The 111,319-nt window shown below is 58.5% G+C and carries 121 protein-coding genes, 1 tRNA gene and 1 pseudogene (2 of these 123 only partly in view); 69 read left to right on the top strand and 54 right to left on the bottom strand.

The features are described from left to right. The 4 genes from K3762_RS05250 to K3762_RS05235 all read right to left on the bottom strand — a co-directional run. A protein-coding gene (locus K3762_RS05250; protein WP_260012031.1) for a universal stress protein crosses the window boundary here: on the bottom strand, nt 1-247 show its 5' portion. It extends 173 nt beyond the left edge of the window; only the first 247 of its 420 coding nucleotides appear in the window; its start codon is at nt 245-247; the stop codon falls past the left edge of the window. An 11-nt stretch (nt 248-258) separates the two neighbouring features. Then, nucleotides 259-1,557, bottom strand: a complete 1,299-nt coding sequence (locus K3762_RS05245; protein WP_260012029.1) for a TRAP transporter large permease — start codon at nt 1,555-1,557, stop codon at nt 259-261. Continuing rightward, nucleotides 1,554-2,084 carry a TRAP transporter small permease gene (locus tag K3762_RS05240; protein WP_260012021.1) on the bottom strand — a complete coding sequence of 177 codons (531 nt, stop codon included), beginning with the start codon at nt 2,082-2,084 and terminating at the stop codon, nt 1,554-1,556. The genes K3762_RS05245 and K3762_RS05240 overlap by 4 nt, the downstream gene beginning before the upstream one ends. A 95-nt stretch (nt 2,085-2,179) precedes the next feature. Next, the gene (locus K3762_RS05235; RefSeq protein WP_260012016.1) at nt 2,180-3,145 is read right to left on the bottom strand and encodes a TRAP transporter substrate-binding protein; all 966 of its coding nucleotides are present in this window, start codon (nt 3,143-3,145) and stop codon (nt 2,180-2,182) included. A gap of 219 nt (nt 3,146-3,364) precedes the next feature. Here K3762_RS05235 and K3762_RS05230 point away from each other — a divergent pair, with 219 nt between their 5' ends. Continuing rightward, nucleotides 3,365-4,078: an aspartate/glutamate racemase family protein gene (locus tag K3762_RS05230; RefSeq protein ID WP_260012014.1), complete on the top strand. Its 714-nt coding sequence runs from the start codon at nt 3,365-3,367 to the stop codon at nt 4,076-4,078. On the opposite strand, the gene K3762_RS05225 is transcribed toward K3762_RS05230, so the two are convergent. From K3762_RS05225 to K3762_RS05210, 4 genes are read right to left on the bottom strand one after another with little or no spacing between them, the layout of a single operon-like run. Continuing rightward, a complete protein-coding gene (locus K3762_RS05225; protein WP_260012012.1) occupies nt 4,067-6,868 on the bottom strand; it encodes an FAD-binding and (Fe-S)-binding domain-containing protein in 2,802 nt (933 codons plus the stop codon). The genes K3762_RS05230 and K3762_RS05225 overlap by 12 nt on opposite strands. Then, nucleotides 6,868-8,238: a VOC family protein gene (locus tag K3762_RS05220; RefSeq protein WP_260012009.1), complete on the bottom strand. Its 1,371-nt coding sequence runs from the start codon at nt 8,236-8,238 to the stop codon at nt 6,868-6,870. Before K3762_RS05220 ends, K3762_RS05225 begins: the two co-directional genes overlap by 1 nt. 14 nt (nt 8,239-8,252) lie before the next feature. Beyond that, complete coding sequence (locus tag K3762_RS05215; protein WP_260012008.1) at nt 8,253-9,752, bottom strand: aldehyde dehydrogenase family protein; 1,500 nt, start codon at nt 9,750-9,752, stop codon at nt 8,253-8,255. Nucleotides 9,753-9,781: 29 nt separating this feature from the next. Beyond that, a complete protein-coding gene (locus K3762_RS05210; protein ID WP_260012006.1) occupies nt 9,782-10,963 on the bottom strand; it encodes a pyridoxal phosphate-dependent aminotransferase in 1,182 nt (393 codons plus the stop codon). A gap of 230 nt (nt 10,964-11,193) precedes the next feature. Between K3762_RS05210 and K3762_RS05205 the strand changes: the two genes are divergently transcribed. Beyond that, entirely contained in the window at nt 11,194-12,087 is an 894-nt protein-coding gene (locus K3762_RS05205) for a LysR substrate-binding domain-containing protein (RefSeq protein ID WP_260012005.1), read from the top strand. 1 nt (nt 12,088) lies between these two features. On the opposite strand, the gene K3762_RS05200 is transcribed toward K3762_RS05205, so the two are convergent. Then, a complete protein-coding gene (locus K3762_RS05200; protein ID WP_260012003.1) occupies nt 12,089-12,577 on the bottom strand; it encodes an Lrp/AsnC family transcriptional regulator in 489 nt (162 codons plus the stop codon). 100 nt (nt 12,578-12,677) lie between these two features. On the opposite strand from K3762_RS05200, the gene K3762_RS05195 reads away from it, so the two are divergent. Next, nucleotides 12,678-13,589: a LysR substrate-binding domain-containing protein gene (locus K3762_RS05195; protein ID WP_260012000.1), complete on the top strand. Its 912-nt coding sequence runs from the start codon at nt 12,678-12,680 to the stop codon at nt 13,587-13,589. 7 nt (nt 13,590-13,596) lie between these two features. Here the strand turns inward: K3762_RS05195 and K3762_RS05190 are convergent, their stop codons facing one another. The 6 genes and pseudogenes from K3762_RS05190 to K3762_RS05165 all read right to left on the bottom strand — a co-directional run bounded on the left by K3762_RS05190 (nt 13,597) and on the right by K3762_RS05165 (nt 19,509). After that, the gene (locus K3762_RS05190; RefSeq protein ID WP_260011998.1) at nt 13,597-14,871 is read right to left on the bottom strand and encodes an FAD-binding oxidoreductase; all 1,275 of its coding nucleotides are present in this window, start codon (nt 14,869-14,871) and stop codon (nt 13,597-13,599) included. Between the two features lie 30 nt (nt 14,872-14,901). Next, the gene (locus tag K3762_RS05185; protein WP_260011996.1) at nt 14,902-16,656 is read right to left on the bottom strand and encodes a thiamine pyrophosphate-binding protein; all 1,755 of its coding nucleotides are present in this window, start codon (nt 16,654-16,656) and stop codon (nt 14,902-14,904) included. A 34-nt stretch (nt 16,657-16,690) separates the two neighbouring features. After that, nucleotides 16,691-16,942 carry a hypothetical protein gene (locus tag K3762_RS05180; RefSeq protein ID WP_260011993.1) on the bottom strand — a complete coding sequence of 84 codons (252 nt, stop codon included), beginning with the start codon at nt 16,940-16,942 and terminating at the stop codon, nt 16,691-16,693. 85 nt (nt 16,943-17,027) lie between these two features. Then, nucleotides 17,028-18,022: pseudogene (gene tnpC, locus K3762_RS05175) on the bottom strand (IS66 family transposase); the annotation flags it as partial. A gap of 55 nt (nt 18,023-18,077) precedes the next feature. Further along, nucleotides 18,078-18,779: an IS6 family transposase gene (locus tag K3762_RS05170; protein WP_260011990.1), complete on the bottom strand. Its 702-nt coding sequence runs from the start codon at nt 18,777-18,779 to the stop codon at nt 18,078-18,080. Between the two features lie 76 nt (nt 18,780-18,855). Then, nucleotides 18,856-19,509, bottom strand: a complete 654-nt coding sequence (locus K3762_RS05165; protein ID WP_260011987.1) for a GntR family transcriptional regulator — start codon at nt 19,507-19,509, stop codon at nt 18,856-18,858. 145 nt (nt 19,510-19,654) lie between these two features. Here K3762_RS05165 and K3762_RS05160 point away from each other — a divergent pair, with 145 nt between their 5' ends. The 6 genes from K3762_RS05160 to K3762_RS05135 all read left to right on the top strand — a co-directional run bounded on the left by K3762_RS05160 (nt 19,655) and on the right by K3762_RS05135 (nt 24,221). Further along, on the top strand, nt 19,655-19,855 hold the full coding sequence (locus tag K3762_RS05160; RefSeq protein WP_260011985.1) for a hypothetical protein: 201 nt from the start codon (nt 19,655-19,657) through the stop codon (nt 19,853-19,855). Then, nucleotides 19,855-20,643: an HpcH/HpaI aldolase/citrate lyase family protein gene (locus K3762_RS05155; protein WP_260011983.1), complete on the top strand. Its 789-nt coding sequence runs from the start codon at nt 19,855-19,857 to the stop codon at nt 20,641-20,643. The genes K3762_RS05160 and K3762_RS05155 overlap by 1 nt, the downstream gene beginning before the upstream one ends. Beyond that, a complete protein-coding gene (locus tag K3762_RS05150) occupies nt 20,633-21,340 on the top strand; it encodes an alpha/beta fold hydrolase (protein ID WP_260011980.1) in 708 nt (235 codons plus the stop codon). The genes K3762_RS05155 and K3762_RS05150 overlap by 11 nt, the downstream gene beginning before the upstream one ends. Before the next feature lie 195 nt (nt 21,341-21,535). Then, nucleotides 21,536-22,810 carry a 3-oxo-tetronate kinase gene (otnK, locus tag K3762_RS05145; protein WP_260011978.1) on the top strand — a complete coding sequence of 425 codons (1,275 nt, stop codon included), beginning with the start codon at nt 21,536-21,538 and terminating at the stop codon, nt 22,808-22,810. After that, nucleotides 22,807-23,457 carry an aldolase gene (locus K3762_RS05140; protein ID WP_260011975.1) on the top strand — a complete coding sequence of 217 codons (651 nt, stop codon included), beginning with the start codon at nt 22,807-22,809 and terminating at the stop codon, nt 23,455-23,457. The genes otnK and K3762_RS05140 overlap by 4 nt, the downstream gene beginning before the upstream one ends. Continuing rightward, on the top strand, nt 23,454-24,221 hold the full coding sequence (locus tag K3762_RS05135) for a hydroxypyruvate isomerase family protein (RefSeq protein WP_260011971.1): 768 nt from the start codon (nt 23,454-23,456) through the stop codon (nt 24,219-24,221). Before K3762_RS05140 ends, K3762_RS05135 begins: the two co-directional genes overlap by 4 nt. Nucleotides 24,222-24,298: 77 nt before the next feature. Here K3762_RS05135 and K3762_RS05130 read toward each other — a convergent pair whose 3' ends face one another. From K3762_RS05130 to dctP, 5 genes are all read right to left on the bottom strand, one after another. Beyond that, nucleotides 24,299-24,796: an OsmC family protein gene (locus K3762_RS05130; protein ID WP_260011969.1), complete on the bottom strand. Its 498-nt coding sequence runs from the start codon at nt 24,794-24,796 to the stop codon at nt 24,299-24,301. Between the two features lie 13 nt (nt 24,797-24,809). Further along, entirely contained in the window at nt 24,810-25,700 is an 891-nt protein-coding gene (locus K3762_RS05125) for an SMP-30/gluconolactonase/LRE family protein (protein ID WP_260011964.1), read from the bottom strand. A 14-nt stretch (nt 25,701-25,714) separates the two neighbouring features. Next, nucleotides 25,715-27,025 (bottom strand): TRAP transporter large permease, encoded by a 1,311-nt coding sequence (locus K3762_RS05120; RefSeq protein WP_260011961.1) that lies wholly within the window; start codon nt 27,023-27,025, stop codon nt 25,715-25,717. A gap of 9 nt (nt 27,026-27,034) precedes the next feature. Continuing rightward, the gene (locus tag K3762_RS05115; protein WP_260011958.1) at nt 27,035-27,583 is read right to left on the bottom strand and encodes a TRAP transporter small permease subunit; all 549 of its coding nucleotides are present in this window, start codon (nt 27,581-27,583) and stop codon (nt 27,035-27,037) included. Between the two features lie 85 nt (nt 27,584-27,668). Further along, nucleotides 27,669-28,670 carry a TRAP transporter substrate-binding protein DctP gene (gene dctP, locus K3762_RS05110; RefSeq protein ID WP_260011951.1) on the bottom strand — a complete coding sequence of 334 codons (1,002 nt, stop codon included), beginning with the start codon at nt 28,668-28,670 and terminating at the stop codon, nt 27,669-27,671. A 47-nt stretch (nt 28,671-28,717) separates the two neighbouring features. Between dctP and K3762_RS05105 the strand changes: the two genes are divergently transcribed. From K3762_RS05105 to K3762_RS05080, 6 genes are all read left to right on the top strand, one after another. Then, on the top strand, nt 28,718-29,860 hold the full coding sequence (locus tag K3762_RS05105) for a LacI family DNA-binding transcriptional regulator (protein WP_260011946.1): 1,143 nt from the start codon (nt 28,718-28,720) through the stop codon (nt 29,858-29,860). A 252-nt stretch (nt 29,861-30,112) separates the two neighbouring features. Continuing rightward, a complete protein-coding gene (locus tag K3762_RS05100) occupies nt 30,113-30,580 on the top strand; it encodes a hypothetical protein (protein ID WP_260011942.1) in 468 nt (155 codons plus the stop codon). 13 nt (nt 30,581-30,593) lie between these two features. Next, nucleotides 30,594-31,058 (top strand): hypothetical protein, encoded by a 465-nt coding sequence (locus tag K3762_RS05095; RefSeq protein WP_260011941.1) that lies wholly within the window; start codon nt 30,594-30,596, stop codon nt 31,056-31,058. Beyond that, nucleotides 31,055-31,612, top strand: coding sequence for a TRAP transporter small permease subunit (locus K3762_RS05090; RefSeq protein WP_260011940.1), 558 nt, complete (start codon nt 31,055-31,057; stop codon nt 31,610-31,612). The genes K3762_RS05095 and K3762_RS05090 overlap by 4 nt, the downstream gene beginning before the upstream one ends. Then, nucleotides 31,609-33,066, top strand: a complete 1,458-nt coding sequence (locus tag K3762_RS05085; protein WP_260011939.1) for a TRAP transporter large permease subunit — start codon at nt 31,609-31,611, stop codon at nt 33,064-33,066. Before K3762_RS05090 ends, K3762_RS05085 begins: the two co-directional genes overlap by 4 nt. 63 nt (nt 33,067-33,129) lie before the next feature. Beyond that, nucleotides 33,130-34,185: a TRAP transporter substrate-binding protein gene (locus K3762_RS05080; protein WP_260011938.1), complete on the top strand. Its 1,056-nt coding sequence runs from the start codon at nt 33,130-33,132 to the stop codon at nt 34,183-34,185. A gap of 158 nt (nt 34,186-34,343) precedes the next feature. On the opposite strand, the gene K3762_RS05075 is transcribed toward K3762_RS05080, so the two are convergent. Then, nucleotides 34,344-35,054: an IS6 family transposase gene (locus K3762_RS05075; RefSeq protein ID WP_260011936.1), complete on the bottom strand. Its 711-nt coding sequence runs from the start codon at nt 35,052-35,054 to the stop codon at nt 34,344-34,346. Nucleotides 35,055-35,090: 36 nt separating this feature from the next. On the opposite strand from K3762_RS05075, the gene K3762_RS05070 reads away from it, so the two are divergent. Then, complete coding sequence (locus K3762_RS05070) at nt 35,091-35,870, top strand: hypothetical protein (RefSeq protein WP_260011934.1); 780 nt, start codon at nt 35,091-35,093, stop codon at nt 35,868-35,870. A 401-nt stretch (nt 35,871-36,271) separates the two neighbouring features. Here the strand turns inward: K3762_RS05070 and K3762_RS05065 are convergent, their stop codons facing one another. Both K3762_RS05065 and K3762_RS05060 read right to left on the bottom strand, forming a co-directional pair. After that, nucleotides 36,272-36,826: an ImmA/IrrE family metallo-endopeptidase gene (locus tag K3762_RS05065; protein WP_260011932.1), complete on the bottom strand. Its 555-nt coding sequence runs from the start codon at nt 36,824-36,826 to the stop codon at nt 36,272-36,274. Continuing rightward, nucleotides 36,823-37,179: a helix-turn-helix transcriptional regulator gene (locus tag K3762_RS05060; protein ID WP_260011928.1), complete on the bottom strand. Its 357-nt coding sequence runs from the start codon at nt 37,177-37,179 to the stop codon at nt 36,823-36,825. Before K3762_RS05060 ends, K3762_RS05065 begins: the two co-directional genes overlap by 4 nt. Nucleotides 37,180-37,505: 326 nt before the next feature. Between K3762_RS05060 and K3762_RS05055 the strand changes: the two genes are divergently transcribed. Then, nucleotides 37,506-38,699 carry a DUF2235 domain-containing protein gene (locus K3762_RS05055; RefSeq protein ID WP_260011926.1) on the top strand — a complete coding sequence of 398 codons (1,194 nt, stop codon included), beginning with the start codon at nt 37,506-37,508 and terminating at the stop codon, nt 38,697-38,699. A gap of 150 nt (nt 38,700-38,849) precedes the next feature. Here K3762_RS05055 and K3762_RS05050 read toward each other — a convergent pair whose 3' ends face one another. The 6 genes from K3762_RS05050 to K3762_RS05025 all read right to left on the bottom strand — a co-directional run bounded on the left by K3762_RS05050 (nt 38,850) and on the right by K3762_RS05025 (nt 45,767). Next, nucleotides 38,850-39,749, bottom strand: coding sequence for a GIY-YIG nuclease family protein (locus K3762_RS05050; RefSeq protein WP_260011921.1), 900 nt, complete (start codon nt 39,747-39,749; stop codon nt 38,850-38,852). A gap of 334 nt (nt 39,750-40,083) precedes the next feature. Then, the gene (locus K3762_RS05045; protein WP_260011918.1) at nt 40,084-40,998 is read right to left on the bottom strand and encodes a sugar kinase; all 915 of its coding nucleotides are present in this window, start codon (nt 40,996-40,998) and stop codon (nt 40,084-40,086) included. Between the two features lie 4 nt (nt 40,999-41,002). After that, on the bottom strand, nt 41,003-42,787 hold the full coding sequence (locus K3762_RS05040) for an IlvD/Edd family dehydratase (RefSeq protein ID WP_260011916.1): 1,785 nt from the start codon (nt 42,785-42,787) through the stop codon (nt 41,003-41,005). 10 nt (nt 42,788-42,797) lie between these two features. Continuing rightward, nucleotides 42,798-44,123 (bottom strand): TRAP transporter large permease subunit, encoded by a 1,326-nt coding sequence (locus K3762_RS05035; protein ID WP_260011913.1) that lies wholly within the window; start codon nt 44,121-44,123, stop codon nt 42,798-42,800. Then, nucleotides 44,123-44,680 carry a TRAP transporter small permease subunit gene (locus K3762_RS05030; protein ID WP_260011911.1) on the bottom strand — a complete coding sequence of 186 codons (558 nt, stop codon included), beginning with the start codon at nt 44,678-44,680 and terminating at the stop codon, nt 44,123-44,125. The genes K3762_RS05035 and K3762_RS05030 overlap by 1 nt, the downstream gene beginning before the upstream one ends. A 64-nt stretch (nt 44,681-44,744) precedes the next feature. Next, on the bottom strand, nt 44,745-45,767 hold the full coding sequence (locus tag K3762_RS05025) for a TRAP transporter substrate-binding protein (protein ID WP_260011908.1): 1,023 nt from the start codon (nt 45,765-45,767) through the stop codon (nt 44,745-44,747). 121 nt (nt 45,768-45,888) lie between these two features. On the opposite strand from K3762_RS05025, the gene K3762_RS05020 reads away from it, so the two are divergent. The 11 genes from K3762_RS05020 to K3762_RS04970 all read left to right on the top strand — a co-directional run bounded on the left by K3762_RS05020 (nt 45,889) and on the right by K3762_RS04970 (nt 56,963). After that, nucleotides 45,889-46,923 carry a LacI family DNA-binding transcriptional regulator gene (locus tag K3762_RS05020; RefSeq protein WP_260011907.1) on the top strand — a complete coding sequence of 345 codons (1,035 nt, stop codon included), beginning with the start codon at nt 45,889-45,891 and terminating at the stop codon, nt 46,921-46,923. A gap of 31 nt (nt 46,924-46,954) precedes the next feature. Further along, nucleotides 46,955-47,608 (top strand): bifunctional 4-hydroxy-2-oxoglutarate aldolase/2-dehydro-3-deoxy-phosphogluconate aldolase, encoded by a 654-nt coding sequence (gene eda, locus K3762_RS05015; RefSeq protein WP_260011905.1) that lies wholly within the window; start codon nt 46,955-46,957, stop codon nt 47,606-47,608. 684 nt (nt 47,609-48,292) lie between these two features. Then, a complete protein-coding gene (gene dgoD, locus K3762_RS05010; protein WP_260011903.1) occupies nt 48,293-49,423 on the top strand; it encodes a galactonate dehydratase in 1,131 nt (376 codons plus the stop codon). Nucleotides 49,424-49,428: 5 nt separating this feature from the next. Next, nucleotides 49,429-50,190: an SDR family oxidoreductase gene (locus K3762_RS05005; RefSeq protein WP_260011901.1), complete on the top strand. Its 762-nt coding sequence runs from the start codon at nt 49,429-49,431 to the stop codon at nt 50,188-50,190. A gap of 28 nt (nt 50,191-50,218) precedes the next feature. Beyond that, a complete protein-coding gene (locus K3762_RS05000; protein ID WP_260011899.1) occupies nt 50,219-51,193 on the top strand; it encodes a substrate-binding domain-containing protein in 975 nt (324 codons plus the stop codon). A gap of 66 nt (nt 51,194-51,259) precedes the next feature. Continuing rightward, on the top strand, nt 51,260-52,792 hold the full coding sequence (locus tag K3762_RS04995) for a sugar ABC transporter ATP-binding protein (protein ID WP_260011897.1): 1,533 nt from the start codon (nt 51,260-51,262) through the stop codon (nt 52,790-52,792). Continuing rightward, nucleotides 52,789-53,778 carry an ABC transporter permease gene (locus K3762_RS04990; RefSeq protein ID WP_259948205.1) on the top strand — a complete coding sequence of 330 codons (990 nt, stop codon included), beginning with the start codon at nt 52,789-52,791 and terminating at the stop codon, nt 53,776-53,778. The genes K3762_RS04995 and K3762_RS04990 overlap by 4 nt, the downstream gene beginning before the upstream one ends. Nucleotides 53,779-53,784: 6 nt before the next feature. Beyond that, the gene (locus K3762_RS04985; protein ID WP_260011895.1) at nt 53,785-54,540 is read left to right on the top strand and encodes a FadR/GntR family transcriptional regulator; all 756 of its coding nucleotides are present in this window, start codon (nt 53,785-53,787) and stop codon (nt 54,538-54,540) included. Then, a complete protein-coding gene (locus tag K3762_RS04980; RefSeq protein ID WP_259948203.1) occupies nt 54,537-55,442 on the top strand; it encodes an aldose 1-epimerase in 906 nt (301 codons plus the stop codon). The genes K3762_RS04985 and K3762_RS04980 overlap by 4 nt, the downstream gene beginning before the upstream one ends. Then, nucleotides 55,429-56,361 (top strand): 2-dehydro-3-deoxygalactonokinase, encoded by a 933-nt coding sequence (locus K3762_RS04975; RefSeq protein WP_259948202.1) that lies wholly within the window; start codon nt 55,429-55,431, stop codon nt 56,359-56,361. Before K3762_RS04980 ends, K3762_RS04975 begins: the two co-directional genes overlap by 14 nt. Beyond that, on the top strand, nt 56,358-56,963 hold the full coding sequence (locus K3762_RS04970; protein WP_260011892.1) for a 2-dehydro-3-deoxy-6-phosphogalactonate aldolase: 606 nt from the start codon (nt 56,358-56,360) through the stop codon (nt 56,961-56,963). The genes K3762_RS04975 and K3762_RS04970 overlap by 4 nt, the downstream gene beginning before the upstream one ends. Nucleotides 56,964-56,965: 2 nt before the next feature. Here the strand turns inward: K3762_RS04970 and K3762_RS04965 are convergent, their stop codons facing one another. The 5 genes from K3762_RS04965 to K3762_RS04945 form a co-directional block, all read right to left on the bottom strand. After that, nucleotides 56,966-57,823 (bottom strand): SMP-30/gluconolactonase/LRE family protein, encoded by an 858-nt coding sequence (locus K3762_RS04965; RefSeq protein WP_260011888.1) that lies wholly within the window; start codon nt 57,821-57,823, stop codon nt 56,966-56,968. Nucleotides 57,824-58,098: 275 nt separating this feature from the next. Continuing rightward, the gene (locus K3762_RS04960; RefSeq protein WP_260011885.1) at nt 58,099-59,253 is read right to left on the bottom strand and encodes a toprim domain-containing protein; all 1,155 of its coding nucleotides are present in this window, start codon (nt 59,251-59,253) and stop codon (nt 58,099-58,101) included. Between the two features lie 344 nt (nt 59,254-59,597). After that, nucleotides 59,598-60,197: a phage terminase large subunit family protein gene (locus tag K3762_RS04955; protein WP_260011883.1), complete on the bottom strand. Its 600-nt coding sequence runs from the start codon at nt 60,195-60,197 to the stop codon at nt 59,598-59,600. A gap of 65 nt (nt 60,198-60,262) precedes the next feature. Continuing rightward, nucleotides 60,263-60,613, bottom strand: coding sequence for a hypothetical protein (locus K3762_RS04950; protein WP_260011881.1), 351 nt, complete (start codon nt 60,611-60,613; stop codon nt 60,263-60,265). A gap of 365 nt (nt 60,614-60,978) precedes the next feature. Further along, nucleotides 60,979-61,626: a hypothetical protein gene (locus K3762_RS04945; RefSeq protein ID WP_260011879.1), complete on the bottom strand. Its 648-nt coding sequence runs from the start codon at nt 61,624-61,626 to the stop codon at nt 60,979-60,981. 860 nt (nt 61,627-62,486) lie between these two features. Between K3762_RS04945 and K3762_RS04940 the strand changes: the two genes are divergently transcribed. From K3762_RS04940 to K3762_RS04920, 5 genes are all read left to right on the top strand, one after another. Then, entirely contained in the window at nt 62,487-62,963 is a 477-nt protein-coding gene (locus K3762_RS04940) for a hypothetical protein (RefSeq protein ID WP_260011876.1), read from the top strand. 144 nt (nt 62,964-63,107) lie between these two features. Then, nucleotides 63,108-64,055, top strand: a complete 948-nt coding sequence (locus K3762_RS04935; RefSeq protein ID WP_260011873.1) for a hypothetical protein — start codon at nt 63,108-63,110, stop codon at nt 64,053-64,055. 84 nt (nt 64,056-64,139) lie between these two features. After that, nucleotides 64,140-64,466, top strand: coding sequence for a hypothetical protein (locus K3762_RS04930; protein WP_260011870.1), 327 nt, complete (start codon nt 64,140-64,142; stop codon nt 64,464-64,466). A 29-nt stretch (nt 64,467-64,495) separates the two neighbouring features. Continuing rightward, on the top strand, nt 64,496-64,615 hold the full coding sequence (locus tag K3762_RS04925; protein ID WP_260011867.1) for a phage terminase large subunit family protein: 120 nt from the start codon (nt 64,496-64,498) through the stop codon (nt 64,613-64,615). Nucleotides 64,616-64,656: 41 nt separating this feature from the next. After that, a complete protein-coding gene (locus tag K3762_RS04920; RefSeq protein ID WP_260011865.1) occupies nt 64,657-64,824 on the top strand; it encodes a hypothetical protein in 168 nt (55 codons plus the stop codon). A 71-nt stretch (nt 64,825-64,895) separates the two neighbouring features. Here K3762_RS04920 and K3762_RS04915 read toward each other — a convergent pair whose 3' ends face one another. Both K3762_RS04915 and K3762_RS04910 read right to left on the bottom strand, forming a co-directional pair. Next, nucleotides 64,896-65,288, bottom strand: a complete 393-nt coding sequence (locus K3762_RS04915) for a transposase (RefSeq protein ID WP_409202469.1) — start codon at nt 65,286-65,288, stop codon at nt 64,896-64,898. Between the two features lie 223 nt (nt 65,289-65,511). Further along, the gene (locus K3762_RS04910; RefSeq protein ID WP_260011861.1) at nt 65,512-66,384 is read right to left on the bottom strand and encodes a hypothetical protein; all 873 of its coding nucleotides are present in this window, start codon (nt 66,382-66,384) and stop codon (nt 65,512-65,514) included. 167 nt (nt 66,385-66,551) lie between these two features. Between K3762_RS04910 and K3762_RS04905 the strand changes: the two genes are divergently transcribed. From K3762_RS04905 to K3762_RS04870, 8 genes are all read left to right on the top strand, one after another. After that, nucleotides 66,552-66,827, top strand: coding sequence for a hypothetical protein (locus tag K3762_RS04905; protein ID WP_260011859.1), 276 nt, complete (start codon nt 66,552-66,554; stop codon nt 66,825-66,827). Beyond that, nucleotides 66,827-67,276, top strand: a complete 450-nt coding sequence (locus K3762_RS04900) for a hypothetical protein (RefSeq protein WP_260011857.1) — start codon at nt 66,827-66,829, stop codon at nt 67,274-67,276. Before K3762_RS04905 ends, K3762_RS04900 begins: the two co-directional genes overlap by 1 nt. A gap of 103 nt (nt 67,277-67,379) precedes the next feature. Next, complete coding sequence (locus tag K3762_RS04895; protein WP_260011855.1) at nt 67,380-67,787, top strand: hypothetical protein; 408 nt, start codon at nt 67,380-67,382, stop codon at nt 67,785-67,787. Nucleotides 67,788-68,085: 298 nt separating this feature from the next. Beyond that, complete coding sequence (locus tag K3762_RS04890) at nt 68,086-69,321, top strand: hypothetical protein (RefSeq protein WP_260011853.1); 1,236 nt, start codon at nt 68,086-68,088, stop codon at nt 69,319-69,321. A 113-nt stretch (nt 69,322-69,434) separates the two neighbouring features. Beyond that, on the top strand, nt 69,435-70,010 hold the full coding sequence (locus K3762_RS04885; RefSeq protein WP_260011850.1) for a hypothetical protein: 576 nt from the start codon (nt 69,435-69,437) through the stop codon (nt 70,008-70,010). A gap of 3 nt (nt 70,011-70,013) precedes the next feature. Continuing rightward, the gene (locus K3762_RS04880; protein ID WP_260011847.1) at nt 70,014-70,493 is read left to right on the top strand and encodes a hypothetical protein; all 480 of its coding nucleotides are present in this window, start codon (nt 70,014-70,016) and stop codon (nt 70,491-70,493) included. Further along, on the top strand, nt 70,490-70,750 hold the full coding sequence (locus K3762_RS04875; protein ID WP_260011845.1) for a hypothetical protein: 261 nt from the start codon (nt 70,490-70,492) through the stop codon (nt 70,748-70,750). Before K3762_RS04880 ends, K3762_RS04875 begins: the two co-directional genes overlap by 4 nt. Nucleotides 70,751-70,835: 85 nt before the next feature. Continuing rightward, a complete protein-coding gene (locus tag K3762_RS04870; RefSeq protein ID WP_260011844.1) occupies nt 70,836-71,078 on the top strand; it encodes a hypothetical protein in 243 nt (80 codons plus the stop codon). Nucleotides 71,079-71,261: 183 nt separating this feature from the next. On the opposite strand, the gene K3762_RS04865 is transcribed toward K3762_RS04870, so the two are convergent. Then, nucleotides 71,262-71,351, bottom strand: a tRNA-Ser gene (locus K3762_RS04865). A gap of 434 nt (nt 71,352-71,785) precedes the next feature. On the opposite strand from K3762_RS04865, the gene K3762_RS04860 reads away from it, so the two are divergent. Further along, nucleotides 71,786-72,088: a hypothetical protein gene (locus K3762_RS04860; protein ID WP_132446829.1), complete on the top strand. Its 303-nt coding sequence runs from the start codon at nt 71,786-71,788 to the stop codon at nt 72,086-72,088. An 84-nt stretch (nt 72,089-72,172) separates the two neighbouring features. Here the strand turns inward: K3762_RS04860 and ychF are convergent, their stop codons facing one another. Both ychF and K3762_RS04850 read right to left on the bottom strand, forming a co-directional pair. Continuing rightward, nucleotides 72,173-73,270, bottom strand: a complete 1,098-nt coding sequence (gene ychF / locus K3762_RS04855; protein WP_067623025.1) for a redox-regulated ATPase YchF — start codon at nt 73,268-73,270, stop codon at nt 72,173-72,175. Between the two features lie 59 nt (nt 73,271-73,329). Next, nucleotides 73,330-73,521, bottom strand: a complete 192-nt coding sequence (locus K3762_RS04850; RefSeq protein ID WP_067261693.1) for a hypothetical protein — start codon at nt 73,519-73,521, stop codon at nt 73,330-73,332. A gap of 154 nt (nt 73,522-73,675) precedes the next feature. Between K3762_RS04850 and trpA the strand changes: the two genes are divergently transcribed. The 8 genes from trpA to K3762_RS04810 all read left to right on the top strand — a co-directional run bounded on the left by trpA (nt 73,676) and on the right by K3762_RS04810 (nt 80,337). Further along, nucleotides 73,676-74,467 carry a tryptophan synthase subunit alpha gene (gene trpA, locus K3762_RS04845; RefSeq protein WP_132446831.1) on the top strand — a complete coding sequence of 264 codons (792 nt, stop codon included), beginning with the start codon at nt 73,676-73,678 and terminating at the stop codon, nt 74,465-74,467. Nucleotides 74,468-74,606: 139 nt separating this feature from the next. Beyond that, nucleotides 74,607-75,797: an alpha-hydroxy acid oxidase gene (locus tag K3762_RS04840; protein ID WP_132446833.1), complete on the top strand. Its 1,191-nt coding sequence runs from the start codon at nt 74,607-74,609 to the stop codon at nt 75,795-75,797. Beyond that, the gene (locus K3762_RS04835; RefSeq protein WP_240791681.1) at nt 75,770-76,411 is read left to right on the top strand and encodes a hypothetical protein; all 642 of its coding nucleotides are present in this window, start codon (nt 75,770-75,772) and stop codon (nt 76,409-76,411) included. Before K3762_RS04840 ends, K3762_RS04835 begins: the two co-directional genes overlap by 28 nt. Before the next feature lie 112 nt (nt 76,412-76,523). Continuing rightward, a complete protein-coding gene (locus K3762_RS04830; protein WP_132446835.1) occupies nt 76,524-77,180 on the top strand; it encodes a 50S ribosomal protein L25/general stress protein Ctc in 657 nt (218 codons plus the stop codon). Nucleotides 77,181-77,361: 181 nt separating this feature from the next. Beyond that, nucleotides 77,362-78,075 (top strand): aminoacyl-tRNA hydrolase, encoded by a 714-nt coding sequence (gene pth, locus K3762_RS04825; RefSeq protein WP_132446837.1) that lies wholly within the window; start codon nt 77,362-77,364, stop codon nt 78,073-78,075. A 105-nt stretch (nt 78,076-78,180) separates the two neighbouring features. Beyond that, the gene (locus K3762_RS04820) at nt 78,181-79,356 is read left to right on the top strand and encodes a serine hydrolase (RefSeq protein ID WP_132446839.1); all 1,176 of its coding nucleotides are present in this window, start codon (nt 78,181-78,183) and stop codon (nt 79,354-79,356) included. Nucleotides 79,357-79,372: 16 nt separating this feature from the next. Then, a complete protein-coding gene (locus K3762_RS04815; RefSeq protein ID WP_120350508.1) occupies nt 79,373-79,756 on the top strand; it encodes a DUF2237 family protein in 384 nt (127 codons plus the stop codon). Nucleotides 79,757-79,758: 2 nt separating this feature from the next. Continuing rightward, the gene (locus K3762_RS04810) at nt 79,759-80,337 is read left to right on the top strand and encodes a DUF4893 domain-containing protein (RefSeq protein ID WP_120350507.1); all 579 of its coding nucleotides are present in this window, start codon (nt 79,759-79,761) and stop codon (nt 80,335-80,337) included. 15 nt (nt 80,338-80,352) lie between these two features. On the opposite strand, the gene K3762_RS04805 is transcribed toward K3762_RS04810, so the two are convergent. The 6 genes from K3762_RS04805 to K3762_RS04780 all read right to left on the bottom strand — a co-directional run bounded on the left by K3762_RS04805 (nt 80,353) and on the right by K3762_RS04780 (nt 85,657). Beyond that, nucleotides 80,353-80,886 (bottom strand): LuxR C-terminal-related transcriptional regulator, encoded by a 534-nt coding sequence (locus K3762_RS04805; protein WP_067625949.1) that lies wholly within the window; start codon nt 80,884-80,886, stop codon nt 80,353-80,355. Nucleotides 80,887-81,089: 203 nt separating this feature from the next. Then, entirely contained in the window at nt 81,090-81,356 is a 267-nt protein-coding gene (locus K3762_RS04800) for a hypothetical protein (protein WP_067625952.1), read from the bottom strand. Between the two features lie 39 nt (nt 81,357-81,395). After that, nucleotides 81,396-81,662, bottom strand: a complete 267-nt coding sequence (locus K3762_RS04795) for a hypothetical protein (RefSeq protein ID WP_067625955.1) — start codon at nt 81,660-81,662, stop codon at nt 81,396-81,398. A gap of 50 nt (nt 81,663-81,712) precedes the next feature. Then, a complete protein-coding gene (locus tag K3762_RS04790) occupies nt 81,713-81,961 on the bottom strand; it encodes a hypothetical protein (protein ID WP_067625958.1) in 249 nt (82 codons plus the stop codon). 434 nt (nt 81,962-82,395) lie between these two features. Then, a complete protein-coding gene (trpB, locus tag K3762_RS04785) occupies nt 82,396-83,628 on the bottom strand; it encodes a tryptophan synthase subunit beta (RefSeq protein ID WP_120350504.1) in 1,233 nt (410 codons plus the stop codon). An 88-nt stretch (nt 83,629-83,716) separates the two neighbouring features. Then, nucleotides 83,717-85,657 carry an AsmA family protein gene (locus K3762_RS04780; RefSeq protein ID WP_132446841.1) on the bottom strand — a complete coding sequence of 647 codons (1,941 nt, stop codon included), beginning with the start codon at nt 85,655-85,657 and terminating at the stop codon, nt 83,717-83,719. 62 nt (nt 85,658-85,719) lie between these two features. Between K3762_RS04780 and rimO the strand changes: the two genes are divergently transcribed. Next, nucleotides 85,720-87,093, top strand: a complete 1,374-nt coding sequence (gene rimO, locus K3762_RS04775) for a 30S ribosomal protein S12 methylthiotransferase RimO (protein ID WP_132446843.1) — start codon at nt 85,720-85,722, stop codon at nt 87,091-87,093. A 17-nt stretch (nt 87,094-87,110) separates the two neighbouring features. On the opposite strand, the gene K3762_RS04770 is transcribed toward rimO, so the two are convergent. After that, nucleotides 87,111-87,605: a lactoylglutathione lyase family protein gene (locus K3762_RS04770; RefSeq protein WP_132446845.1), complete on the bottom strand. Its 495-nt coding sequence runs from the start codon at nt 87,603-87,605 to the stop codon at nt 87,111-87,113. A gap of 95 nt (nt 87,606-87,700) precedes the next feature. On the opposite strand from K3762_RS04770, the gene K3762_RS04765 reads away from it, so the two are divergent. The 3 genes from K3762_RS04765 to trhA all read left to right on the top strand — a co-directional run bounded on the left by K3762_RS04765 (nt 87,701) and on the right by trhA (nt 89,805). Then, nucleotides 87,701-88,591: a LysR family transcriptional regulator gene (locus K3762_RS04765; RefSeq protein WP_132446847.1), complete on the top strand. Its 891-nt coding sequence runs from the start codon at nt 87,701-87,703 to the stop codon at nt 88,589-88,591. Nucleotides 88,592-88,731: 140 nt separating this feature from the next. Further along, the gene (locus K3762_RS04760; protein ID WP_132446849.1) at nt 88,732-89,115 is read left to right on the top strand and encodes a hypothetical protein; all 384 of its coding nucleotides are present in this window, start codon (nt 88,732-88,734) and stop codon (nt 89,113-89,115) included. Between the two features lie 69 nt (nt 89,116-89,184). Next, nucleotides 89,185-89,805 (top strand): PAQR family membrane homeostasis protein TrhA, encoded by a 621-nt coding sequence (gene trhA, locus K3762_RS04755; RefSeq protein ID WP_259949973.1) that lies wholly within the window; start codon nt 89,185-89,187, stop codon nt 89,803-89,805. Here trhA and K3762_RS04750 read toward each other — a convergent pair. Both K3762_RS04750 and K3762_RS04745 read right to left on the bottom strand, forming a co-directional pair. After that, nucleotides 89,802-90,158, bottom strand: coding sequence for a YigZ family protein (locus K3762_RS04750; protein ID WP_120350499.1), 357 nt, complete (start codon nt 90,156-90,158; stop codon nt 89,802-89,804). The genes trhA and K3762_RS04750 overlap by 4 nt on opposite strands. 4 nt (nt 90,159-90,162) lie before the next feature. Then, a complete protein-coding gene (locus K3762_RS04745; RefSeq protein WP_132446851.1) occupies nt 90,163-90,918 on the bottom strand; it encodes a M48 family metallopeptidase in 756 nt (251 codons plus the stop codon). A 132-nt stretch (nt 90,919-91,050) separates the two neighbouring features. Here K3762_RS04745 and K3762_RS04740 point away from each other — a divergent pair, with 132 nt between their 5' ends. The 12 genes from K3762_RS04740 (at nt 91,051) to K3762_RS04685 (ending at nt 101,332) form a co-directional block, all read left to right on the top strand. Next, nucleotides 91,051-91,281 (top strand): hypothetical protein, encoded by a 231-nt coding sequence (locus K3762_RS04740; protein WP_067625976.1) that lies wholly within the window; start codon nt 91,051-91,053, stop codon nt 91,279-91,281. Between the two features lie 10 nt (nt 91,282-91,291). Next, a complete protein-coding gene (locus K3762_RS04735; RefSeq protein ID WP_132446853.1) occupies nt 91,292-92,170 on the top strand; it encodes a branched-chain amino acid aminotransferase in 879 nt (292 codons plus the stop codon). A gap of 97 nt (nt 92,171-92,267) precedes the next feature. After that, nucleotides 92,268-92,726: a universal stress protein gene (locus K3762_RS04730; protein WP_040700546.1), complete on the top strand. Its 459-nt coding sequence runs from the start codon at nt 92,268-92,270 to the stop codon at nt 92,724-92,726. Between the two features lie 136 nt (nt 92,727-92,862). Further along, on the top strand, nt 92,863-93,423 hold the full coding sequence (locus K3762_RS04725; protein ID WP_093928438.1) for a NifU family protein: 561 nt from the start codon (nt 92,863-92,865) through the stop codon (nt 93,421-93,423). Next, entirely contained in the window at nt 93,416-94,039 is a 624-nt protein-coding gene (tsaB, locus tag K3762_RS04720; protein WP_260011836.1) for a tRNA (adenosine(37)-N6)-threonylcarbamoyltransferase complex dimerization subunit type 1 TsaB, read from the top strand. The genes K3762_RS04725 and tsaB overlap by 8 nt, the downstream gene beginning before the upstream one ends. After that, nucleotides 94,036-94,491: a GNAT family N-acetyltransferase gene (locus K3762_RS04715; protein ID WP_120350496.1), complete on the top strand. Its 456-nt coding sequence runs from the start codon at nt 94,036-94,038 to the stop codon at nt 94,489-94,491. The genes tsaB and K3762_RS04715 overlap by 4 nt, the downstream gene beginning before the upstream one ends. 107 nt (nt 94,492-94,598) lie before the next feature. Further along, nucleotides 94,599-95,600, top strand: coding sequence for a BMP family protein (locus K3762_RS04710; RefSeq protein WP_260011834.1), 1,002 nt, complete (start codon nt 94,599-94,601; stop codon nt 95,598-95,600). A 135-nt stretch (nt 95,601-95,735) separates the two neighbouring features. Continuing rightward, a complete protein-coding gene (locus K3762_RS04705; protein WP_260011832.1) occupies nt 95,736-97,373 on the top strand; it encodes an ABC transporter ATP-binding protein in 1,638 nt (545 codons plus the stop codon). A gap of 1 nt (nt 97,374) precedes the next feature. Continuing rightward, on the top strand, nt 97,375-98,535 hold the full coding sequence (locus tag K3762_RS04700) for an ABC transporter permease (RefSeq protein WP_260011829.1): 1,161 nt from the start codon (nt 97,375-97,377) through the stop codon (nt 98,533-98,535). A gap of 35 nt (nt 98,536-98,570) precedes the next feature. Further along, nucleotides 98,571-99,539, top strand: coding sequence for an ABC transporter permease (locus K3762_RS04695; protein WP_120350493.1), 969 nt, complete (start codon nt 98,571-98,573; stop codon nt 99,537-99,539). Nucleotides 99,540-99,653: 114 nt separating this feature from the next. After that, a complete protein-coding gene (locus tag K3762_RS04690) occupies nt 99,654-100,568 on the top strand; it encodes a sulfite exporter TauE/SafE family protein (RefSeq protein WP_120350492.1) in 915 nt (304 codons plus the stop codon). Beyond that, on the top strand, nt 100,565-101,332 hold the full coding sequence (locus K3762_RS04685) for a TIGR02186 family protein (protein WP_132446590.1): 768 nt from the start codon (nt 100,565-100,567) through the stop codon (nt 101,330-101,332). Before K3762_RS04690 ends, K3762_RS04685 begins: the two co-directional genes overlap by 4 nt. Here the strand turns inward: K3762_RS04685 and K3762_RS04680 are convergent. From K3762_RS04680 to K3762_RS04660, 5 genes are all read right to left on the bottom strand, one after another. Further along, nucleotides 101,329-102,867, bottom strand: a complete 1,539-nt coding sequence (locus K3762_RS04680; protein WP_260011825.1) for an ATP-dependent RecD-like DNA helicase — start codon at nt 102,865-102,867, stop codon at nt 101,329-101,331. The two genes, K3762_RS04685 and K3762_RS04680, sit on opposite strands and share 4 nt — an antisense overlap. An 80-nt stretch (nt 102,868-102,947) precedes the next feature. Further along, entirely contained in the window at nt 102,948-103,667 is a 720-nt protein-coding gene (locus K3762_RS04675) for a LuxR family transcriptional regulator (protein ID WP_260011823.1), read from the bottom strand. Further along, nucleotides 103,615-103,821 carry a hypothetical protein gene (locus tag K3762_RS04670; protein ID WP_120350489.1) on the bottom strand — a complete coding sequence of 69 codons (207 nt, stop codon included), beginning with the start codon at nt 103,819-103,821 and terminating at the stop codon, nt 103,615-103,617. The genes K3762_RS04675 and K3762_RS04670 overlap by 53 nt, the downstream gene beginning before the upstream one ends. 194 nt (nt 103,822-104,015) lie before the next feature. Continuing rightward, nucleotides 104,016-105,296: a crotonyl-CoA carboxylase/reductase gene (gene ccrA, locus K3762_RS04665; protein ID WP_067630432.1), complete on the bottom strand. Its 1,281-nt coding sequence runs from the start codon at nt 105,294-105,296 to the stop codon at nt 104,016-104,018. Nucleotides 105,297-105,421: 125 nt separating this feature from the next. After that, nucleotides 105,422-106,819, bottom strand: coding sequence for a 1-acyl-sn-glycerol-3-phosphate acyltransferase (locus tag K3762_RS04660; RefSeq protein ID WP_260011822.1), 1,398 nt, complete (start codon nt 106,817-106,819; stop codon nt 105,422-105,424). Between the two features lie 164 nt (nt 106,820-106,983). Between K3762_RS04660 and K3762_RS04655 the strand changes: the two genes are divergently transcribed. The 3 genes from K3762_RS04655 to deoD all read left to right on the top strand — a co-directional run bounded on the left by K3762_RS04655 (nt 106,984) and on the right by deoD (nt 110,285). Next, complete coding sequence (locus K3762_RS04655) at nt 106,984-108,951, top strand: protein meaA (protein ID WP_260011820.1); 1,968 nt, start codon at nt 106,984-106,986, stop codon at nt 108,949-108,951. 83 nt (nt 108,952-109,034) lie between these two features. Further along, nucleotides 109,035-109,379 carry an H-NS family nucleoid-associated regulatory protein gene (locus K3762_RS04650; protein WP_132446582.1) on the top strand — a complete coding sequence of 115 codons (345 nt, stop codon included), beginning with the start codon at nt 109,035-109,037 and terminating at the stop codon, nt 109,377-109,379. 201 nt (nt 109,380-109,580) lie between these two features. Then, nucleotides 109,581-110,285 carry a purine-nucleoside phosphorylase gene (deoD, locus tag K3762_RS04645; RefSeq protein ID WP_120350486.1) on the top strand — a complete coding sequence of 235 codons (705 nt, stop codon included), beginning with the start codon at nt 109,581-109,583 and terminating at the stop codon, nt 110,283-110,285. 90 nt (nt 110,286-110,375) lie between these two features. On the opposite strand, the gene K3762_RS04640 is transcribed toward deoD, so the two are convergent. Next, on the bottom strand, nt 110,376-111,319 hold the 3' portion of the coding sequence (locus tag K3762_RS04640; RefSeq protein WP_132446580.1) for an FAD-binding dehydrogenase. 709 nt of this gene lie beyond the right edge of the window; the window shows 944 of its 1,653 coding nt (coding positions 710-1,653); its start codon lies beyond the right edge, outside the window — the gene reads right to left on this strand; it ends in the stop codon at nt 110,376-110,378.

Genomic DNA, 111,319 nt, shown 5'->3' with positions numbered 1-111,319 from the left:
CGTGACGACTGGCCTTCGAAAGGCCCACTTCATGCGTCAGAGCATCGAGCTCCGCATGCGCACGTTGTGCAGCATTTTCTTGGCTTTCTTTCGAGACGAAAGGCTCGACGTAGCTATAATTGCCATATGGCATCACATATGCCAAATGTAGCTCTTCGCCTGCGTAATGGGTTTTCGCCTTTGTTAGTAGAGCAACCGCAGAATTCGAGTGGGCAATATCAACCAAAACAATAATCTTTTCCGACATTGTTTGAACTCCTAGTTGCTCAAGGTTTCAGGCAACCACGTGGCCATGCCGGGGAAGATGAATAACAAGATGATAAAGGCAGCCATGACAAGGAACATTGGGAAGGATGCGCGGCCGATAAAGCCCATGTCGCGCCCCGTCATGCCCTGCAAGACAAACAAATTGAATCCGATTGGCGGTGTAATTTGCGCCATCTCGACAACAATCATTACGTAAACACCAAACCATAGCATATCGAAACCTGCGGCACGCACCATCGGCTCAATAACCGCCATTGTCAAAACGATCGAACTGAGGCCATCGAGGAAACAGCCAAGAACAATATAAAACAGCGTGAGAATGAGAATAAGCATCACAGGCGAAAGCTCCCACGCCTCGATACCTTCAGCAAGAGCACGCGGAATTCCCGTAAAGCCCATGGCGAGAGAGAGAAAACCTGCGCCCATGAGGATCATCATGATCATCGCCGTTGTACGCACGGCCCCCAAAATGCTCTCACGTAGGGTGTCAATTGACAATGTCCGCTGCACCGCCGATAGCACAATAGCTCCGAACACACCGAGCGCCGAAGCCTCGGTGGCGGTGGCGACCCCGGTGTAGATCGAACCGATAACAGCGGCGATCAGGCACAGCACGGGTAGCAAGTCGAGCAGACGCCGTCCCATACCCGAGGTTTCGACATCCGCTATCGGATTAAATGTACCTCTATTAAGAACGGACCATACGATCACATAAAGCATAAAACACAGCGCGAGTACGATCCCCGGTATCATCGCCGCCATGAACAGCTTAGAAATACTTTCGTTAATCGTTACTCCGAAAACAATCATTGCAATGGATGGTGGGATCAGAAGACCCAATGTACCGGCTCCCGATAGGGTCCCGATGATCATGTGCTCCGGATAATTACGAGCACGTAGTTCTGGGATAGACATTTTCCCAACAGTCGCAACAGTTGCCGCCGATGAGCCTGAAATTGCAGCAAAAACTGCCGATGCGCCAATGTTCACATGCAAAAGTCCCCCGGGGAGATTGCGCATGAATGGCGCGATGCCGCGAAACAACGTCTCCGAAAGTTTCGTTCGGAAGAGTATCTCCCCCATCCAGATGAACAACGGAAGCGCGGTAAGAGTCCAGGATGACTGCTCACCCCAGATTGTAAGCGCCATCGAGTCGCCAATAGGGCGCGTTGTAAATAAGGCCATACCAATCGCAGCGGTGGTCAGCAATGCAGCGCCAACCCAAACACCCAAGGCAAGAAAGCTAAAGAGCGATCCAATAAAGATCAGAATTGCAAGTGTCTCGGTCATACTTCGTTCACACCTTCGGGACTACTTTTTTCAGGATTAACGCTGTCGTAATTGACCAAGCTTTCAATCAATAAATGCAAGACTGAAATGGCGAAAAGCACTGCACCTAACGCGACAGGCATTTGAGGTATCCACAAGAGAATCGCGTCTGCGCCTTCGCTGCGTTCATGAAAATCGTAGCTAAACCAAACAAGGCGACACATGTAGAAGGCCAGGTAACAGACCACTGCCGTCATAATTCCTAAACACAAAGTCTCTAGGGACCGGCGCAATTGGCCCGTTGTGCTATTCAGCAACAATGCCACACGAATGTGACCGTTTGTGCGGAATGTATACGAGAGGGCGAGAAACGTGCTTGTGGCCATGACGTAGCCGGCGACGTCGTTCACCCCCCCCATGTAAAGACCAAATAGTCGTCCAATAACACTGTAAAGGATCATGCAACAAAGCCCGACAAGTAAAAGGCCAGAGCAATACCCCGAGATGACATAGAGCCTATCAAAGGCTGATGATGTAGAACGCCACATGGCAATCCTTTCCTAGAAAATCGGGACGACGAGACTGACGCAGTCTTTACTGCACCAGCCCACTTTACCTCCGGGCGCAAGCGACCGCTTTGAAATCATTCGGCCTCAAAAGACTTGATGATCTCAACACCTTTGTCACCCGCACGTTCCTCCCAATCGGCACGCAGTTCAGCGCCGACCGACAAGAAGCCGTCAAGGACTTCGCCTTCAAGTGTACCGACAGTCATCCCATTTTCTGCGAACTGCTCGACATACCAACCGGCCAACTCTTCAGCTTTGCTCCAGCATGCCTTTTCGGCATTGGCCGCGGCTGCGTGAACTGCATTCTGTGCCTCTTCGTCCAGACCTTCCCAAGCCTTCCCGTTTGCAAAGACCATGTTGCGTGGTAGCCAAGCCTGCACGTCATAGAAATAGTCGACCTCTTCCCAAAGCTTACGGTCAAAGCCGGTTGAACCGGAGGAGATCATTGACTGCGCAACGCCTGTCGCAAAAGCTTGGCTCAGTTCGGCGGCTTCGATTGTCGTAGGCACCATGCCTAACCCTTCGGCCATGCGGGACGTGGTGGCGTTATACGCGCGAAACTTCAGGCCTTTAAGCGAGGCAAGATCGCTCGCTTCTGCGACCGAATAGAAGCCTTGCGGTGGCCAAGGGCATGAATAGAGAAACACAAGCCCGTCTTCTTTCAGGGTGTCTACAAGTGCAGGTTTGGACGCAGCGTAGAGTTTCGCAGCCCCGTCAAAACCGGTGGCGAGGAATGGAACGGAATCAACTTCGAAAATGGGATTCTCGTTGGCAAGTGCCGAAATCAAACGCTCACCCATTGGAGCAAGGCCACGGCGAACAGCGCCATAGATTTCCGCCCCAGCGAACAACGAGCCACCAGGATGCGCGACCACATCAAGATCTGTTTTTTCGGAAACTTCATCGGCGAAAGCTGTAGCAATTTCTGAATGGTAGTTGGTCGCGGAATAGGCGAGCGCCAGATCCCAAGTTTCCGCCTGGGCAGTTGCAGCGCCAAGCGAAATGGATGCGACAGCGGTGTAAAAGATGATCTTTTTCATGTTCGGTTCCCTGATTCTTTTGTTATTCGATTGCCTCAAGATCGTCGTTCGAAACAACATTTCTGCCAAGGCCACTACTGACGGCTAAATCTGGAATCTCATCAATTTGACGCCTTTCACCGGCAATTTGACGGCGGCTTTCGCTTGAGACTCGTAGGCAAACCAATCAGTGTAATTGCCGCAGCACCTTATATCGTGCCTAGAACAGGGGAATTTCTGATGACCTCAGCAAAAAGGAAAAATCGGCATCTCGGAATTCTGTCTTTGGACACGCAGTTTCCGCGCATTTTGGGGGATGTTGGAAACCCAGTCAGTTATCCATTTGAGACGAGCGTCAAAGTCGTCTGCGGAGCTGACGCGACAAAAATCGTCAAAGACGGGCTTCCCGAAGAATCTCTTTTACACGCTTTCGAACTGGCCGCGCTTGAGCTCCAGGCGAACGGGGCAAATGCAATCGTATCTACCTGCGGCTTTCTCATAACCGCGCAATCACGCATTGCGTCAAAAGTGAAGATTCCTGTGATGTTGTCAGCACTTTCTATGTTGCCTACTGTGCAGGCCGTCGCTGCAACGCGCATTGGCATTCTTACCGCATCGGGTGGAGCGCTTGGCTCTGCGGCTCTCGTAGCGGCGCGAATCAGCCCGGAAGACGTCGTAATCCAGGGGATGGAGAGCGCGCCCCTTTTTGCCAATGCCTTCCTTGCACGACGCGACCAGCAGGTTGTCGAGTTCGATCGCACTGCGATGGAGAGGGCTGTCGTCGAGCAAGCAATTCACCTTGTTAGGGCAGCGCCTGACGTCGGAGCTATTTTACTCGAATGCGGGAACTTGCCACCCTATGCTGAGGCAATTAAGTCGGCGACGGGACGACCTGTTTATCATCTACTGGACGCTGCTCTCTGGATGATGGCCGCAAGTGGATCAACTGCGTGACACAAGTGCAGCGCGCAACGCCTCAATCGGATGCACTATGCTCTTCCCAGAAAAGCGCTTCACTTGACAGCGGCACGAAAACCCGGTGGCCAGAACGGGTCCTTTCGCAGCCGCGATCTTTGCTTTCCAAGACATATCGAACAGTGCCTTTGACATCTCTACCTTTGCAGCCTCATGTCCAAATGTGCCCGCCATGCCGCAGCACCCCGTTTTCGTGGCCCCTAACCGCAAACCATGTCGGCGGAAAATTTCTTTCCACCTAGCGCCGACCTTAGGGTCAGCAGAAATCTCAGTGCAGTGGTTAAAAAGCGTGAATTCAACAGCATCGAAATCATCGCATGTGCCCGATCCCACCTCGAGCAGAAGACGATCTAAAGAAGTGACGTTTGGCACGTCTAGTCCGAGGTCGGCATATTCGTTCGAAAACATAGATAGAAACGACGGCTCAATGGCCACCAACTGCGCACCACCTTCAGCAAAATCATGCAGCCTGCGCAGTGTTTTCGACGCCGCGCGTTCAAAAGCGGCAGTTACCCCAACCACATGAGCTGGCTTGCCAGTTGCCATTGGCTCAGACACTGACACGTCGCAACCATATATCTTCAGGACATCTTTAGCAGCATCCAAAACCTGCCCATCAAAGGTAGCTAGGAAGCTATCCGCAATCAAAACAATCTTTCCAGTAGAACCCGGTGAATTCCGTAACGGGCGAACATTTGGAAGATCAACCAAACCCAAACGACGCAAAACGGGGGCGCCCACACTCATCCCCAAGTTCGCCGCCATCGGCATCATGCGCAAGATGGGCCCGATGGATTCTAGGATGGTCAACAAATGGTGCAACAGGGGACGACGGTGGCGGGCATAGTAGCTGGCGTAGAAACGGCTACGCATTTGCGGAATATCAACCTTGATCGGGCACTGGGACGCGCAAGCTTTACACCCCAAACAATCCGACAAGCTGTCGTGCAATGTTGCCTCAAGCGCGGACAAATCATGTGACGGAGCACCCTGCGATTGTAGCCGCGACCACTGCCGCAACATTGCGGCACGCCCTTTCGGACTGCGCGTTCGATCGCCTGTCGCCTTATAGGACGGACACATGGCCTCATCAAAGTCCTGCCCCATACATTGCCCGTTGCCGTTACATTTAATCGCCCCTGAATAATCTTGGCTCAGGACCGGCGAAATTTGAGCATCCAGCGGGCCACGAAACGGAACTTCGTCCAGCGCCGTAAGGGCCTGGTGTCGGTTCGGCACTGCGATTTTACCGGGGTTTAGAAGGCCCTCTGGGTCAAACATCGCCTTAATCTGACACATTACCCCATAAAGGCGCGGTCCAAAGACTTCACGACCGTACTCACCGCGAAACCCTTTACCGTGCTCGCCCCAGATCAAGCCGCCATGCGCAAGTGCCAGTGCGTTCACCTGATCAGACACACGCCGGATAATAGCGGCGTCCCCCGGCAAGCGCATATCTAGCGCAGGTCGGACATGCACACACCCCACATCCGCGTGTCCGAACATACCGTATTGCAGGCCCTCGCAATCCAGGATCGAACGGAACCCTTCAACAAAATCGGGCAACCTTTCAGGTGGAACGGCCGCATCTTCCACAAAAGCAGTTCCTTGGCGAGTTGTGTCCATTCGACCCAACAATCCGACGCATTTTGATCTGACTTGCCAAAGCTCCGCGATGATCGCCGGATCCGTTACCACACGGCAATGAACTAATTCGACAGGCGCATTTCCAAGCGCATGTAGCCGCTCCAAAGTTGAGTCGACCTCTGCTTTCGTGTCGCCACTGATTTCAACGAAATTCAATCCCTGCACGGAATTGCCACCCTGGTCCTCCAACACTCTGGAGACACTGTCCCAAACGGGATCTTGTTGAGCCAGAAACAGGATCTTGTCATCAATGAATTCAATCGCGTCCGGATACGCTTGCACCAAACGTCGAACATCGCGCAATGCTGCCATCATGTCTCCATAGGCAAACACCGCAAGGGCTCGTACAGCGGGTTTGGGCAGCAAGCGCACCTTAAGTCGCTTGGTCAGAGCCAACGTGCCTTCCGAACCACACAGCAGCTTGACGAAACCATCATCTCTGAGAAGCGCGTCTTGCAGGTTATAGCCAGTCAAACCACGGTTCATGGCTGGAAAAATCCGCTTGATCTCTTCTTTTTCGGGAGTGAGTACTGCGGTTACGTCTGTTCCTAGCTGCCCTGACACAGAGGTATTCAGGTTACGCCCATCAGCTAAAACCACGTCCATTTCCAAGACATGATCTGAGGTGCGCCCATACACCCGGGAGCCTTTCCCCGATGCATCCGTAGCAGCCATTCCGCCAAGTGTTGCGCGCGATGCAGTTGAAACTGTCGGCGCGAAAAACAAACCATGCGCACCAGCAGCACGGTTTAACTGGTCCAAGATTACGCCGGGCTGTACGATGGCATAGCCTTCCGTGACATTGATCGCTTCGATTTTTGTCAGGTAGCGGCTACACTCAATGCACACTTCACCGGTGAGAGATTGCCCATTGGTGCCAGTGCCGCCACCACGGGCAGTAATGGCCACGCCACACGCCGAAGCTGCTGTCGCGATGCGGTTCAAGTCATCCGGTTCGCGCGGGAAAACGACTGCCTGCGGGGGCAGCTCATAAACGGAGTTATCAGTCGCAAACACCGTGCGGGTACCAATGTCGCGGGCGATATCGCCGGTAAACCCGAGGGTATCTAGTTTTGCACAGAACCGCGCAAAACTATTTTCGCCCCTTCCCTCGCCCCCCATCAAGCTGCCAATGGCTTTTTAATAAGGTGTTCCTGACCCAGTGCGGTTAAAGCCGCCACGAGACTTGCCTCTTCAACCTCCGCATAAAGTGCCATTTCATCGATAACGGTCGCGCCCAAGGCCGCCTCAAAGGCCTCTTTGTTCGCGTTCGCGCTATAATTTGACTGATCTTCTACACCAAGATTTGACTGAAAGATACCCGCCGCTGATACTGGCAGGAAGTCCTCATAAACCTGAGGATCAGCGGCCAATGCACCTGATGCGACGAGATCATCCACAGACTCGGCTTCATAACGGACCGAACCTGTTACGCGGTACTGAATGAATGCCAATTTTTCCCGACGCAAATGATCTAGATCATCCGGGAACGCCTCAAACGCCTTTCTCAGAACGTTATCATATTCGTCAGCGCCTGTTTTTCCAGCAGCAGCACGCGCCGCCGTCAGAGTCTTATCATACAGCGCACGGCCTTTAGGCGTCAGGGCAACGCCCCGTTGCTCAATCTCACCGAACCGTGCGGTGTGGCTGCCTGTTTTCCCCTGGAAGACTACTTCCTCTTCTAGAGCTTTGAACGACGTTTGTCGCAACAGGATACCTGCTTTCCGGCGAGGCGGGCCCTCAATCACTGCCTTAGGTGTGATACCATGGGCTGGCATCTGGGCTTGAACCGCGTCAATGTCCAAAGTGCGCGGGGTCAGGTGGTTGATGTGCGGGCCCTTAAAGCTCACGACATCTGCAATAAGACGATGAGCTTCCACCAGTGAACCATATGTGTTGGTGCAGACCGTAGCCCCAGAGTGCCATCGGAAGGTTTCCAATGCTTCTCGTACAAACTTGTGCGACTGACCTTCGGTCAGCCCGCCCTGATCTTCTGCCAGTTCAATTAAAGCCTTCGCTTCCTCCGTTATGATTTGGCGTAGCGATAGAATATAGTCAGCCTTCGCCGCCAGTTCGCGATCCTCAACAAGGTCCAACCGGAGCAATGACGTAAACACTCGAAAAGGGTTCTTCTTAAGAGCGGCATTATCGGCGGGGCGAAAGGCGGTAGAATGCACAGGGATCCCCGCCACCGACAGGTCATAGTAACCCACAGGCACCATCCCCATTATGTTGAACATCCGACGGACAAGGCTGAGTTCTTCAGCCGTGCCCAAACGGATAGCGCCGTGTCGTTCACCATCCAAACGATCTAACTCACCCGCAGCTTCAAGTTGCGCATGAAGTTCGGGATCAGCCTTAAGCGTCGCCGCATTCACTTCCCGTACTAGATCAACGAGCGTGCCATATTGAGGCACCTCAGCTCGATACATTTCCGACATCGCCTCTGAGAACAGGGACCGAATTTCATCGGATGTGCTAAAGTGTTTCATCGCTTCACCATCCTTCAGATATCAAAAGATACACCTTGCGCCAGTGGCAGCTCGACTGAGTAGTTAACAGTTGATGTTTGGCGACGCATGTAACCCTTCCAAGCATCAGAGCCGCTTTCGCGCCCACCGCCGGTTTCCTTTTCGCCGCCGAATGCGCCGCCAATTTCCGCGCCTGAGGGGCCGATATTAACGTTTGCGATGCCGCAATCAGATCCGATGGAAGACAGGAATGTTTCCGCTTCGCGCACATTCAGCGTGAAGATGCAAGATGACAGACCTTGTGGCACATCATTCTGAAGGTGGATCGCCTCGTCCAATGTGTCGTATTCCATCACATACAAGATCGGCACGAAGGTTTCTGTCTTGACGGTCTCAGTTTGGCCCGGCATCTCCACTAGCGCAGGGGCAGCATATGCGCCCGCAGGCACATCTTTCGTCACAACCTCGCCACCATGAACGACACCGCCCTCGGCGATCGCAGCTTTCAATGCCGCCTGCATGGACGCACGCGCTCCTTGATCGACCAATGGGCCGATCAACGTGCCGTCTTTGCGCGGGTCGCCCACCGGGAGGCTTGTATAGGCAGATTTCAGCTTCTCGACCAAATCTGCTTTGATGGATTTGTGAACGATCAAACGACGCAGTGTTGTGCAACGCTGGCCCGCCGTCCCAACCGCCGAGAAGACGATCCCGCGCACGGCCATATCCAGATCAGCAGAAGGCGCCACGATCATTGCATTGTTGCCCCCTAGTTCAAGGATCGAACGTCCCCAGCGAGCCGCTACCTTTGGTCCCACGATCGCGCCCATGCGAGTTGACCCTGTTGCTGACAGAACAGGCACGTCCTTTGAGTCCACCAATGCGGCACCGACGTCAGCACCACCGATAACCAGCTGAACCAAACCACTCGGAGCGTCGGCACCAAATCGCGCAATTGCACGCTCTAGGATTTTCATGCAAGCCATTGCGGTAAGCGGGGTCTTTTCAGAAGGTTTCCAGATCACCGGATCACCACAAACTAGCGCTAGCGCCGTGTTCCAGCACCAAACCGCAACAGGGAAATTGAACGCAGAGATTACACCAACGGGCCCCATCGGGTGCCATGTCTCAGTCATTTTGTGACCCGGACGCTCAGACGCGATTGTCAGGCCGTAAAGCTGGCGGGATTGGCCCACGGCAAAATCACAGATATCGATCATTTCTTGCACTTCGCCCAAACCTTCGGACGTGATCTTACCAGCTTCAAGCGTTACAAGTGCTCCAAGTGCGTCCTTTGATTCACGCAGTTCTTCGCCCAACAAGCGAACAAGTTCACCGCGGCGCGGCGCGGGAAGTACGCGCCATTTCTTGAACGCGTCCTGCGATTTCGCGATGATCTTGGACATGTCTGCCACCGGCGTCTCTACCAGTTGCGCAACATCAGCACCATCAATCGGTGAGGTAACCGTCAGCGTGCCACCAGTCAGTTCTGCATCGGTGAAGTTAAGGTTTTTCAATACGGTTGCGTGATCCAATTTAAGTCTCCAGTTCGGTTTGGACTGCTTTAGCGCAGCTTTGATAGGGCGTCAGCAATACGCGACAGACCCTCTGTCAGATCTTCGAGGCTATAGGCGAAGGAAATACGGGCGTGCCCTGGGAGGCCAAACGCGGCTCCAGGCACGATCGCGACTTGCGCCTCTTTTAGAATCCAATCGCAGGCCTCGCCACAGGTAGTAAAACCACCCAGCGTCATTAGGCCTTCGATGTTTGGAAACACATAGAAGGCGCCGTCGGGTTCTGGACATGTGATGCCAGTCATGGCGTTCAACGCCCCAACCACCAATTGGCGACGCCTGTCGAAAAGGGCCAACCGTTCGGCCAAGACAGAACGTTCCCCGGAGAGAGCCGCCAGAGCTGCCGCCTGCGCGATGGAACATGTCCCTGATGTCACCTGACCTTGCACGGCACCCATAGCAGCAATCAGAGGTTTAGGACCTACTCCCCAACCAATGCGCCACCCCGTCATGGCCCAGGCTTTAGACACGCCAGATACAACTAGCGTGCGATTGGCCAATTCGGGTGCCGCCGCCGTAAAGCTGGTGAAAGGAGCATAGCTTAGGTGCTCGTAGATTTCGTCCGCCAAAACCCAGACATGAGGGTGCTTCTCTAAGACGTCAGCCAATGCTTTAATTTCATCCGCTGAGTAGATCGCCCCCGATGGGTTAGAAGGGGAGTTAAGCATCAGCCAACGGGCTTTAGGTGTGATGGCTGCCTCTAAAGCCTCCGGCGTCAATTTGAACCCCTGCTCCATCGGACAAGGGATTGTCACAACGGCGCCTCCAGACATTGAGACAATGTCGGAATATGATGTCCAGTACGGGGTCGGGATCAGCACCTCGTCGCCTGCATTCAACGTTGCGAGCAGGGCATTGGCCAAAACCTGTTTGGCCCCTGTAGATATAATGACCTCGCCGCGTTCCACGCTATATTCGTTGGCTACGGCATCCCGAAGGGCGTTGGTGCCTGCAGTCGGGGTATAGCCCGTTTGTCCACTTAGTGCAGCCTGGTGCGCGGCCTCAACGACAAACTCGGGCGTTGGAAAATCGGGCGCACCGGTGGACAGCGACACAACATCCTGTCCGTCAGCTCGCATTTGGGCTGCTGCTTCCGAAATTTGGACGATCTGGGAAATTTCGATTCCGGCTATACGCACCGAGCGGCGGAACGCTGAATTTTGATCAAGCATCACGCGCACCATATACTTTGTTCAAAAGTGCAGCAGGAAAGTATGCTACTTGTAAAACGGTGTAGCCCAGAAGCCCGCCAGTTAAGGGTCTAACCTTACCCGGCCCGAGAATGACAATGCTTTTCATTTAGGCGCTCCAAAATTGCTGCCCTCACCTAATCAAGAATTGCATCTGCAAAAAACTCATGATTTTATCATATATAAGTTCACAAAATGAATGAGTGGGACCTGTGAATTCACAAGATCGACTGCCCTCGCTTGCTGTGCTGCGGTGTTTCGAGGCCGCTGCAAAGTATCAAAGCTATACAGCCGCTGCCGAAGTGTTAGGCTTGACCCAAAGCGCTGTGAGCCGACAGGTCAAAGAACTTGAGGATCATATCGGAACCAATCTATTTTACCGTGAAGGTCGCGGTGTCCGCCTAACTGTAGCTGGCGATGCACTGATGAAAGAGATTTCGGGGGACCTAAATCGCTTACGCCATACCATTCACCACGCCATTATAGCTGGTTCGGGCCCCAAAGCGCTGGCAATCGCGGCCCCTCCTACGTTTGCGGCACGATGGTTAGTGTCTCGGTTACCGTCGTTCCAAGCCCAGCACCCGGGTATGCAACTCGCTGTTTACAGCCGGGCCGAACCATTTGACCTAACCGCTAATAAGATTGATGTTGCGGTGCATTTTGGCGGCTGGGATTGGCCGGGGGCACAATTGACACCATTGTGCCCTGAAAATCTGGTCGTGGTTGCAGCACCTTCTTTATTGGCGCAGCACGCTGCATCGACGTCCGCAGATATCCTGCAAATGCCGTTACTTCATCTTTCGGCGCGCCCCCATCTGTGGCCCCAGTTTGCTGCCACTCAAGTCGGATCAAAAATAAGCCGTCATGGGTGCAGCTTTGACCAGTTCAGCTTGTTGATCGAAGCGGCGGTGGCGGGTATGGGGGCCGCGATCTTGCCCTCTTATTTAATCGAGTCTGAGCTTGCCCGTAATGGTTTGGCCAAGCTCGCATCGATTAATAGTGACACGGGCCAAAGCTATTTCATCGCCACGCCGATGGGCCCTGCAGCGCCCATCGTTTCGGCATTTGTGGCATGGCTGCGCAATCAGGTGGTCAGACGCACTTAGCCTAGCTGGCTATTGACAGCGCACGCGCTGGCGTCGGTTCAGGAACGGCGTTGCGCTGAAATTTGTTGGCAAGCACAACTGTGGTGCTTATGCTGCGGACGCCAGGTATTTCAGCTAGCTCCTCGATCAAGGCGTCTATGTCTTCACCACATGGAGCAAATGCGGTACACATCATGTCGAATTGACCACTGATTGAAACGCATTGCTTAATCTCGGGGTACTGACGAAGAGTCTGAATAATTTGACGCCGCTTCGCACGATCGCACTCCAAAGACACAAACGCCTGCGTCTCTTGTGCTTCGTCACTACGACGCACTACCGCAGTGTACCCCAAAATGACGCCATCAAGTTCTAGGCGCACGATCCGTTCGGTGATCGTGGAACGCGCAATTCCAAGTCGGCGTGATATCTCAGAAGTCGAAAGCCGAGCATCTTCTTGAAGGATCGCGATCAAGTTCCGGTCGATAGAATCTCGAGTGAATTGTGACATACCGGTTCCCCTAAACTCATGGTTTTCTGTTTCTCATACTTTTACCGGCATTCATTAATACTAAAAGTGTTGAAAAATATGTTTATCATGACAAATATTCATGATGAGTCGATTCATCCCCTCCCTCTCCGCTCTCACCGCCTTTGAGGCAGCCGCAACCTATCGAAGCTTCACCCGTGCCGCAGAAAATCTCGGCATGACGCAAAGCGGAGTTAGTCGCCAAGTGAGCCAGCTCGAAAAACACCTTGGCGTTAAGGTGTTTGAGCGCATCGGACCTCGATTGGTCTTAACGGACGCAGGGCGAAAATACGTCCTCGAAGTAACCCGCATACTGAACGATCTTGAAGAGACCTCTATCGATATAGTCCGCGGCGGCAGCGTGCGCGGCACTCTCAAGATCGGCGTTCAGGACAGTCTCGCCAGCAGGTGGATAGTGCCCAAAATTCAGACATTCATCACCCGATTTCCAGAAATCAACTTCACGGTCGTCCCCATAAGCAACGAATTCGACGCTGATTGGCAAGATGTTGATGTCGCTGTGCTACGCGGGCGTGGGGCATGGGATGACGCGCATGCCTACCACCTCCTGAGTGAGACGGTCGCAGTGGTCGCCTCCCCTAGTTTAATTCCCATTGGTCACACTGTTAGCCCCAGCAGCTATGCATCTTATCCGCTCATTCAGAATGCCCACCGGCCCGATAGCTGGCTGCGATGGATTGAAGCAAAAGAGTTAAACCGCGTCGATACAATTTCGGGACCAAGGTTCGCACAAACCAGTATGGTTATTGAAGCCGCGCGAGCGGGCGTCGGGCTCGCTGTGGTTCCGTCACTAATGATTGAGGATCACATCGCTTCAGGTAGTTTGCACATGCCTATGGGTGGGGCCATTGCCAGTGGGCTCAGCTACTTCGTAGTGTATCCACTCAAACTTGGTGTTTCCAAGCCCGTTCTAGACTTTCGCGACTGGATACAATCTGTCGCGCGCAAAGAAATCCGCCACAATTCAGAATGAGGCTCCTTTAAACGCGGCGGATAAAACGCTCAGCCCGAAATGGGTGTACGTCAATTGAACACTTCCGATTTGTCAGCACATCCGCGAGCACTAGCCCTGTGCCTGATCCAGACATAAAGCCGATATGCTGATGCCCAATGCCCAACGCGATCCGCTTCGATCCTGGTGCCATGCCGATTGTCGGACGGCTATCAGGAAACGTAGGGCGACTTCCAAGCCATGTCTGATCGTCGACACGGTCGCCAAGCTCTAAAGCCTGCCGCGCTGCGTGCTCAGCTTGTTCGATTTGGGATGTGCTTTGGGCAGCCGAATTATCTGCCAGTTCCACGCCGGACGTCAGACGCAAACCTGCTTGCATAGGCGCAAGCACATATCCCCCTGAGGTGTCGCAGATGGGGCGACTTAACCGGGTTGTATTTGCCGACGTTTTGCAATCACCACCCGTGAAATGCCGGTGGTATCCCCGCTCAAACGCCATGCGTACACTGTAGCCCGATCTTTCGAGAAAGTCTTTCGCCCAAGGCCCGGCGCAAACCGCGACCTTTTCAGACGTTAGCGTAGTTCCGTCGGATAGCTGTAAATTAACACCGTCCTCTGTCTCACTCATACCCGTGGCCTCGGCCTGTAGAATACTGCCTCCTGCTTGGACAAATGCATTGGCATAAGCGGCCACGATGGCCCCCGGATTGTTGATCGAATAGCTATCCTTGATCCAAACGCTCTTGTGAAAGATTGGCTTGAGACCTGGTTCAAGGTCTGTAAGTTCTGCGGGATCAAGCGTCTCAAAGGAAACGCCGTGGCGTTTCATGAGACCTTGGTTTGCCGCCGCGGCGGCAAACCCCTTTTCGTTGCGGTAAAGGAACATCCAGCCGCGATCAGACAAATGTTCTCGTAGTCCAAGCTCGTGCATCAACGACAAGTGGGTATCAATTGAGAGCGTGATTAGCTCGTTCAACGCCCCTGCAGTTTCTTCACATTTCGACGTTCTAGCATTAACCAAAAACTGGATCGCCCACAGCAAATTTCGGGCCACAAACATTGGATCATAGCGTAGCGATGCGCCTTTATTCCCGATCATTTTGGGCAAATTCGCCCAAAGGCTCGGGTTATTGATAGGGACCAGCGATGACCGCGCTAAAACACCTGCATTGCCGTAAGACGTTTCTAAGCCTGGGGCTTTTCGATCCACAAGGGTTACCTGCACACCGCGCCGCTGGAGCTCCAAGGCGGTACAGACACCAACCATCCCGCCCCCTAAAACAACAACCTTTTGTTCAGTCATCGTATCACTCCTATGACCGGGTCACTGTACTTAAATGAACGCGACATCTTTGGCCTCAAGACTGAGAGGGTCTTCACCCTTTTTGTTCAGCCATGAATAAACCGGTGGGATCCGATCTGCGATGGACTCGACGTGGACATCGATAAAACACGGACCTTTGCGCCATGCAAAGGCTTCCGCCAATGCCGTATCGAGTTGCTCAGCGGACTTTGCCGTCCATGCTTTCATGTCGAATGCCTCAGCGATCGCCTGTCCACGCGGTGGCGTAAAGTCGACACCGAAGCACTGATTGTGTCCCTTCAAACGATGCAACCCTTTAATCCATCCGAAATGCCCGTTGTTAAACAAGATCAGGATCGCAGGGATTTGCAGGCGGACCAAAGTTTCCAGTTCCCCCACTGTCATCCCAAAGGAGCCATCTCCAAACATGCCAATAGGCCGCTTCGTCGGGTCTGCACGCCATGCACCGACTGTCGCTGGCAGCGCTGACCCCAGCCCACCGAATGCACGTGGAATAGCGAAACGTGTGGCGGGATCGTTAATCTTTAAAAATCGGGTCATATGCGGCGTCGGGGTGCCGGCATCAGAATAGATCAACGCGGGCTTTCCAGAGGCCTCAAGCGCCTCGTTAAAGCAACGCACAGCGCGCTCGGGGCGCAACGGTGTGCTTTCGTTTGTAAGAAGCGCCTGCGCATTGTCCCAGAAATTCCTACGCAACGAGTTCAGATGATCGATCCAAGGTTTGTGCTTCGCCCCGTCGAAATCGTTCGGCACCGCATCCAGAAGATCGCGTAAAACCAATTTGGCATCACCGGCAATCGACATCACGTTTTCATAGTTATTCGCCATAATGTCAGGGTTAATATCGATCTGTGCCACTCGCTTGCTGAGGGTGATCTTAGGGAAGGTCCACCCAATCGTGACCACCGACCCCATGCGCGAACCTACGAAAAGGACAAAGTCGCTTTCCTCCATCGACCGATTTGCGTGCGGGTGATACCCGTTATCGCCAATCACCCCGATCGACAGGTCGTGATCGTCAGGCATCGTGCCCTGCCCTGTCATCGTGGTGCAAACGGGGATGTTCATACGTTCAGCGACCGCCAGGATGTCATCTCCAGCGCAGGCGCGGATCACACCACCTCCGGATACGATCAGCGGACGCTCAGCTTGTGACAGGGCTTCGATAAGCCCCTCAACCAACCCTGGGGCAGAGCGCGTCGGAAATGCCGGGAACGTTTTGCATTCTTCCTCGACGTGAAGCGAAACCTTCTCAAGGTCGACCTCCGCCAAAAGCATATCTTCAGGAATTTGCAAATGCACCGCGCCTGGCTTTCCGGAGCACGCTACACGGAAGGCACGGCGGATGATTTCGGGCAGCTTGTCGGCCGATTTAATTTGAACGGACAACTTTGTGACAGGCTCGAATAGCTTTGCGCAGTCCAGTTCGGTTAAAACACCACGCCCTTCACCCGGAAGTGGAATATCAATGGTCAGCAAAATGACTGGTACGCTGGAGGCGTTGGATTCTGCGATCGGCGGCAAGGTGTACATCGCACCCGCACCCGACGGGCATTCGACGATCCCAGGGCGGTCCGTGAAACGGCCATATGCGTCAGCCATATAACCCGCCGAACGTTCGTCACGCGCCATTACATGTGTGATCTCATCTTCATGCATCTGAAGAGATTCATAGAACGGTACGTTGGTGTCCCCAGGTACGCCGAACACCGTGTCCACGCCATACCCGATAAGCATTTTGACTAAAATATCTGCGCCGTTCACAAGCCTGTCCTTTAAAGAGTTCTGAGTTGCTTCTTCAATATCTGGTGCCGCCCCCCGCGAATACACTCAGATTGACGGCAACTGTCTCCATTTCCGTCGAACTGTCGGAGCTGACAGGAAAATGATCAGACCTCCTGCTCCAACCCAAATCCGACAGCCGCTCCCGCATTGCATATTGCAGTGTGCTGCTTTCTCGGTAGTGCAGGACCTGATGGGCCGATGACTGGCGGACGTAGAGGATCGCCTTGCGCTCGAAGTGCTGCGTAACGATTTTGTCATGCTTCATGGGTGCTCTCCCTGTCCGCCGTGCCCGCATGTTCCATCATCAGGCGTGTAATCAATGTAAGCGTCAGCTGAGCCGCACGTCGATTTCACGTTGACGGATTGAAGTTCCAAGGCAGTAATTCGTCGATACGGTTTTGGGGATGCCCGCATGCGATGGCCTTGAGGTAGGCAAAGGGTTCGACGCCGTTAATCTTGGCGGTTTCAATCTGCAAAGCGATGCGGCCCCAAGCTTTTCCGCCCTCGTCATGACCCGCAAATAAGGCGTTTTTCCTGTTCAGCGCGATCGGGCGGATCATGTTCTCGACGCTGTTGGAGGCGATTTCGACGCGGCCGCCATGAAGGAAAGTCTGCAGGCCATCCCAATGACGGTGGATCTAGGCAAGCTTTTCGTCAAGCCGGGATTTAGCCGAGACGCGCAGTTGTTGCTTCTGCAGCCAGTCACCGAAGGCAGAGACCAGCGGAGCGGCCCGCGTCTGACGGGGAGAGAGACGCGGGCCGGAAGGTAACCCGCGGATATCGGCTTCAACGGCGTAAATCTCAGCTACACGGCGCAGGCCTTCAGCCGCGATTTCGGATCCACCGCGATCGAACACCTCCTTCAGCTTGCGACGTATGTGCGCACAGCAATACGCCACGCGGATTGGTTCGCCGCTCTTGCGGGAGGGGCGCGTCAGGCGGTTGTAGCCCTGATAGCCATCGATCTGCAGAGTGCCATCAAACCTTGCAGTATCTGTTCTGTGTTCTTACCAGCGCGGTCGGGAGCGTAGGTGAAGACTACGCCGGGCGGATCGGCGCCGCCCCACCGCCGATCATCACGGGCCAGTGCCCAGAGGTAGCCGGTCTTGGTCCGGCCGCGCCCGGGATCGAGCACTGGCGCCGTGGTCTCGTCCATGAAGAGCTTGGTGGACGCCTTCAGATGCTCGGCCAGTCGGTCGACCACGGGCCTGAGGTGGAACGCGGCGACACCGACCCAGTCGACCAGCGTGCCGCGATGGATGTTAACTCCGGAACGTCCAAGGATCTGGCTCTGTCGATATAGCGGAAGATAGTCGGCGTATTTGCTGACCAGCACATGCGCGATAGCGGTGTTGTCACGTTAACTCGCCGACTTTTCAAGTTGGCATGCCGATCGTTGTTCAAGGGGCAGTTGCCGCGGATTTCCACGCCTCGAAAGCTTCGAGCCGATGGTAGCGGATGGTGTGAGCGGACCGACGGCGGGCTGGGACAGAGAAATGATTGCGGGTTGCGGACTGCATAGAGACGAACCGCTGCAGTCCGCCCGGTGATCGGAAGCCCTGCATTACTCGCTCTCGTTTTCGGAAAGGCAAATGGCTGTTCTCGGCACGGTTATTGAGCCCCTTATGTGACCAATGTTCAAGGCCGGGAGTCACCTCACGTTTGGCGGCACCATAGGAGCGCAGTTTGTCCGTAATGATCCTTTTGGGCACGAAGCCCCAACGTTTTATCAGCTTGAGCAAAAGCCGCTTTGCGGCGCGCTTGTCTCGTCTCGATTGAAGGATTTCCTCAAGAACGACGCCGTGTTGATCAACCGCGCGCCACAGCCAGTATGACCGGCCCGCGATCTTCACAACGACTTCGTCCAGATGCCAGACATCGCCAGGGCGCGGCTGCCGTCGCCGTAGAACGTGGGCGATCAGGGGGCCGAACTTGACGGTCCAGCGTCGGATCGTTTCATACGAAACGTCCACGCCACGTTCCAGCATCAGCTCCTCGACCTCGCGCAGGCTCAAGTTGAACCGGACGTAGAGCCAGACAACATGAGCAATGATCTGGGGTGGAAACCGGTGGCGCTTGTAGTTGATTTTCAATGTCTGCATCGATGCCGCCTACGCCCAGATCAATGAACCAGCAACCTCACGCCCGTTAACGTGACAACACCCATCAGTCCCCTATTTATGACTTTGCTGTTCGCACTCCGAAACGGCGATTGTAGAGAGTTCTGTAAGCTTCTGCCGAGGCGGGAAGGTGGGCGCGAACCGCATCGACCAGCGTTTGGTTTGATGTCCCGGACAGCGCCGAGAGAATCGCCAAATGTTGCGCCACAATCGTTTTCATGTGCTCTGTGTCATCGTATTTAACGACGCGGATCGGTTGTGCAACGCGGGCATGATTGCTGATCAGTTCGGCCAGGAGGGGATTATCGCAACAGGAATATTGTACTTCGTGAAACTCCAGGTTTAGCCAGTAAACGGCTTGGACATCATTGATTTTCACCGCTTTCTCATGTCGGCTGGCGATATCTTTTAGCCGCGCCAACACATCAGGCGAGCACGGCAGGGCGGTACGCTCTGAGGCGGCTGTTTCAAGCACGATGCGGACATCATAAAGCGCATCAACTTCATCCGGGGTAAAGTCCACCACTTCCACGCCACGATTAGGATGGCGAACCAAAAGACCGCGCGCTTCGAGGATAGCAAACGCGTTTCTGATGGCATGTCGCTTGGCCGAATAATGTTCCATGACACGATCTTCGATGATCCGCGAGCCCGGCGCGTAACGTCCAAAAATGATGTCGCTTTCCAATTCGGACGTAAGGCTGTCTTGCATTTCTATTCTCCGCAACGTTCTGAAGTCTGGTTCAATTTTCTTGTAGAATACAGTTGGAAACTACATCAAGACACATTATTGATAATAATATTGACATAACTTGCACGTTTTGTCTAGGTTGAGGTGGATAATTTTGGAGTTCATGATGAATTACTTTGCCAGTGCGGTTTCCATCGCGATGTCTGCGAACGTTAATCAAAAGCCCGCAGCCACGTTTCTGCCATTGAAAAAGAATGAGATTGCCCGCGGCAAAAACATGTATCTGGCTTTGCCAAAAGGGGGCGGTCCTTTGGGTGGATACATTTCCACGACTTCATGCCTGTTCCGCGATGGGAGGGTTTTCTGATGCGCGCCAATACCGTTCGAACCCGTCTGGCCGCCTCGGAAATTGTCGTCAACGGCTGGCTCTCGATCGGCTCTGCTTATTCCGCCGAAGGCGTTGGACACAGCGGCGTTCATTGTGTCACTGTCGATTTGCAACACGGGATGCTGGAATTCGGCCATGCGCTATCCATGATGCAAGCGCTTTCTGCAACACCGGCAATTCCGATGGTGCGCGTCCCTTCGCTTGACTCGGCGCAGATCATGCATCTGCTGGATGCAGGGGCTTACGGCATCATATGCCCAATGATTTCGACGCCTGAACAAGCGGCCGCGCTGGTCGCTGCCTGCCGCTATCCGCCGACTGGGGAGCGCAGCTTTGGACCCTCGCGTGGGTTGCTCTATGGCGGTGCGGATTATCTGGCGCGGGCGGATGAAACGGTCATGGTGATCCCAATGATCGAGACAGCAGAGGCGGTCGAACGCATCGAAGAGATTCTAGACGTTGACGGAATCGACATGATCTATGTTGGCCCCAACGATCTGGCGTTCGCATTGGACGGTCATACCAACTTTCCGCGCCCCAAATCCGAGGCCGCTCTGGGAGATGTCCTGAAGGCCGCAACGCGACGCGGTATCCCGGCAGGAATTTTTTGCAGCTCTGGCGAGGAAGCCCGCAAACGCGCCCAGCAGGGTTTTCAGTTGGTCACACCCGGAAATGATTTTGGCCATTTGACCAAAAGCATGAGGGACGCTGTGCATGTGACTCTTGGCGAAAGCAATACGGAGGGTGCCGCGACACATGGGTATTGACGGGTTGGCAAAACGCCCGTGGCTCTTGCTACCCGGGACCCTTTGCACGTCAGAAATATTCAGTGATTTCCTCGATGCGTTGGCGGTCCCGCAGAGCAACCGACATGCTGTTGTTCTGGACCGGCCTTCGGTGAAGGATTACGCCGATCTTTGCGCCAAGATATCGCAGGAGACCGTGGTCTGTGGATTTTCGCTTGGGGCTATTGTAGCGGCGCATTTATCATCCCAAATGGCAGCCCATCGCGTTGTTCTGTTCGGCATCAACCCTAACGCTGACGATCCTGCCAAGAACCAAGGGCGTTACGATCTGGCGCGCGACGTCGCTGCTCTAGGTGGCGCGGGCGCGATGGCATCACGCGCGCCTGTTTTTCACGGGGCCAATCCGGAGCATACGAGAGCCCGTGTCCTGGCCATGGCGGACGAGACATCCAACCTGATTGACGCACAAACCCAAATAGCGCTTACGAGGCCAAGCGTTTTGCCCGCCCTTTCAGACACGCAATACCCCGTGTATGTCTTGACCGGTGAATTGGATAATACGACGTCGCCCGATAAAGGACGTACCGCCGCCGACGCAGCCCCGAAAGGTCGTTTCGAATGCCTTGATGGTCTTGGACATTTCGCTCTTTTGGAAGATCCGGAAGCCTGCGCCAGAGCATTGATAAAATGTGAGGAGCGAGAGAATGCCACAAACTGACGTCGAAATTTTTCCCCGGCGTCTGCGGCATCGCGACAGGAAAGTGGTTTGCGATCCGACCCTCGTGATCCCAAGGCCGGGCATTGTCATTGACTGCCTGTCTGTCCAATCGATCGGACGCGATAACACAAAAGGAGCCGGCATGAGGTTTCAGCCCATCCATCATTTTTGGACCGAGTTTGAGAAGGCACAGACGTGACAGGCACCATTTTAGGCTGCATCGCCGACGATTTCACTGGCGCCACTGATCTGGCGGGCCTGCTGGCCCGTAGCGGTGTGCGTATTTCATTGCGCATTGGCATTCCGCAATCACCGCCTACGGACACCAGCCCCTTTGAGGTCATTGCGCTAAAATCACGGACTGCGCCCGTCGCTGATGCTGTGGCCGAGGCTCGTGCTGCGTTGGTTTGGCTTCAGGCCGCAGGCGCACAGCGGTTCTTTTGGAAATACTGCTCCACTTTCGACAGCACGCCCGAAGGCAACATCGGTCCCGTTGCCGAGGCGTTGATGGCAGAACTGGGATGCGATCAGACGATCTATTGCCCCGCATTTCCCGAAAACAAGCGCACGGTCTTTATGGGCAACCTCTTTGTTGGCCAACAACCCCTGTCGGAAAGCCCGATGAAGGATCACCCGCTGACACCAATGCGCGACAGCAATCTGATGCGGCTGCTTGAACCACAAGTGAAACGATCCGTGGGGCTGATCGACCGGTTGAGCGTCGCTAGGGGTCCGGAAACCGTTCGTAACGCCCTATCAGACCACAAGGCCAATGATGTCGCGCATGTGGTGATAGACGCCGTTGCCGACGCGGATCTTGAGGTTATCGCGCATGCCTGCCGCGATCTACCGCTCATAACTGGTGGGTCTGCGCTCACCATGCCGTTGCCGGCGCTTTATCTGGCTGACGGGCTCTTGGCCGCTGACGCGCCCAAAACCGCCAAACCGACAGTCGCACAAGAAACGATTGTTTTGTCTGGCAGTTGCTCGGCCATGACCAACGCTCAGGTCGCGGCCTACCGCGCCACTGGCGCGCCGTCGTACAAACTGGACCCGCTCACCTTGGCCGAAACCGGCCAATCACCGGTACTGACCTGGCTCGCGGCGCAGGATTTGACACAGGCACCTCTGATCTACGCCACTGCCGATCCAGCAAGCGTGACGGCGGCGCAACAGGCGCTGGGTGCGACCGACATCGGCGCTCTGATCGAAGACACTCTGGCCAATTGCGCCATCGCCGCGCGCGACGCTGGCGCGCGTCGGATAATTGTTGCCGGCGGTGAAACATCGGGGGCTGTGACCAAGGCTTTGGGCGTTGCACAGCTCGACATCGGTGCGGAAATCGCACCCGGAGTGCCTTGGATATTCTGCACCTCTGACGGTCATCAAATGGCACTGGCGCTTAAATCCGGAAACTTTGGCGATGAGGATTTCTTCTCAGCCGCCCCGGTCATACTGGACACGCAATGAGCGAAGAAACCCGATTGCGGGAACAGATATGTCTGCTTGCAAAGTCCATGTTCGATCGGGGGCTGACTGGCGGCAGTTCGGGTAACATTTCTTGCCGTACGTGGGATGGCGGGCTTCTGGTATCGCCCACAGGCACCAGCTTTGGCGGTCTCGATCCGGCACGGCTCAGCCGTTTTGACGCCAATTTTGCGCTGATTGACGGCGACCCGCCTACCAAGGAAATGCCCCTGCATTCAGCATTTTATGACACACGCAGCACGGCTGGTGCCGTGGTGCATTTGCATTCGTGCCATTCTGTCGCGTTGTCGATGATGCCGGACGCGAATGAAGACGATTTTCTCCCTCACCTAACGCCTTATGCAATCATGAAGCTGGGCCGTGTCAAACTTTTGCCGTTCTATCTGCCCGGCGATCCGGCGATGGGTGATGCCGTGCGCGGGCTCGCAGGGACACGTTCGGCTGTCATGCTGGCCAATCACGGGCCTGTGGTGGCAGGCAAGGACATTGAGGCCGCGTGCAATGCCATCGAAGAGCTTGAAGACACCGCCCGTCTTGCCATGATGACCCGTGGTATGTCGCCACGCGGGTTAAGCGAGAGTGATGTGCAAAATCTGGTGTCAACGTTCGACGTGGAGTGGATGAATTGAAGTTTTCAGCCAACCTCGGGTTTCTCTGGGCCGACCGGTCGTTGCCCGACGCAATCCGCGCGGCCAAAGCCGCAGGGTTCGATGCGGTCGAGTGCCATTGGCCCTATGACACGTCACCTGAGGATATCAGGGCGGCGTTAACGCAAACGGGTCTTGCAATGCTCGGGCTCAACACCAGACGCGGGGATGTGAGCGCTGGTTTCAACGGTCTTGCCGCCCTTCCCGAACACGTTGACGAAGCGCGTGCCGCCATCGACGAGGCGATCAGTTACGCCCGCGTCATAGACTGCAAATCGGTACATGTGATGGCGGGGTTTGCGAATGGCCGTGACGCCCATGACACCTTTGTTGCGAACCTGACTTACGCCTGCTCTCAGGCCGCGCCGCATGACATCACCATTCTCATTGAGCCGCTCAATGCCTATGATGCGCCCGGTTATTTCCTGAATGACACGGCACTGGCGCTTGCGGTGATCAAGGCGGTAAATGCCGCAAACCTCAAGCTGATGTTTGATTGCTATCATGTGCAGTTGATCGAGGGCGATCTGACGCACCGAATCGAAAACCTTATGCCTTACATCGGGCACATTCAATTCGCGTCGGTTCCAGATCGTGGGCCGCCGGATGAAGGCGAAGTGAACTACGAACACATCTTCGCGTTCATCGCCGCGCTCGGCTACACCACGCCGCTTGGTGCCGAGTACAAACACAACGGAACGACAGAAGACACATTGAATTGGCTGCGGATCCGACAGACCGGCTGAGCCGATCACAGGCTGAAAGTGATTGTCGAGATGCCAGTTGCAAATCGACAATCACCAAGATTTTGCCAACCCGGTTCCTAGCTGGCGGGCACGATGTTCCAGACCACATCCATTTCGACATCCGCGCTTGAAAACAGATTCATCACCGGGCACCGAAGCTCGACATTGCGCTTGAGTAATTCGATACGCTTTTCTGGTTCATCCGTCGCCAGGGTCAACACAAGTTTGACGCCGGTGAAATAGGGGCGCACCCCTCTGACGCCGCGCGCTCCGCGCAAATCGGCGGTTCCTTGGCATTCGGCTTTCAGGCTGGAGTACTTGAAGTTGATCGCATTGGCGACAAGGCGCAGAACCACGGTTTCGCACCCCGCAAGAGAGCCCAAAAGAGACTCCAGCGGCGTTGGTCCTGTGTCGGCTCCGCCCTTGCTTGCGGGCTCGTCGATGACCCATTCATGCGTCTGCGTCGACAACTTGACGGTTGTGCCATTGGAGTTTTCCGCGGTTACGCTGGGGTGAATGATATGTGCTTTTTCCGGGTCAAGGCCGGGGTCGACCTCGTATGATTTTGTTGGCATGTGGTAATCTCCTTTAGATCATTGCGAGCCCGGTCATCCGGGTCGGTATGCGATAGACTGAGGTTGACGCTGTGATGTAGAGCATCGACAGATCGGACCCTCCGAAACAAAAATTCGTTGATTTTTCAGGCACTTTGATAACGCCCAAGGTCCCGCCCGAGGGCGAGAGAAGATGCACGCCACTTGGCCCATTACAAAGCAGCATGTCGCCCTGTGTGCACTTCATGCCATCCGGCACCCCGTCACCGTCACCCGTGATCTCGGCCCAGACTTTGCCGTCCGAGAGCGAACCATCTGCGGCCATATCGAAAACACGGATATGCCCTGCCCAGCTGTCGTTGATGAAAAGCCGCGTGCCATCAGCGGAAAAACACAGGCCATTGGGCTGCTGAAAATCCTTCATCATCGCATGCAATTGACCATCAGGGTCCAACCGAAACACGCCCTGAAATCCCAATTCCTGATCCCGAAGAATTCCAAGGTTCTCACGGATTCGACCAAACGACGGATCGGTAAACCAAATCCGGCCCGCTGCATCGCAAACGATATCGTTGGGGCTGTTCAGTTGCTGGCCTTCGAAGTGGGTGGCGAGCGGAGCCACGCGTTTACCGTGGTGATCAAGCCGCACGACCTGTGACGTCGCGTGTTCGCAGCTGATTACCCGCCCTTCTGCGTCAAAGAAGTTGCCGTTGGCCTGATTGCTCGGCATCCGAAAAACGCGGTGTCCGCTGTCCTCGGTCCAGATGTATTGTCGGCTTTCCTGAATGTCGGAAAACAGCAACCAACCTTCGGCAGGATGCCAGATCGGGCCTTCGGTAAAACCAAATCCATCCGCAATCTTTTCCAGTCGGGCACCTTCATCAAAGTAATTCCAAAAATCGGGATCTCTGGTTTCAAACTGCATTGCTTCGCCCTCCATCAGGCTGGCCCAAGAACGAGGTTGGGCAGAAAAGTGGTGATAATCGGGAACGTGATCAACAACGCCACAGTGAGCACATCAATCAAAACGAAAGGCCAAATCGCACGGAAGATGCCGCCGATTGGTATGTCCCTTCGGATGCTGGCAACCACATAGACATTGAGCCCGACAGGTGGCGTGATCAGGCCGATTTCGACCATCTTGATGACGAGGATTCCGAAGATGATTGGATCAATCCCCAATTCGACAATCGCCGGAAAGATCACAGGCAGTGTCAAAAGCATCATTCCCGAAGCGCTTAGGAACATGCCAAGAAACGCGTAGCCGACAAGGATCGCAATCAGAATGGTGGTCGGCGAATAAGGCAACAGAACCAACCATTCGGCGATTTCGGTTGGCAGCCGCGTAAAGGCCAGGAAACGCGAGAAGATAAACACGCCCCAAAAGGTCGAGAAGAGCATGACCGTCAGGTTGGCAGTCTCCATCAAAGAGGTGTTCAAACCAGACAACGTGATCTTGCGCCGGATCAATGCGTAGGCGAAGACGATTGTCGCACCCGCCGCGCCGGCCTCGGTGGGGGTCATCCATCCCGTGGACATACCACCGAGGATCATCAGCATGACGAGAAAAATCGGAAGCACACCGCCAATAGACTGCCCCCGCTCTTGCCAGGAAATCCCCTTGATGGGCTGACCAAGTTCGGGTTTCAGCGAAAACCGCAACAGTATGAAAGCTGCGTAAAGTAACGCGGAAAAGATTCCCGGCACGAAACCAGCAAGAAGCAACCGCCCGATGGATTGATCGACGATGGCGCCATAAACGACCAGCGCGGCACTCGGCGGGATCAGCGAAGCGAGTGTACCGGAGGCGGCGACCGCCGCCGCAGAAAGGGTCGGATTGTATTTGTATTTGAGCAGTTCAGGGATCGCAACACGGGCAAACACCGCTGCTGTTGCCTGACTCGCACCAGAAACCGCCCCGAACGCCCCGGCCGCAAGCACAGTTGACACAGCAAGGCCCCCCGGCATCCAGCCCATCCAGGCGCGAGCTGCACGGTAGGCCCCCTGTACCATCCCCGAGGAATGCGCGAAAAACCCGATGAGAATAAACATCGGAAGCACGCTGAACAAATAGTTCGAACCTGTGCTGTGTGGAATGATACCGGCAACGTTGGCCGCGACGGTCCATCCCTTTAGAATGACAATCCCAAGAAATCCTGTGATCGCTGTTGCAAAAACGATGTGAACGCCAATCATGACCATCGCGACGAGTACGACGAAACCAAGTGCGCCTATTATAATGGGGTCCATTGTGTCGCCTCACGCATCCATGTGATCGACCGGGTCCGGTGCGCGCGGCACGCCGATCGGGGGTAGGTCAGGATTTGCAATCAGTCGGCCATAGACAAAAAGTTCGAGCACAAGCCGAAGCCAGAGAATGCCGAACCCCACCGGGACCGCCAGCTTTGACGGCCAAGTCGAAAGGCCGATGCCGATGGTCGAGTCTCCGAGTGTCCAAGCCCGCATGAAATGCGCCCAAGTCCCCGGCAAGATCGCGGTCACGAGAAAAAGCGCGATGCATGTCGTAAGAAGCTGCGTCATCCATGACAGACGGCCCGTCGTCATCTTTTGCAGGATATCCATGCGTATGTGACCAGCTTGGCGGTAGCAGTGCGAGATACAGAGCAAACTGAAAGTCACCATCGACAACGACGTGAAATCGACCTGACCGGGTATCGGTGCATTTAACAGTTTTCGGGACAGCACTTCGGCTGACGCCAGAAACATCAACGCGAAAATCGTCACGCCAGCGATCCAGGCGGTCGCGTATTCTACACGCCCCAGCCATCTATCGAGTGTTTCCACCATGGGTAGCCTACCTTGAATGAGAGACATTGCTTTCGCGCTCTTCAAATAGAAGAGGCGTGGGGCGCCTAAGCGCGCCCCAAACCTGTCAATTCTGGTTCAAGACAAAATCGAGCATCTCGCCGCCGGGAAGTCCTTTGGCTTCGAGCTTCTTGACATAAGCGTCCCAAACCGGCTTGGCCGCTTCGGTCCGCAGTTGGGTCACCATTTCGGCAGGTATGTTTACGCGGACAAGCCCTCTGGAGACCAGCTCGGGTTCATAGCTTGCCCCAGCATCGTTTTGCGCCTTTAAGCTCTCGGCATAGGCAAAGGTTTTTGCCTCGTCGATCAACGCTTTCATGTCGTCTGGCAGGGCCTCGTAGGCTGCCGCGTTACCAACCATCGTGACATGCGCCGAACCTGCCTCCATCCCGACAGTGTACCAGTCGCTGATCTCGTAGAGCTTCCAGCCACCCAAGCCCGAAGGGGTCGCCGACGCTGCGTCGATAACGCCGGTCTGCAGGGCGTTGTATTGCTCTGATCCGCTGAGCGGCACCAGACTGACGCCGTAAAGCGCAAGGGCGTCACCAATACCGCTGGTTGCCTTGATCCGCATGCCGGAGAAGTCTTCCAGCTTTTGCGGCGCGTCGCCTTTACCCATTATCTCATAGTTGGGCAAAACGACGGACATGATCGGCACGGCATTCCAGCCTGCGAACTCCTTGACCACATCTTCGTTCTTGAAAAGCGCCTCGGCAAGGTCCCTGCGATCTTCCATCGTTTCGATCGGCAGGAACGGCAGGTCAAGAACAGAGATCAGCGGGTTCTTGCCAGGGTGGTAGCTGGAGATCACATAGCCCAGTTCGAAAGCTCCAATCGACACGTTATCAAGGATTTCTGTGGAAGGAGACAGGGTGCCATTGTGCACCGTGATTTCCATCTTGCCGCCGCTATTCTCGTTGACATAATCGGCAAACGCTTCCCCGGCGACTCTGAATGCCGGGCTGCCGAAAACGGCCATATCCCAAGTGATATCCTGTGCGCTGGCGCTTTGGGCGATCACTGAAATCGCCGCGCTGGCAACAAGGCCATTGATTAGTTGAAAAGTCATATTTTGCCCTCCCTAGGTCATATGCAGACCCGATTTTATAGATTCGAGTGCACACGAGTGCAGTTCTTTTTCCAATTATCAATGATTTTGTCAATATAAATATTGCACCGATTGCCGCACACCTGTGCAATGATCTTGTCAAAGCTCGTTTTTCCCTGCAAAACAAGGTCAAATTGGATTTAGGGTGCGCAATGACAGAGACACGGGTGACAGCAGAAGATGTTGCACGACTTGCCGGAGTATCTCGGTCGACAGTGTCGCGTGCGTTCACCCCTGGCCGTGTGGTCAACAAGGACACGCGTGCAATCATCCTTAGGGCGGCGAAGAAACTTGGATACGAGCCAAACGCTCTTGCACAAGCGCTGATTTCAAAGCGATCACAGATCGTGGGCGTCATGATGGGGGAATTGAGCAATCCCTTTCACGCCGTGCTGCATCAAGCGCTCGGCCGTAGCCTGCATGAACACGGTCTGATCCCGGTTTCCGCACAACTTGTGCCGGGAGAGAGCGCCTCTGGGTTTATCTCGATGTTCCGGCAGTATCAGGTGAACGTCGTTGTGTTGACGTCACACAATTTCAGTGTGGATTGGATCGACGCACTACGCAACGCTGGACTCAAGGTTGTACTCCTTAATCGCGTTGACGAAGAACGCTATACATCGGCGATCTGCGCTGATCACGCCCAGGGAGGCTATATCGCCGCCCGCCATCTTTTGGAGCGTGGGTGCACGCGGATCGGAGTTTGCGAAGGCACCGATGGATATTGGACCAGCGCGACACGCCTTCAGGGCCACCTGAAAGGACTCGAAGCCGCCGGTCAGACGCCGGTATTCGTAAGCAAGGGTGATTATACCTATGCGTCCGGATCGGCATGCGCCGAGCGCATTCTGAACGGCGATTTACCAACCCCCGACGGGCTGCTGTGTCCGAATGATCTGTTCGCGATCGGTCTAATGGACCGGCTACGTGCGCGTGCAGGAATGCGGTTTCCCGAAGACATTGCCGTAATCGGTTTCGATGATATTCCGATGGGGGCGTGGGAAGGGAACTCGCTGACAACAGTCAGGCTCCCGATTGGTCAAATGGCCGATCGAACAGCAGAAGTCATCGCACGAAACAATTCAGGAACTAAAGTGCTGGACGAGACCATCTGGATTCCGTGCAGGATTGTCGCTCGCTCCTCAGCTTGACTGTTTTAACCCTCGTTGATTTCCCAAACAGCTTGAGAATTCAGGTTTTCGAGTCCCCTCATTCTGCCTAGCGCATAACGCGCACCTTCCGCGACGTTTTGGACAAACGGGATCGCCGCCGGTCTTGGGGCGCTTGGCTGGCTAGAAGTTCGGCTGAGCAGAACATCTGGGAAAAACTATTATCGAAAATTATGTTGACGTTATTATTGATAATTTCGTAGAGAAGATAGAAATTAACGAAAGGAGCCTAGGATGCCGGATCTTGACTGGCCAATTCCAGACACAGCACCCGAACCCTTGGGTGACCACCTCTTCGCTGTTGCGACAGTCAAATGGGTATTCGATGTTGCCTCACACCGTGTTGAGGACTTTCACCAGTGGCTTGCCAATAATGAAGAGGCGCTCGCCCGCGAACTCGCTGAAGCGGATTTCGGCGTCGGCTATGTCGGCACCTACGGTGTTGTCGACCCCGCTTCGGGTTACGACGCGGTGCGACGGTATCGCACCTACTGGACCTTCAAAAGCGCCGCAGCCCTCGAGGGCTGGAATCCCGACGCGGATACGTCTGATTCCCCGCCGCTGAAACGAGTCAACGAACTCGCCTCTTATTGGATGGCTGACAGAGGTTCATGGGAAGAAATCTATATTCCCGCCGCTCTTGGTCCTTCTTACAAATTCGCGGGCGAGTACAAGTACTTGCCGCGCGGAAAGCTCATGTAAACCGGAGATTCCGATGCCTAGACTTGTATGGACGATCCCCGAAACGATTGATGCCGACGGACCGCACCTATTCGCGCCACTGTTCGTGAAATGGGTTTTCTCGGTACCTCCCGAAGACATTCGCGGCTTTCATGCCTGGCTGCGCGAAAACGAGGCTGCGCTCGCCAGCGAGCTCGCGGCCCTCGATTGCGGCGTCGGGTACAAGGGCACATACGGTATCGCCACCACGCAGGACGCTGGATACCTAAAGATCCCGCGTTACCGAACCTATTGGACATTCGAAAGCCGCAAGGCAATGGACGCTTGGGATCCTACCTCGTCCGATCTGCCCGAAAGCCTACGCGTGCGACTACGCTACCTTGCCAATCTCTGGCTGGTCGACAGCTATCAGCTTTCGGAAACCTATATTCCAGCCGTAGCCGGTCAAGCCTATAAAGTCGGCGGAACCTATCGCCATTTTGCGGACGACCTGCCGTGACCCGTCCCGCGACATCACAAACCGTTCGAACACTTCTTTGCGCTGCCAATCTGTCGGACAAGGTGGTTTCGGGGTTCGTTCCCGTCGCCAAGATTGCTGCCATGGTTTTGCTTGTCACCACGATTTTCGATCTGGTCTCGCGTCGGTTCTTTGTTCTGGGTTCGACGCGACTACAGGAAATGGAATGGCACATGCACGTTGTGCTGTTCGCGTTGTGTCTGGGTTACGCCTACGCCAAGGACCGCCATGTGCGGATTGATCTGTTTCACTTGGGGTTCGGCGCGCGGCGAAAATGGATGATCGAGATATTTGGAATCGTGTTTCTGGCGCTGCCGTATTTGCTGCTTCTGCTCTACTTCAGTGCGCAGTTCTTCTGGCAATCCTTCGTCATTGACGAACCCTCCAAAGCAGCGCTCGGGATTCCGCACCGCTGGATTATTAAGTTCTTCCTGCCCTTGGGCATTGGGTTGCTGATTGTGGCGACGCTGGGCGTGTTCTGCCGCGCATTGGCAGGACTGTTGTTGCCACCTGACTCTGAAAGTACTGTACAATGATAGCCGACCTGCTCCCCATCATCATGTTCGCGAGCGTCATTGTCCTGATATTTACAGGATACCCTGTGGCCTTTGTCTTGGGTGGGACGGCGACGATCTTTGCGATACTCGGCATGATGCTAGACCGTTTCAACTTCATCCAATTCTTTTCCACGGTGCCACGGATTTGGGGGGGCGTCGCTGAAAACCTCGTCATGACCGCCATTCCGATGTTCGTTTTGATGGGTCTTATTCTCGAACGCAGCGGCGTCGGACGCGATCTGGTGACCTGCATGTATATGCTGATGCGCCGTGTGCCGGGTGGGCTCGCCGTCGCAGTGGCGTTGATCGGCACAGTTATGGCTGCTGCAACGGGCATTATCGGGGCCTCGATCACAATGCTGACGGTCCTGACCTTGCCGATCCTGCTGGCCAGCGGGTACAGCCCCAAACTTGCGACAGGCACTGTCGCGGCTTCTGGAACGCTTGGCATTCTGATCCCACCCAGCATCATGCTGGTTATCATGGCAGAGCTTTTGGGCCAGTCCGTGGCCGACCTGTTCTTTGCGGCGCTGATCCCGGGGTTGATGCTTGCTTCGTTCTACATGGCTTACGTCATCATCTTTGCGCTGCTTTCGCCCAAATCCGCCCCAACGCCTAAACCCGTAACGAACAAGGCGACGTTTGCGGCCAGCTCGCTCGTCATCGGCCTCGGGCTTTTCCCGCCCGCGTTTCTTATCTTCCTTGTTCTGGGTTCCATTCTTTTTGGCTGGGCGACACCAACCGAGGCCGCGGGCGTCGGTGCATTTGGCGCAATCTTACTTGCCCTGTTTTACAAACCAGCCGTCAATTTTGCCTATGCAAAGCTCGGAGTATCCCCTGACGTTCTACCCGGCTTTGGTGAAGATGACGCAAAGGCGGCGGCGCAAAGCTGGTTCAGCCGCTTTTGGCACACGCTCGACAGTTCGCTTGAAGAGCTTTGCCGAATGACTGGCATGCTGTTCCTGATAATCATCGCGGCCACATCGTTTTCTTTCGTGTTCCGCGTGCTCGGTGGCGATCATTTAATCATCACTTTCGTCGAAGGGATCGGCCTTGGTTCGTGGGGACTTCTCATTCTCATAATGGTCCTCTCCTTCGTTCTTGGCTTCTTCTTCGACTGGCTCGAGATATCTCTCATCATTCTTCCGATATTCGCGCCGATCATCGCATCCCTGGACTTCGGGGATCATCTGGCATCCTGGCAAATCTCGATCTGGTTTCTGATTTTGATGTCGATAAATCTTCAGACATCATTTCTCACGCCACCGTTCGGTTTTTCGCTCTTCTTTCTAAAAGGTGCGGCTCCGCCGTCGGTCAAACTGCGCGATATTTATCTCGGAATTATCCCATTCGTGCTGATCCAGCTCGTTTGCCTGACACTGGTCATGATGTTCCCGCAAATCGCGCTCTGGCTGCCGACAAAATTCCTTTAGGCCGGCCACGGCCCGCCTAACGACCTCAATCGACATATATCTAACATCCAAGGGAGGACTAAAATGACAATCCTGTTCAACAAACTAACGACTACCGCGATGGCCCTCGCACTCGGTGCAGGCATGCTGGCCAGCAGCGCGCTGGCCCAAGATAAGGTCGTCATCAACATGCACACCACTGTGGGCAGCAACGTGAAAATTCTTGGGTCAAACGCCAAGATCTTTGCTGACCGCGTAAACCAAATATCAGGTGGGACAATCGAAATCCGTCATTTCGAGCCGGGCGCATTGGTCCCCGCTGTCGAATATTTCGACGCACTCAGCGTAGGTGCGCTTGACTCTGCATGGGGATCAGCAGGCACAAACGCAAACAAGAATCCCGCACTTGTCCTGTTCACCTCCGTGCCGTTCGGACCTTCGCCGGGAGAGATGCTGGGTTGGCTTTATCATGGTGGCGGGATTGAGCTTTATGATGAAATCTACGCATCCTTCAACGTCAAGGGGCTGCCCTGTTCCATGATCGCGCCCGAAGCGGCCGGATGGTTCAATACGCCAATCGATACAGTTGATGATCTCAAAGGGTTGAAATTCCGGATCTTTGGTCTTGGGGGCAAAACGCTCGAAAAACTCGGCGTCTCGACGCAGTTGCTCGCCGGGGGTGATATTGCGCCTGCTCTGCAACGCGGCACAATCGACGGTGCAGAATTCGCAAATCCGGCGGTCGACGTGAGCTTTAGCTTTCATAAACTGGCGGATTATTACTACTTCCCCGGTTGGCACCAGCAGTCCAGCGTTCAGGATTTCACCATGAACCTCGACAGTTGGAACGCGTTATCGCCAACGCATCAGGCAGTGATCGAATCTGCCTGCGCAGAAAGCCTGATGAGGGTATTCGCTGAAGGCGAAGCACTTCAGGGCGAGGCGCTTCGAACCGTAGAAGAAGAAGGTGTAGAAGTGCGAAAGCTGTCCGATGACGTTATCGCAGCACTTCGTACAGCATGGGATGAAGTCGTGGAAGAAGAAGCGGCGGCAAATCCCGATTTCGCGCGCGTATATGAATCGTACAAGGCGTTTCGCGAAGACTATAAGCTCTGGAGCGAAATCGCGTATGTAGACTAGCGATCAGATCCCGGTGGGCCGATACATTTCGGTCCACCGCAGATCAAAGTACCGGCCGTAACGGCGCGCCGCGTTGAACTCTTTTTGCAGCGTAGCTTCGTTCACAGGGCATTGCCAAGTTGTTGGCCGCGTGTCGTAGGGTTTTGCTGGTCTGTAAATTACGCCATCATCTCGATGGTGTATTCTGCCCAGAGGCTGAACGCGTCAGCTCGGGCGCGGCGATATGAGTTTGCGGTGAGTTGAAATCGGCGGGGACGGAAAATCAGGTTGATCTGATCGTGAGCGGATAGAAACCTCTGAGCCTGCCGATGTGACTTGAACCGGCCGAATATCTTCTCTCGCTTCCGGGTCGGCCTGTGTGATCCTTCGATGGCGTTGTTCAATCGCTTGTGGGCGCGGTGGTCGGCGTCCGGTGCCAATGTTTTGATCGGCTTGACATAGCTGCGCAGCTTGTCGGTGATCACGACCCTCGGCTCGCCGAACTGATTGATCAGCCTTTGGAGAAACCGCTTGGCTGCTTTAGCGTTTCGTCGCGTTTGCACGAGAATGTCGAGGATGTCCCCTTCCGCGTCGATGGCACGCCACAGCCAATGTTTCTTCCCTCGAATCGAAATAACGACCTCATCCAGATGCCATTTGTCATTGGGGCGAGGACGATCGCGCCGGACGCAATTTGCGAAATGTGGACCAAAGCGATTGACCCACAACCGGATCGCTTCCCGGCTTACAATCACACCGCGCTCGGCCAGCAGGTCTTCGACGTCGGCCGTGCTCATTGCGAAGCGATGGTAAGCCCAAACAGCGTATGCGATGATTTCGCGAGGGAACCGGAAGCCCTTCAGGCGCAGGACACTGGTTGGGATTCTCATGACGTTGAAATAGCCTGATCATGCAAGCTGAACAACTTGGCAATGCCCTTCGCCCGGACTCATGGCTGTGACGACGAGATCCTTGAAGAGCTCGGGATCACGTTCCAGACCCTGACGACCAAAGAGGCCGGACAGAGCTCCCAGAAGATGACCAAGGTCATGCAGATCGGATCGGCTTCAAGCCTGCTGGTCGAGGCTCGCGCGATGCTCGCCGCTGTCACCGACGTCGAGCGAGCGGACTGGCGGCACGCCAGGCGTAACTGCGCCGCCGCAATCGCAATTGGCATTGGAGTCCCTGCCCGTCCCCGGGATGTCTTCGAACACCACATTTTCGGTCAGGGCCTCTTCTACGAACGCGGCGCCTACGTCTTCCGCTATCATCCCCGAAAAACACGGCGCACGATCAGCGAACCCCTTGAGGTAGAACTCAACGTCGAAGGTTGGTCGCCGTTCATCGACGCCCTGATCCTGCAGGACCAGGATCCGCGCTACCTCGATGAGCTCCGAGCCAAAGCGATTGCCGAGCGGCGGCCCCTCTACGTCAATTACGATGGATCCCGCTGTGTCTATCCTTGGTATAGCCGCCAATGGGCCAAGGTGACCGGCACCGGCGGACATATCGCGCGCACCCTTATCTATGATGAGATGGCAGGCTTGGGGGAGTTTGGGATTCTCTATGCCAAAAACTCGGCTCACCATGTTACCGACCAGATCAGCGATAAATATCGCTCCGATCGAGCCATTGCTGCAAGTCGTGAGATCGCAAAAAGAGCTATGATGGCCCGTGGTCAGGATGATGATATTGATGGGTTGTGAACCCACAGGCTCCCGCCTGCGCTATGGTCTAAAATGCAGATCGAATGTTCCAGCACTAATTCAAAACTTGACTTATAGCTTCCAAACCGGACTGACTTTTGCCAGTCGCTTGGAAATCCCATTTTAAACCGATCAGTGTTAGATCCTGCTTCGGTCGGTGTGCGCAGACGCTCACGCAGAGTGCTATCAGTTGCCTGTCGATCCATGAGGTGCAGCAGCACTACGAGGACATTATATAGCCTGATATCATTTTTTTTCATGAACTCCAATTTGGCACCCAAAAATAAGTAACCCCCGGTATTGAGCTCGGCGTGTAGACCGGTTGCCTGGAGGTGGGGTTATCTTTTCGGTAGGAACACTTGCAGGGTTTCAACATACCAGGCAAGGACGTCTAAACCCCATTAAGATCGGGCTCGTCGGCGCGCCCCTGTAACTTGCAGGCGCATTTCCATCAGCTTCTCGCTTACGCGATAAGAGCGTGCAGCTGTTCTTAGCCCCGTTTTCTGGCGGGCAATGCGTAGAGCCGCTTCTCCAGGCACCAAGAGAGTTGGACCTAACCAACTGGCCTCAGCTTCGCAAATTTTGTCTACTTTGCCTCTACCGCCGTGACCAAAATTTTCTGGTGAATGAAGCAAAAGCCCATGCGCCAACTCGTGAGCAAGATCTGCTGCTTGCCGCGGCAGCCCATGTCCATCGTTCAAAATAATCAGCGGATTGTCTCCATCTGGAAACAGAGTAAGAGCTGAAAAGCCTTTGGGTCCTGTGCAGCTGCGCATCATGGCTACCTGATCCGGAAGACGATCTTCAAATTCAGATAAGTCCACAACGTTGAACTCAAGTAGCTTGGCAAGCTCCCATGGACAAATTGGGTCCCACTCTTCCAACTCAAGGTCGCGCCGAACGCACGCAGAAATGCGTTCCGCTTCTGCTTTGAACCCTCGTCTCAACTTGGTCACCGCGTCTTGAACCCTTCGTAGGCTGATTCAATAATTTTCGCGAGCGCTTCGGCCTGAGCGGAGCCCAAATTAGGATCCGCACGAAAAAGCACACGGGCTTTGTCGAGAGGAGAGGTCTCGCGTTGGTCAGTTTCACCCGGTGCCCGCATGAAATCATCAGCGCTGAATTTGGCCCATGAACACAGTGAGGCAAGGCTATCTACGTCAGGTCGCTTGCCCTGCGACAGCCGCGTCATTGTAGACGCGCTCACCCCTGATTGTTCTGCAACCTTGCGCCAAGCCAGACCCCTTTCCTCACGAAGGCGGTCCAAAGCGGCGAAAAAACCCGTAGTGTCGAATTTCACTTCAGACACAATATTTCACTCTTGCAATCATTCCGGAATCCCTTTAGTTCAGATTTAGGCGTTGCAATATCGTTACGCCATACCGAAATCGATAAAGGTGAACGACATGGTAAGCAAGAGTAAAAACTATCGTAGCGCAAAGACAGGACGCTACGTGAGCAGCGGACAAGGTAAGGCAAACCCGCGAACCACAGTCGCTGAAACGCCTGGAAAGAGCGGTTCAACCGGGGGCGGCTACCGCAGCGCAATATCCGGAAAATTCGTTACTGCCAAACATGGCAAATCAAGCCCCCATACAACTGTCCGAGAGAAATAATGGAGAAAGGAGCCGAGCCATGAAACGCATCGTCATCCTCTGCGATGGGACTTGGAACAGAGCAGACAGCGAGACCCCTACCAACGTGGTTCGTCTTGGCCAAGCCCTGCGCCCGACTGACCGTAGTGGCACGGTTCAAGTGCCTATCTATGTCCAAGGGGTAGGCACCGGAGAAGGTGTAACCTTCTGGTCTCAAACGTTAGACCGAATACTGGGAGGAGCTCTGGGGTGGGGGCTGACCGAGAATATCGTGGAGGCATACCGCCATCTCGTTTTTCTCTACGAACCCGGTGACGAGATTTCCATATTGGGCTTTTCGCGGGGGGCATATACCGCGCGATCCTTAAGCGGGTTTATTCGCTGCACTGGAATCATTGCACGCGACGACCTTTCCTTGCTTCCACAGGCAGTCAGTCGCTATCGAGAGCGTGGAAACAGAGAGCTTAACCCGCGGTCAGAGCGGAGTCTGGCTTTCCGCGCGCATGTAATGCGATCTCGAGTAGCCACTGGAGGAGATGAAGAAAACACTTGGCGTCGCAGTAAGGGTCTGCCTGAAGTGCCTTTGTTCCGGATAGCCTATCTCGGTGTCTGGGATTCAGTAGGGGCACTTGGAGTGCCCAGTCACATCCCCCTTCTGGGTAAATTGACTGCACGTCGATATGAATTCCATGACGCAGACCTTTCAAGCATGGTTGCCTCAGCCCGCCACGCCGTAGCACTTGACGAACAACGTAGATCATTTGAACCCACTCTCTGGACAAATGTTGCTACGTTGAACGAAGAAGTTGGTGCCGGATCAGATGGCGAACCTCAGTATCAGCAGTTGTACTTTTCGGGTGACCATGGGTCTGTCGGCGGTGGCGGCGACATCACCGAACTATCAAGTATAGGCCTGACATGGATCATGGACGGCGCAACGGCGGCAGGGCTGGAATTCAATACAGAACGTATCCTTGATATCAAATCGGAACATAACCCCTACGGTCCTTTGCGGAACCAGAGTCGTCCGCCACAGGGCTTGATTGATCGCCTAACACGCTTGAGGCCCCAAGAAAGAAAGGGGCCCGTTAGTATAGAAGAGGTCCACCCATCAGTCCTTCTTCGTTGTGCAAAGCAGGAGACAAACGACCTGTCTTACAAGCCGAGTAGCCTTTATCGGATTGCGCCTCAAATTTTTGACAGAAGCTTTTCGGCTAATTTCTTACCACATTGACCATTGTAGGCGTCCCGAACCTGAAAGTTTTTATTGCTGAGAAGTCGAAAGTTTCCCGAGACGCGTGAGGTGCAACCTTCCGGGAATATGACACGTTTGACATATATATCGGAGCATCAGGTTCGAACGTGATCCAATTAAACTACCCTATCATCCCTGTTGCAAAAACATGGCGCTATCAGGATCGTAGCAATATCCAGAAATCGAACCGTCCTTAATCTTCTCAACCGCTTCGTTGATCACAAAGAGTGGCACCAAGAACCATTCACGTGGCACTACGGGACGACCGAACCGATCCATGATCTCAATCTCAAGCCGTGCAGGCTCAAAAATGCGATGAACCAGGTTTTCGAGCTTTGTGCGATTGATGTTGTAGAGCTCATAGGTCGCAACGATCTCGACATTCGCCATTAGGAACGTAGGTTGAAGGTGAGCCCCAGCGATGCGTTTTTCCACGCTCATGTTGGTGACGCCGATCTTGTGCACCAGCTCTCGGTTTTCGGTCACGAGCGGGTGATCTGACTTACTTCGCAGCACATAGATTGTGCCGCTTGCTTCGTCTCCATCAATGGTCTGATCTGAAAACAGCGGGCCAGCGGTTGGTTCGGTGATCCGGCGACCGGCATCATCCTTGTTCAGAGCCCGCTGAAGCGAGCGCATTAGCATGCTGCTCTCAGTGCCATTGTCAAAAATCACACGCAAACGGACATCGGTGCGCCCCTGGTCGTTGATCGTAGTCTCACCCTTCTCGGCAACATAAGCTTTTTGGCCGCTGACGATAAAAAACCGCCCTTTCTCAATCTCAGCCTTCATTTCAAAAGGACGCGTTTCTCGTAAGCCGCTGTTCAGCTCGTTTTGCACTTGTTCGAAGAGCGGCTTAAAGGTGTCAAAGTCTTCACGCCGATCACGGTTCGCGATGTCTTCCGCCGCCTTTTTTTCAGCAGTTGAGCGAACGTGCTTCAGCTCTGTGATCGGGGGCGCATCGACATCAATACCGAGCTCAGCCAAAAGCGCGTCATCCTCAAGATCCTCTGTATCAGCTGGCAACATTGATACTGATCCGGACAGAAGTCCTTGATAGTCCAATGGTTCCACCAACTCACGGCATTCTTGCACATTACGGATCTGGTCCAGTCGAACAGCGTATAGCCGCTCGAAGATGTCTCCACTTTCACCATGTTGCGGCTGCCGCCCCTGCTCTTCGGTAAAGCGCTGTATCTCAACGTGCGGATCGTGGCGCTACGGTTATTCTTCAGCACGACCTGGCAAATCAAATGACTGCTTTAAAGTAGCTGCGACGACGATTTTCAGGATACGCGTCGGCTGATCCGAGGCGTTCCAAAAGGTCTGCAACCGGCCTTTGAAAACAAGACTGTAGTCACCCCTATTCAGACACTGCGGCTGCCACCTCGGCCGCAGTGGGCAACGGTGCCACCGCGCCGTAGCCTGCAACCGACAGCGCCGAGGCCACGACCGCATAGCGGCAGGCGGCTTCAGGCGTGTCCCCGGCGGTCAAGCGGCTAAGAAACGCTCCGTCGAAGCAATCGCCGGCGCCGGTGGCATCGACTGCGGCAACCGGGACGCCGGGCACATGGGTGATGGTCCCGGCATGGCCCAGCAACGCGCCTTCTTCGCCAAGCGTCAGCGCGACGATATCGGGGCCCATATCGTGAAAGGCACGGACGATCTCCTCAGGTGCGTCGAGGCCGGTCAACTGGCGCGCGTCATCCAGACCCGGCAGCGCGACATCTGCCAGCCCAAGCGCTTGCCGGATCACCCGCCGGGCGTCCTCCAGCGACCAAAGCGCCAGCCGCAGGTTTGGATCGAACGACGCCCTGCGCCCCGCGGCCCGCGCCATGCGCATGGATTCGAGCCCGGCTTCGCGTGCATTGGCACTGATGGCGAGGGTAATACCCGACACATGTGTAAACTGCGCGCCTTTGATCCCCTCGATAGGCAAGGCATCGGCGGTCAGCAGACTGGCGGCAGAACCGGCGCGCCGGTATTCGAACCCGTGCCCATCGGCGTCGTGCCGCACGAAATAGAGCCCAGTCGGCGCGGTAGCATCCGTCACGACACAAGAGGCATCCACCCCTTCATGCTCCCAAAGCGCACGCAGTTCGGCGCCAAACCCGTCGTCGCCGAGACGTGTGGCGATAGCGCTTGCGGCGCCGAGCCGCGCCGCAGCGATCGCGACATTCGAGACGTCCCCGCCGAACCCCTGACGCCAATCGCTGCCGCTGATCTGGTTGAACTCGACCAGCGGCTCGCCGATGCAGATGATGTCACAGTCGCGCATGGGATCAGTGGTTGTTGCGCGGCAGGCCGCGGTTGGTGATGTCGCGGTATTCGGTGGCACCGTCAAAGACCATACCTTCCGAGAGTGGGCGCACCCGCTCGCGGAAGATTTCCTGCCAAGGGGATTGGCTCATTGGCTGGGGGAAGCCGCCTGCGGCGTCGAGGGCGGCACGACGGTCGGCCAATATGCTCTCATCCAACAACACATCCACCCGGCGGCGTTTGAGGTCGATGAGGATCGGGTCACCGTCCTTGAGGAGCGCAAGCCCGCCCCCGTCCGCGGCTTCCGGCGACGCATTGAGGATTGAGGCCGAGCCGGAGGTCCCGGACTGGCGGCCATCGCCGATGCAGGGCAACGCCCGTATTCCCTGTTTGATGAGGTAGCTGGGAGGACGCATGTTCACCACTTCGGCACCACCGGGATAGCCCTTCGGCCCGGCACCGCGCATCACCAGCACGCTGTCGCCGGTCAGTCCCAGGGCCGGATCGTCGATCCGCGCGTGGAAGTCTTCGGGGCCATCGAACACGGCGACCTTCCCTTCGAACGCCTGTTCCGGATTGTCGAAATAGCGCGCGCGAAAGGCCGGATCGATGGCGGAGGTCTTCATCAATGCGCTGTCAAACAGATTGCCGCCCATATTGAGAAATCCCGCGTTGGGTTTCAGCGGTGCCGCGACCGTGCGGATTACGTCGTCATCGAGAATAGGCGTTTCGGCGTAGAGTTCGGCCATGGTCTTGCCGGTCACGCTCAGCGCCTCTGGATGCGGCAACAGCCCTGCACGCAGCAACTCGCCGATCACAGCGGCGGTCCCGCCTGCACGGTGGAAATCCTCGCCGAGGTAACTGCCCACCGGCTGCATGTTGACCAGAAGCGGCACGGCGTGGCCGAGCTCTTCCCAATCCGCGTTGCTCAGCGAAATGCCCAGATGCGCGGCGATGGCATTTAGATGGATCGGCGCGTTGGTCGAACCCCCAAGGGCCGAGTTCACGACGATGGCGTTCTCGAAAGCCGCGCGCGTCATGATCTGCGCCGGGCGCAGGTCTTCGCGCACCATGTCGACGATCCGATGCCCGGTGTGATAGGCTGCCTGCCCCCGCTCGCGGTAAGGTGCGGGGATCGAGGCGACGCCCGGCAATTGCATGCCCAATGCCTCCGACAGCGAGTTCATCGTCGAAGCGGTGCCCATCGTATTGCAGAACCCAACCGAGGGCGCTGACGAGGCAGCGATCTCCAAGAACTCCTCGGCGTCGATCGTGCCTGCCGCAAGCTCCTGCCGCGCCTGCCAGATCACCGAGCCCGACCCCGCCCGTTCGCCGCGATGCCAGCCGTTCAGCATCGGACCGACCGAGAAGGCCAGCGCCGGCATGCCCACCGTGGCCGCGGCCATCAAGAGCGCGGGCGTGGTCTTATCGCAACCGATGGTCAGGACCACGCCGTCGATCGGATAGCCGTAGAGGCTTTCGACAAGGCTCAGATAGGCAAGGTTGCGATCCAGCATCGCCGTCGGACGTTTGCCGGTCTCCTGGATCGGATGGACCGGGATTTCCATCGGGACGCCCCCGGAGGCGATGATGCCGTCGCGGGTCCGCTTGGCCAGCTCGATGTGATGGCGGTTACAGGGGCTCAGATCGCTGCCGGTTTGCGCGATTCCGATCACCGGCTTGCCCGACCGAAGCTCTTCCAGAGTAAGCCCGTAGTTGAGATACCGCTCGATATAGAGCGCGGTCATCTCCGGATCGTCGAGGTTGTCGAACCACTGGCGGGAGCGCAGGGATTTGAAATCAGTCATAATCAGTCTTTCAGCGGCCGGTCACACCCGGGAAGGCAATGAGAATGCCAAGCGCCAGGATCTGAAGGGCAATGAAGGGCAGGAGTGAGCGAAAGATCTCACCAAGCGAGATATCGGGCGGCGTGACCGACTTCAAATAGAAGGCGGCCGGGCCGAAGGGCGGCGACAGGAAGCTGACCTGCATGTTCATCGCAAAGACGACGCCGAACCACACCGGATCGAGGCCCAGATCGCGAATGATCGGAACGAAGATCGGCATCGTCAGCAGCGCGATCCCCACCCAGTCGAGGAACATGCCCAGCACGAAGAGGATCGCCATCATGAACAGCACGATCACGGTCGGATTGTCGGACACACCGGTGATCAGGTTGGACACGAAGGTGATCCCACCCATCAGATTGAATACCCCGACCAGCGCCGAGGCACCAATGCCGATCCAGACGATCATTCCGACCGTAGCCAAGGTGCGTTTGGCGGCGCCGATCATCAGCTCGAAGGTGAATTCGCCGCGGATCATCGTCGACAGCGTGACGCCGATCACACCGATGGCCGAGGCTTCGGTCACGCTGGCGATACCGCCGTAGATCGAGCCGAGCACGAAGATGACCACCATGATCGGCAGGATGAGGCCCTTGAGGAGGCGAAGCTTCTCGGCGGTCGTTGTCTCATCCGGTTCCGGGATCGGCGCGACCTCTGGGTTCATATAGGCCCGCACGAGAACGTAGATGATATAGAAGCTCGCCAACATCAGCCCCGGCATGAAGGACGCGGTGAAGAGGTCTCCGATTGAAACCGATGCGGTCAAACCGTAGATGATCAGCACGATTGACGGCGGCACCATCGTGCCCAGAGCGCCGCCGGCGCAGCAAACCCCGATAGCTAAACGCCGATCATAGCCGAGTCGCAGCATCTGCGGCAGCGCCAGCAAGCCCAACAGCACGACTTCGCCCCCGATGATCCCAGACATCGCGGCAAGCACGACGGCAACCAGCAGGGTCTGGATCGCAACGCCACCGCGCAGGCGTCCGCCGACCACGCGCATCGCATCGAACAAGTCGCGCGCAATGCCCGAACGGTCGAGGATCGCGGCCATGAGCACGAACATCGGCACCGAGACGAAGACGAAAGAATTGACGAAGCTGAATATGCGGCTGGTGATGAGCGGCACCGCCATCGGGCCAAACCACCCAAGGGCAAAGATCAGCGCGACCAACAGGGTGACGAACGCGAGCGGCATGCCTGTGAGCAAAAGCAGGAACAGAATGACGAACATCACCCCGGTCGCAACCTCAATGCCCATTGTCTTGAAGTCCTGCAGCACTGTGAAGAGGTCCATCACTGGCTCCGCCTTGTCATGTAGTTCCAGGCGAGGACAGCGAACTGCACAGCCATTATCACGAGAATTGAGAAAAGAAATATCTTGAGGAGCCCCGGAGTGGGCGGGTCCCACGCGCTGCCACTGCTTTCCAGCCGGATCGCACCAGACGGCGTCCAGACTGCACGGACGAGGCTTTGCCACGCCGCCCAGCCGAAAAAAGCCGTTGCCACGAGGCACACCAGCGATATCACCACATCGAGGATCCGTCTCCACGGCCGCGACAGGTAATCGTAGATCAAGACCACGCGGATATGGGCATCTCGGGACACCACATAGAGCCCGCCATAAACAAAGGCAGTCGCGTTCAGGAAGATCACGGTCTCATGGGCCCAGATCGTCGGCGCATTGAAGACATAGCGCAGCACCACCTCAATCCCCAGGATCACGGCGGACGCGAGAATGGCGAAAGCAAAGATGACGCCGAGCCGATCGATTCCGCGGCCCAGAAGCCCCGCCTCGTGGATCGCGCCATCAGGGGCGTCCAATTCGCCGATGGGATCTGGTCTATTCTCCATAGGGTCCTCGCGGATGAGCACCCTCCCGCATAGGCCGGGAGGGTGATTGCGTTTCAACGGTGCCTTACTTGAGCATGCCGTTCTCTTCGAGGTAGGCGGTCAGAGTTTCGTAGACCTTGCGCGAGGCTTCGGAGGCCTCGGCGGCTTTTTCCCACTCGGTCTTAGCAAAGGAGCGGAACTTGGCGCGCTCCTCGTCGGACCAGTTGTGAACGGTGATGTCGGGATTGGCTTCGGCTTCCTTAACTGCGGCCATGTCCCGCTCGGCTAAGGTCGAAACCTGCAGCTGCCTGAAATCCACCACGGACTCGGTGAGCCCGGCCTGGATGTCCTCGGGCATCGAATCCCACACGCCCTTATTGATCGAGACTTCGACCAAAGGCATCGAGTGGAAGCCCGGATAGACCGGATGGTTCGCCACGTCGTGCATACCTTGGGCGTGGTTGGTCGAGAAGACGGTGTAATCCGCCGCGTCGATCACGCCCTTGTCGAGCGAGGTGAAAACCTCCGACCCCGGCAAGTTTACAGGCGACGCACCCGCCGCGGCAAAGACCTTCTGCACCATGCCTTCCGGCGCCCGCATCTTCAGGCCTTTGAGATCATCCACACCTTCGAGCGGCACCTTCGACAAGAAGGCCTCGAGCCCGGGGGTGGTGGCGCCGATGAAGTGCAGCCCATAAGGCTCGAGCATCTCGTTCATCAACTCATTGCCGCCGCCATTGTCCATGAAATCGAACATCTGCTGCGGGTCAGACCATGCCCCAACCGGGTTAGCAATGAGGCCAAAGGCCGGTTCCTTGCCTGCAAAGTAGGAGGTATCGGTCACGTGACCGTCAATGATGCCCGCCGCAACGGCATCCTGAGATTCGGTATGTGCCACGATGGTCTCCACCGGCAGCAGTTCGATCTCGACACGACCGTCGGTCTTGGCGGCCACATCCTTGGCCCATTCCTGTTGCAGCAAGAAATTGGCGTTGCCTGCCGGATCAGACGACTGGAACTTGAGCGAAAAATCCTGTGCAGCAGCGGCACCGACCAATCCGGCGCTGATGAGTGCGGTAGCGGCCAGAAGCCTTGCGGTAATACGCATCTATCTATCCTCCCTGTGAAAACTCGGAGCCAAGACTGGCCACGATTGGCTGGACGCTAATGACAGCGCTGTCATCTGTCAACCATTCACAAAGATACCAGCATGTGATACGCAATAGGGTATGAAGAAAAACGCGAGATACAAACGGGTTACGCTCGACGACGTTGCTGCCGAAGCCAGTGTCAGCGCTATCACGGTTTCGCGGTCGATTCGCTCTCCTGGCATGGTGTCCGCGAAGGTGCTCGAAAAGGTTCAGGCCGCCATCGACCGGCTTGGCTACGTCCCGGATCAGGCCGCCTCGGCGCTGGCCTCCGAGCGCACAAATGTCGTCGGGTTGCTGGTCCCCTCGCTGACTAACTCTGTTTTTTCGGACGTGCTGCGGGGGGTCTACGACGTTATCGAAGGCTCGGGCCTGTCGGTTCAGATCGGCAATTATCGCTACAGCCCCAGCAAGGAAGAAAACCTCGTGCGGACTTTCTTGCGACAGCGCCCCGCGGGGCTGATCGTGGCGGGGATCGACCAAACCGAGGCCGCCCGCGCCCTGCTCAAGACTGCCCCCTGCCCGGTTGTGCAGATCATGGATGTCACCGAGGCGCCGATCGATTTGCTGATCGGATTTTCGCACTACGATGGTGCCGTGGAAGCCACCCGGCATTTGACCCAAGAAGGCTATCGCAAGCCCGGCTTTTTGGGCGCGCGAATGGACCCGCGCTCTCAGGCGCGGCTGGCGGGTTTCACTGACGAGGCGCAGGCGCGCGGGGTGTTCGATCCCCGGCGGATCGTTACTACCACCCACCCCTCCTCCGTGGGCATGGGCGGCCAACTCCTCACCGATCTTTTGGCGCGGGCCCCGGATACCGACGCCGTCTTTTGCAACAACGACGACCTCGCCGCCGGCGCGCTGTTCGAGGCCGAGCGCCGCGGTATCAAGGTCCCCGAGCAATTGGGCATCTGCGGCTTCAACGATCTCGAAATGTCGCGCCACCTGAACCCCGGCATCACCTCGATAGCCACGCCCCGCTATGATGTCGGCGCCGGAGCGATGAGTCTGCTAAGCAACGCGATCACCGACCGGGCGGCGGTCAAGACACCCCAGATCCGTCTCGACGTCACGTTGATGAAGCGCGGATCGACCAACCGCGAGGGACAGTCGTGATCCCTCTCTCAACCTGTGACTGGATCCAGATATGTCGATGACCCCCGCACAAGCAAGCAAGATGACCCGGGAGATATGTTTCTTGGCGCCGATCATCCCTGTTTTGGTCGTCGAGGATGCCGCCCAAGCAACCGGCCTCGCCGAGGCATTGGTCGCGGGCGGACTTCCCGCACTCGAAGTGACACTGCGCACCCCCGCTGCATTGGAGGCCATTCGCGCGATGTCCAAAGTGCCGGGCAGCCATGTTGGTGCGGGAACGCTGATCACCCCGGCAGACGTCCGCGCCGCGAAACAAGCGGGCGCCACATTCGGCGTCTCCCCTGGCGCCACGGATGCTTTACTCGCGGCCTGCGAGGAAGAAAACCTACCGCTCTTGCCGGGCGCCGCAACCGCCTCGGAAGCCATGCGCCTGCTGGCACGCGGCTACGACATGCTGAAGTTCTTCCCCGCAGAAGCTTCCGGTGGCGCGCCCGCCCTCAAGGCCATCAGCGCCCCCCTGCCCCAGATCAACTTTTGCCCAACCGGCGGCGTGACCGCAGAAAATGCGGAAAGTTATCTGAAGCTGAGCAATGTCGTTTGCGCCGGCGGAAGCTGGGTGGCTCCACAGGGGTTGGTATCAGCGGGTCGCTGGTCCGAGGTCGAGGCGCTGGCCCGCGCCGCATCGAAGCTCAATTTGCGGGCTTGATATCTGACTTGCTGCTCTACGCACTATGAGAGCGTTGGCCTGGAGAAGGCCCGTTGGCAAAATCCATTTGGTGCAGTGTCGAACGTAGTACCAGACGTCGATCATGAATCATGCGTTTGTATTGAAGCATTTCGGTGACGGGTGGGAGGGTTGGCTATGATGAGCCCACGGCAGGAGGCCCAGCCGGCGTTGTTCTACAAGCTGTTGCTTGAGGCTCATGCACCGCAGGATCACCTGCGGTCGGTTGGCCGGTTCGTGGGTCTATTCAGTATCTAAGCAGAGTCCGTTTTGACCAAACTTGCAGCTCGAGCTCGCGCATGTACCAGAAGGCGCGATGAAACATCGGGCCCGAAAGCGTCTTCCCTTCCAAATACAGTGAATGACCTCCCCCAGCACTCGACTCTTTTTTGTTGGCTGATCGAAACCGCCAAGATCAACAGCGTCGAATTTTCGGTCAACCTCGAGATCACGCTTGAGACCGTCGCACGCAAACATCCTGGAGACGCTTTGACGAACTGCGGCTCTGGGCCTTCAAGCCGTCAAGCTGGAAGCAACATGTACACAGACGACGTTGACTAACATAGCGGCCTTGACGAGCACTACAATTAAAGTTAATTGTACTACAAAAGAGGGGTATTTGTCGTGCGGATCACGAAGATTTCAGCAATCATTTGCAATGCCGAAATGCGTAACTGGGTCTTCGTTCGGGTCGAAACAGATGTACCGGGGCTGGTGGGCTGGGGCGAGTCAACGCTCGAATGGAAAACACGCGCGGTGACCGGGGCCATCGCAGATATCGAACCGCTTCTCATTGGACAGGATCCCCGCAATATCGAACATTGCTACCAGATTATGACGCGCCACGGGTTCTGGCGGATGGGCGTGATCGGCATGTCGGCCATAAGCGGCATCGAAATCGCTTTGTGGGACATTCTCGGGAAATCGCTGGATACACCGGTTTGGCGGCTCTTGGGCGGGCAGGTACGCGATCACCTGAGGACCTACACGCATCTTGGCATGGGCAGCATGACCTCAGTTTACGAGACCGATGGTATCCAGGAGTTGGCAGAACGCGGTCGCGCCGTAGTCGATGCGGGCTACAGTGCCGTCAAGGTCGTCGCGGTTCCCTATTCGCACTACATCGCGTCGGGCCGGACGATCGACCGCGTCGGCGAATCGGTCGCTGCGCTGCGTTCCGAGGTCGGGCCAGATATCGACATCATGGTGGATTTCCATGGGCGCCCGGCATCAGCCGCGCTCGCGCGGGAGTTCCTTAAGGTTCTCGAGCCCTCTCGGATACTTTTTGCCGAAGAGCCCGTGCCGCCTGAAAATGTAGAGGGGATGGCCGAGTTGACGCGGTCTTCCCCGGTGACCATCGCAGGAGGAGAGCGGCTTGTTGGCCGAGCAGGCTTTGACGCGGCGCTCAAGGCAGGCGCCTTTCATATTGCGCAGCCGGATATCGTCCATGTCGGCGGGTTATGGGAAGCAAAAAAGATTGCAGCAATGTGTGAGACCGCCGGAATTGGTGTGGCGCCGCACAATCCATTGGGCCCGATCGCCGGCATCGCCGCGCTGCACTTTGGGGTCTCGACCCCGAACCATATCATTCAAGAAGAGATGGTCGGCGCAGTGCCGTGGTATGACAGCGTGGTCGAATGGCCCATCGACAAGGTGGCAGGACGCTGGGATCTGCCGGATAAGCCGGGCTTGGGATTGCAGGTCGATGAGGAAGAGGTGGCAGCCCATCCGTTTCAGCAAGAAGTCCTTCACACCCGCAATGCAGTGCTGCCCGATGGCACCATCGTGGATTGGTGATTGCTATGTCAGAACGCTTGCAAAACAAGATCGCGATTATCACCGGCGCGGGTCGGGGCATCGGCGCTGCAATCGCGCGTGCCTTTGCCGCCGAGGGGGCTAACGTGGTGGTTGCCGAAATGGATGAGGTAACCGGAACAGCCGTGGCCACTGAGATCGGTGGTATTTTCTGCCGCTGCGACGTCACGGTGCAACTCGATGTCGACAGGACGATCCGCGAGACGCTCGATCGGTTCGGCCGGATCGATATCCTTGTGAACAACGCAGGCGCCAACGTGTTTCACCGCCCGCATGAGATGCCGCGCTCCGAATGGGCCCGCTGTATGGCACTGGATCTCGAAGCTTGCTGGGCCATGTCCGAGGCGGTGCTTCCCGATATGCGCTGCCGTCGCGCCGGTGTAATCCTCAATATCGCGAGCACGCATGGCTTCAAGATCATACCCCACACGTTTCCCTATCCCGTGGCCAAGCACGGGCTAATCGGACTGACCCGATCTCTGGGTATCGAATATGCGGCCGAGAGCATCCGCGTGAACGCGATCGCCCCGGGCTATATCGACACCGAGATCGCCCGTGACTACTGGGCGGGGTTCGACGACCCCGCAGCAGAGCGGCAGCGCGCCGAGAACCTGCACCCACCGGGCCGGATCGGCCAGCCCGAAGAGGTTGCCATGACGGCGGTCTTCCTGGCCTCAGACGAAGCCTCTTTCATTAACGCCGAGACGATCACCATCGACGGAGGCCGCTCGGCTTTGTTCCACGATTGACACCACAATTTCTTTGGGAGGAGAAACCATGAAACAATTAAAATTTACAGCTGCCTGCCTTGCCGGTCTGGCCGTTCCGTTTGGCGCTGCTGCGCAAGACGATGACATCAAGATCGGCTATATTAACAAGATGGGCGATCACCCTTGGTTCGTGGCCGAGGTTGCCGGCGCATCCGAAGCCGCCGAAGCCGCCGGCGCCGAGTTTGTCAGCCAGGACGTGCAGTTCAACGCCGACCTCGCCATCACTACACTTGACACGATGATCGGCGATGGCGTCGACGGGATTGCCATCGTGGTTCCCGACCGGGCGCTTGGGCCGGTGGTCGCGGCGCGCGCCGCAGAAGCCGGTGTGCCGCTGGTCGCGGTGGATGACGACATTCAGGACCAAGATGGCAATTCGGTGCCCTATGTCGGTCTTAACGCCTTCGCCATCGGCGAGCGCGTGGGCGAGAATCTTGCCAAGTTCTACGAACAAAGCGGCTGGGACAGGGACACTGTCGGCATCGTCTCGATCGAGGATCGCAAGGCTGACACGTGCATGCAGCGCAATGGCGGGGCCGAAAAGGCACTTCTGGCGAACTCCAATCTTACCGAAGATCAGATCGTGCGAGCAGCCTATGACAATACTATGGTCAACGCTATCGACGTGATGACGACCACGCTGACGGCCAACCCGCAGTACGATCACTGGATTTTCTATGCTTGCAATGATGACGGTGTGCTTGGCGCGGCCCGGGCGATGGAGAACTCGGGCTACCCGGCAGAGGTCGGCATTGGCATCGGCATCGACGGCAGCCGCGCCTGCGATGCCTTCGGCAACGGGCGCAGCTCGGCCTTCAAGGGGACCATGTGGCTAAATTCGGCAAACCATGGCCGCGACGCCGTGAACCTGCTGCTCGCGTCGATCAAGGACGGCACACCGCTTCCCGCGGCGACCTATTCCGACCCGGAATTCGTTACCATGTCTAATTTCGATGACTACACTGACCGGCTCTGCAACTGACCGGCAGGGGCGGACACCCCACTGAGGTGCCCGCCCCGACCTGACCTGTCCACGAAGGAGAGCCCTATGACCACCCCTTTTCTACGTATCGAAGGGCTTACCCGGCATTTTGGCCCGGTGCAGGCCCTCTCCGACATCACGCTCGAATTCTACCCCGGCGAAATCCTTGCTCTCGTTGGAGAGAATGGCGCCGGAAAGTCTACCATGATGCGGTTGCTCGAGGGCGTGTTCCCTCCGACCAGCGGCAGCATACATATCGACGGCCGTGAGGTCAGTTTCGCGCAGCCCCGAGAGGCCCATGCCGCGGGCATAAGGGTAATCCATCAGGAGCCGGAGATCGTGCCGGACCTCACCGTTGCCGAGAACATTTTCACCGGCGACCTGCCGCGCAAGGGGCGGCATTTTCTCGACTGGGCACGACTTTTCGCCGATACTCAAGCGCTTCTCCAGACCTTCGGCATGGCGCACGACCTCCATCCGCGCCAGCTCTGCGCTGGCCTCGGTCCAGCTCAGCGCCAGATGATCGAGATCATGCGCGCGGTGCAGGCCGGCGGTAAACTGATCGCCTTTGACGAACCAACTTCGTCTCTGACCGACGAAGAGACCGGTCGGCTGTTTTCGATTATCCGCCGATTGCGCGCGGACGGCGTGGCTGTGATCTATATTTCGCACCGTTTGGTCGAGATCACCGAACTGGCCGACCGTGTCGCGGTGCTCCGTGACGGCAGGCTGGTCGACGATCTGCCTGCCAAGGGCATCACCGAAGAAACGATTACCCGGCTGATGGTTGGTCGACCGCTGTCCGATATGTTTCCCAACCGCGCACCCTCAACCGGCGAGGTCATTTTGGATGTCGCCAACCTGAGCACCGAACACGTCACCGACATTTCGCTGCAACTGCGTGCGGGCGAGGTTCTGGGCATCGGCGGGTTGATCGGGGCGGGCCGGTCCGAACTGGCCAAGGGCATGTTTGGATTTCACCGCCGCACCGCCGGTACGGTCCGGGTCGGCCGCACCGAACTGCCGTCGGGCGATACGGCTGCGGCGATTGCTGCCGGCATCGGCTTTGCCCCCGAGGACCGTAAGGAAGAAGCGTTGTTGCTGATGCAGACCATCCTTGAAAACGCGGTTCTTTGCGTGCCGCAGAAGGTGTCGAGCGGCGGCTTCTTCAACCGGGCCAAGGCGTTGGAGCTGATTTCCGGCATCTCGAAACAGATGCGGCTCAAAGCCTCGTCCTTGGATGCGCCGGTCACCTCGCTTTCCGGCGGAAACCAGCAAAAGGTAGTGCTGACTCGCTGGCTGGCCAGCGATCTAAAGGTGTTAATACTTGACGAGCCGACTCGGGGAATCGACGTGGGCGCGCGGTCCGAGATTTACGACCTGATCCGCAGCCTCACCGACACCCAGGGACTGGGCGTCATCGTGATCTCGTCAGAACTCCCCGAACTGCTGGGTCTATCCGACCGAGTGCTCGTCATGGGCGACGGCCGCATCCAGGCGGCATTCGACCGCAGCGAAGCAAATGAACAAAACATCATGGCCGCGGCCATCCCCCATGGGCGCCCTGTCGGGGCACAACTTGAAGGAGCGGACCAATGACCGATCACACCACCAACCCCCACAATGAGGGTTTCAGCATGCACCGTCTAATTGAGCGCATCGGCATTCACAACATCAGCCTCCTTGCGGCTCTTTTGGGGCTGTTGATCATCTTCGGCGTATTGCGCGGTGACGTCTTCTTCTCGGCGCGCAACTTGCTTAACATCGGCATGGGTGTGGCTATTCTCGGCGTTCTTGCAATCTCGCAGACCGGGGTAATTGTGTCCGGGGGGCTCGATATTTCAGTCGGTTCTATTGTCGGGCTGACGACCGTTGCCACGGCCATGACCATCCAGGCAACTGACATGGCGGGGCTGGGACTGTTGGCGGGTATCGCGGTTGGCGGGCTGGCCGGACTGGTGAACGGGCTACTCATCACCTACGGGCGGATCAACGCGGTCATCGTAACGCTCGGAACTATGGCGATCTTTCGTGGCGTGGCTTTCATCCTGTCTAACGGCCAGTCGATTTCGATCTTCAACGACAGCTTTCGCTGGATCGGAACTGGCCGCGTTCTTGGTCTTCCTGCGCCGATCTGGATTTTGATCGCGGTGGCAATCGGCTTCTATATCTTCATGCATAAAAGCATCGTCGGCCGAAACTACTACGCCATTGGCGGCAATCCCATCGTGGCACGCCTGTCTGGTCTAAAAATCCCGAATTACCGAGTCGCCATCTACGTCGTATCTGGCGTCATGGCCGGTGTTGGCGGTATCCTGTTGGCGGCGCGCACCGGCTCAGGCCAGCCGATTTCGGGCTCTGACGGCCTGGAACTAGAAGCTATCACCGCGGCTTTCCTTGGCGGCTGCGCGATGCAGGGCGGTCGCGGCACGGTGGTCGGGGCGCTGCTTGGGGTGGCGATCATCGGCGTACTGAACAATGGCATGATCCTGACCGCAGTCCCCACGTTCTACCAGATGCTGGCCAAGGGATCACTTCTTATTCTTGCCGTTTTCTTGGCAGAATACCGCTTGAACAGGAATTGAGGACGCATGGCTATCAAAGACACAACATCGCCGCGAAGTGCGCAACCGCGCCCTCGCGAGATGGTGACCAGCACGCTGGCGCAAAAGATCCTGTCGGGCGAGTATTCGCCCGGCATCCAGTTGCCAACGGAAGTCGAGATGAGCCAAGAGATGGGCGTCAGCCGAACAGCGCTGCGTGAAAGCGTGCGGATGCTAGCTGGCAAGGGCCTGATCGAAAGTCGTCCCCGCATCGGGACGGTCGTTCTGCCATTTGAGCAATGGAACCACCTCGACAGCGATATTCTCGCCTGGCGCGAACGGCTCCCACCGGATATCCACTTTATCCGCGCACTGACCGAGGCGCGCCAGGTCATCGAACCGGCAGCCGCGGAAATGGCTGCATTACGGGCTGACGGAACCGACCTTGGGAGGATTCAGACCGCATACAACCGCATGTGTGGTGGCCAGACCGACGATATTGAGGGCACGGTCTCGGCGGACGAGGATTTTCACCTTTCAATTCTAAGGGCGAGCAAGAACGAGATTTTTGCCAGTTTCGGCGCTGTCATCGGATCCGCGTTGCGCATGAGCTTCCGTCTGACCACCCGTGCGGCCCAGAATTTTTCGGCCTCCCTCGCAACCCATGGTGCCGTGCTCGAAGCGATCCGTATGCGGGATGCCGCCAGGTCGCGCGAATTGATGACCGTCCTGATCGACCTTGCCGCACGTGAGCTGGACAGCATTGCCACCCATAATACCTCGTCTGAGAACCGGCAGCCGTGACCACATCGTGCTGTTTGGCACTCAAAGTGGGGAACCTTCGCGCCTTGGTCGATGTCGGAATGGGCGCGGCGATTCGGACGTTCGAACTCGAAACTCCGGCAGGCATCCGGCCAGTATTGGCGGCACCATGTTCTGCATCGTCGGACGTCGGGCAATCGGCTTTGTTTCCGATGGCGCCTTTTGCCAACCGCGTCAGAAACAACCGGCTGAAGATTGCAGGACGGGAAATCCGGCTCCGGCCCAATACGGATGATCCCCTTTGCCTGCACGGTTGGGCATGGCAGCGCGAATGGCAGGTAGAGCAGTATGCGCCCGAACTCTGCAAACTACGTTTGCGACTGCGCGCCCATGGCTACGACCTGACCCTGAACTACGAGATGCACCTTTCTGAGACTGCTCTGAATCTCACCCTCGGTGCGATAAATGAAAGCACCGCGCCGGCGCCCGTAGGTCTGGGTTTGCACCCTTATTTTCCTCGCAGCCCGAATACCAAAATCTCTTTTGCAGCCGCCAAGGTTTGGCCAGATGGACCGGGTCACCTACCCAGTGGTTCCCGCCCAATTTCTGATCGAGATGACTATTCAAAGGCTCAAACCCTTCCAGCGGACTGGCGCAATGAGTGTTATTCCGGGTGGACTGGGCAAGCGCGTATCCTTCAGCCAAACTTGCAATACGACCTGGAAATGAGCGCGAGCGGCGCTGATGTTCTTATGTTTTATGCCGATCCCGCTCTCGAATGCTTCGCCCTCGAACCGCAGACTCACATTAGCGGAGAAACCCACACCGACTCCGGCGGGTTGCGAGTTCTTGCGCCCGGACAGGAAACCGAAATGGGTCTGACCCTATCTGTGCGGAGCCGCGCACCCCACATAACTCAACAGGTTGGCTATGTACCAAACTGATCTTGCCGCCACGACATGGGTTGCCGCTGATTGGGGGTCCACGAACCTGCGCCTGTGGCTGATGACCGCCGAAGACAAGGTGGCGCAGTCGATCCAGGGCGCACGCGGCGCGGCACATTTGACCGCAGATGAGTTCGAAGCAGAGCTGCGCGGGCTGCTGGCCCCGGTTCTGGTCCAACGAGGGGGCGAACCGTTGGAGGTCATCGCCTGCGGCATGGTGGGCTCACGTCAGGGGTGGGCGGAAGCGGCCTACCAAACCGTGCCAGCAGCGCCGGTGAACGCGTCTCAGGCGCGGACCGTGTCAGATACCCGCAACGATCTGCGGGTTCATATCCTGCCCGGACTTCAGCAACTTTCACCGCCCGATGTCATGCGCGGAGAAGAAACCCAGATTGGTGGTCTGCTGGTCTCCGACCCGGATTTCGACGGGGTTGTTTGCCTCCCGGGAACGCACAGCAAATGGGCCCGCGTCGCAGAGGGACAGGTGAAAGCCTTCTCGACTTGCATGACGGGAGAGTTGTTCGCTTTGCTCTCCGGCCACTCTGTCCTGCGTCATACCGTCGATACGCGGTCATTCGACATGACGGCCTTCGAGAGTGCCGCCTCGGAGGCATTGCACGCGCCCGAGGGGCTGTCTCGCGGGCTGTTCAGTATCCGCGCGGACGCATTGGTAACAAATGCCTGCCCCGGCACAGGGGCAGCGCGCCTTTCGGGTTTGCTCATCGGGGCGGAGATCGGTTCGCTGCGCAGTCTCTGGCCTGACCTGCCCATGGTCGTTCTCGGGGCATCGTCCCTCTCGGGGCTTTATGTCCGCGTTCTGCACGCTGCGGGCATGGACGTGACACAGGTCAATGCAGAAGACGCAACCATAAGCAGCCTCGCAAGGGCCTACAGAACTTTGAAAGGGCAACTGTCATGAGTCGCAACCTGATCGCCATCCTTCGTGGCCTTGAGCCGAACGAAGCCGTCGACATGGCCGAGGCGTTGATCGCAGCCGGCATCACGCGCATTGAGGTGCCGTTGAATTCGCCGGAGCCGTTCGACAGCATCGCGAGGATGGTCCGTGCCTGTGGTGATCGGGCGTTGATCGGCGCGGGAACTGTGCTGGCGGTGCGGCAGGTGGACGAACTCGCCGAGATAGGGGCTGGGCTGGTCGTTTCACCAAACTGCAATCCCGACGTCATCCGGGCCACGGTGAAGGTCGGGATGCAGTCATGGCCAGGTGTCCTGACCCCAACCGAATGCTTCGCCGCGCTGAGCGCCGGAGCGACCGGGCTCAAGCTGTTCCCCGCTTCCCTCGTCGGGCTGTCCGGCCTAAAGGCAATCAAGGCGGTCCTGCCGCGCAACACCGCAGTCTACGCGGTCGGGGGCGTGGAACCGCAAGATTTCTCGGATTGGCACGCCGCCGGCGTTTCAGGGTTCGGGCTTGGGTCATCGCTTTATAAGCCAAGCAAATCGCTGGCGAAGGTCGCGCAAGCCGCGGAAGCGGCGGTCGCCGCTTATGACGCGCTTTCGATCTGATTTCAGAGTTTGATCGGCGGATCGAAACGGCCGGCGACATTGATTGGCGTAACAAAGGTTGCGCCGGCTTGTGCATCTGAGGCGCGCTCTGTTTCGGTCATACCGAAAAGGGCAGTGGTCACCAGCATATGGCGGGCGTCGCGGCCGATAAAAGCTGGGCATGTCAGGTTCGGAGTGGGGGCTGTCATCTCTCCTACCTTCTGACCGGAGGGATCGTATCCTACGACCCGTCCGGCCCCAAATAACGTGATCCAGATATTCCCCTCAGCATCCGTGACGGCACCGTCAGGATTGCCGCCCGGGTCAGCGATGTGAACTTCGGGCCCGGCCACCGGGCAGCCTGTCGCAGGGTCGAGCGCGACCCTCATGATGCGTCCGTCGCGGGTGTCGGTAAAATATCCGACTTCACCGTCGGGCGAAAAACAGATCGCGTTCGGGATGGAGATTTCGGACGCGATCTTTTCGAACCGCCCCTCACGGAAAACGTAGATGCTCCCCGCTTTCGGCTCGGCCTTCCATCCCATTGTACTGACCCAGAGGTGGCCAGAAGGATGTACGCGGGCATCGTTAGAGCGGAGGTACGGCCGATCCTCTTCAAGGCTGGCCACCAACCGCATCGTGGATGTTGAAGGATCGAATTGGTGTAAGCCGTCAGCCGCAACAACCACATATCGGCCGTCTTCGGTAACTGCCATCGCGCTTCCAGCGGCCGAGAGCTTGTGCTTATGAGTCGAATTGCTCGACAGATCATGAAGAAAGAGCTGGCTCCGCTCAATGTCGAACCACCACGCAGTGTTGCGGCGCGGATCATAGCCCGGGCCTTCTCCGAGTTCGAGTTGCTCCGAGTCCAAGATCCGCATAACTTTGTTCCTAATGCCAACAGCGGACCAACGATAACTGCAACACAGATCGCCTTCAACTGCACTGTAAGAGATATCTCTGCCTTACACCTGATCGATATGACGGGCTAAAGTTTCAAGGAAGTAGCTCATCAATCCCGCGCGCCACTTGCACCCTCCCGCAGGTTGTTTGAACGGAAGTGAATCACAAAACTATGCAATCAAACAAGAATTAATGGGTGTGCTGCCTAAAGGCGTCAGGGCACAAAATTACGCACACTCCCTTTCGCAGCGGATCAGAACGGGATGATGTCATCCAGGTCTTCAACCTTGTAGCTTACCTCAGGCTCCGGCGTTGCCTCAGGCGGCGTGCGCGTCAGGCCCATGCTGTCCATCAGATAATCGTTCCAGTCATTGTGACCTCCTGGCGCCAGCTCCATGCGAACAAGGATGCCGTGCGTGTCGATCTCGGCTTTGAGGCTATCACCCACATCAGCAGCATAGCGCCAGCCGCGCGGATCATTGTCCGCCAGGAAGACGATCTCGAGAGGTGCCTGACCTTTGGCGCAGAGCTCCTTGATATGCTCGACCAGGATCTTGTCGCCGCCGGAGCGCAGTCCCACATAGTTGATGCCATCCAGAGGCATGCCTGCATCGCGCTGGACCTTGTTCCAGCTCATCGCATTGATCGGGTTCTCCGCGACATACCAGCTCGCCCGGCCGGAGGTTGTGCCACAGCGCCAGAAACCGGAGGATGGCGCCCGCGCGGCCACGCCTTTGAAGTTGCGATTCTTGCGCTCGAAACACCCCACACACCAGTTGCCAGTCTCGGGGTGCTTGGCGTAATAGGGGAAGATGACATTAGGGCTGCCCTTGTGCGCGTTTTTCGCAAACCAAAAGCTGCGGGCAAACATCGGATCGAGATCTTCAAGGCCACGCTCGCGCAGATAGATCGGCACCTCGGTGTCGCCTTCCCAGCGGTCTGCCTCTTCCTTGAGCTCGTTGCCGATTTCGCCGTAGGTCTTCTTGTCAGCCGGCGGCTCAAAGGGGGGAGAGTGAGAAGAAGAAGAAGGGGCGGACGATGAGGGCGAGAGGGTCGAGTTATGAGGCCCAAAGGGGTCGCCATAGATGTCACGCAGTTTCATCCTAGCACGGCCAAGGCTGCCTTCGATCTTCGATGCGATGTGGATGATAGTCCCGGAGCGGTTCCCGCTTTCACTCGGAGACGGTCCAGATGTGCATTCCCACATCCAGTCACTTGTTTTCTTAGAGGGATAGATCTTAAGCGTTGTGCCGCCGCTCTTCCAGCTGGTCGAGTGAGACTTCCCATCCTCGGGGTTGTAGTGCGCCTTCTCTTCCTTGTATCCGAAAGCCGTGAGGGCCACCTTGATATCCTGCTGCTTGAAATAATTCAGCTCCGCTTTGTTCTGCTCTTCAGTGCGCATTGCCATGTCGTCTATCCTTTGTTCTGACTGTTTTTCCCGCCTGAATTAAAGATCGACGCAATTTGCGAAAAAGCAGAATGAAAAAAGTCGCACCCTGGCGCATTTTCCTTAGGATTAGGCCGTAAACCCCTGCAAAACATGGCCGAAGCCATGTCGCATTGTTTCGGCAGAATGTCCCGCAGCTACCACCCCGTCTTTCTTGGGTAATAACTTTTCGCAACCCTGTGGATATTCTTGGGTGCTGGTTGAGCAGGAACTGGTCGATCAGATCCGCTGTCGTCTGTCTTCGGTCTAGGTGCGGCGACGCCAGGCGCGCCGCGCATCGGGATAGAGCCTTTCGCGCGCAGACCCTAAAGGGCCGCCAGCGCATAGACGCGGCAGTCCCATGCCTCGTTCCTCTGCTTGCCGCGTTTCTTGGTCCAGAATGACCCCATGCGGCCGCCGCCTAAATCAACAAAGACGCGATGCTCTGAGATGAATTGGTCATACCATGTCTTATCGCGGCTCGCTGGGATGTGCATGTAGCCCGGGCCTGGATCGGTCTTGCCCAGATGCATCTCGACGCGATCCTTGATGCCGCCTGTGCAGATCGAATGAATCGGACAGCCGTTGCGGTGCGTTTTGGGCGCCCGCGGCCAAACATACTCCAGCCTCTTGCCTTTTTTCGTGGCCGATCCCTTGATGGCCCAAACCCTTCGCTTCTGGCGCGGCATGCAGAAGTTAGTCACGATTGATGCGTGGTGCCCACCGCTGTCGATCGCGACCGCAGCCACCGGGATTGGATTTCCAACTTCACGCTCATATGTGCGCTTGAGGAGACCATCGAGGGCTATCCATACGCCATCTTCGCCGGGGTTACCCATCAATACATCGTAAGAGACGGACCAGCTCTTTTCATCGAGGCTCCCGTCTGCCGGGGCGATCATGCCGGAGAGTTCATCGAGTGCCACTACGCCGGCCGTGCGCATACGCCAGTTGGCGCCGAGAACATCCACATGATCAAAGACAGAGGTGCTCAGGTCTGCGCCAACCTCGAGAGCGATGGCATCGCCTGTGGAGAGAGAGAGGCCAGCGCCCCATCGATCTCAGCGGTAAGCTCTCGGCCGATCTGGCCGGCGTCATCAATAGCCGAGAGACGGACGGAAACGCGGCTTGGGATCGACATCAGGGCGGAGCGCACAGCGGCGTTCTCGCGGTCTACGGTGTCGGCGATGATATCTACAGGGATCAGCATGCCCAGCTCTCGCCGGGCCTCAGCCTCGCGGCGCACCGCGGCGAAATGCTTATCGCGCGCCTTGGCCTCTTCATAGTTGTAGCGCAAACCCTCGCCATCTTCGCCGGCTGGCGTGGTCTCGCGGAAGATCATCAATTCGATGACCTCGCAAGGGATCAGGCGGGTCGCATTGGCCCGCCCCTGTGAGCGATCGGACAGCCCTCATCCATCCAGTTGCGGTTGGTTTGCTTGGTCTTGCCTACGATCTTGGCCAGGGTTGCCACCGTCACAGATCCATCGCCCCACACATCCATCTGTGTCGGCGCCGGGTTTGCCTCTGTTTTTACTGCTTGGGCCATATTTCACTACGTTCCTTTATTGCGAAAAAAATGCGATTTTGAGATTTTCGAGCAAAAAACATTTGCAGGTCCGGAAACATCCACTCGGCGCATGAGGTCGGGGGAGGACCCATGGGGGGGGGGCGACCCGGGATGAGATCGAGGGCGATTTTTCCGGGATCATCGGGTTTCTCGCGCGGCTTCGGCGAGCTTTTCGTTGAACTTCTCGCGCAATGTCGTGCTGCCCTGGTGTCTCCAGTAATCCCGCAGCTTTAGCTGGGGCTCGTTACGGCGCTCATAGATGATCAAGGTGATCCGGCGCAGCTTCTTGTTCTTGCCATGGCGTTCAAAGATACCAGCCGGCGCACGCCCTCTGCCGAGAGCACGGCCGATGAAATACTTGCCGACCGTCTTGCCTTTCTTGCCAGCCCTGATGCGCTGGCCGAGGAGCTTGGCGATCTTATCCTGGCAGAGCGCAAAGGCCTTTTTGGTGTTGCCTGCCCTATCGCGTGCCTTGGCTGCTGAGGGCGCATTTACGCGCCGGGTCTTCTCACCGTGCTCAAGCTTGGATAGATAGCTCGCCTGGATCCGCTGGATCTTGATGTTGGCTGTCACGCCGCGGCTGGTTGCCGCTCGCGCCTTGTCTACCTTGGCCACGCCCGCGCCGGTCGTGAATTTGATCGGCTCGTCCAGCTTGCGCTGAAGATAGTCAGGCGTCTTCTTGCGCAGCGAGAACGCCGTCGCGTTGACGGCATCTTTGGCGGCTTCGGGATACTCTCGCGCCAGAGGGTTGAGACGGCGATCGAGGCGGCGCATATCGATGTTCATGCAATGACCCCTAGCTCCACAGTTCCATCTGTGTCGCGCAGGCATGGCTTACAGAAACGATTGCCCGCGCCTGTGCTCATGAATGGCCGCTCACAGCAGATGCAGCTCCGGGGGTGATGATCGGGCTCCTAGACATACCAAGGGCCATCCGTTGCTGTCATGACGGAGGCCTGGGAGACTGTGCGCCTGGAGAGGCCTTTGCCGGTCCGCTCCCTGTAGTCACGCACTACATCAGAGACGCTGGCGCCATTCGCACGCAGGCGCATCACATAGATGAGCATCTCATTGGAAATGGGCTGATATGGGGAGGCTTGCTTTGTCATACTCCCATCATAGTGCATGACGGCGAAACTCCCGCAGTGTTGCCGGGTCCGCGGAGCGCGCGTGGGAGGTTGTAGGATGGCGGGGAGCGGCGGCGCGGAGGAATTGTGCCGGAGGGGTGGAGGCACGCTGTGGCGCCACGCTGAGGGGCTTGGCCTCATCTCCCTCGTTGTCCTGCTGGACACTGGAGGAAGAGCCCTCAAGGCTCGCACCTCAAGGTGCTCCAGTTTGGCCTCTTCCCCTCCCCGATCTATCGAATAAGGAAAAACCGCCCCAGCGGATTTTTACTTGATCGAATAGATCTCGGCCTGATTTTCTTAGGAATCGTAAAATCTGTTAGATTTTACTTATTAGGCCTATAGCCTTCTTCTTCGACCTCTTGTGCCTTGGGGGCACCGAGGCCTCGAAGAGGCTAAGGTCAAAAGGCTTAAGCCTAGTATAACAACCCCCTGAAACACTGCCAAGGGAGTAAATCCGAAAAAATACAAAATCATACGAACTTTCTTCGTCTGCGGTTTGTTTTGTCTCTATGAGGCAGAGTGAAAGAAGAGGAAATGAGAGGAAAAGTCGAGAAACAAGGGGCCAAGATCCTGACGCCTAGACCTCCTATCGCCCTGATATCCCTCATTATCCCGCCTTCCTTCTTCTCACTCATCCTCTCTTCATCGCCCGCGCCGCAAGGTTTCGCCTCCCTAATGTATCCTGCATCCAGGACATCGCCAAACCCAACACCTCCGCATCTCCCCGTGTCCGCCGTAGAGCTTGACGCGATGATGGATGCTGTCGCACGCTGCACAGCGGATGAGGCGATCCGTCGAACCTTTGCGAGCCTGGGTCTGGATCCTCATGATCCTACCGAGATTGCCCTCTGGCATGAAGATCGCGCCTTCATACAATCGTCTCGCGAAGGCTCCAATACTCTCGTCCGCACTATCAAGACCACGGTTGTGGGTTCCCTCACAACGGCGATCCTCTTCGCCATCTGGTCTGTGATCCAAGGCCACACCTCGAGCTGACCCCTGCCGATGTGCCACACCTGACCCACAACTCCTGATATGCGTCAAATCTGGCGTATAGCATCTCCGCGCGACACTGCGAACCCCTTCACCTTCCTGATGTAAGATATTGATAGTAAGGCATAAATGTAATAGGAGCCCAGCATGCGCACATCCACCCTCACACCACAGCAGATCATCCCTCGCCGGATCCTGTCCAGCCTCATCGATGGCGAGATCACCCTCACAGCCGCGATTAGAAAGAGCAAGATGCACAAGAATACCTTCTTTCGATCGGCCGCCAAGATGATCAAAGCCGGCCAAGCGCCGGACAGCCTTTTGGACTTCAAGTCCATCTCAGCCATCTATGATGACCTGGGCAACATATATGCGCCAAACATCGCGGGCTCTTCGGAGCGCGAGATCGAGAAACTCCGCGGCAAGCTCTCGGACGCACAGCGCCGGGCCCGTGATGCTGAGCAGCGTCTCGAAAGCGAGACCGCCCTGGCCCAGGTCATCGGCGAGATTGCCTCGACAGTCGCAGAGCCGCCAGAGTGGCTCATGGACTGGATCCCGGCCATGGAGAGCTCCTCTGTGCCCGTCCTGATGCTGACAGACTGGCACCTGGGCGAGGTTGTCGACCCCAAGACCTCATACGGCTACGCCTATAATGTAGCGATCGCCGAAGACCGCCTGCGCCGCACAATTGAGCGCACAGTTCGCCTGATCCGTGAAACCATGCATGGCCTGAAATATCCGGGCATCGTCTGTGCGCTGGGTGGCGATCTGATCTCCGGTGCGATCCATGACGAGCTGGCAGAGACTGATGAACTGGGCATCATCAAATCGGTGATCAAAGCCAAGGATCTGGCGATCGGCGCCATCAAGACGCTGGCCGATGAGTTTGGCCGGGTCTTTGTTCCTTGTGCCAATGGCAATCACGGCCGCATCTTCGACAAGCGGGCGCGCGCCAAGGCTTACGCTGAACGCAACGCAGATTGGCTGATCTATCAGCTCTTGATCGACTATTTCAAAGACGACCCGCACATTACGATCATGGCCCCGAAGCCGGCGAATGCGTGTTCAGCGTCTAGGGCACGCGCATCCTACTGACGCACGGTGATCAGATCGGCGCAAAGGGCGGCGACAGCATCATCGGCCCGATCGGCCCGCGGCACACTGAAGGTCTTCAAAAGTATGTCGAGCCTGGGCATCGATATCGATCACATCCTGATGGGTCATTATCACCAGTCGATCTGCCTTGCTGATGTGACTGTGGGCGTCGCGATGAAGGGGCCCGACGAATACGCGATGAACTTGCTGCGCACGCGTGCTGATGACCCCTCTCAGATGCTGATGCTGGTCCATCCTGAAGTGGCATCACGACCCGCATGCCGATTTTCCTGCGCGATGAGTGGTGCCCTGAGCGGTCGAAGAAAGTCAAAGATGAGCGCTGGGTCGCAGCGTTCGACCTCGACGACGCCTAAGCTTGACAGCGCCGGGCTTACGGGCCCGGCGTGCTAATCTGATCGAGAAATGTAGGAGAACCTAAGATGCTGAAGACCGGAAATCCACGCGAGACTAACGCCATGCCGGACGGCGTGAAGTTCATCACCGCTTATGTTGATATCGCTGAAAGCAGGATCTCTGTCGAGATCGTTGATTGTGGTTAAGGGGACGAAGGCCACCCTCAATGCAATGAGCAGAGACCCGAATGACATACGCAGATGTGAAACTAAATTCCCATGCTCGCAGTGCGATTTTCCGCATAACGCACCCAGAAAGGAAGTTCTGGAAACATCAAGTTGTGACGCTTGATGATCGCGTTCCTGATGAGTGGAAGTCTGAAGAGGATTGGGCGGAATACGATCCGAGAGATTGATGGTGATCACGCCCTGACACTGCCGGGCCTTCGGGTCCGGCATGCTAATCTGAGTAAATCCAACAGGAGGCCTAAATATGGCAAAGAAGAAGAACAAGAATAAGCTGATCAGAGAGATCTGCGTTGACATCAATGTTGATTGGGGATTCTCGCCCCCGGCTCAAATCTTCGACGTTCAATACACTGATCTGAAAGACACGCGGATGGTGGTCTGCGTCATCACCACAGGCGACGGCCGCCAATATCACGGGGATAGCAATCCTAGTGATGGCGTTCTCGGCCTTATCGACTGGAAACAATCCGACGCTGATATGCGTGCGGCCGCCTTCAGCGCTGCCTGGAGCAGCTACCCCGGCCATGGCGTCCGCCGGCAGGACCAGCTCCCCCTGGCGTGCCCGCCGCCGCCACTCGGAGAGTTGATGCGCAGCCAAGCCGTGCTGTCGCGCGACATCCACCACCCGCACACCGGGCTGAAAGCTCTCGGCTACAATCCGGGCCGTCACATCATCTGGCCACCGCCGATATCCACGTGTGTCCGCGGCACAACCTCAATGAAGCGGTCAAACCCATTCCCGCCATCCGCCATCAACATCTCCTTCTGAATGCTCAGAGAGAAACTCGCCGCTCCATCAGCGTAACGGAACCGTGGAAATCAATGGGACGGGGACGGCGCTTACTTCTCTTCTTTCACTTCCCCTCTCTTCCGCCACGCCGGGTCGATGCCGCGGCCATGCCGGTCTGCGCCACATAGCGCGCCCAGATCAATGCTGCGATGTCTGCATCCGCGTGGATCTCTGCCGTTTCCTGCATGACCAGCATCTGTATCCGCTTGCCCGTATCCACCCCCTCACGAAACGCCAGACGCACTTCAGGGCTCTTCTCGCGCATCTCATCGTGGGAAGCCTGTATTGCATCCTTGACGGACTTCTTGGCTGCGTGCAGTTCAGCCGGTGTGGCTGTGGATTTCGCCGAGATCAGCTGTGCATCGCTCAGCAGGTCAAGCTCTCCCCGATCCATCCCGGAGGCCTTCTGAGCCGCGGCCAGGAGCCGCTCACGGCGCTCCCGCTCAGCATGTGCCGCGACAACCTTGGTGGCAAAGGCACGGCCGCGCGCCTCGGCACGTTCTACAAGATCACGGCGTCGCGCATCGCTTGAGGGTTCATCGATCCAGCGTGTGGCGATCGTTACTTTCTGCTGGCCTAATTCATCCTTGCCGCGGCGCAGGGTGACATGCATGAGCATCATCGGCGTGTGCAGATGTGTGACCACAGCCTCACCCAAGATCGCCTCTTCGCGACGCCCACCCTCAGGCTCGCCAACTGCCCAGGCGCCTGCATCCGGCATAGCACCCTCAACCCAATCGCAGATAGGTGCCGCTTCCAGGGCCGCTGTGAGCTTGCCTGAGATCGAGGCCGTGGGTTGATCGTTTACGGCGCGCGTGATGGTCTTGCGAGAAACGCCGAGGGCCTTCGCTGCATCGCTCATCCAGCCGTGCCCACGGTTCTTCACGAGCGCCTTGCAGCCCGCCTCGAACTCCTCAGTTGTCATCGTCATCTTCATGATTTTGGTCTCCTTGTTCCGGTATTTATGCCGGTTGTATCGCGGCAAATGTGACACATCAATCAGGAATGTCCCTTTTGTCTCATCTTAACATTTAATCATACAACATCATACGATATGCAGATGGCAGGGAGGTGATAATCGCCAAACACCAAAGGAGACGGAACATGACGAAGCACACCCCAAAAATGATCGATAAGATCGACGATCTGACGAACCTGCTGTCCGAGACCCGCGATCGCGCACCTACCAATCCGCGCTGCCTAGCGCTGACAACCATCAAGAGCGATCTGGTTTGCATCTATCTGACAGATGACGATCTGAAATCCATCGATGGCCCGGCGATCCAACGTCTGGCTGACGGTGACGCTAATACCAATTTCGCGCTCAGCACACCGCCACGCAAGCTGGCCGCGGGTCTCATTGTGGGAGGGTTGGTGTAATGTTCAGCACATTCAAGCCGCACTTCCGCCCGCTGCCCGCAGAGCTGCGCACCACGTCCGAAGCCCGCAAGATTGAAGAGGTGAACGACATCGCCGACAGGATCAGCCGCGAGATCAATCGCGAGATCAGGGCCTTCTCTGCTGTGCCAACCTGCGCCACCGAATATCCTGACTGGCTCCTGATCTACCGCGCCGAGAGCGAGGAGGTTTCTGAGTGGGTTGTGCTCTGCGGAGATAGCGAGTTCGACACGCCGCCAGAGGGTCTCGAGATCCTGCCGATCGCGCTCACCTCGGCCGATGTGGCCCACATCCATGCGGACCCGCATGCCACTGCCGAAAGGGTGCTGGCGATGACGCCGGATCTGCTGATCGAGCTCTTCAATGATGATCATCATGACTACACCGATGATCCGATCAACGACATAGTCGATGAGATGCTCTTCGGCTGACGACATCCGGTCGCCCGGCCAGATCGGGCGCCCATTACATTCGGGGGAATATCATGAAAAGCAAGAAGACCCAGACCACAGCTGAGAAGATCGATGATCTCTGGTGCAGACTGGCCGCGCCATCGATCCGTCGATCTCTGAGGCGCTGTGCCGTGATGCTGAACAGGCGGTGGTCACGATGCTGAGCGACATCAGCCCAGCCTTCCCCACACTCCCTGAAGACCTGCGCACAGCCGCCAAGACGGCAGCCACATCTATCATCAACCTGCGCCGCCAGCGCCAGACCTCTGTCGACCTCAAGATCCCGGGCCTGACCGATCAGGCTCTGAAAGAGATGCGCCATGCGATGTCAGGGGATCACGGTCTGTCTCTTGTCGACCAGGATCGCGTCATCTTCGCGCTCCTCCATATCGATGAACTTGGCAAAGATCCGGATGTCCGCCGGCACCTCGCGCCAGAGCGGATCATGGTCTACGCGCTGATGTCTGACATCTGCGATCTGGGCTGCTGACACTGCGAAGCTTTTCACATAGCCATGCTATAGTGATGAGGTAAGACGGATAAGCTCTGAGTGCCCGCGCCCCATGTCGCAAAAACCTCAGCAGCTGCAGCGAGGATTTCTTTCCTCTGCCTCGTGATGCAGGCGCAAGGCTCAGCCGAAAGGCTGGGCCTTTTCGCTTTTTCGCAAATAAATGTCCCACATGTCCGTTTTCTGTATTGCCTCATACAAAATCATACGATATTCAGGTGAAGCGAAATGAGAATTTGCGGGGATCGCATCGACGAAGAGCAGAACAAAGGAACACAACATGCTCACGAAAAACGACTATATCGCCGCCGCCAAAAAGGCCGCTACCGCCATCCGCGCAACTCGCGAGATGTCCATCGACGCGCAGATCGATGATGTGCCCGTCAATGTCTGCGCCTACATCTACCGCGATGAGGATGGGGTTCGCAGCGTCTACGCTGGGAAAGCCGGCACCTTGGGCGAGACTGCCTTGACGGTCTGCAAGGTCCGCCCCTCCATGTCTCTCGAAGTGATGGAGCAGCTGATCGCTCAGGCGCTTGAAGCCGAGGAACCTTTCATGCCGCGCCACACCGCTTTCCGCGTCACGAAGATCGAGAGCCTGGAAGCGGCCACGACAGACATGTTTGAGGGTTACGACTTTGCCGCCGCCGCTGAGGCTGCCGCAGATGTGGCCTGCAAGGCTCACAAGATCGGCGAGAAAACCAGCGTCCACGCTCAGGTCCACAAGCACGCAGACGGCAAGCTTGAGATCATCGTCGCACCAGAGGACCACTTCGATCGTCCCTCAGTAAAGCTTTGCTCGATCTATTTCGCTTATCGCCCAGAGGTAGATTACAGGATCCACGAATCTTTGCTCAGTCTGTTTCGCGAGATGCCAGATGAGTTTGTCGCTCGCTGCCCGATCTATGAGGTGGAAGAGCCGATGCCGGTCGCCGCTGAAACCGATGCGAAAAACGAAGAAAGCAACTTCGGTATCAGCTGGGAAGAGTTTCAGGAGATCTGCCCTCTGCCCGCCGACATTGATGGCGAGTTCACCGAGGCCGAGCTGGCCGAGGCAGAGCTCTCCGATTATTTCTTTAGCAGCTTTGGGCTGAGCCATCTGAGCCATGAGGGTCATCGCATGACTATCTCGGTCAGTGTCCCGAATTCCGATGGCACCTTCACGCCCTTCCTCGCTCTGCATCCTGATGACTTCGAGAACCTCCAATTCGCTATGGAGGGCCTGCAGGATCTGGTGCGCGATGTGTCTGAGATGATCGATGCGCCAGTGGAAATCCATACCCAGCACTGGATCGATGGCCGGATGATCGCCTCCCCCACCCTGCACGCTCACACACCCCAGATGATGCACGCCGAAGTTCATGATAGCGATCTGCGCCGCCAGGGCAGCGACCGCCGCTCTATCGCCCGCATGTGCCGTCACATGCGCCTCTACCGCCCGCGCTCTTACCTCACCACCCCGCCGATCGTGCGCGACATGATGGAAGCCCTGCAGGTCTTCAAGTTCAGCTCATAAGGCCAAGAGAGACCCCGGCGATTGCCGGGGTCAGCACCCAAAGAGGGTGAGTGAAAAGAAGAAAAGGCAGCGGCCAATAAGGCCAAAGGCCAACAACCAACAAGGACAAGATAATGACGAAAACAGTAGCAAATATCCGCATGCAAATGATCATGCCCGGGTTCAGCGCAATGATGCTCAACACGCGCAAGATCGTTCGCCACCTCCGTAAGGCCGGTGCGGATATCTACTTCGATAACCGAACTGTTCCGACAGGCAATGAGGAATTGCTCGATGAGGTTCTGTTCGATATGGCAAGCATCCTGCATTTTAGCGCCGAGAGGGTCTACATCGCCAGCCTGAGCATCTACAACGGCCAGCACAACACAACCCTGCCGGAGCACGAAGACACCATCCGGGGGGCTAAGGCGCAGGCCGCTGTCGCATCCTTGATGATCCGCAAGGTGGGCAGCGAAGCAGATGAGCGCGCGCGCCTCGAACGTCGACTCGATGACCTAATAAAGGAACTGAGCGATCACGCGGCGATCTGCAATGGATCGCGCGAGAACCTCCCTGAGAAGTTCTTCACATGCGATTGCTGCGGTGAGACATACGATAGGACGAAGCACCACTGCCTCTGCGAAGGTGACTCAGGAGATTGCCTGTCATGCACCTTGAATGGCTTCCATGATGAACTGGTGGAGGGCTGAGCGATGATCGAACTCATCAAGATAACCCAAACCAAAACTACATGGCCGGGGGAGGTGCGAAAGCGCCTCTCCCTCGCGACCAATCGTCTGACCGCCCCCCAAGATATGAAGCGCGAGGCCTCAAGGCTGAACTCAAACCAGGATGAATGGCGCGACATATACGCTGTCCACATCAACGGCGCAGAGGTGGACTGGATCTATTTCCATCAGGGTGGCGCAAGGGCAGCCTTTGAGCACTACGCCCCGGGCCGCTGGATGGATGACACTGTAAATCGAGGGATCTCCGAGATCATCCTGGAAGTCATCGCCAGCCTGGTTAGCTATGATCGGGATAAGATCGACAGCCAGATTTCCAGCCCATCGCTAGCCATCCGCACGAGGGTGCTCAACAAGCTGCGCGAGATGCCCGAGGTATTCGATATGGATCAGGGCGCTTTGTTCTGGAACGGCACGCGTATCAACCCGGCGAGGATCGCAGCATGAGCAGGAAGAAGACAACCGAGCCAACCGGTCCATCCTACCAAGATCTGACACCTACGCTGCACGCAGCGGAAACCGGCGAAAAGATCGACAGGATCGAGGCGCTTATGGCTGACTATGTCCGTCGCGCATATGATGAGGTGAAGACCGACGCGCACGCGAAACGCTGGGCGCGCTTTTGGTCGAATGGGTGTCGCGGACTTGATCCGATGAGTGGCATCAAAGGCGCAGACCGCAAAGTCCTGCCCGCCCAGATCTAGGAGTATTACCCCCGGCCACCGTGCCGGGGTTTTCATTTTGATATGCTAAGATGAATGCACAGGCAAACAGAAGCAGGAGACCAGCATGACAGACACAAGCACCAGAGAAGAGATCATCGCGCGCAACCGTCTGGAGCGACAGATCGAAGAGGTCCAAGATATTGCGGATTACGAGAATTTCCTATTCGATCTTGAGAAGAACTCCAGAAAGCACGACCTCTGTATCGCAGTTGATATTTTTAGAACCTGCGCGACCTCCTTGGAGCCGTTACCGCAAGACTTCATAGGGTATGAAGCTCACGAGAATGGTGAGTTCAACTTCGCATAATAGACACCCGGCCATCGCGCCGGGTTTTTTGATTCTCTCAGGGGCTGATTTCAGGGTCAACTGAAACCGGCTGAACTCCGACATAAATCATACGAACGCGTACACATGAACGCAGGCCCACTCCCTTGCATGAAGCACAGCACCCCTGTGTTGTTGTGATTATCAAACATTTTCAGAGGGTTGTGGCGGAGACGAAGGGATTCGAACCCTCGAGACCCTTCCGGGCCTACTCCCTTAGCAGGGGAGCGCCTTCGACCACTCGGCCACGTCTCCGTCGACCCGTTTAGAGAGGTCGCGCCCGGGTGACAAGGCGAAATTCACAGGTATTTCTGCATTTTTCTAGGTTGGTTTCTTTTCATCTGGCTGGCGTGCGAGGCCGAGCCGCCGTGAAGCGCGCTTGGTCGTGCTGCTTTGCAGAAAGATGGCTGTTGCGCTGCTTTGTATGAGGCCGTTTCCCGGGCATGGGGAGCGGCTGTAGCAACTAACACAGGAGCGTGAATGACTTGTGAAACGCCGCGGCAATCACGATAACCAATTGAAATATAACATATATCTCCGCGAAAACCGATCCCTGCGCCGCTCAAATGCCCCAGATCGCACCCAATCTCGCTGCAGGGGCGAAACTTTCATGACCGGACACCCGTTACTTCACCACAAACGATGACATCGCAATGACGCGATTTAAGAGAAAACCAAAGGAACACATTATGAAACTTATTATGACCACCGCCGCCGCCGCTTTGATTTCCACCGCTGCCGTTGCCGACAACTCCACCCGCTACAACGACATTTTTCTCAACACCTCGGTGACTGCTGAGACAGCCGATGTCTATGGCAACAATGACCGCATGCGGAACCCGAACGCTTCGACCAGAGCGAATGACATCATGCTGAACACCGCCGACGCCGATAAGAACCGCGACACCGTGATGAGCACGCGCAACGCCCTGCGCAGCCCCGGTGAAGGCTATGTCTACGGTGGCTTTGGCCCGGGCAACGACAGCAAATAAGCTGTCACCTCCCGCAAAAAAAGCCCGGCAGCGCAAGCTGTCGGGCTTTTTTGTTGGCAGGGTCAAAGACCCCTGCGAAATCGATCAGGTGTTGAACAGGAAGTGCAGCACGTCACCGTCTTTGACGATATAGCTTTTGCCTTCGGCGCGCATCTTGCCCGCCTCTTTCGCGGGGCCTTCCCCGCCGAGGCCTACGAAATCATCATAGGCGATGGTTTCGGCGCGAATGAAACCTTTCTCGAAATCGCCATGGATAACGCCCGCTGCTTTGGGCGCCGAGGTGCCGGTTTTGATTGTCCAAGCCCGTGCTTCCTTAGGACCAACGGTGAAATAGGTCTCAAGATGCAAAAGCTCATAGCCCGCGCGGATCAGACGGTCGAGGCCAGCTTCTTTCAAGCCCATTTCTTCGAGGAACATCTCGGCCTCTTCGGCCTCAAGCTGGCTGATTTCCTCTTCGATCTGGGCAGAGATCACCACGTGCGAATTGCCCTGCGCTGCGGCCATCTCGGCCACTTTGGCGGAATGGGCGTTGCCCTCGGCGGCCTCGGATTCGCCCACGTTACAGACGTAGAGCACCGGCTTTGTGGTCAGCAATTGCAGCATACGCCACGCTTTGGCGTCGTCTTCGTCGACCTCGACCACACGCGCGGGGTTGCCAGCTTCCAATGCTTCAAGCGCCATGCGCATTAGACGCTCCTGCTGCACCGCTTCCTTGTCCCCGCCGCGCACTTTGCGCACGATGTTTTGCAAACGCTTCTCGATGCTTTCAATGTCGGCCAGCATCAGTTCGGTGTCGATGGTTTCGGCGTCCGCCACCGGGTCCACGCGGCCTTCGACATGGGTCACGTCGCCGTCTTCAAAGCAGCGCAGCACATGGGCGATGGCGTCGACTTCGCGGATGTTGGCGAGGAACTGGTTGCCCAAGCCTTCGCCTTTCGACGCGCCCTTCACCAGACCAGCAATATCGACAAAGGTCATGCGTGTTGGGATGATGCTTTTCGACTTGGCGATTTCGGCCAGCGTGTCGAGCCGCGCGTCGGGCACGGCCACTTCGCCGACATTGGGCTCGATCGTGCAGAACGGAAAATTCGCCGCCTGTGCCGCTGCGGTGCGGGTCAGCGCGTTGAAAAGGGTCGATTTGCCGACGTTCGGCAGACCGACGATGCCCATTTTGAAACCCATGACGATACCCCTATAAAAGCTGCGCGTGTGTTAGGGGTAGCGGGCGCAAAGCGCAAGGCTCAGCGCGCGCGGCGGTCTTGATGCGCCTGATAGATCAAGATCCAAGCCAGCAGGATAAACATCGGATGTGTCAGCCCACCTGAAAAGATGATCGCGGGCAGCCAGATCAGGAAGACCACGATGGACAGGATCGGCCGACCGATCAACAGGATCGACAGCGGCGGCAGGAAAAGGGCGAGTACATAGTTCATGCGCCATGAGATAGGCGGCTTTCGGAAAAATGGAAGGGCGCGGCCTGCCACGCGCCCCTGATAGGGGAATTTTGCCGCCCCCTGCCCCACGGTGGATTGATTTTCACCGCGACATTCGGCATTGCCGAGGAAAGCACCAAATGAGGCAAGCCACATGACCCGTATCGACGCCAAATTCGAAGACCTCCGCGCCCGCGGCAAAAAGGCGTTTGTGTCCTATGTGATGGCCGGTGACCCGGATTTTGATCGTTCGCTAGAGATCGTGCGCGGCCTGCCCGCCGCCGGGGTGGATATCATTGAGCTTGGCCTGCCTTTCACCGATCCAATGGCCGACGGCCCGACGATCCAGCTTGCCGGACAACGCGCCCTTGAGGCAGGCATGACGCTGGCCCGCACACTGGAAATGGTCCGCGCTTTCCGCGAGAATGACGACACGACCCCGATCGTGCTGATGGGCTATTACAACCCGATCTATTCCATGGGTGTTGAGAAATTCCTAACCGAAGCCAAAAACGCCGGGATCGACGGGTTGATCGTGGTCGACCTGCCGCCCGAAGAAGACATCGAACTGTGCTTGCCCGCGCAGGATGCCGGTCTGAACTTCATCCGCCTTGCCACGCCGACCACGGATGACAAACGCCTGCCGCGCGTGGTGCAAAACACCTCTGGCTTTGTCTACTACGTCTCAATCACCGGCATCACCGGCTCGGCCGAGGCGAATGCCGCGGATGTTTCGCCCGAGGTTAAGCGCATCCAAAAGGCCAGCGGCCTGCCCGTGATCGTGGGCTTTGGCGTGAACACCCCTGAAAAAGCCCGCGCCATCGCCGAAGTGGCAGACGGCGTGGTGATCGGTTCGGCCATCGTGAACCGTATCGCCAATGGCGACAGCCCCGAGGATGTTTTGGCCTTCGTCAAAACGCTCGCCGACGGCGCGCATTCAGCGTAAACCCCTTCGCCTCAAGCAATGACCAAAAGCCCGCGCTGCCCCACTGGCCGCGCGGGCTTTTTCATTGCTGCGGCCTTCCCAATTGCCAAGCCCCCCGCCAGTTGCTACCAAAAGTTAACCCATTCAGCACAGGTGGCCCATGCCCGTCATCACCAGCATCGACGATCTCAAACGCATCTACAAACGCCGCGTCCCACAGATGTTTTACGACTACGCGGAATCGGGCAGCTGGACAGAACAGACATTTCGCGAGAATAGCAGCGACTTTGACCAAATTCGTCTGCGCCAGCGGGTCGCGGTGGATATGTCGGGCCGCAGCACAGCAACCCAGATGATCGGCGAAGATGTGGCCATGCCGGTGGCACTTGCTCCGGTTGGGCTGACCGGCATGCAATGCGCGGATGGGGAGATTAAAGCCGCCCGCGCGGCAGAGGCCTTTGGCGTGCCCTTCACCCTGTCGACCATGTCAATCAACTCCATCGAAGATGTGGCCGAGGCGACGACGAAACCCTTTTGGTTTCAACTCTATACCATGCGCGATCAGGATTATGTTAGCCGACTGATCCAGCGCGCTAAGGATGCCAAATGCTCGGCTCTTGTGATCACGCTTGATCTGCAAATCCTCGGGCAGCGGCACAAGGACCTGAAAAACGGCCTCTCTGCCCCGCCAAAACTGACAGCCAAAACAATCGCCAACCTCGCCACCAAATGGGGCTGGGGCCGCGAGATGCTGGGCGCCAAGCGGCGGCATTTCGGCAATATCGTCGGCCATGTGCATGGGGTGACCGACAACGCCGACCTTGGCGCATGGACGGCAGAACAGTTCGACCCCTCGCTTGATTGGGACAAGATCGCCAAGATCAAAGAGCAATGGGGCGGCAAGGTGATCCTCAAGGGCATCTTGGATGCCGAAGACGCGCGGATGGCGCTCAAAGTCGGGGCAGATGCGATCATCGTCTCCAACCACGGCGGGCGACAGTTGGATGGGGCGCTGAGTTCGATCCGCATGCTGCCCGAAATCCTCGACGCTGTGGGCGACCAGATCGAAGTCCACATCGATGGCGGCATCCGGTCGGGTCAGGACGTGCTCAAAGCCATGGCGATGGGCGCCAAAGGCACCTACATCGGCCGCGCCTTTATCTATGGGCTGGGCGCGATGGGCCAACCGGGCGTGACCCGGGCGCTTGAGGTGATCCACCGCGAGCTGGACCTAACCATGGCGCTTTGCGGGGAAACCCAAATCGCCAACCTCGGGCGGCACAATCTGCTGATCCCGCGTAATTTCGGCGGCGACTGGCAGGAATGGCCGCGCGATCCGGGCAAATGCTGATCTTTCTCAACCGCAACCTCACCTTTCTCGCCACGCCGAAAACCGGGACCACCGCCGTTGAAATGGCGCTGAAACCCGAGGCCGAGATCGTCTTTTCGCGCAGCCGCAAGCATCTGACCGCGCTGCGCTATCGGCGCCGCGTGCTGCCCTTTTTGCAAGAGACCTTTTCAGCCTCGCCCGAACCCTTGGCCGTGATGCGCGATCCCGTAGAGCAGATCCGAAGCTGGTACCGCTACCGCAGCCAGCCCCGGCTGGATGGCAAGAAGCTCAGCACCAAGGGGCTGACCTTCGAGGCGTACGCGTTGGAAGTGATCTCTGACGCGCCACCGCCGCGCGCGCAGATCGGCAGCCAGTTTGACTTTCTGACCTCGAACCAAGATGACCTTTTGGTGCAGCACCTCTTTGCCTATGAACGCCAGCCGGCCTTTCGCGATTTTCTGGCCGACAGGCTGGGGCGCGAGGTCAAGCTGAAGCCCAAGAACGTCTCCCCCGATCTGCCCGCACCCCTGTCAGGCGAGGTCGAATCTCGGCTCCGCACCGCGCGCGCCAAGGAGTTCGCTCTCTATGACCGCCTCATGGCAGAGGGTGGCTACCTGCAGACCCCGCAGGAATAGCGCCCCCGCTGCCCTTTTGCCCTTTCCAGCCGGGCAAAACCGGTCTATACGCGCGGCTTCACGCGGGAATACAGCCTTGGAGGATTCCCGCCCTAATCAATTGGAGACTAAAATGGCCGGAGAGATTCCTGATCTTGAAGCCCAGGTACGTACGGGGACAGGCAAGGGCGCCGCTCGTCAAGCACGTCGTGACGGCATGGTTCCTGGTATCGTATTTGGTGGTGACAACGAGCCGCTGCCGATCAATATCCCGTTCAACAAGCTGCTGACCCGTCTGCGTCAGGGCCGCTTCAAAGCGACCTTGTTCAACCTCAAGGTTGAAGGCCACGACGACGTTCGCGTGATCTGCCGCGACGTTCAGCGCCATGTTGTCAAAGACCTGCCCACGCACATCGACCTGATGCGCCTGAAGCGGACCACCAAGATCAACCTGTTCATCAACGTCGAAGTCAAAGGCGAAGAAGAATGCCCCGGCCTGACAAAGGGTGGCGTGCTCACTCTGGTGCGTCCGGAAGTTGAACTGGTTGTGACGGCTGCGGACATCCCTGAGTACGTGACCGTGGACATCACCGGCCTCGAAATCGGCGACAGCGCGACCATCAGCCGTGTCGACCTGCCCGAAGGTGCCAAGCCCACAATCGACCGCGACTTCGTTGTGGCCACGATTTCGGCTCCTGCTGGCCTTGCCGCGTCGGATGACGACGAAGACGAGACTGCAGCGGACGAAGTACCGACAACCGAAATGGGTCCGCCCGACGGTGAAGAATAAGCATCAGCCGCAAGGCAATGCTGGAACGGGGTCGCATCACGCGGCCCCGTTTTGCGTTTAGGGGGTGATTTCTTCAAATGAAATCACCGCGGAATTTTCGAAAAAGCCCGGCACACAGCAGGCCATTCCATCCCCCTGCCCCGCTTGTTAAACTGCCGCGAAACCACAGGAGACCCCGCCCATGAAACTGATCGTCGGCCTCGGCAATCCGGGTGCGAAATACGCCCGCAACCGCCACAATATCGGCTTCATGGCGCTGGACCGCATCGCGGATGACCACGGCTTTGGCGCGTGGAAAGGCAAGTTTCAGGGCAGTGTCAGCGAGGGGCGCTTTGGCTCTGACCGGGCGGTGCTGCTTAAGCCTGAAACCTTCATGAACAACTCTGGCCAATCGGTGCAGGCGGCGATGAAGTTTTACAAGATCGACCCCGCGGATGTGATCGTCTTTCATGATGAACTCGACCTCGCCCCGGGCCGCGTGAAATGCAAGACCGGTGGCGGCCATGCGGGCCACAACGGCCTGCGCTCGATCCACGCGCATATCGGGGCAGAATATGACCGCGTGCGCATGGGCATCGGCCACCCCGGCCACAAGGACGCGGTCGCGGGCTATGTGCTGCGCGACTTCCCCAAGGCGGACGAAGGCTGGCTGGACGATGTGCTGCGCGGCGTCTCGGACGGGGCCGCCGATCTGGCGCGAGGCGACACCGGGCGCTTTATGAATGCCGTGGCGCTGCGCGTGGCCCCACCACGGTCGGGCACCGGCAGCAAGGGGCCAAAGAAACCCGCCGAAGCACAGCCAAAGCCCGCCCCCAGCAAGCCCGTCCCCAGCAAGCCCGAGCCGGAGGCAGAGGCCCAATCGCCGCTGCAAAAGCTGATGCACCGCTTTCGCTGAGCGCCCCAGTCTGACGTTCAGCCTGACGCCCAGCCTGACTGACGCAATGTCGGGCTGGCCCCCGCCCCTGCGCCGTGGTTCACTGAAACTGAACAGGGGGACATCATGCGTACATTCGGAAAATGGCTTGGCCGGGTCTTGCTCGCGCTTTTGGTCGCGGCAGTGGTCATCGGACTTTGGAAGCGCGAAGAGATTGAGCGGCTTCTGGCGGTGAACTCTCTCTTCTCCGAAGAGAAGATCGTGCATAACTTCAGCCATATGGACGGCGCGTTTCTTTCTGCCCCGATTTCGCGCGGGGACGGGCTGACCAGCGAACTTGCCTACGGCCCTGAGACCGAACTGCCCGATGCCGTCGACGACTGGATCGCGGCGCGCGACGTGACCGCGCTGGTGGTGCTGAAAGACGGTGCCATCGTCTATGAGAACTATTTCAAAGGCACCGGCCCCGAAGACCGCCGGATCAGCTGGTCGGTGGCGAAAAGCTATCTCTCGGCTCTGGTGGGCATCCTGCTGGAGGAAGGGCAGATCGCATCCCTCGACGATCCGGTCACGAAATACGCGCCCAATCTCAGAGGCAGCGCCTATGACGGGGCAAGCTTACGCAACGTGCTGCATATGGCCAGCGGCGTCACCTTCGACGAGGACTATCTCGACTACGATTCAGACATCAACCGCATGGGCCGGGTCGTCGCCTTGGGCGGCAGGCTGGATGACTTCACTGCCGAATTGACCGAGACTTTCACCCAGCCGGGCAGCCAGTGGCAGTATGTCTCGATCGACACCCATGTCATCGGCATGGTGGTGCGCGGGGCCACCGGACGCAGCGTGCCGGAGTTGCTGAGCGAAAAGGTCATCGCGCCCTTGGGTCTGGAACATGCGCCCTATTACATCGTTGATGGTTCAGGCACTGCCTTCGTGCTGGGCGGGCTGAACATGACCACACGCGACTATGCCCGCTTTGGCCAGATGTTTGCCCAAGGTGGCCAATGGAACGGCAAGCAGGTCGTGCCCGAAGAATGGGTGCAAGCCTCGACCAGCCCCACCGCCCCCACTGCGGAAGGCCAGATTGGATACGGCTACCAATGGTGGATCCCCGTGGGCGCGGCAGAGGGGGAATATATGGCGCGCGGCATCTATGGGCAGTACATCTATGTCGACACCGCCCGCGATGTCGTCATCGCCACCAACGCCGCCGACCGTAAATTCCGTGAGGCCGGGGTGGCGGAGCAGAATATTGAGATTTTCCGCGAGATCGCGACCTCCGTCTCTGGCGGGACCTAAGGCAGAAAGGGAAGATATGACACCCGACAGCAGCATCAACGTCCTGAACCAGCCCCTCGTGATCTGCGGGACCGACCCGGTGACGGGCTTCTTTCGCGACGGGCATTGCAACACCTGCGCGCAGGATCAGGGCAGTCATACGGTCTGCGCGGTGATGACGGCAGAGTTTCTGGCCTATTCGAAATATGTCGGCAATGATCTAAGCACCCCGCGCCCCGAATTCGGCTTTGTCGGGCTCAAGCCGGGCGATCCTTGGTGCCTTTGTGCCGCGCGTTTCTTGCAGGCCGCGGATGAGGGCTGCGCGCCGCGGGTGCACTTGGCCGCCACGCATCTGCGCGCGCTCGATATTGTGCCGCTGGACGTGCTGCGCGACCATGCCATCGACGAAAGCGAGGGATAATCATGCGCCTGCGCCTCCTGCCCCTTCTGCTGCTGTTGCCTGTCTCCGCATGGGCGGAAACCACGCTCCGCCCCGCCGATAGCGCCCGGCTGGACAACTTTGACGCTGCCTTTGGCGATGCCATGATGCAGGGCTTGGCGGGGGGCGAAGCGGGGGACGTGGCGGCCCTGACACGCGCGCTCTCCGGGCAACCACAGGTCGCCTTTTCCGCCGATTTGCAGGGGGAATGGTCCTGCCGCACGATCAAGCTTGGCGGGATCAGCCCGCTGGTGGCCTATTCCCCGTTCAAATGCCGCTTCACCGCCAGTGATCGCGGGTTCACCTTTGAAAAGCTTACCGGCTCGCAACTGACGCGGGGGGAGATCACCCTGCGCGCGGGCCGTGCGATCTATGCTGGGGTGGGCTATGTCCGGGGCGAAACACCTCCCGATTATGCCGACCTGCCCGAAGATTTCACCTCTGGCGGCAAGGTGCAAAGCGACGTGGCGGTCTTTCAGCGGGTCAGCCCCACGCGGGCGCGGCTGTTGTTTCCGTCACCGGCTATTGAGAGCGATTTCGATATTCTGGAACTAACGCGCTAAGGCGCCACGCCGCCCTTAGGCCGCGTGGCAAAGCTGCAGTTTCGACTTCGGACGCGGCATCAGCGCATCGTCCATCAGGTCTTCGATAAAGGTGCTTAGAAGCTGGGTCCGTCCGGTCACGCCCGCTTTGCGGTAAATCGCGTTGGTCTGCGCTTTCACGGTGCCTTCGGAAGTGCCGCGCATCTCAGCAATGTCTCGTGTATTCAAACCCTTAGTCAGGAAAATAGCCACGTCCCGCTCTGCCGGGGTGAGGTGCCATTCGCGAAAGTGTTCTTCGAGCACGTCAGCGAATTCCACCGTGCAATGACGCAGCGCCGTCTCTGCCCGTTCGGCGCGCTGGAGGCTCATTCGCAGGGCCATCCAGCCCAGAACGACCCCAAGGATCAGACCCAAAACCTGGATCCCTTTGTTCGGCCCGATGTCAGCCAGAGGGGTGCCAAAAAGTGTTACGCCCCGACCCTCCAGTGCAAAAACGAGCACGAAATAGACAGTGGCGTTAAACTGTAGAGCGGCGATAACCCACAGTGCGATCTTTTTCTTATTATTCATGGTGAAGCCTTGCCTTGGTATCCGCCGTATTTAACCGCGGCACACCGAAGTGCAAGGGATGGCGGCCATGCGCCATGATCAACCCTTAGTGATTTGGCACCCGCCCCGAAGGGCGAGTGCATTGTCTTGAGGCCAGTTTGAGGGAGGCTTCGCTGGCCGGAAGATCGTTTTAGCGCAATGCCTTAACTGGCATCAGCCCGCATTTAGCGCGGGAAGCTGTTCACTTTCGCAGCGTCTTGCGCGGCGGGAAAGACGGTGACGGTGACGTCGGATGTGTCTTCGGCGCGGAAGGTGCCGCTGTTGAAGATGTCCAGTTTCACATTGTCGACCGCGTCATTGCGGCTGGAATAGGAAACGCCTGCATCCGCTTTGTCGTTATAGCCGATTTGCTGGCCTTCCATGCCTTGGGCGAAAGCAGCGGAACCTGCTGTTGCAAGGATCAGGGCGGTTGTTGCGAGTGTCTTTTTCATGTCGTGTCCTTTCGGGGGAAAGTTGGGGTCGCTCCGTGATCAGCGCGGGAAGCGGTTGACCGAAGCGTCGCTCTGCGCGGTCGGGAAAACGGTGATGGTCACGTCGGACAGGTCTTCGGCGCGCAGGATACCGTCTTTGAAGATTTCCAGTTTGGTCTCATCCACAGCTTCGCTGCGGCTGGAGTAGGAAACACCATTGTCGGTCTTGTCGTTGTAGCCGATGCGCTGGCCTTCCATGCCTTGAGCAAAAGCAGCGGTGCTTGCTGTGGCGAGGATCAGGGCGGTTGTTGCGAGTGTCTTTTTCATAGTCTTAGCCTTTCGGGGAGGAAAGTTGGGGGAGGAGCCGTCGTTCGCGATTAGCGGACGAAGCGGCCGTCTTTTTGTGCGTCTTGGGTTGTGACGAATACGGTTGCGGTAGCTTCGGCAGGTGTCTCGGCGCGCAGATCGTCAAAGCTCAGAGCGTCGGATGTGACGTTACGTGTGGAATAGGCGGCGTCTGCATTATCTGCGGTATAACCGACCTGTTGGCCTTCCATGCCCTGTGCGAAGGCGGCTGTGCCTGCTGTGGCAAGGATCAGTGCGGCGGTTGCGAATGCGTTTTTCATCTCGTGTTCCTTTTCAGTCCCGGGGTGGGTTGCGAGCCGATCATCAGTGACGCGGCGTCGTTGGGATGACAGGGAAAAGGGCATTCGAGGGGGGATTGGCTATCTGCCTCGGGTTTAAATCATCCGATCTAAACCCCTGTAAGAGCGTCATAAACTTTGGTTTACGGCGCCATGGCAGAGCGAGAAACGAGGGAAAGATGCCTTAGCGTCAAGCCTGCATGGGCGAAACAGAGCTTCGCGAGCAGGCGCGCGGGCCGTAGGCGAAGGCTAGCGGGTCTTTTCTCAATGTGAAAGTTTTTCCGCTCTTTTTCGGCAAAGAACTTCGCCCCCGGCGCAAAGTTTATGCGAAAATCGCGCGATTTGCTTCGGCCCAAAAAAACGGGCCCGCGTTTTCACACGGGCCCGTCAAATTCTAATCAGATTCGGAAGCGGATTTAGGCGAATTCACCCATGTCGAAGTCCAATGCCCGGGCGACGGTGAAGATATCTTTGTCGCCACGGCCACACATGTTCATCACCAGCAGGTGATCTTTCGGCAGTTCCGGCGCGATCTTCATCACATGGGCCAGCGCATGGCTGGGCTCCAGCGCCGGGATGATCCCTTCAAGCGCACAGGACAGCTGGAACGCTTCCAGCGCCTCACGGTCGGTGATCGAGACGTATTTGGCGCGGCCAATGTCGTGCAGCCACGAATGCTCTGGCCCGATGCCGGGATAGTCGAGACCCGCCGAGATTGAGAAGCCTTCGAGGATCTGCCCATCGTCGTCCTGCAACAGATAGGTGCGGTTGCCGTGCAGCACGCCGGGGCGGCCCCCGGTCAATGAGGCGCAATGCTCCATCTTTTCGTTCACGCCTTTGCCGCCAGCCTCGACACCGATGATGTTCACCGATTTGTCGTCAAGGAACGGGTAGAACAGGCCCATCGCGTTGGACCCGCCGCCAATAGCGGCGATCAGCGTGTCGGGCAGACGGCCCTCGGCCTCCTGCATCTGCTCGCGGACTTCCTTGCCGATGATGCTTTGGAAATCGCGGACCATCGCCGGATAGGGGTGCGGCCCGGCCACGGTGCCGATGCAATAGAAGGTGTCGCGCACATTGGTCACCCAGTCGCGCAGCGCGTCGTTCATCGCATCCTTCAGCGTGCCACGGCCCGAAGTCACCGGCACCACTTCGGCGCCCAGCAGGCGCATGCGGAAAACGTTGGGCGCCTGACGCTCAACATCATGCGCGCCCATATAGACCACGCATTTCAGCCCGAACTTGGCACAGACCGTCGCCGTTGCCACGCCGTGCTGGCCCGCCCCGGTTTCCGCGATGATGCGTTTCTTGCCCATGCGGCGCGCCAGAATAATCTGGCCCAGCACGTTGTTGATCTTATGCGCGCCGGTGTGGTTCAGCTCGTCGCGTTTCATATAGACCTTGGCGCCGCCCAGATGCTCGGTCAGCCGTTCGGCGTGATAAAGCGGGCTGGGGCGACCGACGTAGTGGGTCCACAGATCATGCATCTCGGCCCAGAAACTGTCGTCGGTCTTGGCCTTCTCATATTGCTCTTCTAGCTCAAGAATGAGCGGCATCAGCGTTTCTGAGACAAAGCGCCCGCCGAAATCGCCGAAACGACCCTGTTCGTCGGGGCCGGTCATGAAGCTGTTGAAAAGATCGTTGGCCATTGCGCCTCTCCTAGAATGTCGCGCCAGCCTTACCGCAGCCCGCCCCCATGCGCCACCATGAGTTTCGCCAAGCGGCTGCGGTCGGCGGCTAGTCGAAGAGTTTGAACAGCTCGCGTTTCAACGCATTCTCCAACTCATCCTTCACGATATCCTCGGTTGAGCGGCTGTCATCCGGTGCGATGTTCAACTCTTCTTGGATTTTCTGGCGCACCACATCCTCGGCCCGCTGCTTTTCCTCGGCGAAATTCAAGTCGATCGCGGCGCGCAGATCGGCCTTGATCTCAGGGTCCGCCCATGGCCCGGTGATCCGCACCGGCACCGCCAGCCCGCCGCGCGCGGCATTGACGCGCAGCGCCTTGGGGGTGACCGTATAATCAAGAGTGCGCGCGCCCAGATTGACCTGGCCCGCCCCCGTCGCGTTGAAGTTCGGCAGCAGCATCAGCAGATCGTCATTGCGCAATACGCCCCCGGCGATGTCGAATGTCGCCTCAACGGAATCGAAAACCGTGCTGCCGCCCTCGGCATCGACCGAGCCCAAGAGCGCATCCAAATCGATCCCGGCAATCGTGCCGCGCCCCATGGTCAGCACCCCCGCCCCACTGAGCGAGCGCATGATTGCATCTACGGACTGCCCGGAGCCGAGGAACGACACCTCCGCAGTTCCGTCCCCGGTAAAGCGCGTCACCCCGGCGGTATCCTCCAACAGGTCGCGCATCTGTACGCCCTGCGCCCTCAGCTTGCCCCCCACGGATAGGCCGCTGCGGTTGTTCATCACGAATTCACCGGCAACCTTGCCGCCATAGGCGCTCATATCCTGCAGATCGAACACCATCCGCGCGCGGTCGTTGCGCAGCACGGCCCGTGTGGGCCCAAGAGCGAGTTGCCCCAGATCAATGCTCTCAGCGCTCAGCGCGATGTCGCCGTCGAAAGCCGCAAGCCAATCCGCGTTGATTTCCTGCCGAGACCACCCCTCCAGACCCGCCGTTGTCGGGCTGCCGCTGCCGCCCGTCTCTGCCGTTTCGTCCGACAGGGCCGAGAGGTCCAACGCCCCGGTGCGCAGATTGGCGGTGATGCGCGGCGTGCCATTCAGCGCCAGATCGGCCTGCCCGGTCAGGCTGTTGCCGCCCAAGTCCACCGCGATATTGCGCAGCGCCAAACGCCGATCCGCCGTCAATGTCAGCCCACTGCGCAGATCGACTGACTGGCCCAACCCCCGTGGCAGCGTGACACCGCCCGCCCCGAAAGACGCCAGAAGCCGCGCCGTATCGGGGCTATCGACCCGCAGATCCCCCGCCAGTGCGCCATTGAGCGATCCGCGCCCATCGAAAGAGACTTCGCCCCCGCGCGTCGCAACATCCGCGCGCAGCGGCTGCACGCCGCCCTCCAGAAAATCCGCAAAGCCTTCGATCCGCGCGGCAAGCTGAACCGCCTCCCCCGCCGGGGCCATGCTGGCGGTGATATCCGCGGCCCCGCCCCGCTCGGGCCAATCGAGCGCCAGATCGACACCTTCATAGCGCAGCACATCGGCCCCTTCGGCGTCATAGATCAGCGTGGCATCGGTCACCGTCAGCTTCTTAATGCTCAGGGGGCGGCGGCGGCTGGCGGTCGGTTCGCTCTGCGTCTCAATCCGCGCACCGCTGCTGCTGTCGGTGAACTGCCAACTCGCCCGCCCGTCGCGGCGCTGCTCCAGCCGGATCACCGGGCTTTGCGCCGCGATATTGGTGATGCGTATCTCACCGCGCAAAAGCGCGCCCGCATCCACCCCAATCGCCGCATTCGCCGCCGTCAGCATCGCACCCTTATCGGTCCAATCCGCATTGCCGACCTCAAGCCCGCCTGCCGTCACCCCCAACACCGGCCAGAGCGTCACGCCCACATCGCCGGTGATCGACACCGCGCGCCCGGTCATTCGGCTGAGTTGGTCACTTGCGATCCGCGCGATCCGGTCACCCGGCAGCAAGAACAGCGACCCCAGCATGACCACAATGATCAGCAACAGCGCGCCGATACCGCGTATAATCCATCTCATGGCTCTCTCCTCCTGCCCGGCGGCTCTTTCCCCGCTCACTTGCATGCCTTATAGCGCAATGCATGAGCACAAACCCACCCAATCTGCGCCCCGACCTCGCCCCACAGGCGAAGATCAGCAACCCCGCCCGTCCCGGCCAGCCGACAATCGGCATGGTCAGCCTCGGCTGCCCCAAGGCGCTGGTGGATTCTGAACGCATCCTGACGCGCCTGCGCGCCGAGGGCTATGGCGTGTCGCCCGATTACGCCGGAGCCGATGCGGTGATCGTGAACACCTGCGGTTTCCTCGACAGTGCCAAGGCCGAGAGCCTTGACGCCATTGGCGAAGCGCTGACCGAGAACGGCAAGGTGATCGTCACCGGCTGTTTGGGGGCCGAGCCGGATTATATCCGCGAACACCACCCCAAGATCCTCGCCGTGACCGGCCCGCATCAATATGAACAGGTACTCGACGCGGTGCACGGCGCGGTGCCGCCCAGCCCGGATCCATTCATTGACCTGCTGCCTGAGCAGCAGGTCTCGCTCACCCCGCGCCACTACAGCTATCTCAAGATTTCCGAGGGCTGTAACCACAAGTGCAAGTTCTGCATCATCCCCGACATGCGTGGCCGCCTGCAAAGCCGCCCCGCACATGCGGTGATGCGCGAGGCCGAGCGGCTGGTCGACAATGGCGTGAAGGAACTGCTGGTCATCAGCCAAGACACCTCCGCCTACGGCGTTGACATCAAACACGCCGAAGATCGCGGCCACCGCGCGCATATCACCGATCTGGCGCGCGACCTCGGCAGCTTGGGCGCATGGGTGCGGCTACACTACGTCTACCCCTACCCCCATGTGCGCAAACTGATCCCGCTCATGGCCGAAGGTCTGGTGCTGCCGTACCTCGACATCCCGTTCCAGCACGCCCACCCGGACGTGCTGAAACGCATGGCCCGCCCCGCCGCCGCGTCGAAAACCCTCGATGAGATCGCCGCATGGCGCGATACCTGCCCCGATATTACCCTACGCTCGACCTTCATCGTCGGCTATCCGGGCGAGACTGAGGCCGAGTTCCAGACCCTGCTCGATTGGCTCGACGAGGCGCAACTCGACCGGGTCGGGTGCTTTCAATATGAAAACGTCGAAGGCGCGCGGTCGAACGCCCTGCCTGACCATGTCGCGCCAGAGGTCAAACAAGACCGCTGGGATCGCTTCATGGAAAAGGCGCAGGCCATTTCCGAGGCCAAGCTCGCAGCCAAGGTCGGCAAGCGCATCGACGTGATCGTTGACGAGATCGACGAAGACGCTGCCACCTGCCGCACCAAGGCCGACGCGCCTGAGATCGACGGCAACCTTTTCATCGACGAGGATATTCAGAACCTCAAAGTCGGCGATATCGTCACCGTTGAAGTCGAAGAAGCAGGCGAATACGACCTTTGGGGCCGTCAGATCACCTGACGCCCCCCGGTGGCCGATCAGGCGTAGGCGCCCGCCGAATAGGTTAGCTCATAGCTGTGGCTGTAAAGCTCGAACACGATGCCAAAGGGGTCTTCGACATAGACCATGCGGTAGGGTTTCTCGCCCGGGAAATACTCCCGCACAGGCATCCGCTGCTTGCCGCCCGCCGCGACGATCCGCTCCAACAACCCTTCAACATCCGGGTCTTGGATGGCAAAATGGAACGTGCCGTGGCGCTTATGCTCTAGCTTCTCCTCGGGGGCGTAATTGCCGGGGAATTCAAAGATTTCGATGCCGATGCCATCCGCTGTCGCAAGATGGGCAATGCGCAGCGAACCCCAGCCGGGGCCGAAGACATCGGTGCACATGACGCCGATGGCCGTGTCTTCTTCTACCGCTTCGGTGGGCTGCATCACGATGTAAAAGCCCAACACTTCGGAATAGAATTTCACCGCAGCGTCGAGGTCCGGCACGGATAGGCCGATGTGAGAAAAGGTACGGGGGGTGGTCATGGGGTTTCTCCTGTTTGCGCTGAGCTTGAGATAGACAGGCACGCCCCACATGTGAAATTATCAAACCTCATCTAAATCATAACGAAACGCTTGATATGCTGAATGCCACTTGGCTTGAGACCTTCACCACCCTTTGCGAGGCGGGCCATTTCACCCGCACGGCAGAGCGGCTCAACATGACGCAACCCGGCGTGTCGCAGCATCTGCGCAAGCTTGAGGATCAACTGGGCCAGCCGCTGATCGCGCGCGAGGGGAAAAGTTTCACCCTGACCCCGGCGGGCGAAGCGCTGTTCGAGACCGGCCTTGCCCGCCGCCGCGAAGAGCAGCGGCTGCGCGAACGGATCGCCACCGATCTGCCCGACTGCGGCGTGGTGCATATCGCCTGCTCCGGCAGTTTCGCCATATTGCTCCAGCCCCTGCTGCTAGAGTGGATGGCCAACGCGCCGGACCTCTCCCTGCACCTCGAAGCCGCACCCCAAGCCACGATCCGCGCCGGGTTGCTGGATGGGCGGTTCGATCTGGGTGTGCTGGCCGATGATCCCGCCCATGCCAGACTGGAAGCCCAGCATCTGGGACGCGAGGAACTTTGCCTTGTTCTGCCGGTTAATGCATTGGAACAGATAGAAAGTTTCGCCGATCTTGAAGCGCACGGCTTCATCGCGCATCCCGATGGCTTTGCCTATGCCGACGATCTGTTGCAGTTGAATTTTCCGGGCAGCTATCCGGGGGCCGACCGGATCCGCCTGCGTGGCTATGTGAACCAAATCGGCCAGATTCCGGCGGCGGTGGCGCGGGGGGTGGGCTACACGCTTTTGCCCCGCAGCGGGGTCGAGACTTTTGCCGCGAAGGACCAGCTTCGGCTGCTGCCTCTGCCCAAACGGCGCTGGCATGAACTTTGGCTCGCCTCGCGGCGTGGGCGGCCCCTGCCCGCCCGAATGCGCAGAGCGGCAGAGCTTATCGCTGAGGCCGCTGCGAGATTGCACTAGGTCGCACAATTCGCCGATATTGTGGAACCAAACCACCTCCCTACTAGATATACCTAAAAGAAAGGGCGCGACTACGGAGAGACTTGAACTTGTTCCCTTTCTGTTCTATATGTAGAACGCAGTAGCAGAGGAATGACCACATGTCTTTTCAACCTCAGTTTCCCGGCATCTTCGACCCCGACCAACAGGGTCGCCCGCCGCGCGGCAGCGACAGTGCACAGCCCAAACAGGCCGACCGCCGCATGCCCGCGACCGAAAAGCAGATGCAATACGCCCGGACCCTTGCCAAGAAAACGGGCAGCGCGTTGCCCGAAGGGATCGAGGGTGACCGCACGGCGGTGTCAGAATGGATCGACGCCCATAAACCGCAAGCGCTAGAGGGGCCTTTCGCCGCCTACCCGTCTGCCAAACAGGTCGCCTTTGCCGAACGCATCGCGCGTTTGAAACGCCGCGATGTGCCGCAGGAGTGTTTTCGCGACAAAACCCTGATGTCGCGCTGGATCGACGGCAACAAACCGCGCTGATCCGTCGGGCCGCCCGATTGACGCTGCGTCACCTATGGCATGGCAGAACGACGCTGCTACCTATTCGGCATGGCTTATCCGACCTCCACTTCTGAGACCTTGGCTGATGGCACAGTGCATCTGCTCAGCCTCGGATTTGCTATCCCTGCCAGCATCTTTCTGATGATGCACGCCGCAGGTCAGGAGGGCACGCTGACCGCCACCGTGATCTATGCGGCGTGTATCCTTGCCTCCTTCACCGCCTCCGCCGTCTACCACCTGCTGCCCTTCGACCGCAGTCGCGCTTTTCTGGGCCGTGTCGACCACGCGGCGATCTATTTCAAGATCGCGGGCACTTACACGCCGCTTGTAATGGTGATCGGCTCGGGATTTGCCTACGGCATTTTGGGCGTGGTCTGGGCGCTCGCGGTGATCGGCGCGGTGGCAAAGCTCTGGTTCTGGCGCACCGATGCGCGGGGGTCACTGGCGCTTTACCTCGGGATGGGGTGGCTCTCGGTCCTGTTGATCTACCCGATGTGGCACAATTTGCCCGGTGCCGCCTTGGCGCTGGTGGCCGCGGGCGGGCTAACCTATTCGGCGGGCACATTGATCTATGCCCACCCCGGCATGCGCTATCAAAATGCGATCTGGCATGTCTTTGTGTTGATCGCCACGGCCTGTTTCTTTGCCGCGATTGCACTGAGCCTTTAGGCCGCCACCGCATCCAGATAGGCCCGCACGCAGGTCTGGACATGGCGAAACCGATCTCCGCCCAGATGTTTGCCGCCGTACCAACGGGTGACGACGATAAGGTGATCTTCCAGCCCTTCCCGCTCCAGCATGCGCAGGATCACCATCCCGGCACCGGATTCGCCATCATCCCCTTTCAGCGGGCCGCCGTCTGAGAACAGCACCGCCCATGTGTTATGCGTGGCCTTGGCGTAGGATTTCTCGCGCTTGAGGTCTTTTAACGCGGCGTCGACCTCGGCACGATTGCGCGCGGAACAGCCCGACACCGCGTATTTCGATCCGCGGTCGTTCAGTACCTGCCCCAATTTGCGCAAACCGTCACAGCCCCGCCATGGTGCGCCGCACGATATCGATCCGCGAACTGTTGGGCGGATGCGTGCCAAGGAAACGGTCGCCGGGATCGGGAATGCGGGTAAAGAATTCCGCCCCCCGCAACGGATTATAGCCCGCCCGCGCGGTGATGATCGTGCCAAGGGCATCGGCCTCAAGCTCGAAGTCCTTGGAGTACCGCCGCGCGCCGACCTCAGCACCCAGTTCCTGCGCCGTGCGCACAGCGGTCGCGTCCCCACCGCTGAGCGTGGCGATCCCGGCAAAGATCACCGCGCCCGCCATGGCGTTTTGCTGCTGGCGGCCAATATGGCCCGCGATGTGATGCGCGGCCTCATGGCCCAGCACGAAGGCCAGTTCGTCTTCGTTGCGGGCATCGGCAATCAACGCCAAGGTAAAGGCGACAATCGGGCGGCCGTTTTTATCTAGCGTTTGAAAGGCGTTGGCAGGCTGTCCGGGGCGATCATCGACAACAATGTTAAAGTCGCAATTCATCCCCGTGGTGCGGTTGCGGCACTCCCGCTCGGCCACGGGCTCAAGCGTGCGAACCACCTGCACAAAGCTCCGCGCGGCGGCGTTCGCGCTTAGCCGTGGGCCCGACTGCCCAGTGGTTTGCTGCCCAGTGGTCTGCTGCCCGGTGGTCTGCGGCCGGTCGACCTGGATCGGCCCTGTCTGAACCGGTGCCACCTCGCAGGCCGAAAGCAGGGCGATGACGGCAAATGCGCCAAGGGCATTCAACAATTTCACGGCAAGTCCTCGCTCGGTTTTTCCTCGCCCACCTGTCTATCATGACGCCCCGGCGCTGCCACCCCCGTTCACAGAGCTTTGACGTCCCAACGGCGGTCTTGCGCTTGGCCGCACAAAGCCTAATGTGCCCTCATGTTTACCATCGAGCACGAATTCGACGCCACCGTCATCACCCTGATCGACGAATCCGACGCCCCCCTGCGCGAGGACGTGACCGTCTCTGCCTTTGCAGGACAGATCACGATCGAGCAATGGGACGCGCGCACTGACCGTGTGGTCAAGATCACCCTGTCCCCCGCGCAGCTGAGCGATCTGACGGCGGCATTGAACCTGCCCGAGGGCATCTACCGCAGCAATTCCTAAGGATCGTCACATGGCCACCGGCACAGACATCAAGACCTATTTCAACGGCGCATGGCACGACGGCGATCTGCCCACCATCAAGGCTGCCGATCACGGCGCATGGCTCGGCACCACCGTCTTTGACGGGGCGCGGCTGTTTGACGGGCTGGCCCCCGATCTTGAGGCGCATTGCGCGCGGATCAACCGCTCTGCCCGGGCCCTCATGATCACCCCCACGGTCGAGACCGAGGACATGATCGAGATGTGCCGCGAGGGTCTGAAAAGCTATTCGCGCGATCAGGCGGTCTATATCCGTCCGATGTATTGGGCGCTGGCGGGCGACGAGTTGGGCATCGTGCCGCGCGAAGGCGCCACCGGTTTCGCCATCAGTCTAGAGGCCATCCCCATGGCCCCGCCAGAGGCCGCAACCACCCTCACCCGCACCCGCTTCCGCCGCCCGGTGCTGGAGGATAACGTGGTCAATGCCAAAGCAGGCTGTCTCTATCCCAACAACGCCCGGATGATGGTCGAGGCGCGGTCCAAAGGTTTCGGCAACGCGCTGGTGGCCGATGCCATGGGCAATGTCGCCGAAAGCGCCAGTGCGAACGTGTTCATGGTCAAGGATGGCGAGGTCTTCACCCCCATTCCCAACGGCACGTTCCTTGCCGGGATCACCCGCGCGCGGCATATGTCGAACATGCGCGGCGCGGGCATGAAGGTGCATGAGACCGTCCTCAGCTTTGACGATTTCCATGCCGCCGATGAGGTGTTCCTGTCGGGCAATATGATGAAGGTCACCCCCGTCCGCGCCTTTGACGACACGCAATATGGCACCGGGGACAACCAGAACCCGGTGACCCGCCGCGTGCGCGAAATGTATTGGGATTGGGCCGCAAGTCAGCGCGGCTGAAGGTACGGGCGGCAGCGGCGCGCAAAAGCAATTGCCAGCGCCGCCCGCCCGCGCCATGATCACACCGCACCGGGAGGAGGTGCGGAGAGAGGGTTTGATGCGGAAATTCCTAGTGGTGCTGGACGATAGCACCGAATGTTTGAATGCCATGCGCTTTGCCGCTCTGCGCGCGGCGCGTACCGGGGGCGGCGTGGCCGTCCTGTCGGTGATCCCGCCCGAAGAGTTCAACCATTGGATCGGCGTCGGCGACCTGATGCGCGAAGAGGCCCGCGAGCGGATCGAGGTGCATTTCGAGGTCTTCGCCAAATGGATGCGCGACAAACAGGGCGTCGATCCTGAGTTGATCATCCGCGAAGGTGAGCCCACGGATGAGATCATCCAACAGCTTTCAGATGACCCAGACATCGGCGTGCTGGTGCTCGGCGCCAGCGGCGACCGCAAGAAAGGCCCCGGCCCGCTTGTTACGCAATTGTCGCGCTCTGCCGGGGCACTGCCTGTGCCGATCACCATCGTGCCCGGCGATCTCAGCAAGGAACGGCTCGAAGCGATCACATGACCGCAGCCTGCGCCTGACCCAACCCTGCATCCCGCCCCTCCGTGTGGGCCACACACAATTTAGAACGGTTCTAAACCTTGACTTGCCGCCCGCGCGGGCGCATATCAGAACCCACGCCGAAAGCGAGGTACATCCCATGTTCATCCAGACCGAATCCACTCCGAACCCCGCAACACTCAAGTTCCTGCCGGGTCAGACCGTGCTGGAAATGGGCACCGCCGATTTCCCGACCCCCGACGCCGGTGCGACATCGCCGCTGGCCCAACGGCTCTTTGCTGTTGAGGGTGTGACGGGCGTGTTCTTCGGCACCGATTTCGTCACCGTGACAAAGCAAGACGCGGTTGAATGGGACCATGTGAAACCCGCCCTGCTGGGCGCGATCATGGAGCATTTCCAATCCGGTGAGCCGGTCATGGCCTCTGATCACCAGCCCACATCGGGCCACGCCGCCCATGATGGCGAAGACGGTGAAATCGTCGGTCAGATCAAAGAGTTGCTCGACAGCCGCGTGCGCCCTGCCGTGGCCCAAGATGGCGGCGACATCACCTTTCACGGGTTTGAGCGTGGCGTTGTCTATCTGCACATGCAAGGCGCCTGCGCGGGCTGCCCCTCGTCCACTTTGACGCTGAAAATGGGCATCGAAAACCTGCTGCGCCACTACATCCCCGAGGTGACAGAGGTTCGTCCGGTTGCCTGACCATCGCGCAAGCGGGCCGCTCATTCTGGCCTTCGACACATCGGCCGCGCATTGCGCGGCCGCTTTGCTGTCGGGCGACCGGGTATTGGCGGCGCGCGTGGAGCCGATGACCAAGGGCCAAGCCGAACGGCTGTTGGTGCTTTGCGAGGAACTGTTGAGTGACGCGGGGGTGGCCTACGCCGATCTTGACGCGCTTGGCGTTGGCATCGGACCGGGCAATTTCACCGGCATCCGCATCGCCGTTTCCGCCGCGCGTGGGTTGGCGCTTGGCCTTGGCATTCCGGCAGTCGGGGTCGATGCCTTTGACGCATTGCGCGAGGGTCACGATGGCCCCTGCGCCTGCGCCGTGGATGCACGGCGCGATCAGGTCTTCCTCCAAGGCTTTGACAACGCAGGTATTTCCACCCCCGCCCTTTACGACGCATCCGGTCTTCCGGCCTTCACCGGGCCCCTCATCGGGGCGGGCGGAGAGCCTCCCGCCATGCCGGTGGTCGAAGCCATCGCCCGCATAACGGCCCGCCGTTTCGCCGACAGTCCAGCCCGCCCCGCGCCGCTTTACCTGCGCCCCGCCGATGCCGCCCCGGCGCGCGACGCGGCCCCGGTGCTGCTGCCGTGACACCAGCCGCGCTTGCGGCCCTCCACGCCGCTGCCTTTACCCAAGACAGACCGTGGCAGGAGGCAGAGTTCGCCAGCCTGCTGGACAGCCCCTTCGTGGAGCTTTTCACCCGCCCCGGTGGCTTTGCCCTGACCCGCACCATCGCGGGCGAATCTGAACTGCTCACCCTCGCCGTCGACCCTGCCCGGCAGCGCCAAGGGCTGGGCCGCGCCCTTCTGCACGACTGGTTGGCGGCCCTGCCGGCCGACTGTGACAGCGCCTTTCTTGAGGTTGCCGCCGACAATCTGCCCGCCCGCGCACTCTATGCGAATGAAGGCTTTGCCCAAATTGCCACCCGCCGTGCATATTATGCGCGCAGGGGTGTGGCGGCGGTCGATGCCTGCATTCTGCGGCGCATGTTGACCCGTGGTCACTGTGGCGATCCCGCCGCCCTGCCCGCAAAAAGCGGTTGACCCTACCCCCTGCCTGCGCCCTAAATTACACCTGATCATATGATCCACAAACGCCGTGGCGGCAGCACCTGCCCGACCGCCCGGCACCACAAACCGGGAGACGATAAATGACCCTCATGACGAAATTCCTCGGCGCAGCCGCAGGCTTGGCCGTGACATCGGGCGCCGCGCTGGCCGAACCCGCGCTGATCTTTGACCTCGGCGGCAAGTTCGACAAAAGCTTCAACGAAGCGGCCTTCAACGGCGCGACCCGCTGGGCCGAAGAAACCGGTGGCAAATTCGCCGAGATCGAAATGCAGTCCGAAGCGCAGCGTGAGCAGGCTCTGCGCCGCTTCGCCGAATCCGGTGCCAACCCGATCATCACCATGGGTTTCGCCATGGCCGATCCGCTCTCGACCGTCGCGCCTGACTACCCCGACACGAAATTCGCCGTGGTCGACGTGAACTGGCTCGACCTGCCCAACGTCCGTCAGGTCAGCTTTGCCGAGCATGAAGGGTCCTACCTCGTCGGCGTGATGGCCGCGATGGCATCTGAGTCGAACACCGTCGGCTTTGTCGGTGGCATGGACGTGCCGCTGATCCGCCACTTTGGCTGCGGCTATGCCCAAGGCGTCATGGCGACCAACCCCGATGCCAAAGTCATCGCCAACATGACGGGCACAACCCCCGCCGCTTGGAACGACCCGGTGAAGGGGTCTGAGATCACCAAAGCCCAGATCAACCAAGGCGCTGACGTGGTTTACGCCGCAGCAGGCGGCACCGGCGTGGGCGTGCTGCAAACCGCCGCCGACGAAGGCATCCTGTCGATCGGCGTGGACAGCAACCAAAACCACCTGCACCCGGGCAAAGTCCTGACCTCAATGCTGAAACGTGTCGATGTCGCGGTCTATGACGCGATGATGGCGGGCGAAGACCTCGAAGTTGGCGAAGTTGTGACCCTCGGCCTTGCCGAAGAAGGTGTCGGCGTCGCCATGGACGAGCATAACGCCGATCTCGTGACCGAAGAAATGAAGGCCGCCGTAGACGAAGCGCGCCAGAAGATCATCGACGGCGAGATCAAAGTGGTTTCCTACTACGAGAATGACAGCTGCCCGGCGCTGGACTTCTGAACTTAGATTAACCAAAATGACCACAAGGGCCGCGCCGTTCCACCGGCGCGGCCCTTTCCGAACATGACAGCGTGACACGGACAAAGATGGCTCATTTCCAGATCAAGGGCCGCCACGCCCGCAGGACCTTTTGATATGACCGATACCGCCCCCGCTACCGGCACTGCCCCCGCTACCGGCACCGCGCCAGCGATCGAACTCAAAGGCATCTCCAAAGCCTTCGGCCCTGTGCAGGCCAACAAAGACATCTCGATCCGCGTGATGCCCGGCACGATCCACGGGATTATCGGCGAAAACGGCGCGGGCAAATCGACGCTGATGTCGATCCTCTATGGCTTTTACAAAGCCGACGCGGGTGAGATTTTCATCAGTGGCAAAAAGACCGAGATTCCCGACAGCCAAGCCGCCATCTCGGCGGGCATCGGCATGGTGTTCCAGCATTTCAAGCTGGTCGAGAACTTCACCGTGCTGGAAAATATCATTCTGGGCGCCGAAGATGGCCGCCTGCTGAAGCCCTCGCTCTCCAAAGCCCGCAAAACACTGATCAGCCTGTCTGAGGACTACGGCCTCAACGTCGATCCCGACGCGCTGGTGCAGGACATTGGCGTCGGCATGCAGCAGCGCGTGGAGATCCTCAAGGCGCTCTACCGGCAGGCCGACATTCTGATCTTGGACGAGCCGACCGGCGTGTTGACACCTGCCGAGGCCGACCAGCTATTCCGCATCCTCGGGCGCCTGCGATCTGAGGGCAAAACCATCATCCTCATCACCCACAAGCTGCGCGAGATCATGGAGATCACCGACACCGTGTCGGTCATGCGCCGGGGCAAGATGACCGCGACCGTGAAAACCGCCGAGACCTCGCCGCCGGAACTGGCCGAGCTGATGGTCGGGCGTAAGGTATTGCTCCGCGTGAATAAAAAGCCTGCCACACCGGGCGATGTGATCCTTGATGTCAAAGGTCTGCGCGTGGTTGACGACAAGGGCGTCGAGCGTCTGCGCGGCATCGACCTGCAGATCCGCGCGGGCGAAGTGCTGGGCCTTGCGGGTGTTGCGGGCAACGGCCAATCCGAACTTCTCGAAGTGCTGGGCGGCTATGCCGATGGCACCGGCAGCGTCACGCTAAACGGCACGCCGCTGGACCTTTCGGGCAAGAAATCCGACGGCCAATCGCGCCGCGCCCGCGGCGTGGCCCATGTGCCCGAAGACCGCCAGCGCGAGGGTCTGATCATGGATTTTCAGGCGTGGGAGAACAATGTCTTCGGCTACCACCACGACGACCGCTTCAACAGCGGGCTGCTGATGGACCACGCGGCCATCCGTGCCGATGCCGAAGACAAGATGGAACGCTTTGACGTGCGCCCGCCTGACCCGACGCTCGCGGCCAAGAACTTCTCGGGCGGGAACCAGCAAAAGATCGTTCTGGCCCGGGAGATCGAGCGCAACCCCGACCTGTTGCTGATCGGCCAGCCCACACGCGGCGTCGACATTGGCGCGATTGAGTTCATCCACGAGCAGATCATCGCCCTGCGCGATCAAGGCAAGGCGATCCTGCTGGTCTCGGTCGAACTCGAAGAAATCCTTGCCCTGTCGGACCGCATTGCAGTGATGTTCGACGGACAGATCATGGGCGAACGCGCCGCCGACCAGACCGACGAGAAAGAACTGGGGCTGCTCATGGCTGGCATCACCGACACCGAAAACGAACACAGCGTGGCCGAGGTCGAAGCCAATCTCGCCCGCGCCGGCGGCGACGCCAGCAAGGAGGTCTGAAATGGACGTGATGCCAAAATGGGCCGAGGTGATCCTCGTGCCGCTGATCTCTTTGTTGCTGGCCGCCCTGCTCTCGGCGCTGGTGATCCTTGCTATCGGCGAAGACCCGATTGCCGCCGTGACGCTGATGGTCAAAGGCGCGCTCGGCTCATCCTATGGCTGGGGCTACACACTTTATTACGCGACCAACTTCATCTTCACCGGGCTTGCCGTTGCCGTGGCCTTTCACGCGCGGCTGTTCAACATCGGGGGCGAAGGTCAGGCAATGCTGGGCGGTTTGGGCGTCGCCATTGCCGCGCTCTATATCCCTTGGCCGCATTGGACGCTGGCGCTGATCGGCTGCGGTGTGATGGCCGGGCTTTTGGGCGCGATCTGGGCCGCGATCCCCGGCTGGTTGCAAGCCAAACGCGGCAGCCACGTCGTGATCACCACGATCATGTTCAACTTTATCGCCGCCGCCCTGCTGAACTACGTTCTGGTCAACGTCATGCGCCCGCCCGGCAGCATGGACCCGGCCAGCGCGCGCTTTCCCGAGGCCGTGCATCTGCCCACGTTGCATGAATTGCTGGCCCCGCTTGGCATTGCCTTTTCCAAGTCCGCCCCCGCCAACGTCTCACTGCTCGTCGCCACCGCGGCCTGTATCGTGGTCTGGCTGCTGATCTGGCGCACCCGTCTGGGCTATGAAATCCGCGCCTATGGCCATTCGCAACCTGCCGCCAAATACGCGGGCATCTCGCCCGTGCGCATCACCATGGTCACGATGATCATCTCGGGCGCGCTGGCGGGGCTGATGGCGATCAACAACGTCATGGGCGAAAGCGAACGTCTGGTGCTGAACGCCACCGAGGGCGCAGGCTTTATCGGCATCGCCGTGGCGCTGATGGGCCGCAGCCACCCGGTTGGCGTCTTCTTTGCAGCGCTGCTCTTTGGTTTCCTCTATCAAGGAGGTGCCGAACTGGCCCTCTGGACCTCGATCCCGCGCGAATTGATCGTCGTGATCCAAGCGCTGGTGATCCTCTTTACTGGCGCGCTCGACAACATGGTTCGGATGCCGCTGGAGCGTCTTTTCCTTATGTTCCGCCGCCCCGGCCCCCCTGCCAATTCCGCTGACAGCGAGCCCAAACCCGGCCCCCGCAGCGCCCAGTCGGAGAGCGCGGAATGAGCCCCTATACCCCCCTGAGAAAGCGGGTCTGACCTATGGACTATATCACGCTCATCCAATTGCTCGACAGCACCGTTCGGCTGGCCACGCCGCTGCTTTTGGCCTGTCTTGCCGGTCTCTTCTCCGAACGCGCGGGCGTCTTTGACATCGGGCTCGAAGGCAAGATGCTGGCGGCGGCGTTCTTTTCCGCCGCGGTGGCATCGCTCACCGGGTCGGTCTGGCTTGGCCTTGCGGCGGGCATCGCCTCTTCGCTGGCACTCAGCGCTGTCCACGGGCTGGCCTCGATCACCTTCCGTGGGAACCAGCTCATTTCTGGCGTGGCGATCAACTTTCTCGCCGCGGGCATGACGGTGCTGATTGCCCAAGACTGGTTCGCCCAAGGCGGCCGCACACCCTCGCTCTTTGGCGGCGCACGGTTCGAGCCGATCACCCTGCCCTTTGCCGAGGCCGTGGCCGACGTGCCCTTCATCGGCCCCTTCTACGAAGAGCTGATCTCGGGCCATTCGATCCTTGTCTATGCCGCCTTCCTCGCCGTGCCGCTGACATGGTGGATCCTGTTCCGCACCCGCTTTGGCCTGCGCCTGCGGGCGGTGGGTGAAAACCCTGCCGCCGTGGACACCGCTGGCGTCTCGGTCGTCGGTCTGCGCTATGCCGCCGTGGCCATTGCCGGGCTGCTCTGTGGCGTGGCTGGGGCCTACCTCAGCACCGCGCTGCAGGCGGGCTTCGTCAAAGACATGTCGGCGGGCCGTGGCTTTATCGCGCTGGCCGCGCTGATCTTTGCCAAGTGGCGCCCTTGGTACGCGCTCTGGGCCACGCTGCTCTTTGGCCTTTTCGGCGCGCTAGAGACGCGGCCTGATGTGATCCAGTCGGTCATCGGCATCAAGGTGCAGGGCCAGCTTCTGGGCGCACTACCCTATCTGATGACGGTGGTGATCCTCGCAGGCTTCGTCGGCAAGGCGATCCCGCCCCGCGCGGGCGGCGAACCCTATGTGAAAGAACGCTGACATCCCCCTCCGGCCCTTGCACCCGAGGGCCGGATCGGCGCAACCTATCTCAGTGGTCGCCTTGTCGCGGCAAGCTATGTTGAAAAGCGCGGCCGTTCGGGGCTAGGAAACGTCATGCAAATCTACCTGCCCATCGCCGAAGTTTCGGTTAACGCCTTTCTCCTTCTGGGATTGGGCGGCATTGTGGGCATTCTGTCGGGCATGTTCGGCGTCGGCGGCGGGTTTCTGATCACGCCGCTGTTGTTCTTTGTGGGCATCCCCCCCGCCGTGGCCGTGGCGACTTCGACCAACCAGATCGTCGCGTCGTCTTTTTCGGCCCTGCTGGCGCATCTCAAACGGCGCACGGTGGATTTCCGAATGGGCTGGGTGCTGCTGGCCGGGGGTCTTGTCGGCTCGGGCATCGGCATGTTCATCTTTAACTACCTGAAATCGCTGGGTCAGGTCGATCTGCTGGTGACCCTTTGCTACGTGATCTTTCTGGGCATCATCGGCGGGCTGATGTTCTTTGAATCGCTCCGCGCGATCCGCCGCACCCGCAAGGGCGGGCGCGTGCAGCGCAAGAAACACTACTGGGTCCACGGCCTGCCAATCAAAATGCGCTTTCGGGTATCGGGGCTTTATATCTCGGTGATCCCCCCGGTGCTTGTCGGCGCGGCGGTTGGGATGCTCTCGGCCATCATGGGCGTCGGTGGCGGCTTCATTATGGTGCCCGCGATGATCTACCTGCTTGGCATGCCCACCAAAGTGGTGATCGGCACCTCGCTGTTGCAGATCATTTTCGTGACCGGTTTCACCACCATGCTGCACGCCACAACCAACCAGACGGTCGACATCGTGCTGGCGGTGCTCTTGCTGGTCGGTGGCGTGCTGGGCGCGCAGGTTGGCACGCGCATCGGCGTGCGGATGCAGGCCGAACAGTTGCGCATCTTGCTGGCGGTTCTGGTCCTCGCGGTCTGCGGCAAGCTGGCGCTCGATCTGCTGCTGGAACCGTCCGAGCTTTATTCCCTCAGCCCGGTGGCGGCAGAATGATCCGCGCAGTTCTCGCATTCGCTGGCCTGATGTTCACCGCGCTCACCGCCGCGGCGGAAGAGGAGATCGTGCTGGGCCTCAGCCAAGCCGAAGTCTCCATCACCACCAATTTCGACGGGTCCGAAATCCTCGTTTACGGCGCTGTCAAACGTGAAACGCCAATCCCTGAGGGCGCGCCGCTTGAGGTGGTCGTCACCGTCTCTGGCCCCTCGACCCCGATCATGGTGCGGCGCAAGGAACGGCGCTTTGGCATCTGGGTCAACACCGACGCAGTTGAGGTCGACCGCGCGCCGAGTTTCTATGCCGTGGTCACCTCTGGTCCGCTGTCCGAAGTGCTCAAACGCATCGAAGACCTGCGCCACCGCATTTCCATCCCCCGCGCCATCCGCTCTGTCGGCGCGCCGATGGAGATCGCGGACCCGACCCAGTTCACCGATGCGCTGATCCGCGTGCGCAAGGATGCCAACCTCTACCAAGTCATCGAAGACGGCGTGAAGGTTGACGAACAGACCCTCTTTCGCGCCGCCGTTGCGCTGCCTGCCTCGCTCACCGAGGGCGCCTATGACACGCGGATTTTCCTGACCCGTGGCGGCGATGTGGTGGCGCAATATGAGACGGTGATCGACGTGCGCAAAGTCGGGATGGAACGGTGGCTGTTCAACCTCGCCCACGAACAAGCGTTTATTTACGGGCTGTTGTCGCTGTTTATCGCCGTTTCGGCGGGCTGGGTTGCCTCAGCCGTCTTCGGATTGCTGCGCCGCTAAGCCGCGCCATCCTCTGTCGCTTCCAGCGTCAAAGCCGCAGCCGGAGCGGCGCGCAGATCATCGACGCGCAGCGGCCCAGATGGCTTGCTAAGCCGATTACGCACCACCCAGATCAACCGCTCCTGCGCGCGGGTGATGGCGACATAGGCAAGGCGTTTCCACAGCGGTTGCCCGGCCTCAGAGCGCCCCATCCGCGCGGCCGCATAAAGATCGGGCGCAAAGACCTGCACGTTCTCCCACTGGCTGCCCTGCGCCTTGTGGATCGTCACAGCAGCGCCGTGCAGAAACGTGGCCCCCATACGCGCGGCGAAGGGAATAAAGGGCTCTTCCTCATCCGGTTTTTCGATTTTCACGATCGACGCGGCACTTACCTGCGGGTCTTCGGCACCGATGACGTGCAACCTGCTGAACCCCGGCTTTCGTCCCTCGCCCAGATAGACCACCTGCGCGCCCTTGATCAGGCCGCGCGCTTCTAGGTCGAGGCGTTTCTTGCGGTGCTTCAACGGCAATTCGATCCCGTCGCAGATCAGCGGCTCGCCGGCCAACAATGCATCTTCGGGCGCGCCATGCACGGCGCGGAAGGCGTTGATCAACCGAATGCGCGTGGCGTTGCGCCAAACCAGCACAGGGCTGCGCGCCATCAGATCAACCTCAACCCGCTGGCCCCAAACCACGCGATCATCCTTGCGTGCCGCGTCTTCGATCATCCGCTCGAAGTCATGAAACTCCAGCTGCGGGTCGGCCAGCGCATGGGCCAGATCAAGGATCGGATTGTCAGCTTGCTGTCGGTGGATACGGTTGAGGTTCAACACCCGCTTTTCGGGCAGTTTTTCAAACACCATCGTGCCGGATTGCCCCACCGGGGCCAACTGCGCCGGATCGCCGAACAGAAGCAGCGTCGGGAAAATCTCTTTCAGGTCCTCGAACTGTTTGTCATCCAGCATCGAGCTTTCGTCGACAAAACCGATATCCAACGGGTCTTCGCGCCGCTTCCATCCGGTGATGAAATCACTGCCCCGCAAGCCTGCCGCCGCCAGCGCACCGGGCACGGATTTGTTGTTCGCGAAAAACGTCGCTGCCCGGTCGAGCGCGACTTCGCTCAGCCCTTCGATGTCCGGCTTTTCGCCGTTCCCGGTCAGCCATTCCGCGATGCGCTCGTATTCAGGGTGGTAAACCGGCGTGTAAAGAATACGGTGGATTGTCGTCGCGGGCACGCCGCGCAGACGCAAAACGCTGGCCGCTTTATTGGTCGGCGCAAGGATCGCCAGCGTGCGTTTCTCGCGTTTCTTGCGCGATTCGTAATCGCCCGAGACGATGTCGACGCCCGCCGCTTCCAAGGCCCGATAAAGCTCGGCCAGCAGCAGTGTTTTGCCCGATCCGGCCTTGCCCGTCACCGCCATCACCTGATCCGGCCCGCCCGCAGGCGGCATCAGCAATGAATCGTCCAGATCAATGCCCGCAGAGCGCAGCATCTCGGCCACCTTATCATGGGCGGCGGCTTGGTCTTCGGAGTAGGTGAGCGCGGTAGATGTCATTGGGCGACCCTAATTGAGCCCCGCGCCGGGGGCCAGATGGCTTTGCCCTGCCCGCCCGCGATTCACGTGAATTATCCACCTCAGACGACGATCAGCCCCCGGCTGAGCGCGCGTGCGACGGCATGGGTCGTGTTCGATGCGCCCAGTTTGAACCGCGCGCTTTCCACATAGGCCCGCAGCGTGTGTTCCGAGATCGACAACCGGTCGGCCACCTGCGCGCGGCTATAGCCCACTGCCAACAGCGTCATCGCATCGACCTCACGGGGGGACAGCGCCTGCACTGCGCAGGGCGCACGGTCCGGGGCCAGTGCCAATGCCTTCTCGTTGAAACAATGCGCCGCCCAGATCAGATCGCGCCGGTGCCGCGCGGTGAAGGCGGCCCAGACCCCATCTGTGCAACTATGGTTCGTGGTAAACAGCGCAAATTGCCCATGCGGCCCCCGGATCGGGACCGAGAAACCCTGATTGCCGACCCCGTGGTCCAAGGCATCCCGGTGGAACTGCCGCGCCGCGCGAGAGGACCAATCGAGGTCTTTCCAGTCCACCGGTTCAAACCGGCGATAGCAGCCAGCGACAACTGGATCGATGCGGAGGTAGTTGTGCGCCTGATAGCGTTCGGACCAGAGCGGCCCATAGGTGCCGCAGCCATATTGCACGCCCGCCGTGTCGACCCAGTGATAGACCACATGCAAAATGCCGTAGTGATCGCGCAGGTCTTCGCAGGCTTGGCCAAGATCGGGTTGGCCGTCAGCCTGTGCCAGCCTTTCCCAAATGCGTTCCAGATGCGGCTCTATCCTCATGCGTCCGGCCTATGGCCCTTTCGCGTTGCAAGGACATCTCGGCCAGAGCGATAAGCGCCGCGTCGTCCAACTGTTCCGCCGTGCGCGGCAGTTGGTTCGCCATGGCAAAAGCCCTGAGATCGGCCAATACGTCCAATATCCAATCATCTTGCATGAGGGTCGCCCAGCTTTGGTTAATGGCAGATTAATACAACCATAGCATGTGCACGATTTCGCACCATCCGCGCTTTTCGTCCCCCCAGAAATGGCGGGGTTGGCTGCGGTAAGTCTTTGTTCTGGTTGCGGACAAACGAAAAACCCCCCGGCCGGGGCCACGGGGGGGATCTTGTCTCAGACTATCGGTATCGCTCAGTCGCGCGCCATCACCGTGTCTTCGAGTGTGCGCAGTCCGGTCGTGGGGGCCTGCACCAGCACCGACATATTGCCCGGCTTATGCTCATTGCGCATCATCTTCATATGCGCCTCGGGCAAATCGGCCCAGCTAAAGACTTCGGACATGCAGGGATCAAGACGGCGTTCCATCATCAACTTATTCGCCGCGCTCGCCTGTTTCAGATGGGCAAAGTGGCTGCCCTGCAAACGCTTCTGGTGCATCCACATATAGCGCACATCGAAGGTCAGGTTAAAGCCGCTCGTCCCGGCACAGATCACCACCATGCCGCCCTTTTTGACCACGAAGGTCGAAACTGGGAAAGTCGCCTCGCCGGGGTGTTCGAACACCATATCGACGTTCACGCCTTTGCCGGTGATGTCCCAGATCGCCTTGCCGAACTTGCGGGCCTCTTTGAACCACTCGTTATATTCCGGCGTGTTCACCGTGGGCAGCTGGCCCCAGCAGTTGAAATCCTTGCGGTTCAACACGCCCTTGGCGCCCAGGTCCATCACGAACTGCCGCTTGCTCTCGTCCGAGATCACGCCGATTGCATTGGCGCCTGCGGTGTTGATGAGCTGGATCGCATAGGAGCCAAGGCCGCCCGACGCACCCCAGACCAGCACGTTCTGGCCGGGCTTCAGGTCATGCGGTTCGTGACCGAAAAGCATCCGATAGGCAGTGGCCAGCGTCAGCGTGTAACAGGCACTTTCTTCCCATGTCAGGTGCTTGGGGCGCGGCATAAGCTGCTGGCTCTGCACGCGGGTGAACTGAGAGAACGACCCATCGGGCGTCTCATAGCCCCAGATGCGCTGGCTGGACGAATACATCGGGTCGCCGCCGTTGCATTCCTCATCGTCGCCATCGTCTTGGTTGCAGTGGATCACCACCTCGTCGCCGACTTTCCAGCGGGTCACCTTGTCGCCCACCGCCCAGACGATGCCAGAGGCGTCGGAACCTGCGATGTGATAGGGCTCACCATGGCCGTCAAAGGGGCTGATCGGCACGCCGCGCGCGGCCCAGACACCGTTGTAGTTGATGCCCGCCGCCATGACCAAGACCAGCACGTCCTGACTGTCGAGTTGGGGCACATCGACGACTTCCTGCAGCATTGCGCTATCCGGGTCGCCGTGCCGCTCGCGGCGGATGGCCCAAGCATACATCTGTTTCGGGACATGACCCATCGGGGGCATTTCACCCACTTCATACAGGTCTTTTTGCGGGGCGTCATAGTCGGCGTGTTTCGTATCCAGTGCCATGTGGGCCTCCTGCCGGTGATCGGTATCTACAAGGTCTGTGCCGCACTGCAGAATCGCGGCGGCTCCCCTTTGGGATATGACCCACCGCGCAACATTGCAACCCCCACAAGTCTACTTTTGTAATTTTATGACCCAGCAGTCGCAGCAATTTCTGCCGCAGGTGCAGCATCCTCACTGGGGAAATGCGCAATGGAATTCGCATAGAAGGCCAAAACAGGTTCCTGCCCCGCCACGATTTGCAGCCCCTGCGCGTCTTCGGAAATGACGCCACGTTTCTTAAGGCGGGCCGTGGCACGGGCGACGCGGTCCGGCAGAACGTCGGGCTTGGGCACGCGGTTGCGCAGCGGCATCTGTTCAAGCGTGGCGGCCACTTTCGCCAGCAATTCCGCCTCGCTCAGCGGCCCTTTCGCCTGCAGCATCACCCGCGCGATCAGCGGTACGGTCAACACTGGCATGGCCTGCGCGATCCGGTCCATCAGCATCTCCGATAGATCCGAGACCGGCACATCCGCCCCCGTGCGGCGCAGCGAAAGCGGATCACCAAAGGTCACCGCCGCCGTGCCAAAGCGCGTGTCCCGCCCGCGTATCCGCCGCCAAATCTTGCGCAGCACAAAGCCCACCACCACCGTGATCCGCGCGCCAAAGCGACGGTCGCCGCGCTCTCCGGCGGCGATCAACACGCGATCTTCTAAGATCCGGTCATAGTTAATCGCCACGGGCACAAAGATGATGTCACGCTCCCCTTCGGGGTCGAACCCCTCCACCACATAAGACAGCAAGCCCACCTTTGGCGGCTGCAAAGCCCCGGTGAGGCTCAGCCCCCCCTCAGGATAGAACGCCTGCGTCACCCCGCCCGTCGTGGCCATCTGCACGTAGCGCGCCAAGACCTTGCGATAGAGCGCCCCGCGCGAACGGCGCCGGATAAAGTAAGCGCCCATGGAACGGATCAGCGTGCTCAGCGGCCAAACCCGCGCCCATTCGCCCACCGCATAGCTCAGCGCCGAAGACCGCGCGGCGAGGTAGGTCACCAGCATGTAATCCATGTTCGACCGGTGGTTCATGATGAAAACCACCGTGGCATCACGCGGCAGCGCGGCGAATGTCGACTCGTTGCTCACGGCCGTCTCGACCCGGTAGACCGTGTTGGTCAACAACCGCGCCAGCCGGATGCCAAAGCTGAAATAGGCAAAGGCGGAAAACCGCGGCACGATCTCGCGCGCATATTCGCGGGCCTTTTGAAAGGCGACGTTCTCGGGCACGCCATTGCTGCGGGCGTAGTTTACGATCTCTTGGCTGACCTCCGGATCATAGATGAGGCGCTGAATCATGTCATGCCGCCGGGCCAGCTTGAAGGGCTCAATGGGCCGGGTCAGCCGCTTGTTCAGCCGCTCCACTGCCCGTTCCAGCCGTCGGCGAAAGAACCAACGCACCGAAGGCAGCAGAAAATGGCTCAGCGCCGTGACGGCTGCGAAAACCACGATGAGGATAAACAGCCAAAGGGGCAATTGCACAGTCTGCGTCATGGCTTAACCCTTACAGCGCGCAGGCGAGAGGACAATAATTATCTGTTTTCTGCCCACTGGCCGGGCGCGCGCGATGCCGCAACGCAGCGAATTGACAGAGGCATATTATTTCCCTTATCAACGTCATTACGCAACTTTATTGCCACCAGATTCAAGAGGCCAAGATGACCCAACCGCAGAAAGACCGCCCCTGGCTCATTCGCACCTATGCGGGCCATTCCACCGCCGCCGCGTCCAACGCGCTCTACCGGTCAAACTTGGAGCGCGGGCAAACCGGGCTTTCGGTGGCTTTCGACCTGCCCACCCAGACCGGCTATGACAGCGACCATGTGCTCAGCCGTGGCGAGGTTGGCAAGGTCGGCGTGCCGGTGAACCACCTCGGTGACATGCGCGCGCTTTTCGATGGCATCCCCCTTGAACAGATGAACACCTCCATGACGATCAACGCGACGGCTCCTTGGCTGCTGTCGCTCTATATCGCCGTGGCCGAAGAACAGGGCGCGGATATTTCCGCCCTGCAAGGCACGGTGCAAAACGATCTGATCAAGGAATACCTCAGCCGCGGCACCTATATCTGCCCGCCCGCGCCCTCACTCAAGATGATCGCGGATGTGGCTGAATACTGCTATACCAACGTGCCGAAATGGAACCCGATGAACGTCTGTTCCTACCACCTGCAAGAAGCAGGTGCGACGCCGGAACAGGAATTGGCCTTTGCACTTGCCACTGCCACCGCCGTGCTCGACGCGCTGAAACCGCGCGTCCCGGCAGAGGATTTTCCGAAATTGGTGGGCCGCATCTCATTCTTCGTGAACGCGGGCATCCGTTTCGTCACCGAGATGTGCAAAATGCGCGCATTTGTAGACCTTTGGGACGAGATTTGCCGCGACCGCTATGGGGTCGAAGACCCCAAATTCCGTCGTTTCCGCTATGGGGTTCAGGTCAATTCACTGGGTCTGACCGAACAACAGCCCGAGAATAACGTCTACCGTATCCTCATCGAAATGCTCGCCGTGACCCTGTCGAAAAAGGCCCGCGCCCGTGCTGTGCAATTGCCCGCGTGGAACGAAGCGCTCGGCCTGCCCCGCCCGTGGGACCAACAATGGTCGATGCGGATGCAGCAGATCATGGCCCATGAAACCGACCTTCTGGAATTCGACGATCTTTTCGACGGCAATCCGGCGGTCGATGCCAAGGTCGAATTGCTCAAAGAAGGCGCACGCGCTGAATTGGCAAACCTCGACGGTATGGGCGGCGCGATTTCCGCGATCGATTACATGAAGGGCCGCTTGGTCGAAAGCAACGCCGACCGGCTGCGCCGCATCGAAAGCGGCGAAACAGTCGTTGTCGGTGTGAACAAATGGCAACAAGGCGCGCCCTCGCCGCTGATGACCGGCGCGGGCGATATCATGCAATCAGACCCCGGTGCCGAAGCCGACCAACTCTCCCGGCTCGACGCATGGCGCAGCGCGCGCGACGAGGGCGCCGTCAAACAGGCACTGGCCGACCTACGTGCCGCCGCCAGCGCGGGCGACAACATCATGCCCGCCTCCATCGCCGCCGCCAAGGCGGGCGTCACCACCGGCGAATGGGCCGCGCAGATGCGTGCCGTTCACGGGGAATATCGTGGCCCGACAGGGGTTTCCCCGGGCCAGTCCAACAAGACCGAAGGCTTGGACGATCTGCGCGACGCGGTGGATGCGGTCAGCGATAAACTGGGCCGCAGGCTGAAATTCCTCGTCGGCAAACCGGGGCTCGACGGCCACTCGAACGGGGCAGAGCAGATCGCCGTCCGCGCCCGCGATTGCGGCATGGACATCAGCTATGAAGGCATCCGCCTGACGCCCGCGGAAATCGTCGAAGCTGCGCAAACGGAAGCCGCCCATGTGGTCGGCTTGTCGATCCTCTCGGGCTCGCATGTGCCATTGGTCGAAGACCTGATGCAGCGCATGACCGAGGCAGGGATGAACCATATCCCGGTCATCGTCGGCGGCATCATTCCCGAGGCTGACGCAACACGTTTGCGCGCTGCCGGAGTGGCGCAGGTCTATACCCCGAAAGATTTCGAATTGAACGTGATCATGGAAGATATCATTGCGCTGGCCGACCCCAAAGCGGTGGCCGCAGAATAGGCTGACACAAAATACAACGTGCAATTAACCAATTGGATCTATAATTCCCCGTACCAGCACAATCTGGAAAGGAAATATCAGATATGGAAAAAGACCTGAAATCCATGAGCCGCAAGGAATTGGAGAAACTTCTGTCGGATGTCAAAAAGGCATTGCAGGCCGCGCAGGCCCGCGAACGCCGGGCGGCACGTAAGGCGGCCGAGAAGGCTGCGGCGGAATATGGCTTTTCCCTGAATGAGTTAGCTGATGAACAACCCGCACCCAAGAAGGCAAAGAAACCGCACAAAGCGGCTACGGGCCCGAAATCGAAACCTCAGTTTTCCAACCCCAAAGACCCGTCCCAGACTTGGACAGGAAAAGGCCGTCAGCCGAATTGGTTTCGCGCCCAAGTAGAGAATGGTGCCGATCCGGAAACGATGCGGATTTAACCATTTCCCGAATTGCGGGAATTTGGCGCCGCGTGAATGGAAATTCACCGGCGCCTTTTTTTATTCTTGAGGGAAAGCGAATTGGGTAGCCGTCCCAATTGTCGTGCGCCCGTCCGCTTTACGTCACGCCCCCTCCCCCATCGCGGCCCTTGTGAAGCCCGCCTCGGGCAGGCAAAATGCGCCAAACATCAGGAGACAGAAATGACCGTCCATATTGGCGCGAAACCCGGCGATATCGCCGACACCGTATTGATGCCCGGCGACCCCTACCGCGCAAAATGGGCGGCAGAGACCTTTTTGGAAGGGGCCGAGCTGGTCAACGAAGTGCGCGGCATGCTGGGCTTCACCGGCACATGGCGCGGCAACCGCGTCACCATCCAAGGCTCCGGCATGGGCATGCCCTCGCTGTCGATCTACGCCAATGAGTTGATGACGGAATATGGCGCGCAAACTCTGATCCGCATCGGCTCTTGTGGGGGGATGCAGAGCCATGTCGGCATTCGCGATGTTATCATCGCGATGACCGCCAGCACCATCACCTCGCCCTCCTCCGGTATTTTCCGCGAATTAAACTACGCCCCCTGCGCCGATTGGGGCCTGCTGCGTGCCGCCGTGCAAGCGGCCGAGAAGCTGGAGGCGAAAACCCATGTCGGCGGGATCTATTCTTCGGACGTCTTTTATGCCGAACGCCCCGATCTGGACGAGCAGATGGTGCGCCACGGTATTCTGGGTGTCGAGATGGAAGCGGCGGAGCTTTACACGCTGGCCGCGCGGCACAAGCGCCGGGCACTGGCGGTCTTGACCGTGAGCGACCATTTGCAGACCGGTGAGGCGCTGCCGTCGGAAGACCGGGAGAAAAGCTTTGGTGATATGGTTGAGATTGCGCTGGAAGCGGCCTTTGCCTGACCGTCGCGTCCGCTGAGAGTGCGGACGGTATTTGAAAAAGGATGAAGAGGCGCGGCGGGGGTCGCGCCTTTTGCTTTTGTGGGGCTGGTATCAGGCGTTTTGACCGGCGAGGCGCCCGGAGTAGAGGCAGCCGCCCAGAAAGGTGCCTTCGAGGGCGTTGTAGCCGTGGTAGCCGCCGCCGCCAAAGCCGCAGACCTCCCCGGCGGCGAAGAGGCCGGGCAGGACCGTGCCTTCGGGGGTGAGCACGCGGCCTTGGAGATCGCTGTGCAGCCCGCCGAGGGATTTCCGGGTGAGGATGTTGAGGCGCACGGCGATCAGCGGGCCGTTGGCAGGGTCGAGGATAGCGTGAGGTTTGGCGGTCCGGATCAGCCGGTCGCCGCGGTAGGCGCGGGCCCCGCGGATTGCGGTGATCTGGGCATCTTTTGCAAAGGGGTTGTCCAGTTGACCATCGCGGGCTTCGATCTGGGTGCGGATGTGGTCAAGGCGGACGGGCGCCTCGGGGGTGAGCGCGTTCATCCGGGTGACAAGGGTGTCGAGGTCGTCAGCGACGATGAAGTCTGCGCCTTTGTCCTTGAACGCCTCAACTGCGGCGGTGGCGCCTTCGCCGAGGCGGGCTTTGAGCACCTCGCGCCAGCTGCCGGAGGTGAGGTCGGGGTTCTGTTCAGAGCCCGAGAGGGCGAATTCCTTTTCAATGATCTTTTGTGTGAGGATGAACCAGCTGTGCTCGCCCGCTTGAAGGATGCGGCGCAGGGTTGAGAGCGTGTCGAAACCGGGCATGCAGGGCGCCTCCATCCGGTTGCCCTTGGCGTCGAACCACATCGACGATGGGCCGGGCAGGATGCGGATGCCGTGGTTGGGCCAGATCGGGTTCCAGTTCTGGACGCCTTCGCAATAGTGCCACATGCGGTCTTCGTTGATCAGCCCTGCCCCGGCTTTTGCGGCGATGGCGTGCATCTTGCCGTCGACGTAGTCGGGCACGCCGCTGACCATCTGGCGCGGGGCGGGGCCGAGGCGGTCGGTTGGCCAGTGTTTTC

The organism is Sulfitobacter sp. W074 (assembly GCF_025142275.1).
In the GTDB taxonomy this organism is placed as follows: Bacteria; Pseudomonadota; Alphaproteobacteria; order Rhodobacterales; family Rhodobacteraceae; genus Sulfitobacter; species Sulfitobacter profundi.
Note: the sequence above shows the minus strand (reverse complement) of the source record. Positions and strands in the feature narration are given on the sequence as shown.

Bases quoted from the DNA above. Each gene is read 5' to 3' on its own strand.
- K3762_RS05245 (WP_260012029.1), bottom strand. From the start codon at position 1,557: ATGACCGAGACACTTGCAATTCTGATCTTTATTGGATCGCTCTTTAGC.
- K3762_RS05240 (WP_260012021.1), bottom strand. From the start codon at position 2,084: ATGTGGCGTTCTACATCATCAGCCTTTGATAGGCTCTATGTCATCTCG.
- K3762_RS05235 (WP_260012016.1), bottom strand. From the start codon at position 3,145: ATGAAAAAGATCATCTTTTACACCGCTGTCGCATCCATTTCGCTTGGC.
- K3762_RS05230 (WP_260012014.1), top strand. From the start codon at position 3,365: ATGACCTCAGCAAAAAGGAAAAATCGGCATCTCGGAATTCTGTCTTTG.
- K3762_RS05225 (WP_260012012.1), bottom strand. From the start codon at position 6,868: ATGGGGGGCGAGGGAAGGGGCGAAAATAGTTTTGCGCGGTTCTGTGCA.
- K3762_RS05220 (WP_260012009.1), bottom strand. From the start codon at position 8,238: ATGAAACACTTTAGCACATCCGATGAAATTCGGTCCCTGTTCTCAGAG.
- K3762_RS05210 (WP_260012006.1), bottom strand. From the start codon at position 10,963: ATGCTTGATCAAAATTCAGCGTTCCGCCGCTCGGTGCGTATAGCCGGA.
- K3762_RS05200 (WP_260012003.1), bottom strand. From the start codon at position 12,577: ATGTCACAATTCACTCGAGATTCTATCGACCGGAACTTGATCGCGATC.
- K3762_RS05195 (WP_260012000.1), top strand. From the start codon at position 12,678: ATGATGAGTCGATTCATCCCCTCCCTCTCCGCTCTCACCGCCTTTGAG.
- K3762_RS05190 (WP_260011998.1), bottom strand. From the start codon at position 14,871: ATGACTGAACAAAAGGTTGTTGTTTTAGGGGGCGGGATGGTTGGTGTC.
- K3762_RS05180 (WP_260011993.1), bottom strand. From the start codon at position 16,942: ATGAAGCATGACAAAATCGTTACGCAGCACTTCGAGCGCAAGGCGATC.
- K3762_RS05170 (WP_260011990.1), bottom strand. From the start codon at position 18,779: ATGCAGACATTGAAAATCAACTACAAGCGCCACCGGTTTCCACCCCAG.
- K3762_RS05165 (WP_260011987.1), bottom strand. From the start codon at position 19,509: ATGCAAGACAGCCTTACGTCCGAATTGGAAAGCGACATCATTTTTGGA.
- K3762_RS05160 (WP_260011985.1), top strand. From the start codon at position 19,655: ATGAATTACTTTGCCAGTGCGGTTTCCATCGCGATGTCTGCGAACGTT.
- K3762_RS05155 (WP_260011983.1), top strand. From the start codon at position 19,855: ATGCGCGCCAATACCGTTCGAACCCGTCTGGCCGCCTCGGAAATTGTC.
- K3762_RS05150 (WP_260011980.1), top strand. From the start codon at position 20,633: ATGGGTATTGACGGGTTGGCAAAACGCCCGTGGCTCTTGCTACCCGGG.
- K3762_RS05140 (WP_260011975.1), top strand. From the start codon at position 22,807: ATGAGCGAAGAAACCCGATTGCGGGAACAGATATGTCTGCTTGCAAAG.
- K3762_RS05130 (WP_260011969.1), bottom strand. From the start codon at position 24,796: ATGCCAACAAAATCATACGAGGTCGACCCCGGCCTTGACCCGGAAAAA.
- K3762_RS05125 (WP_260011964.1), bottom strand. From the start codon at position 25,700: ATGCAGTTTGAAACCAGAGATCCCGATTTTTGGAATTACTTTGATGAA.
- K3762_RS05120 (WP_260011961.1), bottom strand. From the start codon at position 27,025: ATGGACCCCATTATAATAGGCGCACTTGGTTTCGTCGTACTCGTCGCG.
- K3762_RS05115 (WP_260011958.1), bottom strand. From the start codon at position 27,583: ATGGTGGAAACACTCGATAGATGGCTGGGGCGTGTAGAATACGCGACC.
- dctP (WP_260011951.1), bottom strand. From the start codon at position 28,670: ATGACTTTTCAACTAATCAATGGCCTTGTTGCCAGCGCGGCGATTTCA.
- K3762_RS05100 (WP_260011942.1), top strand. From the start codon at position 30,113: ATGCCGGATCTTGACTGGCCAATTCCAGACACAGCACCCGAACCCTTG.
- K3762_RS05095 (WP_260011941.1), top strand. From the start codon at position 30,594: ATGCCTAGACTTGTATGGACGATCCCCGAAACGATTGATGCCGACGGA.
- K3762_RS05085 (WP_260011939.1), top strand. From the start codon at position 31,609: ATGATAGCCGACCTGCTCCCCATCATCATGTTCGCGAGCGTCATTGTC.
- K3762_RS05080 (WP_260011938.1), top strand. From the start codon at position 33,130: ATGACAATCCTGTTCAACAAACTAACGACTACCGCGATGGCCCTCGCA.
- K3762_RS05075 (WP_260011936.1), bottom strand. From the start codon at position 35,054: ATGAGAATCCCAACCAGTGTCCTGCGCCTGAAGGGCTTCCGGTTCCCT.
- K3762_RS05055 (WP_260011926.1), top strand. From the start codon at position 37,506: ATGAAACGCATCGTCATCCTCTGCGATGGGACTTGGAACAGAGCAGAC.
- K3762_RS05050 (WP_260011921.1), bottom strand. From the start codon at position 39,749: ATGTTGCCAGCTGATACAGAGGATCTTGAGGATGACGCGCTTTTGGCT.
- K3762_RS05045 (WP_260011918.1), bottom strand. From the start codon at position 40,998: ATGCGCGACTGTGACATCATCTGCATCGGCGAGCCGCTGGTCGAGTTC.
- K3762_RS05040 (WP_260011916.1), bottom strand. From the start codon at position 42,787: ATGACTGATTTCAAATCCCTGCGCTCCCGCCAGTGGTTCGACAACCTC.
- K3762_RS05035 (WP_260011913.1), bottom strand. From the start codon at position 44,123: ATGGACCTCTTCACAGTGCTGCAGGACTTCAAGACAATGGGCATTGAG.
- K3762_RS05030 (WP_260011911.1), bottom strand. From the start codon at position 44,680: ATGGAGAATAGACCAGATCCCATCGGCGAATTGGACGCCCCTGATGGC.
- K3762_RS05025 (WP_260011908.1), bottom strand. From the start codon at position 45,767: ATGCGTATTACCGCAAGGCTTCTGGCCGCTACCGCACTCATCAGCGCC.
- K3762_RS05020 (WP_260011907.1), top strand. From the start codon at position 45,889: ATGAAGAAAAACGCGAGATACAAACGGGTTACGCTCGACGACGTTGCT.
- eda (WP_260011905.1), top strand. From the start codon at position 46,955: ATGTCGATGACCCCCGCACAAGCAAGCAAGATGACCCGGGAGATATGT.
- dgoD (WP_260011903.1), top strand. From the start codon at position 48,293: ATGCGTAACTGGGTCTTCGTTCGGGTCGAAACAGATGTACCGGGGCTG.
- K3762_RS05005 (WP_260011901.1), top strand. From the start codon at position 49,429: ATGTCAGAACGCTTGCAAAACAAGATCGCGATTATCACCGGCGCGGGT.
- K3762_RS05000 (WP_260011899.1), top strand. From the start codon at position 50,219: ATGAAACAATTAAAATTTACAGCTGCCTGCCTTGCCGGTCTGGCCGTT.
- K3762_RS04995 (WP_260011897.1), top strand. From the start codon at position 51,260: ATGACCACCCCTTTTCTACGTATCGAAGGGCTTACCCGGCATTTTGGC.
- K3762_RS04990 (WP_259948205.1), top strand. From the start codon at position 52,789: ATGACCGATCACACCACCAACCCCCACAATGAGGGTTTCAGCATGCAC.
- K3762_RS04985 (WP_260011895.1), top strand. From the start codon at position 53,785: ATGGCTATCAAAGACACAACATCGCCGCGAAGTGCGCAACCGCGCCCT.
- K3762_RS04975 (WP_259948202.1), top strand. From the start codon at position 55,429: ATGTACCAAACTGATCTTGCCGCCACGACATGGGTTGCCGCTGATTGG.
- K3762_RS04970 (WP_260011892.1), top strand. From the start codon at position 56,358: ATGAGTCGCAACCTGATCGCCATCCTTCGTGGCCTTGAGCCGAACGAA.
- K3762_RS04965 (WP_260011888.1), bottom strand. From the start codon at position 57,823: ATGCGGATCTTGGACTCGGAGCAACTCGAACTCGGAGAAGGCCCGGGC.
- K3762_RS04960 (WP_260011885.1), bottom strand. From the start codon at position 59,253: ATGGCAATGCGCACTGAAGAGCAGAACAAAGCGGAGCTGAATTATTTC.
- K3762_RS04950 (WP_260011881.1), bottom strand. From the start codon at position 60,613: ATGATCTTCCGCGAGACCACGCCAGCCGGCGAAGATGGCGAGGGTTTG.
- K3762_RS04945 (WP_260011879.1), bottom strand. From the start codon at position 61,626: ATGAACATCGATATGCGCCGCCTCGATCGCCGTCTCAACCCTCTGGCG.
- K3762_RS04935 (WP_260011873.1), top strand. From the start codon at position 63,108: ATGCGCACATCCACCCTCACACCACAGCAGATCATCCCTCGCCGGATC.
- K3762_RS04930 (WP_260011870.1), top strand. From the start codon at position 64,140: ATGTCGAGCCTGGGCATCGATATCGATCACATCCTGATGGGTCATTAT.
- K3762_RS04925 (WP_260011867.1), top strand. From the start codon at position 64,496: ATGCTGAAGACCGGAAATCCACGCGAGACTAACGCCATGCCGGACGGC.
- K3762_RS04920 (WP_260011865.1), top strand. From the start codon at position 64,657: ATGACATACGCAGATGTGAAACTAAATTCCCATGCTCGCAGTGCGATT.
- K3762_RS04910 (WP_260011861.1), bottom strand. From the start codon at position 66,384: ATGAAGATGACGATGACAACTGAGGAGTTCGAGGCGGGCTGCAAGGCG.
- K3762_RS04905 (WP_260011859.1), top strand. From the start codon at position 66,552: ATGACGAAGCACACCCCAAAAATGATCGATAAGATCGACGATCTGACG.
- K3762_RS04900 (WP_260011857.1), top strand. From the start codon at position 66,827: ATGTTCAGCACATTCAAGCCGCACTTCCGCCCGCTGCCCGCAGAGCTG.
- K3762_RS04890 (WP_260011853.1), top strand. From the start codon at position 68,086: ATGCTCACGAAAAACGACTATATCGCCGCCGCCAAAAAGGCCGCTACC.
- K3762_RS04885 (WP_260011850.1), top strand. From the start codon at position 69,435: ATGACGAAAACAGTAGCAAATATCCGCATGCAAATGATCATGCCCGGG.
- K3762_RS04880 (WP_260011847.1), top strand. From the start codon at position 70,014: ATGATCGAACTCATCAAGATAACCCAAACCAAAACTACATGGCCGGGG.
- K3762_RS04875 (WP_260011845.1), top strand. From the start codon at position 70,490: ATGAGCAGGAAGAAGACAACCGAGCCAACCGGTCCATCCTACCAAGAT.
- K3762_RS04870 (WP_260011844.1), top strand. From the start codon at position 70,836: ATGACAGACACAAGCACCAGAGAAGAGATCATCGCGCGCAACCGTCTG.
- K3762_RS04860 (WP_132446829.1), top strand. From the start codon at position 71,786: ATGAAACTTATTATGACCACCGCCGCCGCCGCTTTGATTTCCACCGCT.
- ychF (WP_067623025.1), bottom strand. From the start codon at position 73,270: ATGGGTTTCAAAATGGGCATCGTCGGTCTGCCGAACGTCGGCAAATCG.
- K3762_RS04850 (WP_067261693.1), bottom strand. From the start codon at position 73,521: ATGAACTATGTACTCGCCCTTTTCCTGCCGCCGCTGTCGATCCTGTTG.
- trpA (WP_132446831.1), top strand. From the start codon at position 73,676: ATGACCCGTATCGACGCCAAATTCGAAGACCTCCGCGCCCGCGGCAAA.
- K3762_RS04840 (WP_132446833.1), top strand. From the start codon at position 74,607: ATGCCCGTCATCACCAGCATCGACGATCTCAAACGCATCTACAAACGC.
- K3762_RS04835 (WP_240791681.1), top strand. From the start codon at position 75,770: ATGGCCGCGCGATCCGGGCAAATGCTGATCTTTCTCAACCGCAACCTC.
- K3762_RS04830 (WP_132446835.1), top strand. From the start codon at position 76,524: ATGGCCGGAGAGATTCCTGATCTTGAAGCCCAGGTACGTACGGGGACA.
- pth (WP_132446837.1), top strand. From the start codon at position 77,362: ATGAAACTGATCGTCGGCCTCGGCAATCCGGGTGCGAAATACGCCCGC.
- K3762_RS04820 (WP_132446839.1), top strand. From the start codon at position 78,181: ATGCGTACATTCGGAAAATGGCTTGGCCGGGTCTTGCTCGCGCTTTTG.
- K3762_RS04815 (WP_120350508.1), top strand. From the start codon at position 79,373: ATGACACCCGACAGCAGCATCAACGTCCTGAACCAGCCCCTCGTGATC.
- K3762_RS04810 (WP_120350507.1), top strand. From the start codon at position 79,759: ATGCGCCTGCGCCTCCTGCCCCTTCTGCTGCTGTTGCCTGTCTCCGCA.
- K3762_RS04805 (WP_067625949.1), bottom strand. From the start codon at position 80,886: ATGAATAATAAGAAAAAGATCGCACTGTGGGTTATCGCCGCTCTACAG.
- K3762_RS04800 (WP_067625952.1), bottom strand. From the start codon at position 81,356: ATGAAAAAGACACTCGCAACAACCGCCCTGATCCTTGCAACAGCAGGT.
- K3762_RS04795 (WP_067625955.1), bottom strand. From the start codon at position 81,662: ATGAAAAAGACACTCGCAACAACCGCCCTGATCCTCGCCACAGCAAGC.
- K3762_RS04790 (WP_067625958.1), bottom strand. From the start codon at position 81,961: ATGAAAAACGCATTCGCAACCGCCGCACTGATCCTTGCCACAGCAGGC.
- trpB (WP_120350504.1), bottom strand. From the start codon at position 83,628: ATGGCCAACGATCTTTTCAACAGCTTCATGACCGGCCCCGACGAACAG.
- K3762_RS04780 (WP_132446841.1), bottom strand. From the start codon at position 85,657: ATGAGATGGATTATACGCGGTATCGGCGCGCTGTTGCTGATCATTGTG.
- rimO (WP_132446843.1), top strand. From the start codon at position 85,720: ATGAGCACAAACCCACCCAATCTGCGCCCCGACCTCGCCCCACAGGCG.
- K3762_RS04770 (WP_132446845.1), bottom strand. From the start codon at position 87,605: ATGACCACCCCCCGTACCTTTTCTCACATCGGCCTATCCGTGCCGGAC.
- K3762_RS04765 (WP_132446847.1), top strand. From the start codon at position 87,701: ATGCTGAATGCCACTTGGCTTGAGACCTTCACCACCCTTTGCGAGGCG.
- K3762_RS04760 (WP_132446849.1), top strand. From the start codon at position 88,732: ATGTCTTTTCAACCTCAGTTTCCCGGCATCTTCGACCCCGACCAACAG.
- trhA (WP_259949973.1), top strand. From the start codon at position 89,185: ATGGCTTATCCGACCTCCACTTCTGAGACCTTGGCTGATGGCACAGTG.
- K3762_RS04740 (WP_067625976.1), top strand. From the start codon at position 91,051: ATGTTTACCATCGAGCACGAATTCGACGCCACCGTCATCACCCTGATC.
- K3762_RS04735 (WP_132446853.1), top strand. From the start codon at position 91,292: ATGGCCACCGGCACAGACATCAAGACCTATTTCAACGGCGCATGGCAC.
- K3762_RS04730 (WP_040700546.1), top strand. From the start codon at position 92,268: ATGCGGAAATTCCTAGTGGTGCTGGACGATAGCACCGAATGTTTGAAT.
- K3762_RS04725 (WP_093928438.1), top strand. From the start codon at position 92,863: ATGTTCATCCAGACCGAATCCACTCCGAACCCCGCAACACTCAAGTTC.
- K3762_RS04710 (WP_260011834.1), top strand. From the start codon at position 94,599: ATGACCCTCATGACGAAATTCCTCGGCGCAGCCGCAGGCTTGGCCGTG.
- K3762_RS04705 (WP_260011832.1), top strand. From the start codon at position 95,736: ATGACCGATACCGCCCCCGCTACCGGCACTGCCCCCGCTACCGGCACC.
- K3762_RS04700 (WP_260011829.1), top strand. From the start codon at position 97,375: ATGGACGTGATGCCAAAATGGGCCGAGGTGATCCTCGTGCCGCTGATC.
- K3762_RS04695 (WP_120350493.1), top strand. From the start codon at position 98,571: ATGGACTATATCACGCTCATCCAATTGCTCGACAGCACCGTTCGGCTG.
- K3762_RS04690 (WP_120350492.1), top strand. From the start codon at position 99,654: ATGCAAATCTACCTGCCCATCGCCGAAGTTTCGGTTAACGCCTTTCTC.
- K3762_RS04685 (WP_132446590.1), top strand. From the start codon at position 100,565: ATGATCCGCGCAGTTCTCGCATTCGCTGGCCTGATGTTCACCGCGCTC.
- K3762_RS04680 (WP_260011825.1), bottom strand. From the start codon at position 102,867: ATGACATCTACCGCGCTCACCTACTCCGAAGACCAAGCCGCCGCCCAT.
- K3762_RS04675 (WP_260011823.1), bottom strand. From the start codon at position 103,667: ATGAGGATAGAGCCGCATCTGGAACGCATTTGGGAAAGGCTGGCACAG.
- K3762_RS04670 (WP_120350489.1), bottom strand. From the start codon at position 103,821: ATGCAAGATGATTGGATATTGGACGTATTGGCCGATCTCAGGGCTTTT.
- ccrA (WP_067630432.1), bottom strand. From the start codon at position 105,296: ATGGCACTGGATACGAAACACGCCGACTATGACGCCCCGCAAAAAGAC.
- K3762_RS04660 (WP_260011822.1), bottom strand. From the start codon at position 106,819: ATGACGCAGACTGTGCAATTGCCCCTTTGGCTGTTTATCCTCATCGTG.
- K3762_RS04655 (WP_260011820.1), top strand. From the start codon at position 106,984: ATGACCCAACCGCAGAAAGACCGCCCCTGGCTCATTCGCACCTATGCG.
- K3762_RS04650 (WP_132446582.1), top strand. From the start codon at position 109,035: ATGGAAAAAGACCTGAAATCCATGAGCCGCAAGGAATTGGAGAAACTT.
- deoD (WP_120350486.1), top strand. From the start codon at position 109,581: ATGACCGTCCATATTGGCGCGAAACCCGGCGATATCGCCGACACCGTA.